Source organism: Ancylobacter rudongensis, assembly GCF_900100155.1.
Lineage (GTDB): Bacteria > Pseudomonadota > Alphaproteobacteria > Rhizobiales > Xanthobacteraceae > Ancylobacter > Ancylobacter rudongensis.
The window spans coordinates 393,207-508,549 of sequence record NZ_FMTP01000001.1; the positions used below are offsets into that span (position 1 = coordinate 393,207).

General features: G+C 67.6%; 92 protein-coding genes and 3 tRNA genes (2 of these 95 cut by a window edge). 56 read left to right on the forward strand and 39 right to left on the reverse strand.

Going from position 1 to position 115,343, the window contains the following annotated elements; translation table 11 throughout:
• The 7 genes from BLO63_RS01820 to BLO63_RS01850 form a co-directional block, all read left to right on the forward strand.
• Positions 1-635 carry the 3' portion of a PhzF family phenazine biosynthesis protein gene (locus BLO63_RS01820; protein ID WP_091436240.1) on the forward strand. Its footprint begins 262 nt before the window's first position, so only the last 635 of its 897 coding nucleotides appear in the window; the start codon falls outside the window, past its left edge; its stop codon occupies positions 633-635.
• A gap of 33 nt (positions 636-668) precedes the next feature.
• Entirely contained in the window at positions 669-1,409 is a 741-nt protein-coding gene (locus BLO63_RS01825; protein WP_091436241.1) for an NUDIX hydrolase, read from the forward strand.
• Between the two features lie 107 nt (positions 1,410-1,516).
• Positions 1,517-2,557 (forward strand): BMP family protein, encoded by a 1,041-nt coding sequence (locus tag BLO63_RS01830; RefSeq protein ID WP_091436243.1) that lies wholly within the window; start codon positions 1,517-1,519, stop codon positions 2,555-2,557.
• A 195-nt stretch (positions 2,558-2,752) separates the two neighbouring features.
• Positions 2,753-4,300 carry an ABC transporter ATP-binding protein gene (locus tag BLO63_RS01835; protein WP_091436245.1) on the forward strand — a complete coding sequence of 516 codons (1,548 nt, stop codon included), beginning with the start codon at positions 2,753-2,755 and terminating at the stop codon, positions 4,298-4,300.
• Positions 4,301-4,658: 358 nt separating this feature from the next.
• The gene (locus BLO63_RS01840) at positions 4,659-5,726 is read left to right on the forward strand and encodes an ABC transporter permease (RefSeq protein WP_091436246.1); all 1,068 of its coding nucleotides are present in this window, start codon (positions 4,659-4,661) and stop codon (positions 5,724-5,726) included.
• On the forward strand, positions 5,726-6,670 hold the full coding sequence (locus tag BLO63_RS01845; RefSeq protein ID WP_091436248.1) for an ABC transporter permease: 945 nt from the start codon (positions 5,726-5,728) through the stop codon (positions 6,668-6,670). The genes BLO63_RS01840 and BLO63_RS01845 overlap by 1 nt, the downstream gene beginning before the upstream one ends.
• Positions 6,671-6,682: 12 nt before the next feature.
• A complete protein-coding gene (locus BLO63_RS01850) occupies positions 6,683-7,978 on the forward strand; it encodes an amidohydrolase family protein (RefSeq protein ID WP_091436250.1) in 1,296 nt (431 codons plus the stop codon).
• Positions 7,979-8,084: 106 nt separating this feature from the next.
• Here the strand turns inward: BLO63_RS01850 and BLO63_RS01855 are convergent, their stop codons facing one another.
• Positions 8,085-8,921: an MBL fold metallo-hydrolase gene (locus tag BLO63_RS01855; RefSeq protein ID WP_091436252.1), complete on the reverse strand. Its 837-nt coding sequence runs from the start codon at positions 8,919-8,921 to the stop codon at positions 8,085-8,087.
• A 157-nt stretch (positions 8,922-9,078) separates the two neighbouring features.
• Positions 9,079-9,714, reverse strand: a complete 636-nt coding sequence (locus BLO63_RS01860) for an MBL fold metallo-hydrolase (RefSeq protein ID WP_091436254.1) — start codon at positions 9,712-9,714, stop codon at positions 9,079-9,081.
• 101 nt (positions 9,715-9,815) lie between these two features.
• On the opposite strand from BLO63_RS01860, the gene lepA reads away from it, so the two are divergent.
• Positions 9,816-11,621 carry a translation elongation factor 4 gene (lepA, locus tag BLO63_RS01865; RefSeq protein ID WP_205409256.1) on the forward strand — a complete coding sequence of 602 codons (1,806 nt, stop codon included), beginning with the start codon at positions 9,816-9,818 and terminating at the stop codon, positions 11,619-11,621.
• Here the strand turns inward: lepA and BLO63_RS01870 are convergent.
• Positions 11,618-12,763 (reverse strand): GTP pyrophosphokinase, encoded by a 1,146-nt coding sequence (locus BLO63_RS01870; protein ID WP_143007044.1) that lies wholly within the window; start codon positions 12,761-12,763, stop codon positions 11,618-11,620. The two genes, lepA and BLO63_RS01870, sit on opposite strands and share 4 nt — an antisense overlap.
• Before the next feature lie 50 nt (positions 12,764-12,813).
• On the opposite strand from BLO63_RS01870, the gene BLO63_RS01875 reads away from it, so the two are divergent.
• Positions 12,814-13,008: a YegP family protein gene (locus BLO63_RS01875; RefSeq protein ID WP_091436262.1), complete on the forward strand. Its 195-nt coding sequence runs from the start codon at positions 12,814-12,816 to the stop codon at positions 13,006-13,008.
• Between the two features lie 75 nt (positions 13,009-13,083).
• On the opposite strand, the gene BLO63_RS01880 is transcribed toward BLO63_RS01875, so the two are convergent.
• Positions 13,084-13,467 (reverse strand): PRC-barrel domain-containing protein, encoded by a 384-nt coding sequence (locus BLO63_RS01880; RefSeq protein ID WP_091436264.1) that lies wholly within the window; start codon positions 13,465-13,467, stop codon positions 13,084-13,086.
• A gap of 174 nt (positions 13,468-13,641) precedes the next feature.
• Between BLO63_RS01880 and BLO63_RS01885 the strand changes: the two genes are divergently transcribed.
• Both BLO63_RS01885 and mepA read left to right on the forward strand, forming a co-directional pair.
• Positions 13,642-14,664 carry a L,D-transpeptidase gene (locus BLO63_RS01885; RefSeq protein WP_091436267.1) on the forward strand — a complete coding sequence of 341 codons (1,023 nt, stop codon included), beginning with the start codon at positions 13,642-13,644 and terminating at the stop codon, positions 14,662-14,664.
• Positions 14,664-15,560 (forward strand): penicillin-insensitive murein endopeptidase, encoded by an 897-nt coding sequence (mepA, locus tag BLO63_RS01890; RefSeq protein WP_091436270.1) that lies wholly within the window; start codon positions 14,664-14,666, stop codon positions 15,558-15,560. The genes BLO63_RS01885 and mepA overlap by 1 nt, the downstream gene beginning before the upstream one ends.
• 157 nt (positions 15,561-15,717) lie before the next feature.
• Here the strand turns inward: mepA and BLO63_RS01895 are convergent, their stop codons facing one another.
• The 3 genes from BLO63_RS01895 to BLO63_RS01905 form a co-directional block, all read right to left on the reverse strand.
• Positions 15,718-17,358, reverse strand: a complete 1,641-nt coding sequence (locus BLO63_RS01895; RefSeq protein ID WP_091436273.1) for a GMC family oxidoreductase — start codon at positions 17,356-17,358, stop codon at positions 15,718-15,720.
• Positions 17,359-17,563: 205 nt separating this feature from the next.
• Positions 17,564-18,391, reverse strand: coding sequence for a lytic murein transglycosylase (locus tag BLO63_RS01900; protein ID WP_091436276.1), 828 nt, complete (start codon positions 18,389-18,391; stop codon positions 17,564-17,566).
• A gap of 84 nt (positions 18,392-18,475) precedes the next feature.
• Positions 18,476-19,219 carry a DUF3750 domain-containing protein gene (locus tag BLO63_RS01905; protein ID WP_091436278.1) on the reverse strand — a complete coding sequence of 248 codons (744 nt, stop codon included), beginning with the start codon at positions 19,217-19,219 and terminating at the stop codon, positions 18,476-18,478.
• 172 nt (positions 19,220-19,391) lie between these two features.
• Here BLO63_RS01905 and BLO63_RS01910 point away from each other — a divergent pair, with 172 nt between their 5' ends.
• The gene (locus BLO63_RS01910) at positions 19,392-20,774 is read left to right on the forward strand and encodes a malonyl-CoA decarboxylase (RefSeq protein WP_091436280.1); all 1,383 of its coding nucleotides are present in this window, start codon (positions 19,392-19,394) and stop codon (positions 20,772-20,774) included.
• Between the two features lie 102 nt (positions 20,775-20,876).
• The gene (locus BLO63_RS01915; RefSeq protein WP_091436282.1) at positions 20,877-22,103 is read left to right on the forward strand and encodes an SAM-dependent methyltransferase; all 1,227 of its coding nucleotides are present in this window, start codon (positions 20,877-20,879) and stop codon (positions 22,101-22,103) included.
• A 40-nt stretch (positions 22,104-22,143) separates the two neighbouring features.
• Here BLO63_RS01915 and BLO63_RS01920 read toward each other — a convergent pair whose 3' ends face one another.
• Positions 22,144-23,469 carry a hypothetical protein gene (locus BLO63_RS01920; protein ID WP_091436283.1) on the reverse strand — a complete coding sequence of 442 codons (1,326 nt, stop codon included), beginning with the start codon at positions 23,467-23,469 and terminating at the stop codon, positions 22,144-22,146.
• 279 nt (positions 23,470-23,748) lie between these two features.
• On the opposite strand from BLO63_RS01920, the gene BLO63_RS01925 reads away from it, so the two are divergent.
• Entirely contained in the window at positions 23,749-26,304 is a 2,556-nt protein-coding gene (locus BLO63_RS01925; RefSeq protein WP_091436285.1) for an HWE histidine kinase domain-containing protein, read from the forward strand.
• Between the two features lie 13 nt (positions 26,305-26,317).
• On the opposite strand, the gene BLO63_RS01930 is transcribed toward BLO63_RS01925, so the two are convergent.
• Positions 26,318-26,971 (reverse strand): TetR/AcrR family transcriptional regulator, encoded by a 654-nt coding sequence (locus tag BLO63_RS01930; RefSeq protein WP_091436287.1) that lies wholly within the window; start codon positions 26,969-26,971, stop codon positions 26,318-26,320.
• Positions 26,972-27,097: 126 nt separating this feature from the next.
• Here BLO63_RS01930 and BLO63_RS01935 point away from each other — a divergent pair, with 126 nt between their 5' ends.
• The 4 genes from BLO63_RS01935 to BLO63_RS01950 all read left to right on the forward strand — a co-directional run bounded on the left by BLO63_RS01935 (position 27,098) and on the right by BLO63_RS01950 (position 32,881).
• Positions 27,098-28,279 carry an HlyD family secretion protein gene (locus BLO63_RS01935; protein ID WP_091436289.1) on the forward strand — a complete coding sequence of 394 codons (1,182 nt, stop codon included), beginning with the start codon at positions 27,098-27,100 and terminating at the stop codon, positions 28,277-28,279.
• A gap of 10 nt (positions 28,280-28,289) precedes the next feature.
• Positions 28,290-29,873, forward strand: coding sequence for a DHA2 family efflux MFS transporter permease subunit (locus BLO63_RS01940; protein ID WP_091436291.1), 1,584 nt, complete (start codon positions 28,290-28,292; stop codon positions 29,871-29,873).
• 515 nt (positions 29,874-30,388) lie between these two features.
• Positions 30,389-31,954 (forward strand): 2-isopropylmalate synthase, encoded by a 1,566-nt coding sequence (locus tag BLO63_RS01945; RefSeq protein ID WP_091436293.1) that lies wholly within the window; start codon positions 30,389-30,391, stop codon positions 31,952-31,954.
• 183 nt (positions 31,955-32,137) lie between these two features.
• Positions 32,138-32,881: a DUF930 domain-containing protein gene (locus BLO63_RS01950; protein WP_091436295.1), complete on the forward strand. Its 744-nt coding sequence runs from the start codon at positions 32,138-32,140 to the stop codon at positions 32,879-32,881.
• A gap of 84 nt (positions 32,882-32,965) precedes the next feature.
• On the opposite strand, the gene BLO63_RS01955 is transcribed toward BLO63_RS01950, so the two are convergent.
• The 5 genes from BLO63_RS01955 to BLO63_RS01975 form a co-directional block, all read right to left on the reverse strand.
• On the reverse strand, positions 32,966-35,032 hold the full coding sequence (locus BLO63_RS01955) for a DUF6600 domain-containing protein (protein ID WP_091436296.1): 2,067 nt from the start codon (positions 35,030-35,032) through the stop codon (positions 32,966-32,968).
• A 191-nt stretch (positions 35,033-35,223) separates the two neighbouring features.
• Positions 35,224-36,012, reverse strand: coding sequence for an aminotransferase class IV (locus BLO63_RS01960; RefSeq protein ID WP_091436298.1), 789 nt, complete (start codon positions 36,010-36,012; stop codon positions 35,224-35,226).
• On the reverse strand, positions 36,009-36,593 hold the full coding sequence (locus BLO63_RS01965; RefSeq protein ID WP_091436300.1) for an anthranilate synthase component II: 585 nt from the start codon (positions 36,591-36,593) through the stop codon (positions 36,009-36,011). The genes BLO63_RS01960 and BLO63_RS01965 overlap by 4 nt, the downstream gene beginning before the upstream one ends.
• Positions 36,590-38,035 carry an aminodeoxychorismate synthase component I gene (pabB, locus tag BLO63_RS01970; protein WP_091436302.1) on the reverse strand — a complete coding sequence of 482 codons (1,446 nt, stop codon included), beginning with the start codon at positions 38,033-38,035 and terminating at the stop codon, positions 36,590-36,592. The genes BLO63_RS01965 and pabB overlap by 4 nt, the downstream gene beginning before the upstream one ends.
• Before the next feature lie 114 nt (positions 38,036-38,149).
• Positions 38,150-38,566: a DUF4189 domain-containing protein gene (locus BLO63_RS01975; protein ID WP_244517554.1), complete on the reverse strand. Its 417-nt coding sequence runs from the start codon at positions 38,564-38,566 to the stop codon at positions 38,150-38,152.
• A 292-nt stretch (positions 38,567-38,858) separates the two neighbouring features.
• Between BLO63_RS01975 and BLO63_RS01980 the strand changes: the two genes are divergently transcribed.
• The 7 genes from BLO63_RS01980 (at position 38,859) to BLO63_RS02005 (ending at position 43,910) form a co-directional block, all read left to right on the forward strand.
• Positions 38,859-39,839, forward strand: coding sequence for a tripartite tricarboxylate transporter substrate binding protein BugD (locus tag BLO63_RS01980; protein WP_091437239.1), 981 nt, complete (start codon positions 38,859-38,861; stop codon positions 39,837-39,839).
• Positions 39,840-39,920: 81 nt separating this feature from the next.
• Entirely contained in the window at positions 39,921-40,412 is a 492-nt protein-coding gene (locus tag BLO63_RS01985; protein WP_091436306.1) for a tripartite tricarboxylate transporter TctB family protein, read from the forward strand.
• 12 nt (positions 40,413-40,424) lie between these two features.
• The gene (locus BLO63_RS01990) at positions 40,425-41,924 is read left to right on the forward strand and encodes a tripartite tricarboxylate transporter permease (protein ID WP_091436308.1); all 1,500 of its coding nucleotides are present in this window, start codon (positions 40,425-40,427) and stop codon (positions 41,922-41,924) included.
• A gap of 121 nt (positions 41,925-42,045) precedes the next feature.
• Positions 42,046-42,121, forward strand: a tRNA-Lys gene (locus BLO63_RS01995).
• A gap of 223 nt (positions 42,122-42,344) precedes the next feature.
• The gene (locus BLO63_RS02000; RefSeq protein WP_091436309.1) at positions 42,345-42,557 is read left to right on the forward strand and encodes a hypothetical protein; all 213 of its coding nucleotides are present in this window, start codon (positions 42,345-42,347) and stop codon (positions 42,555-42,557) included.
• Between the two features lie 125 nt (positions 42,558-42,682).
• Positions 42,683-42,970, forward strand: coding sequence for a hypothetical protein (locus BLO63_RS20880; RefSeq protein WP_143007045.1), 288 nt, complete (start codon positions 42,683-42,685; stop codon positions 42,968-42,970).
• A 43-nt stretch (positions 42,971-43,013) separates the two neighbouring features.
• Positions 43,014-43,910: a transglutaminase family protein gene (locus BLO63_RS02005; RefSeq protein WP_091436311.1), complete on the forward strand. Its 897-nt coding sequence runs from the start codon at positions 43,014-43,016 to the stop codon at positions 43,908-43,910.
• A 66-nt stretch (positions 43,911-43,976) separates the two neighbouring features.
• Here the strand turns inward: BLO63_RS02005 and BLO63_RS02010 are convergent, their stop codons facing one another.
• Positions 43,977-45,074 carry an alkene reductase gene (locus BLO63_RS02010; RefSeq protein WP_091436313.1) on the reverse strand — a complete coding sequence of 366 codons (1,098 nt, stop codon included), beginning with the start codon at positions 45,072-45,074 and terminating at the stop codon, positions 43,977-43,979.
• Between the two features lie 199 nt (positions 45,075-45,273).
• Here BLO63_RS02010 and BLO63_RS02015 point away from each other — a divergent pair, with 199 nt between their 5' ends.
• From BLO63_RS02015 to BLO63_RS02045, 7 genes are all read left to right on the forward strand, one after another.
• Positions 45,274-46,566 (forward strand): nicotinate phosphoribosyltransferase, encoded by a 1,293-nt coding sequence (locus BLO63_RS02015; RefSeq protein WP_091436315.1) that lies wholly within the window; start codon positions 45,274-45,276, stop codon positions 46,564-46,566.
• Positions 46,567-46,945: 379 nt separating this feature from the next.
• Positions 46,946-48,184: an SH3 domain-containing protein gene (locus tag BLO63_RS02020; RefSeq protein WP_091436316.1), complete on the forward strand. Its 1,239-nt coding sequence runs from the start codon at positions 46,946-46,948 to the stop codon at positions 48,182-48,184.
• Positions 48,185-48,315: 131 nt separating this feature from the next.
• Positions 48,316-49,323, forward strand: coding sequence for a Gfo/Idh/MocA family protein (locus BLO63_RS02025; RefSeq protein WP_091437241.1), 1,008 nt, complete (start codon positions 48,316-48,318; stop codon positions 49,321-49,323).
• A gap of 11 nt (positions 49,324-49,334) precedes the next feature.
• A complete protein-coding gene (locus BLO63_RS02030; protein WP_091436318.1) occupies positions 49,335-50,489 on the forward strand; it encodes a DegT/DnrJ/EryC1/StrS family aminotransferase in 1,155 nt (384 codons plus the stop codon).
• 97 nt (positions 50,490-50,586) lie between these two features.
• Positions 50,587-52,137: a murein biosynthesis integral membrane protein MurJ gene (gene murJ / locus BLO63_RS02035; protein ID WP_091436319.1), complete on the forward strand. Its 1,551-nt coding sequence runs from the start codon at positions 50,587-50,589 to the stop codon at positions 52,135-52,137.
• 136 nt (positions 52,138-52,273) lie between these two features.
• Positions 52,274-53,521, forward strand: coding sequence for an efflux RND transporter periplasmic adaptor subunit (locus BLO63_RS02040; protein WP_091436321.1), 1,248 nt, complete (start codon positions 52,274-52,276; stop codon positions 53,519-53,521).
• Between the two features lie 16 nt (positions 53,522-53,537).
• Positions 53,538-56,711: an efflux RND transporter permease subunit gene (locus tag BLO63_RS02045; protein ID WP_091436323.1), complete on the forward strand. Its 3,174-nt coding sequence runs from the start codon at positions 53,538-53,540 to the stop codon at positions 56,709-56,711.
• 481 nt (positions 56,712-57,192) lie between these two features.
• Here BLO63_RS02045 and BLO63_RS02050 read toward each other — a convergent pair whose 3' ends face one another.
• On the reverse strand, positions 57,193-62,934 hold the full coding sequence (locus BLO63_RS02050) for an apolipoprotein A-IV repeat region-like domain-containing protein (RefSeq protein ID WP_091436324.1): 5,742 nt from the start codon (positions 62,932-62,934) through the stop codon (positions 57,193-57,195).
• 415 nt (positions 62,935-63,349) lie between these two features.
• Here BLO63_RS02050 and BLO63_RS02055 point away from each other — a divergent pair, with 415 nt between their 5' ends.
• Positions 63,350-63,670 (forward strand): 2Fe-2S iron-sulfur cluster-binding protein, encoded by a 321-nt coding sequence (locus BLO63_RS02055; protein WP_091436327.1) that lies wholly within the window; start codon positions 63,350-63,352, stop codon positions 63,668-63,670.
• Here the strand turns inward: BLO63_RS02055 and BLO63_RS02060 are convergent.
• From BLO63_RS02060 to BLO63_RS02070, 3 genes are read right to left on the reverse strand one after another with little or no spacing between them, the layout of a single operon-like run.
• Positions 63,661-64,722, reverse strand: a complete 1,062-nt coding sequence (locus BLO63_RS02060) for a YcjF family protein (RefSeq protein ID WP_091436329.1) — start codon at positions 64,720-64,722, stop codon at positions 63,661-63,663. The two genes, BLO63_RS02055 and BLO63_RS02060, sit on opposite strands and share 10 nt — an antisense overlap.
• Positions 64,723-64,743: 21 nt before the next feature.
• Positions 64,744-66,207, reverse strand: a complete 1,464-nt coding sequence (locus BLO63_RS02065) for a YcjX family GTP-binding protein (protein WP_091436331.1) — start codon at positions 66,205-66,207, stop codon at positions 64,744-64,746.
• A 2-nt stretch (positions 66,208-66,209) separates the two neighbouring features.
• Positions 66,210-66,728 (reverse strand): SixA phosphatase family protein, encoded by a 519-nt coding sequence (locus tag BLO63_RS02070; RefSeq protein WP_091436332.1) that lies wholly within the window; start codon positions 66,726-66,728, stop codon positions 66,210-66,212.
• 181 nt (positions 66,729-66,909) lie between these two features.
• Here BLO63_RS02070 and BLO63_RS02075 point away from each other — a divergent pair, with 181 nt between their 5' ends.
• Positions 66,910-67,776, forward strand: coding sequence for a MipA/OmpV family protein (locus BLO63_RS02075; RefSeq protein ID WP_091436333.1), 867 nt, complete (start codon positions 66,910-66,912; stop codon positions 67,774-67,776).
• A 220-nt stretch (positions 67,777-67,996) separates the two neighbouring features.
• Entirely contained in the window at positions 67,997-68,413 is a 417-nt protein-coding gene (dksA, locus tag BLO63_RS02080) for an RNA polymerase-binding protein DksA (protein ID WP_018386958.1), read from the forward strand.
• 183 nt (positions 68,414-68,596) lie between these two features.
• On the opposite strand, the gene BLO63_RS02085 is transcribed toward dksA, so the two are convergent.
• On the reverse strand, positions 68,597-70,039 hold the full coding sequence (locus BLO63_RS02085; RefSeq protein ID WP_162841750.1) for a flagellar biosynthetic protein FliO: 1,443 nt from the start codon (positions 70,037-70,039) through the stop codon (positions 68,597-68,599).
• Between the two features lie 260 nt (positions 70,040-70,299).
• Between BLO63_RS02085 and cckA the strand changes: the two genes are divergently transcribed.
• From cckA to BLO63_RS02100, 3 genes are all read left to right on the forward strand, one after another.
• Entirely contained in the window at positions 70,300-72,828 is a 2,529-nt protein-coding gene (cckA, locus tag BLO63_RS02090; RefSeq protein ID WP_091436336.1) for a cell cycle histidine kinase CckA, read from the forward strand.
• 31 nt (positions 72,829-72,859) lie between these two features.
• Positions 72,860-74,503: a glucose-6-phosphate isomerase gene (gene pgi, locus BLO63_RS02095; RefSeq protein WP_091436338.1), complete on the forward strand. Its 1,644-nt coding sequence runs from the start codon at positions 72,860-72,862 to the stop codon at positions 74,501-74,503.
• A gap of 120 nt (positions 74,504-74,623) precedes the next feature.
• Entirely contained in the window at positions 74,624-76,252 is a 1,629-nt protein-coding gene (locus tag BLO63_RS02100) for an alpha-D-glucose phosphate-specific phosphoglucomutase (protein WP_091436339.1), read from the forward strand.
• Between the two features lie 67 nt (positions 76,253-76,319).
• On the opposite strand, the gene BLO63_RS02105 is transcribed toward BLO63_RS02100, so the two are convergent.
• The 7 genes from BLO63_RS02105 to BLO63_RS02135 form a co-directional block, all read right to left on the reverse strand.
• Entirely contained in the window at positions 76,320-76,868 is a 549-nt protein-coding gene (locus BLO63_RS02105) for a MarR family winged helix-turn-helix transcriptional regulator (protein WP_091436341.1), read from the reverse strand.
• Positions 76,869-77,121: 253 nt separating this feature from the next.
• Positions 77,122-77,610: a DNA starvation/stationary phase protection protein Dps gene (dps, locus tag BLO63_RS02110; RefSeq protein WP_091436342.1), complete on the reverse strand. Its 489-nt coding sequence runs from the start codon at positions 77,608-77,610 to the stop codon at positions 77,122-77,124.
• 103 nt (positions 77,611-77,713) lie between these two features.
• Positions 77,714-78,670 (reverse strand): agmatinase, encoded by a 957-nt coding sequence (speB, locus tag BLO63_RS02115; RefSeq protein ID WP_091436344.1) that lies wholly within the window; start codon positions 78,668-78,670, stop codon positions 77,714-77,716.
• On the reverse strand, positions 78,670-79,626 hold the full coding sequence (gene speB / locus BLO63_RS02120; RefSeq protein ID WP_091436346.1) for an agmatinase: 957 nt from the start codon (positions 79,624-79,626) through the stop codon (positions 78,670-78,672). The genes speB (BLO63_RS02115) and speB (BLO63_RS02120) overlap by 1 nt, the downstream gene beginning before the upstream one ends.
• Positions 79,627-79,819: 193 nt before the next feature.
• Entirely contained in the window at positions 79,820-80,596 is a 777-nt protein-coding gene (locus tag BLO63_RS02125; protein ID WP_091436348.1) for a creatininase, read from the reverse strand.
• Positions 80,597-80,628: 32 nt separating this feature from the next.
• Positions 80,629-81,369, reverse strand: a complete 741-nt coding sequence (locus tag BLO63_RS02130) for an SDR family NAD(P)-dependent oxidoreductase (RefSeq protein WP_091436349.1) — start codon at positions 81,367-81,369, stop codon at positions 80,629-80,631.
• Positions 81,363-82,121, reverse strand: coding sequence for an SDR family NAD(P)-dependent oxidoreductase (locus tag BLO63_RS02135; RefSeq protein ID WP_091436350.1), 759 nt, complete (start codon positions 82,119-82,121; stop codon positions 81,363-81,365). Before BLO63_RS02135 ends, BLO63_RS02130 begins: the two co-directional genes overlap by 7 nt.
• A 215-nt stretch (positions 82,122-82,336) precedes the next feature.
• Between BLO63_RS02135 and BLO63_RS02140 the strand changes: the two genes are divergently transcribed.
• Positions 82,337-83,254: a LysR family transcriptional regulator gene (locus tag BLO63_RS02140; protein WP_091436352.1), complete on the forward strand. Its 918-nt coding sequence runs from the start codon at positions 82,337-82,339 to the stop codon at positions 83,252-83,254.
• A 1-nt stretch (position 83,255) separates the two neighbouring features.
• On the opposite strand, the gene BLO63_RS02145 is transcribed toward BLO63_RS02140, so the two are convergent.
• The 5 genes from BLO63_RS02145 to BLO63_RS02165 all read right to left on the reverse strand — a co-directional run bounded on the left by BLO63_RS02145 (position 83,256) and on the right by BLO63_RS02165 (position 88,196).
• Positions 83,256-84,329 carry a serine/threonine protein kinase gene (locus BLO63_RS02145; protein WP_091436353.1) on the reverse strand — a complete coding sequence of 358 codons (1,074 nt, stop codon included), beginning with the start codon at positions 84,327-84,329 and terminating at the stop codon, positions 83,256-83,258.
• Positions 84,326-85,756: a methylenetetrahydrofolate--tRNA-(uracil(54)-C(5))-methyltransferase (FADH(2)-oxidizing) TrmFO gene (gene trmFO, locus BLO63_RS02150; protein ID WP_091436354.1), complete on the reverse strand. Its 1,431-nt coding sequence runs from the start codon at positions 85,754-85,756 to the stop codon at positions 84,326-84,328. Before trmFO ends, BLO63_RS02145 begins: the two co-directional genes overlap by 4 nt.
• Before the next feature lie 150 nt (positions 85,757-85,906).
• Positions 85,907-86,068, reverse strand: coding sequence for a DUF1127 domain-containing protein (locus tag BLO63_RS02155; RefSeq protein WP_018386942.1), 162 nt, complete (start codon positions 86,066-86,068; stop codon positions 85,907-85,909).
• Between the two features lie 205 nt (positions 86,069-86,273).
• Positions 86,274-87,566: an O-acetylhomoserine aminocarboxypropyltransferase gene (locus BLO63_RS02160; protein ID WP_091436356.1), complete on the reverse strand. Its 1,293-nt coding sequence runs from the start codon at positions 87,564-87,566 to the stop codon at positions 86,274-86,276.
• 189 nt (positions 87,567-87,755) lie between these two features.
• Positions 87,756-88,196, reverse strand: a complete 441-nt coding sequence (locus tag BLO63_RS02165) for a CoA-binding protein (RefSeq protein WP_091436357.1) — start codon at positions 88,194-88,196, stop codon at positions 87,756-87,758.
• 274 nt (positions 88,197-88,470) lie between these two features.
• On the opposite strand from BLO63_RS02165, the gene rplM reads away from it, so the two are divergent.
• Both rplM and rpsI read left to right on the forward strand, forming a co-directional pair.
• Entirely contained in the window at positions 88,471-88,932 is a 462-nt protein-coding gene (rplM, locus tag BLO63_RS02170) for a 50S ribosomal protein L13 (protein ID WP_018963936.1), read from the forward strand.
• A 2-nt stretch (positions 88,933-88,934) separates the two neighbouring features.
• On the forward strand, positions 88,935-89,411 hold the full coding sequence (gene rpsI / locus BLO63_RS02175; protein ID WP_091436359.1) for a 30S ribosomal protein S9: 477 nt from the start codon (positions 88,935-88,937) through the stop codon (positions 89,409-89,411).
• Positions 89,412-89,547: 136 nt separating this feature from the next.
• Here rpsI and glnA read toward each other — a convergent pair whose 3' ends face one another.
• Together glnA and BLO63_RS02185 are read right to left on the reverse strand one after the other, a co-directional pair.
• Complete coding sequence (gene glnA, locus BLO63_RS02180) at positions 89,548-90,957, reverse strand: type I glutamate--ammonia ligase (protein ID WP_091436361.1); 1,410 nt, start codon at positions 90,955-90,957, stop codon at positions 89,548-89,550.
• 132 nt (positions 90,958-91,089) lie between these two features.
• Positions 91,090-91,428, reverse strand: a complete 339-nt coding sequence (locus BLO63_RS02185) for a P-II family nitrogen regulator (protein ID WP_018386933.1) — start codon at positions 91,426-91,428, stop codon at positions 91,090-91,092.
• Between the two features lie 352 nt (positions 91,429-91,780).
• On the opposite strand from BLO63_RS02185, the gene BLO63_RS02190 reads away from it, so the two are divergent.
• From BLO63_RS02190 to BLO63_RS02240, 11 genes are all read left to right on the forward strand, one after another.
• Positions 91,781-93,268: an NAD(P)H-hydrate dehydratase gene (locus tag BLO63_RS02190; protein WP_091436362.1), complete on the forward strand. Its 1,488-nt coding sequence runs from the start codon at positions 91,781-91,783 to the stop codon at positions 93,266-93,268.
• Between the two features lie 146 nt (positions 93,269-93,414).
• Positions 93,415-93,499: transfer RNA gene (locus BLO63_RS02195), tRNA-Leu, on the forward strand.
• A gap of 130 nt (positions 93,500-93,629) precedes the next feature.
• Positions 93,630-94,985, forward strand: coding sequence for a trigger factor (gene tig / locus BLO63_RS02200; protein ID WP_091436364.1), 1,356 nt, complete (start codon positions 93,630-93,632; stop codon positions 94,983-94,985).
• A gap of 152 nt (positions 94,986-95,137) precedes the next feature.
• Positions 95,138-95,770, forward strand: a complete 633-nt coding sequence (locus BLO63_RS02205; RefSeq protein ID WP_018386930.1) for an ATP-dependent Clp protease proteolytic subunit — start codon at positions 95,138-95,140, stop codon at positions 95,768-95,770.
• A 377-nt stretch (positions 95,771-96,147) separates the two neighbouring features.
• Positions 96,148-97,419 carry an ATP-dependent Clp protease ATP-binding subunit ClpX gene (clpX, locus tag BLO63_RS02210; RefSeq protein WP_091436366.1) on the forward strand — a complete coding sequence of 424 codons (1,272 nt, stop codon included), beginning with the start codon at positions 96,148-96,150 and terminating at the stop codon, positions 97,417-97,419.
• 252 nt (positions 97,420-97,671) lie between these two features.
• A complete protein-coding gene (gene lon, locus BLO63_RS02215) occupies positions 97,672-100,110 on the forward strand; it encodes an endopeptidase La (RefSeq protein ID WP_091436368.1) in 2,439 nt (812 codons plus the stop codon).
• Positions 100,111-100,441: 331 nt separating this feature from the next.
• Positions 100,442-100,720, forward strand: a complete 279-nt coding sequence (locus BLO63_RS02220) for an HU family DNA-binding protein (RefSeq protein WP_018386927.1) — start codon at positions 100,442-100,444, stop codon at positions 100,718-100,720.
• A gap of 375 nt (positions 100,721-101,095) precedes the next feature.
• Positions 101,096-101,171 (forward strand) — tRNA-Val (locus BLO63_RS02225).
• A 156-nt stretch (positions 101,172-101,327) separates the two neighbouring features.
• On the forward strand, positions 101,328-103,028 hold the full coding sequence (locus BLO63_RS02230; RefSeq protein WP_091436369.1) for a methyl-accepting chemotaxis protein: 1,701 nt from the start codon (positions 101,328-101,330) through the stop codon (positions 103,026-103,028).
• Between the two features lie 196 nt (positions 103,029-103,224).
• Complete coding sequence (locus tag BLO63_RS02235) at positions 103,225-103,896, forward strand: HAD-IA family hydrolase (RefSeq protein WP_091436371.1); 672 nt, start codon at positions 103,225-103,227, stop codon at positions 103,894-103,896.
• Positions 103,893-104,657 carry an ATP12 family chaperone protein gene (locus BLO63_RS02240; RefSeq protein ID WP_091436372.1) on the forward strand — a complete coding sequence of 255 codons (765 nt, stop codon included), beginning with the start codon at positions 103,893-103,895 and terminating at the stop codon, positions 104,655-104,657. The genes BLO63_RS02235 and BLO63_RS02240 overlap by 4 nt, the downstream gene beginning before the upstream one ends.
• 15 nt (positions 104,658-104,672) lie before the next feature.
• Here the strand turns inward: BLO63_RS02240 and BLO63_RS02245 are convergent, their stop codons facing one another.
• The 3 genes from BLO63_RS02245 to BLO63_RS02255 form a co-directional block, all read right to left on the reverse strand.
• The gene (locus tag BLO63_RS02245) at positions 104,673-105,860 is read right to left on the reverse strand and encodes an acetate/propionate family kinase (RefSeq protein ID WP_244517556.1); all 1,188 of its coding nucleotides are present in this window, start codon (positions 105,858-105,860) and stop codon (positions 104,673-104,675) included.
• A gap of 4 nt (positions 105,861-105,864) precedes the next feature.
• Positions 105,865-106,833 carry a phosphate acetyltransferase gene (locus BLO63_RS02250; protein WP_091436376.1) on the reverse strand — a complete coding sequence of 323 codons (969 nt, stop codon included), beginning with the start codon at positions 106,831-106,833 and terminating at the stop codon, positions 105,865-105,867.
• A 195-nt stretch (positions 106,834-107,028) separates the two neighbouring features.
• A complete protein-coding gene (locus BLO63_RS02255; RefSeq protein ID WP_091437243.1) occupies positions 107,029-107,406 on the reverse strand; it encodes a RidA family protein in 378 nt (125 codons plus the stop codon).
• A 201-nt stretch (positions 107,407-107,607) separates the two neighbouring features.
• Between BLO63_RS02255 and BLO63_RS02260 the strand changes: the two genes are divergently transcribed.
• A complete protein-coding gene (locus tag BLO63_RS02260; protein ID WP_091436378.1) occupies positions 107,608-108,690 on the forward strand; it encodes an aldose epimerase family protein in 1,083 nt (360 codons plus the stop codon).
• Between the two features lie 15 nt (positions 108,691-108,705).
• Here the strand turns inward: BLO63_RS02260 and BLO63_RS02265 are convergent, their stop codons facing one another.
• Positions 108,706-110,196, reverse strand: a complete 1,491-nt coding sequence (locus BLO63_RS02265) for a carboxypeptidase M32 (protein WP_091436380.1) — start codon at positions 110,194-110,196, stop codon at positions 108,706-108,708.
• 46 nt (positions 110,197-110,242) lie between these two features.
• Positions 110,243-111,181 carry a hydrogen peroxide-inducible genes activator gene (locus BLO63_RS02270; RefSeq protein ID WP_091436382.1) on the reverse strand — a complete coding sequence of 313 codons (939 nt, stop codon included), beginning with the start codon at positions 111,179-111,181 and terminating at the stop codon, positions 110,243-110,245.
• A 163-nt stretch (positions 111,182-111,344) separates the two neighbouring features.
• On the opposite strand from BLO63_RS02270, the gene katG reads away from it, so the two are divergent.
• The 3 genes from katG to BLO63_RS02285 form a co-directional block, all read left to right on the forward strand.
• A complete protein-coding gene (gene katG, locus BLO63_RS02275) occupies positions 111,345-113,522 on the forward strand; it encodes a catalase/peroxidase HPI (RefSeq protein WP_091436384.1) in 2,178 nt (725 codons plus the stop codon).
• Between the two features lie 153 nt (positions 113,523-113,675).
• Positions 113,676-115,178, forward strand: a complete 1,503-nt coding sequence (locus BLO63_RS02280; protein ID WP_091437244.1) for an FAD-dependent monooxygenase — start codon at positions 113,676-113,678, stop codon at positions 115,176-115,178.
• Positions 115,175-115,343 carry the beginning of a cupin domain-containing protein gene (locus tag BLO63_RS02285; protein ID WP_091436386.1) on the forward strand. Its footprint extends 269 nt past the window's final position, so only the first 169 of its 438 coding nucleotides appear in the window; its start codon is at positions 115,175-115,177; its stop codon lies off the right edge, out of view. Before BLO63_RS02280 ends, BLO63_RS02285 begins: the two co-directional genes overlap by 4 nt.

Genomic DNA, 115,343 nt, shown 5'->3' on the forward strand with positions numbered 1-115,343 from the left:
GCGAGGGGGTGACCACAACCGACGATTTCGTGCTGGAGGAAAATGTCGGGCCGGTTGCCTGCCATGTCTCGATCAAGGGGGAGCGTTCCGGCAGCGCCACCTTCACCGTGCCCCGCATTCCGGAAATCCTCGACGACGCGCCGATGAGCCGGGAAGCCTGCGCCCAGGCGCTCGGCCTCGACACCGCCGATATCGGCTTCGACGGCTACGGGCCGGTGATCGCCTCGGCCGGCGTGCCCTTTGTCTGCGTGCCGCTGGCCTCGCGCTCGGCGCTGGCCCGCATCAGCCCCAGCGCGGCGCGGCTGATCTCCACCTTCGGCGGCGGCGCCGATTCCGTCTATGTGTTCTGCCGCGACGAGGATGGCGAGGGCGATTTCCGCGCCCGCATGTTCGCCGCCAATATGGGCATCGACGAGGACCCGGCGACCGGCTCGGCCGCCGCCTCGCTGGCCGCGGTACTGCTGGCCGGCGAGCAGCCGGGCGAGGGCTTCCACGCCTATGACATCCTGCAGGGCGTCGAGATGGGGCGGCCCAGCCTGGTGCGTCTCGGCCTGCAGGTGGAGGGTGGCGCGCTCACCGCCGTCACCATTGGCGGCGGCGCGGTCATCGTTTCCGAAGGCGTGCTGTATGTCTGATCCGCTGGCCGGGCGCGCGGCGGGCCGGTGAGCATGGTGCCGGGCGACGGGCTGACGCTGGTGGTGCTCGACCAGATCGAGGCGCGGCTGGCACCCGCCCCGCTGGCGCTCTCAGCCGAGGAGCGTGGGGCGATCGACGCCTATTTCGCCGCCCGGCAGGCGGCGAATCCGGATTTGTGGAACGGCCGCGTGCTGCTTCTCGGCGCGCATCGCTTCGAGGAGCGCCGGCTGGTCGCGCAGTATGGCGAGGCCGACTATGCCGCGCTGCTGTGGCTGCTGGCGGGCGAGCGCGCGCACCCGTTTCTGCGCGCCTCCTTCGCCATGGGAGCGCTGCGCGGCGCCGATGGCGGCTTCGTGATGATCCGCATGGCGCAATGGACCGCCAATGCCGGCCGCATCTATTTCGCCGCCGGCACGCCCGACCTGTCCGACATCGCCCCGGACGGCAGCGTCGATCTCGAAGGCAGCGTGCGGCGCGAACTGGCCGAGGAGACCGGCCTCACCGACGACGACATCACCCTCGCGCCCGGCTGGACGGCGCTGCACGATGCGCGCCGGGTGGCGCTGCTGCGCGAGGTGCGCGCGGGCGAGGAGGCGGAGGCGCTCGCCGCCCGCATCCGCCGCTTCGGCGCGGGCGAGCACCGGCCGGAATTCGACGAGGTGCGGGTGGTGCGCGGCCCGCAGGACCTTGCCGAGGGCATGTCGCCCCTCATCCGCCGCTATCTCGCCCATGCTTGGGAACAGGACTGGGGACAGGGTAGAATGACGCCGTGACTTTTCGGACCAGTCAGTTCGAAAATGGCATGACACTCGCATAAGCGGGGGCAATCGCGGCGCTGCGCTTGGGTGGGCCGCCAGTGCTTTTTCGGGGAGAACAGGAAATGCTGCGCAAGTCGTCTGGGAGCCTGCCGCTTTTTTCATCAGGCGTGCTCGATCGGCGGCAGTTGCTGGCCCTCGGCGCGGGCGCTCTCGCCCTCACCGTGGCCGGCCGCGAGGCCTTCGCCGCCGGCAAGGCCAAGCCGATCAAGGTGGCCGCCATCTATACCGTGCCGGTGGAGCAGCAATGGGTCTCGCGCATCCACAAGGCGCTGAAGGCCGCCGAGGCGCGCGGCGACATCACCTACAAATTCTCCGAGAACGTCGCCAACACCGATTATGAGCGGGTGATGCGCCAGTACTCGGAAGAGGGGGCGGACCTGGTGGTGGGCGAAGTGTTCGCGGTCGAGCGCCCGGCCCGCAAGGTCGCCGCCGATTACCCGAAGACCGCCTATCTCATGGGCTCGTCCTTCGGCCCGACCAAGCCGAACTTCTCGGTGTTCGACAATTTCATCCATGAGCCGTCTTTCCTCACCGGCATGGTGGCGGGCAAGGCGACCAAGTCGAACGTCATCGGCCTCGTCGGCGGCTACGCCATTCCGGAAGTGAACCGGCTGATGCAGGCCTTCATGGAAGGCGCGGTCTCGGTGAACCCGAACGTCAAGTTCATCGTCACCTTCATCAACTCCTGGTACGACCCGCCCAAGGCCAAGGAGGCCGCCTTCGCCCAGATCGACAAGGGCGCGGACGTGCTCTACGCCGAGCGCTTCGGCGTCTCCGACGCCGCCAAGGAGCGCGGCGTCAAGGCGATCGGCAACGTCATCGACACATCAGCCCAGTATCCCGGCACGATCATCGCCTCAGCGCTGTGGCAGATGGAGCCGACCATCGACAAGGCGATCAAGGAAGTGATGGACGGCACCTTCGTCGCGGCTGATTACGGCCCCTACAGCTACATGGCCGAAGGCGGCGCCAGCCTTGCCCCGCTCGACCCCAAGCTGGTGCCGCCCGAGGTTATCGAGATGGTGCTGGTGAAGGAAAAGGAGATCAAGGACGGTCTCTTCCGCGTCAACGTCAATGATGGCGAGCCCAAATCGACGCTGTGATGTCCTTCGTGCCGCCGCTGGCGTCCGGGATGGCCAAAGGGCCGATCCTGGGTCGCCTGGCTGCCCTCTTCCTCCCTCATCCCCGGGCTTGACCCGGGGATCCAGGGGACCGGGTGGGCATCCCCACTGGGTGCCCGGGTCAAGCCCGGGCATGAGGGCCCGTCAGCAGGGCCGCTTTCCTCACATGGACGCTCCATGCACCCTGATCCCCGCCCGCTCGTCCTCTCGCTCAAGGGCATCACCAAGCGCTTCGGGGCGCTGACGGCGAACGACCATATCGACCTCGACGTGCGGGCCGGCGAGATCGTGGCGCTGCTGGGCGAGAATGGCGCGGGCAAGACCACGCTGATGAGCATCCTGTTCGGCCATTACATCGCCGATGAGGGCAGCGTCTTCATCGCCGGCGCCGACGGGCAGCTCAGCCCGCTGCCGGGCGGCTCGGCGCAGGCGGCGCTGGCGGCCGGCATCGGCATGGTGCACCAGCATTTCGCCCTGGCGGAAAACCTCACCGGCTTCGAGAACATCGTGCTCGGCACGCAATCGCTGTGGAGCCTGCGCCCGAGGGGGCGCGGGGCGCGCGACAAGATCGTCCGGCTGATGGAGGAGAGCGGTCTCGCGGTCGACCTCGACGTGCCGGTGGCGCGGCTCTCGGTGGGCGAGCAGCAGCGCATCGAAATCCTCAAAGCGCTCTATCGCGACGTGCGGGTGCTGATCCTCGACGAGCCGACCGCTGTGCTCACCCCGCAGGAGGCGGACAGCCTCGCCGCCACGGTGCGGGCGCTGGCGGGGAAGGGGCTGGCGGTGATTTTCATCAGTCACAAACTGCACGAGGTGCTGGCGCTGTGCGGGCGGGTCGTGGTGCTGCGCGGCGGCGCCAAGGTTGCCGACCGGCCGACCGCCGGCGCCGACCGCGCGACCCTTGCCGAACTGATGGTCGGCCGCGCCATTCCCGCCCGCGAACGCCCGCGCTCCACCCCCGGGGCGGCGGTGCTGAGCCTACGCGGGGTGAGCGTCGGCGCGCCCTCGCAGCGCGACCGGCTGGAAGGCGCCGATCTTGATGTGCGCGGCGGCGAGATCGTCGGCATTGCCGGCGTTTCCGGCAACGGGCAGGGGGCGCTCGCGGCGCTGGTCGCGGGGCTCGCCGCGCCCCGGGCCGGGGAGGCGACGATCGACGGCAGGCGGCTCGCCGCCGCCGATCCGGCCGGGCGCGTCGCCGCCCAGGTCGGCCGCATTCCGGAAGACCGCCACCGCGACGGCACCATTGGCGCGCTCAGCGTGGCGGAGAATTTCGTGCTGGAAACCATCGCCGCGCCGGAGAACCAGCGCGCCGGGCTGATCCGCCGCGCCGCCATCCGCGCCCGGGCGGCGGAGGCGATCGCGGCCTATGATGTGCGCTGCCCCGGCCCGGACGCGGCGATCCGGGCGCTGTCGGGCGGCAATATGCAGAAGGTGGTGCTGGCGCGGGTGCTGGAGCGCGCGCCGAAGCTCGTGCTGGCGCACCAGCCGACGCGCGGCCTCGACATCGGCGCCACCACCGACGTGCATCGCCGGCTGATCGCCGCGCGCGGGCGCGGGGCGGCGGTGCTGCTGATCTCCGAGGACCTCGACGAATTGTTCGCGCTCTCCGACCGCATCGCCGTGGTCCATGCCGGCCATTTGTCGGCGGCGATGGAGGCCGAGGGGCTGGATGTGCGCACGGTCGGGCTGATGATGGCTGGCCATGGCGCGGGGGAGGCGGCGTGATGAAGCGTGCTGACAACCCACATCCTTCGAGGCTCGCTGCGCTCGCGCCTCAGGATGACGTTTCTCTCCCCGCGCGCCGTCATCCTGAGGGGCCCGGCAAAGTCGGGCCTCGAAGGATGGGCGGTGCGGAGCGCCCCTCACCCCAACCCTCTCCCCGACGGGGAGAGGGAGAAGACGGGGTTTTGTTCGGGCGCACCCCGCCTCACCTCTCCCCGTCGGGGCGAGGTCGGCCCAAAGGGCCGGGTGAGGGGGCGCCGCCGCGCGGGGCCTGTCGTCTCAGAACAACAGCTTTTATGCCCGGGCTTGCCCCGGGGCTGTCGTCGCTAAGGCAGCTGGAATCGCAGTCCGGAGCCTGCGCATGATCCGCTTCGTGCCCCGCGCCCGCACCCCGGTCTGGCTGAGCGTCGCCGTCTCCATCGGTGCCGGGCTGGCGGCGCTGGCGCTCACCGCCATTCCGCTCGCGCTCACCGGCGCGCCCGTCTTCACCGCCTTCGCGCTGATGGCGCAGGGGGCGGCGGGCAGTGGCTTCGCGCTGGCGGAGACGCTGACGCGGGCGACGCCGCTGATCTTCACCGGGCTGGCCGCCGCCGTCGCCTTCCGCGCCAAGCTCTGGAACATCGGCGCCGAGGGCCAGCTCTATGCCGGCGCGCTCGCCACCGTGGCGCTGGGCGCCGGGCTGATCGAGGCGCCGCCCTATGTGCTGGTGCCGCTGGTGCTGATCGGCGCCGCGCTCGCCGGGGCGGTGCTGCTGCTGGTGCCGGTGCTGTTCAAGACCCGCTTCGGCGCCGACGAGGTGGTGGTGACGCTGCTGCTCAATTTCATCGTCCTGCTCTTCGTGCAGATGATGCTGGAAGGGCCGATGAAGGACGAGATGGCGCTCGGCTGGCCGCAATCGGCGCCGATGCTGGATGAGGCGACGCTGCCCAAGCTGGTGACGGGCTGGCGGCTGCATTGGGGCCTCGTCCTGGCCGTCCTTGCCGCCGTGCTGCTGCACGTCTTCATCACCCGCACCGTCTGGGGCTTCCGCATCCGCGCGGTCGGCGAGAATGCCCGCGCCGCCCGCTATGCCGGCCTGCCGGTGGGCAAGGCGATGGCGCTGGTCGGCCTCATCTCCGGCGGCCTTGCCGGGCTCGCCGGGGCGAGCGAGGTGGCGGGGCTGAAAGGCTACCTCACCGCCGACCTGTCGCCCGGCTTCGGCTATGCCGGCATCGTGGTGGCGACCTTGGCCAATCTCTCGCCGCTCGGCGTCATCCCGGCGGCGCTGTTCGTCGCCGGCGTGTTCGTCGGCGCGGATTCGATGAGCCGGGCGATCGGCGTCTCCAACTACCTCGCCGATCTCGTCGTCGCCTTCGCCCTGCTCAGCGTGCTGGTGGGCGGGCTGCTGACGCGATTCCGCATCGTCTTCGTGCGCCGGGGGACCGCCTGATGTGGGAGGCGCTGGATATTCTCACCCAGGCCAATTTCTGGGCCGCCACCATCCGCATCGCCACGCCGCTGATCTTCGGCGTGCTCGGCGCGCTGCTGTGCGAGCGGGCCGGCGTGCTCAATCTCGGCATTGAGGGCATCTTCGTTGCCGGGGCCATGTCCGGCTGGCTGGCGGTCTATCTCGGCCTGCCGCTCTGGGGCGGGGTGGCGGTCGCGGCCGGAGTGGGGGCGGCGTTCGGGTTGCTGCACGGCGTGCTCACCGTGCCGCTCGGCCTCTCCCAGCACGTCACCGGCATCGGGGTGACGCTGCTGGCAACGTCGATGGCCTATTTCGGCTACCGCGTCGCCTTCCCCAATGTGGCGACGCCGCCGCGCATCGAGGCCTTCGCCCCGCTCGACGTGCCGCTGATCGGCGATCTGCCCTTCATCGGGCCGATCCTCGCCCAGCAGACCGGCTTCACCGTGCTGGCCTTCGCCTGCGTCGGCGTGCTCGCCTTCGTACTCGCCCGCACGCCGCTCGGCCTCGCCTTGCGGGCGGTGGGCGACAATCCGGAGGCGGTGGAGGCGCAGGGGCTTTCCGTGGTGGCGCTGCGCATCGGCGCTGTGATGGCCGGCTCGGCGCTGATGGCGCTGGGCGGGGCGTTCCTGACGCTCTCGGCGTTCAACGCCTTCTATTTCGGCATGATCAACGGGCGCGGCTGGGTGTGCATCGCGCTCACCGTCTTCGCCTCCTGGCGGCCGGGCAAGGCGCTGCTCGGGGCGCTGCTGTTCGGCGCGCTCGACGCCTACCAGCTGCGCATCCAGACCATTGCCGGCGGCGTGGTGCCGAGCCAGATCTTCCTGATGCTGCCCTATATCTTCTCGATTGCCGCGCTCGTGCTGGTCGCCCGCCGCGCGGATTATCCCCGCGCTCTGATGAAGCCGTATTTCAAGGGCCAAAGGTAGTCTGGAATCCCCATGAGCATCGATCTACTCGTGAAGAATGCGCGCCTGGCCGACGGGCGGGCGGGCATGGACATCGCCTGCGAGAGGGGCCGCATCCTGGCGGTCGAGCCGGGCATCGAGGCGGAGGCCGGGCGCGTCATCGAGGCGGATGGCAAGCTGGTGGCGCCGCCCTTCATCGACCCGCATTTCCACATGGACGCGACGCTCTCGCTCGGCCTGCCGCGCCTCAACGAGAGCGGCACGCTGCTGGAGGGCATCGCGCTGTGGGGCGAGCTGAAGCCGATCCTGACCCATGAGGCGGTGATCGAGCGGGCGCTGCGCTATTGCGACCTCGCGGTCAGCCAGGGCCTGCTCGCCATCCGCAGCCATGTCGACATTTGCGACGACCGGCTGCTGGCGGTGGAAGCGCTGCTGGATGTGCGCGAAAAGGTGAAGGACTATATCGACCTCCAGCTCGTCGCCTTCCCGCAGGACGGCTATTACCGCTCGCCCGGTGCGGCGGCGAACCTGGTGCGCGCGCTCGACATGGGTGTCGACGTCGTCGGCGGCATTCCGCATTTCGAGCGCACCATGGCGGACGGCGCCGCCTCGCTGAAGGCGCTGTGCGAGATCGCTGCCGCGCGCGGCCTGCGCGTCGACATCCACTGCGACGAGAGCGACGACCCGCTCTCGCGCCATATCGAGACGCTGGCCTATGAGACCCAGCGCTTCGGCCTGCAGGGCAGGGTGACGGGCTCGCACCTCACCTCCATGCATTCCATGGACAATTACTACGTCTCCAAGCTGATCCCGCTGATCGCCGAAGCCGGCGTCCACGCCATCGCCAATCCGCTGATCAACATCACCCTTCAGGGCCGGCACGACACCTACCCCAAGCGCCGTGGCATGACGCGGGTGCCGGAATTGCGGGCGGCCGGCGTCAATGTCGCCTTCGGCCATGACTGCGTGATGGACCCCTGGTACTCGCTCGGCTCGGGCGACATGCTTGAGGTGGCGCATATGGCGCTGCATGTCGGCCAGATGACCTCGCGCGAGGCGATGGGCTGGTGCTTCGAGGCGATCACCGCCAATTCGGCCAAGCTGATGGGGCTGGAAGGCTACGGAGTAGCGCCCGGCTGCAACGCCGATTTCGTGCTGCTGCAGGCGGCCGACCCGATCGAGGCGATCCGGCTGAAGGCCGCCCGCCTGTTCGTGGTGCGGCGCGGCCGGGTGATCGCCGAGGGCGCGCCGCGCGTCTCGGTGCTGGACCTGCCCGGCCGGCCGGGCCTGGTCGACCCGTCGGCCTATGCGCCGGCGGCGGGCGGTTAACGTCATCCCGGACGGCCGGAACGGCCGATCCGGGATCGCTTGCCGCATCCTGTGTTGCGCGCGATCCCGGCTCTGCGCTGCGTTCGGCCGGAATGAGGCTTGCCTTTCAACCGCCCGGTGGCAGCACGATCACCGTCGGCGTGCGCGGCAGCGTCTGGCGCGAGAGCACCAGCTCGGGGCTCTCGCGCCGCTCGATCGCGTAATTCTGGCCGGCGAAGCGGGTGAGGAAATTGCTCAGCGTGCCCTCGTTGAAATAGTGCATCGGGATGATGACCGGCGCCTCCAGCGCTTTGAGCACCTCGATCATGCCGTCAATGTCGAGCGTGTAGCTGCCATCGACCGGCGCCAGCACCACGTCGAGCCGGCCGAGCGCGCCGATATCCTCCTGGGTGAGCGTGTGGTGCAGATGGCCGAGATGGGCGATGCACAGATCGGCGGCGCGGAAGACGAAGATCGAATTGCCGTTGAGGATCGACTGACCCTGCCAGTCGCGAATATTGGTCTGCAGATTGCCGACCCAGAGATCGTCGATGTCGAGATCGTAATGCAGCGGGTCGCGGTCCTCGCGCCAGCCCTTCAGCACATGCTCGATGCCGGGATCGGGGTTCAGCGAGTAATGCGTCGAATGCGCCCGGTTCATGGTGGCGACGCGCGGCACCACGGAGGGGCGGACATAGTCGTTATAGTCGGTGGCCGCGGTGACGCCGCCGGCGGTCTGGATCAGGAAGGTCGAGTGGCCGATATAGGTCAGCCCCACCTCGCGCGGGCCGACATAGGCGGCGGGAAGCGCGCGCGGCGCCAGATGCTTCAGGAACGGGCTGTCCGCCACCAGCTTCGGGCAGCGCTCGGCCTGGGCGAGCGCCGGCGTGGCGCCGAACAGCGCCGCGAGGCCGAGGAGAAGGGCGGAGCAGAGAGGGGCGATACGCGGCAGGGGGCACGGCATGCGAAGCTCCAGGCTGGCGTCCCCGGCATCATCGGCGCTCCCTAGCGTCAGGGCGAGTCACAGTTTCGTGGCGCGCGCGTCATCCCGGACGCGCCCTCGGCGCGCTCCCGGACGCGTCCTCGGCGCGCTCCAGCCGGAATGACGCGGGCAGGAACACTCAGCGCAAAAACGGGTTGGTGCGCTTCTCCAGCGCGATATTGGTGGCGTTGCCATGGCCGGGCAGCACGGTGAAGGCGTCGCCGAGGGGAAGAATCTTCTCCTTGATGCCCTTGATGAGCAGCGGCCCGTCGCCATAGGGGAAATCGGTGCGCCCCACCGAGCGCTGGAACAGCGTGTCGCCGACAATGGCGAGCTTGTTCTCCCGGCTGACCAGCACGACATGGCCGGGCGTGTGACCGGGCACATGCAGCACCTCGAAGGAAACGCCGCCAATATCGACCGCATCGCCCTCGTCCAGCCAGCGGCCGGGGGTGACGGCGCGGCCGGGGATGCCGGTGCGCACGCCATCGGCGGGCAAATTGTCGAGCAGGAACTTGTCGCCCAGATGCGGGCCTTCCACCGGAATCTTCAGCGTTTCCGCCAGTTCCGCCGCGCCGGCGGCGTGGTCGATATGGCCGTGGGTGAGCACGATCTTCTCCGCCGTCACCTCCAGCTCTTCCAGCGCCGCGAGGATGCGCGGCAGGTCGCCGCCCGGGTCGATCACCGCCCCCCGCTTGGTGGTCTCGTCCCAGACGATGGAGCAGTTCTGCTGGAACGGGGTGACGGGAACAATGGCGACCTTGAGTTCAGGCATGGGGGCTCCTTGGCGACAGGCCGCGCGAATGTGGTCGAAGGGTCGCCCGCATGCAAGGCGCCGCCTTGTGGCGTAACGGCGCCAATGCTATCCCGCCCGGCATGAGCACCGAGCCGATTGCCAACATCCGCAACTTCTCCATCGTCGCCCATATCGACCATGGGAAGTCGACCCTTGCCGACCGCCTGATCCAGATCACCGGCGGGCTGTCGGAGCGCGAGATGTCCGAGCAGGTGCTCGACAGCATGGATATCGAGCGCGAGCGCGGCATCACCATCAAGGCGCAGACCGTGCGCCTGTCCTACAAGGCCAAGGACGGCAAGGACTACGTCCTCAACCTCATCGACACGCCCGGCCATGTCGACTTCGCCTATGAGGTGAACCGCTCGCTCGCCGCCGTCGAGGGCTCGCTGCTGGTGGTCGACGCCTCACAGGGCGTGGAGGCGCAGACGCTGGCCAATGTCTATCAGGCCATCGACAATAATCACGAGATCGTGCCGGTCCTCAACAAGGTCGACCTGCCGGCCGCCGAGCCGGAAAAGGTGAAGGCGCAGATCGAGGACGTGATCGGCCTCGATGCCTCGCAGGCCATCCTCATCTCGGCCAAGACCGGCATCGGCATCCCCGATGTGCTGGAAGCCATCGTCACCCGCCTGCCGCCGCCCAAGGGCGACCGCGAGGCGCCGCTGAAGGCGCTGCTGGTCGATAGCTGGTACGACGTCTATCTCGGCGTCGTCGTGCTGGTGCGCATCGTCGACGGCGTGATGAAGAAGGGCATGCGCATCAAGATGATGCAGACCGGCGCCGTCTATGAGGTGGACCGGGTCGGCGTGTTCACCCCCAAGCTCACCGTGATGGCGGAACTGGGCACCGGCGAGATCGGCTTCCTCACCGGCTCGATCAAGGAAGTGGCGGATACCCGCGTCGGCGACACCATCACCGACGAGAAGCGGCCCACCGCCGAGGCGCTGCCGGGCTTCAAACCGGCGCAGCCGGTGGTGTTCTGCGGCCTGTTCCCGGTCGATGCCGCCGATTTCGAGGATCTGCGCGCCGCCATGGGCAAGCTGCGCCTCAACGATGCCAGCTTCTCCTTCGAGATGGAGACCAGCGCCGCGCTCGGCTTCGGCTTCCGCTGCGGGTTCCTCGGCCTGCTGCATCTGGAAATCATCCAGGAGCGGCTGGAGCGCGAGTTCAATCTCGACCTCATCGCCACCGCCCCCTCGGTCATCTACGAAATCGAGATGAACGATGGCAGCGTGATCGACATGCACAACCCGGCCGACATGCCGGATGTGATCAAGATCAAGGAAATCCGCGAGCCGTGGATCCGCGCCACCATCCTCACCCCCGACGACTATCTCGGCTCGGTGATCAAGCTGTGCCAGGACCGGCGCGGCAGCCAGATCGAGCTGACCTATGTCGGCGCGCGCGCCATGCTCACCTATGACCTGCCGCTGAACGAGGTGGTTTTCGACTTCTACGACCGCCTCAAGTCGATCTCGAAGGGCTACGCCTCCTTCGACTACCAGATCACCGACTACCGCGTCGGCGACCTGGTGAAGATGTCGATCCTGGTCAATGCCGAGCCGGTGGACGCGCTCTCCATGCTGGTGCACCGCACCCGCGCCGAATATCGCGGCCGGGCGATGTGCGAGAAGCTGAAGGATCTGATCCCGCAGCATCTGTTCCAGATCCCGATCCAGGCCTCGATCGGCGCCAAGATCATTGCCCGCGAGACCATCAAGGCCCTGCGCAAGGACGTCACCGCCAAGTGCTATGGCGGCGACATCTCCCGCAAGCGCAAGCTTCTGGACAAGCAGAAGGAGGGCAAGAAGAAGATGCGCCAGTTCGGCCGCGTGGAAATCCCGCAGGAAGCCTTCATCGCCGCGCTGAAGGTCGACGACTAAATCGCCAAATCTTGTTCAGCTAGCCAGTCTAAAAAGGCTCTTCTTTGATTTGGATATAGCATATTTTCAAATCTCTTCTTGTCGTGAGCGTATAAAATATGTCTAAATTCCGTAAAAGGATTTATATTTACATCTATTGATCTTCTGTGCTGCTTGTAATCCCACACATTTTTCCTGTATTTTGCTGTGGCGTCAGACAGTTCATCTAAAGTAAAATTCTGATCCATTTGTTTTATTTCATCAACAAATCCGTCGATCGCTTGGGCGTCAAATCTATAATTTGGATGAAATTTACTCATCATTGCCAGAAACGAGAAGGAATCCAGTGCGGATCCTTTGGCGGGCTCCTCTTTTTTTGATTCTGCCTGAGCTTGAGCCTCGAGTCTTTCTGTTTCATCCCGAATGGTAGAGAATTCTTGGTCGGCCAGTTCAAAAAGTGCAGCTAAGCGAACCACTCGCCTTTGAAGGAGGGGGGGTGATTGCTTCTTGTATCTTAGCTTATGCTCTATCTCGCTCCAGGCGTCTTGGACGATCGATCGCAGCTGGACTTCAACCTGAACGCCCTCAAGACGTTTATATTCTGGAAAAACATATCTATCTTTTCGTAATTTTATATCAAAATGAACGCCTTTATAGCCAAACGTTCTTATGTCGCCAACAAGTAATTTTGTCTTATCAGTTATTGATATAATATCAAAATTTTCTTTAATTATGTTTTCAATCTTTGGCATATCCGTTTCATATAGGCATACAATGCGAACGCCTATAATATCTGTAATGTAGTCTGATATTTTGTATGACTCAGTATTTTCTGCCTCGTTTCTATATTTTAATGAGAATTTTTTTATGCACTCATCTCGCTCCTTTAGCCTTGAAATAACTTTTGGATGCTGTACTTCGCTTATGTCGGTTAGTTGCTGAATTAGATTCCTAAATGACTTTTCGGCTGCCGAGTAAAGGGGGAGATTTTTCGCATAATGTTCTTTAAATTCGTTTTTTTTCTGTTCGAACAAACCTTCACTATCTTCATTTGTCACGACAGGTGGGGAGGGGGGCGCGCTATCAGATTTCTTCGCCATTTTGGTACCGCTGATGTTAACCTGTTGTGCGCCGAGGCTAATTGCACCTAAGGTTGAATGCAAGCTGACCAATCTTTCAATATATAGGTTTAAGTAACCTAAGGGAGGCAGCCATGGCCTACACGTTTGAAATCCACAAGGACAAGGCGGGCGAGTTCCGGTTCCGCTTCCGCGCGTCGAATGGCGAGACGATGTTCGCTTCCGAAGGCTACAAGGCGAAGGCCTCGGCACTCGCCGCCATCGAATCGATCAAGAAGAACGCGCCCGGCGCCGAGATTACCGACACCACAAAGGAAACGGGCAGCTGAACGGGCGCCATCTATGAAAACGGCCGGGCATTGGCCCGGCCGTTCCGTATCCTCGCCGCTGAAACCGCGCCTTGTTCAGATGACGTAGGGCGGGACGTGGTAATAATCGTCGACCTTGCGGTCCCAGTCGCGGTCCGACCAGGAACGGTCGTCGGAATTGGCGTGGCGCGGGGCGCCGCTCAGCTGCTCCTCGGTGAGATCGACGACATAGCCGTCGAGCGTCTCGTCATATTTGAGCAGCGACCACGGCAGCGGGTAATAATCCTCGCCGAAGCCAAGGAAGCCGCCGAAGCTCATCACCGCATAGGCGGTCTGGCCGGTCAGCTTGTCGATCATCACCCGCTCGATACCGCCGATACGCTCGCCATTGGGACGGTAGACGGCGGTGCCTTCCACCTTGTCGCTGCCGATCAGCGTGCGGGTTTCGCGCGCGTCGACATTCTGCTGCGTCGTCTGCATGTTGGCCTCCCGTTGTTGACAGTCTCGCAGGGTGAACGTGCTGAGCCGGCAGCGGTTCCCCCCGCCATCGGGCCTGCGGCCGCAGCGGGGTCGGAAGCGGGCAGAATTCGACAGATGCGCGGGCGGGGCGTGGCCGGTATCGTCGCGGCGACAGTCGAGAGGGAGAATCAGCACATGTCGGACCAGGCCAGCGGGTTCCGCGCCGATCGGCGCACCCTTCTGCGGGTGGGCGGTTCTGCCCTCGTGCTGGCGGCCGGCGGGCTGCTGCCGGTGCGGGCGCAGGCGCAGGCGCAGGCCCCGGTCGAGGTCGATGCGCTGAAGCCCGGCCAGTATGCCTGGTATCCCGAGCGTGCCCCGGAAGGCTTCGTCGCCATCATCGTCTCGCTGCCGGACCAGCGCTGCTATGTCTACCGCAACGGCGTGCGGATCGGCGTGTCGACCGTCTCCACCGGCAAGGCCGGGCACGAGACCCCGACCGGGGTGTTCGTCATCCTGGAGAAGGATGTCGACCACCATTCCTCTCTCTATAACGACGCCTCCATGCCCTATACGGAGCTGCTCACCTGGTCTGGGGTGGCGCTGCATGCGGGCGGGCTGCCGGGCTATCCGTCCTCGCATGGCTGCGTGCACCTGCCGCTGGAATTCTCCAAGCTGCTGTTCGCGATCACACATTACGGCACGCCTGTCATCATCGCCGACGCCCATTCCCAGCCGGTGGACGTGCTGCATCCCGGCCTCGTCCTGCCGGCGGACGCCACTGCCGCGATCGCCAAGGACGACCCGAAGAACGCCAACGGCACCCCCGACAAGGAAGCCGCGCCCGACCCGGCGCTCGATGCGGTGACGATGATCGTCAGCCAGGCCGACAGGGCGCTCACCGTGCTCAAGGACGGCGCGGTGGCCTTCACCGCCCCGGTGACGATCCGCGACCCGCAGACGCCGATCGGCAATGTGGTCTATGTGCTGAAGAGCGTCGGCGGCGAGGTGTCGTGGACCGCGCTGTCCTTCGAGGGCTATGGCGCGGCGGCCGGCAAGGCGGCCGGCGCGATCGATCGCGTCACCGTGGCGCCCAGCGCCAACCAGCAGCTCGCCAAGCTGCTGGTGCCGGGCTCGACCCTGTTCGTCACCGAGCTTTCCGCGAAGCCGGACACGCGCTCGGACAAGGATTTCGTCATCCTGTCGCAGGCGACGAGCTGATGCGCCGGACGCCGGGCCGGGTCGGCCTCGCGCTCCTCACCCTGCTGCTGGCCGGGCCGGCGGCGGCGCAGACGGCGCCGGCCGGCCGGCTCGACACACTGCCGGCCAAGCAGGTGTTCGGCGCGCAGAAGGAACCCGCGCCGCTGGCCGCCCGCGCCATCGGCTTCTATTCCAAGGGGTGTCTGGCCGGGGCGCAGGCGCTGCCGGTGAACGGGCAGACCTGGCAGGCGATGCGGCTGTCGCGCAACCGCAATTGGGGCCATCCCAACCTCATCGCCTTCCTCGAACGCTTCTCCGCCGCCGTGCCGTCGGTCTCGCAATGGCCGGGCATATTGGTGGGGGATCTCTCCCAGCCCCGCGGCGGGCCGATGCTCACCGGCCATGCCTCGCACCAGATCGGCCTCGATGCCGATATCTGGCTGACCCCGATGCCGCGGCGCGAACTCTCCCGCGAGGATCGCGAGAAGATTTCCGCCACCATGGTGGTGCGCAAGGACCGGCGCGATGTCGACACGGCGGTGTGGACCCCCTCGCATGTCGCGGTGATCAAGGCGGCGGCGCAGGACCCGGAGGTCGAGCGGGTGCTGGTCAATGCCGCGATCAAGAAAGCGCTGTGCCGCGACGCCAAGGGCGACCGTTCCTGGCTGCAGAAGGTGCGGCCCTATTGGGGGCACGACTACCACATGCATGTGCGGCTCTCCTGCCCGGAAGACGCACCGGACTGCCGGCCGCAGGACCCTGTCGTGCCGGGGGAGGGCTGCGGCGCGGAGCTCGACTGGTGGTTCTCGGAGGGCAACCTCAACCCGAAGCCGCCCACCACCCCGCCCAAGCCCAAGCCGCCCATGCTGATGAAGGACCTGCCCGAGGCCTGCCGGCAGGTGGTGCTGGCGCCGTGAGGGCGGGGCGCCTGCGGCGCCTCGTTTCCCCTGGGTCCCGGCGCGGCGCTCCGCCTTCGGCTGCGCTGGGCCGGGACACGCTGGAGCGACCCGTTCCCCGGACAAGCCGCGCGTGCGCGGCGCTGATCCGGGGTCCAGGGCCGGGCGGAGGGCTCGCCTACCCCCGCCCGTCCTCCAGGATCATCCCCGCCGCCTTCTCCGCGATCATGATGGTCGGCGAATTGGTGTTGCCCGAGACGATGGTCGGCATGATCGAGGCATCGGCCACCCGCAGGCCGCGGATGCCGAACACGCGCAGCCGCGCATCCACCACCGCCAGCGGGTCGGAGGGCAGGCCCATCTTCGCCGTGCCGACGGGATGGAAGATGGTGGTGCCGATATCGCCGGCGGCGCGGGCCAGCGCCTCCTCGCTGTCGTCGATCCCCTTGCCCGGCAGGAACTCGTCCGGGGCGAAGGGCGCCAGCGCCGGCTGGGAAACGATGCGCCGGCCGACCCGCAGGCTGTCGGCGGCGACGCGGCGGTCCTCGTCGGTGGAGAGGTAGTTCGGCTGGATCAGCGGCGCCGCCGCGCTGTCGGCGCTGGCGAGCCGCACCTCGCCCCGGCTGGTCGGGCGCAGATTGCACACGCTCATGGTGAAGGCGGGGAAGGGGTGCAGCGGCTCGCCGAACTTGCCGAGCGAGAGCGGCTGGACGTGGAATTCAAGGTCGGCATGCTCCACCTCGGCGCGCGAGCGGGTGAAGATGCCGAGCTGCGAGGGCGCCATGGTCAGCGGCCCGCGCTGGAACAGCGCGAAGTCGAGCCCCATCTTCGCCCGGCCGAACAGCGAATGGTACTGCTCGTTCAGCGTCGGCACGCCCGAGACCTTGTAGATCATCCGCAATTGCAGATGGTCCTGCAGATTGGCGCCGACGCCGGGGAGCGCGTGCGCCACCGTGATGCCGTGGCCCGCCAGTTCCTCGCCCGGTCCGATGCCGGAGAGCTTGAGCAGATGCGGCGAGCCGATGGCGCCGGCGGCGAGGATCACCTCGCCCCGCGCCCGCGCCACCTTCGTCACCCCGTTCTGCCGATAGACGACGCCGGCGGCGCGGCCATCCTCGATCAGCACGCGCTCGGTGTGGCAGGAGGTTTCCAGCCGCAGGTTCGGGCGGGAGAGCACGGGTTTCAGGAAGCCGCGCGCCGCGCTCCAGCGGAAGCCGCGCTTCTGGTTCACCTGGAAATAGGACGAGCCCTCATTGTCGCCGGTGTTGAAATCCGGGATCGGGGGAATGCCGGCCTGCTGCGCGGCGATGCGCACCGTGTCGAGCAGCTTCCAGGTCAGGCGCGGCGCCTCCACCCGCCATTCGCCGCCGCCGCCATGGAATTCGGCGGTGCCGAGATAATGGTCCTCATGGCGCTTGAACACCGGGAGCACGTCGTCCCAGCCCCAGCCGGGCAGGCCGAGCTGGCGCCAATGGTCGTAATCCGCCGCCTGGCCGCGCATATAGATCATGGCGTTGATGGCGGAAGAGCCGCCAATGGTCTTGCCGCGCGGGTAGTTCAGCGCCCGCCCGTTCAGCCCGGCCTCGGCCTGCGTCTTGAAGCACCAGTCGGCGCGGGGATTGCCGATGGCGAAGAGATAGCCGACCGGGATGTGAAACCAGATCCAGTTGTCGCGCCCGCCGGCCTCCAGCACCAGCACCCGGTTCTTCGGGTCGGCCGAGAGCCGGTTCGCCAGCACGCAGCCGGCCGAGCCGGCGCCGACCACGATGTAGTCATACGTTTCGGCGGAATCGGTCGGGGCAGCGGTCACGGCGGGCACCTGGGCAGCATCACGGGAGTGCGATAAAGCCGCCGCCCTTTCCGCGCGGCAAGCCGAAATCCCGCGCAAGGGCTGTTCGCGGATCGGCGGTCGTGCCCATGAGGATCCTTCGAGGCCCGGCCTCCAGCCGGGCGCCTCAGGATGACGTAGCGCTCGGCGGACCCATCGTCATGCTGAGGTGCCGGCCTCGAAGCACGCAGCCGGCCTACTGCGTCAGCTTGCTGGCGAACACGCCGATGGTGCGGGCATAGACCTCCGCCTTGTTCCAGCCGAGCAGCGCCTGATAGTTCGGCTCGCCCGGGCCCCAGCCGGCACCGGGGCGCCAGCCATAGCCGCGCAGATAATTGGCGGTGGAGGCCAGCACGTCCGGCGCGCTGCGCACGAGGTCGGCGCGGCCGTCGCCGTCGAAATCGACCGCGAACTTGACATAGGAGGAGGCGAGGAACTGGGTCTGGCCGATCTCCCCGGCCCAGGCGCCGCGCATCTCGTCGAGGGTGAGGTCGCCATGCTGGTAGATGCGGAGCGCGTCGAGCAGCTGGGCGGTGAAGAAGGCGTTGCGCCGGCAGTCATAGGAAAGGGTGGCGAGCGAGCGCATCACCGACATCTTGCCCTGGTTGACGCCGTAATCGGTCTCCAGCCCCCAGATCGCCACCACCACCTCGCCCGGCACGCCATAGCGCTGCTCGATGCGGGCCAGCGTCGAGGCATATTGCTGGAGCTTCTGCTTGCCCTTGGCGATGCGGCCGGCGCTGATGCGGTTGGCGGCGAACTGCTCGAAGCTCATCTTGAAGTGCTTCTGGTTGCGGTCGAGCCGGATCACCGTGGTGTCGTAGGTCACGCCGTCGAGCGCCCGCAGCGCCTGGGGCGAAATGCCCTGCGCCTGCGCCTCGCGCTTGAAGGCCGGCAGCCAGGCGGCAAAGCCCGAGGCGTCATTGCCGCAGGTCGCGGCCAGCGCCGGCGACAGCCCGAGGGAAAGCAGGCAGAGCGCCGCCAGCCCCCCGCGCCAATAATGCCTGAACATGCCTGCGCTCATTTTCGCCCCCTCGCGGTTCGCCTGCGGCCAGCATGACGCAGCCGGATGAACGGGTCGTTTCACCTTGGCGTCAACGGGCGTGCCTTAGATGCCGATCCGCCCGAAGCCCGGCAGCTTGATCCCCGGCCGGCGCAGGTCGAGCCCGGCGACGGCGCCGAGCAGGTTGAACTCGATGCCTTCCACCCAGGCGACGGTGAGGCCGAGATAGCCGTCCAGCGACACACGTACCCCGGTGCGCGAGGGGGCGAGGCCGAACCAGTCGCCATCGACCGGATAGTCCTTGCCGATCGCGGTCGGGGGCAGGGTGACGGCCAGTTCCGGCACCTGCCCGATCACATGGGCAATGAAGCTGTTGGAGTTCGGCCCCGGCCAGACAGTGTAGTCGCCGGCGTCGCCATAGGGGTAGGACTTGATCGCCGCCCGCAGCTTCGGGATCAGCCGCTCGGCCTCCGCGCCGGTAGCCTCGAAGACGATTTCCGGGTCGTTGCCATACCAGCGCCCGTCCGGCGCATAGCCATTGTGGCGGATCGGGCGGCCCCAGCCGACCTTGTCATAGCGCTCATAGGCGCCCGCGCCCGGCCCCTTGAAGACGAGCCAGCTATGCACCGCGAAGATGCCGCGCCAGCGCCCGACCCGGGCGGCGTAGATGCGGACCATGGCCTGCGGATGGGCATCGGCCGCCGGCAGCGTGCCGGTGCTCGACCAGTCGGCGGTGCCCCAGCTGCGCGACCAGTCGGCCGTCTGCCACTGCACCAGCGCATGGGCGCCGAGCGGCAGGAGGAAGAGCAGAACGAACAGAATGAGGGTGAGGCGGAGGGCCGTGAGCATTGGCGCCGAACATGCCCATCAAGGCATGGAATTTAAAGGCCCGGCGCCGCCTGCGCGCGAAAACGTGTCCGGGCGAGGGGGCCACCGCCCGTCCCGCTTCGGCATGTCGTGTCTTGCGCCCGTCGCCCGGCGAGGGTCAGATGGCGCGGTGAACCTACGCGACGAGGGCCGGATGGACGGCGGAACCAGCTTCTTCGGCGACCTGCTCGGCACCATTGCCGAGCGTGGCCGCTCGCTGCTCGATCTCGGGCGGGAACGGCGCCCCGCCGGCGAGGCGCGGGCGGCGAGCGTCGCGCTGCTGTGCGAGCGCCTGCTTTCGGGGCAGGGGGAGGCCTCCGGCATCGCGCTGGCGCAGGAGATCCTGGCCGCCTATGCCGGGCTGCGCACCGGCGGCCGCATCGCCTTCTTCGAGACGCTGGCCACCGATTTCGGGCCCGACGCCGCCCGGCTGGAGGCGGCGCTGGCCGCCCATCAGGCCGCGCCGAGCGGTCGCAGCGTGGCGGAACTGCATGCGGCGAGCGAGCCGCGCCGGCAGGAACTGATCCGCCGTTTCAACCTCGCCCCGGGCGCCACCGCCCGGCTGGTGGCGATGCGCGCCGACCTCATCGGCGTGCTTCCCCGCCGCCGCGATCTCACTGAGGTCGACCGCGACTTCACCCATCTCTTCGCTTCCTGGTTCAATCGGGGGTTTCTCGTGCTGCGCCGGATCGACTGGTCGACGCCCGCCAATGTGCTGGAAAAAATCATCCGCTATGAGGCGGTGCATGAAATCCGCGACTGGAACGATCTGCGCGCCCGCGTCGATTCGCCGGACCGGCGCTGCTACGCCTTCTTCCACCCGGCGCTGGTCGACGAACCGCTGATCTTCGTCGAGGTGGCGCTGACCCGCGAGGCGCCGGCCGCCATCGCCCCCATTCTCGACGCAAACCGCACGCCGCTGGCACCGGAGACGGCGCGCACCGCCGTGTTCTATTCGATCTCCAACTGCCAGACCGGGCTCGGCGGGGTGAGCTTCGGCAATTTCCTCATCAAGCAGGTGGTGGCGGAAATCTCCCGCGAATTGCCCAATCTGAAGGAGTTCGTGACGCTCTCTCCGGTGCCCGGCTTCCGCGCCTGGGTGGAGGCTGAGATGGCCGATCCGGCCTCCACGGTGCTGACGCCGGCCGACCGCGCCGCGATTGCCACCCTTGCCGGCAGCGCGGCGCCGGACGAGGCGGCGAGGGCGGCGCTGCGTCCCGTCATCGAAGCGCTGGCCGCGCATTATTTCCTGATCGCACGCTCCGCCAAGGGCAAGCCGATCGACCCGGTGGCGCGCTTCCATCTCGGCAATGGCGCAAGGCTGGAGCGCATCAACCCGTTCGGCGACCTGTCAACGCGCGGCATGGCGCAGGCCTTCGGGCTGATGGTGAATTACCGCTATCTCACCGAGGACATCGAGAAGAACCACGAGGCGTTCTTCGACCGCGGCACCATTGTGGCGGCGCCCCAGGTGCGCAAGCTCGTGCGCGCCGACGACCAGCCGAAGCTGCCGGTCATGCGCGAAGCGGCGGGGTAGCGGGATACGCAAACGCCTCCCGCCTGCCCTTGACAGGGCGGCCGGCCTTATGCCCGATGCCCGCGAGGGTCCGGGGGCGGGTCCGGGATCCGGAGTGCGTGCATGCGTTTTCTACCCCATCTCCTGAAGCGCTTCATTCATAAGGGCCGGTTGACCGTCATCGAGCCGAACGGCACGCGCAGCGTCTTCGGCAGCGGGCAGGACGGCCCCGACGTGGTGATCCGCCTGAACGACGAGAAGCTCGACCGCGAGCTGTTCTTCAATCCCGAGCTGGTGTCGGCCGAGGCCTATATGGATGGCCGGCTCACCTTCGAGGACGGCTCGACCGTCTATGACTTTCTCTCGCTTTTCTCGGTCAACCGTCGCGGCCTCGCCTCGCATCCGGTGCAGCAGGCGCTGCGGCGCTCCTGGCGGGCGCTAAAGCGCTGGCACCAGTCGAACCCGCTCGGCAAGGCGGCGTCCAACGCCCAGAGCCATTACGACCATCCGCCCGAATTCTACCGGCTCTGGCTGGATTCGCGGATGATCTATTCCTGCGCCTATTTCCCCACCCCCGAGGCCTCGCTGGAGGAGGCGCAGGAAGCCAAGCTGCGCCACATCGCTGCCAAGCTGAAGCTGGAGCCGGGGATGAAGGTGGCGGAGATCGGCTCGGGCTGGGGCGCTCTCGCCATCTATCTCGCCCAGCTCGGCGTGCATGTCACCGCCATCAACGTCGCCACCGAGCAGCTGGCCGAATCGAAGAAGCGGGCGGAAGCGGCCGGCGTCGCCGACCGCATCACCTTCTTCGAGCGCGACTACCGCGACCTGACCGGCAGCTTCGACCGCATCGTTTCCGTCGGCATGATGGAGCATGTCGGCGTCAATCATTTCGACGAGTATTTTGGCACCATCAAGCGCCTGCTCGCGCCCGGCGGCTTCGCCATGATCCACGCCATCGGCCGCATGTCGCCGCCCGGCACCACGGCGCCCTTCATCCGCAAATACATCTTCCCCGGCGGCTATGTGCCGGCCATGTCGGAAGTGTTCACCTCGCTGGAGCGGGTCGGGCTGTGGACCGCCGACTGCGAGATCCTGCGCCTGCACTATTACTGGACCATTCGCCACTGGCGCCTGAACTTCGAGGCCAAGCGCGGCGAGGTGGTCGCCATGATGGGCGAGCGCTTCGCCCGCATGTGGGAGTTCTATCTGGTGGCGGTGGAACTCGGCTTCCTCAATGGCTCGAACATGGTGTTCCAGCTGCTGCTGTCCAATCAGCGCGACGACGTGCCTGTTATCCGCGACTTCATCGTCGATGACGAAAGGGCGCTGGCGGCGCGCCCCGTTCAGTAGCTCCCCGTTCAGGAGCGCACCGCTTCAGTAGCTCTGGGGTTCAGTAGCTCTTGAGCCCGTCCCGGCTCAGCACCGCCAGTGCGGTGCCCCGGCCTTCCAAAGCTATGTCGCCCTCCAGCGCGCCGCAGCGCACCCGCTTCGTGCTGCGGGCGGTCTCGTCCTGCCAGGGGTCGATCGCCATCACCACGCAGGAGCCGTCGTCCAGTTCGACGGTGCGGACCAGCGGCTGGCGCTCGCGCCAGGCGACATTGGCCGGGGTGTCGATGACGAGCCGGCCACGCCCGATCTTGTCCGACAGCGCCGCCACGCGCTGCAGCGAGCGGACATAGCGCGGGAGCTGCGCATAGGGCGGGCGCGCGGTCTTCAGTTGCGGTTCCCATCCCCACAGCACCACGCCCTTGGCGCCGCTGAAATAGGGAATGATCGCCATCGCCTCGGCGAGATAGCCGGGCACTTCCTTCCCGCTCATCTCCGCATTTGAAATGTGGAACAGCATCCACTCATAGGCATAGACCGGCCGGTCGCCGAAGGGGCGGGTCCTCAGATAGTTCTCCTCGACATTGGCCGCCATGTAGAAGACCGAGTCAGGCTTGTCGTAGAACAGGTATATGCTGGAAATATAGAAATCGACATGGGGGTCGATATACTCCCAGAGCTGGGCATCGGTACGGTGCGAGCCGTCGATCTGCGCCGCATCCTTGCCGGCGACGCCCCAATAGTCGCGCCGGAACGGCTGCGGGCCGTAGAGTCCGACCACGGCGCCGGGGTAGCGCTCCTTGGTCCAAAGCAGCGGCAGCCAGAACCATTCCGCCCATTTCTTGTAATAGGCCTGCTCGAACGCCGCCAGCGAGGTCGCGCCGGAGGCGAGACGGGCCGCGGTGTCCCCATGCGCCTTCTCGATGTTCTCGACGAAGGGGAATTCGATGTCCTGGACGTAGATTCCGCTGGGCTTGCCGTGCTCGATGGCGCGGCGCACCACCAGCTCGAAATTGGGCGGCATGTCCCAGGGGTTGGCGCTCGGCCCGTCCTTGGGCGGTCTGATGTCGCGGCGCGGCTTGCCCCAATAGTCGGAATAGGTGTTGACCAGCGTGACCGGCTCGAAGCCGCGCGCATAGGCCTGGCGGGCATTTTGGCCACCCGATCCGTCGCCGACATTCCAGAACGCCTTCAGCCCGCCCTTCATCTCGAAGCGGGGGATGTCCGCCCAGCGGAGCGTCTCGCCGCCCGGCTGCTGGCTGAAGGCGGGGCCGGGCGACAGCACGGCGAGCGCCGGGGCGAGCAGGAGCGCGAGCAACGCGGCCGCGCCGCGGCCAGTCCGGGGGATCGTCATCGGCTTCTCCGTCGCCACCTCGTCGAGAGAATTCATACGGCAAATCGAGCCATTTGATGATCGGCCCATCGCGCGTCCCGGTGAGGCACCCGGGCCGCGCCGCCGCGTGAAGCGGGAACCCGGGCGGGGGGATCGCGTTCTTCGTAGCTACTGACCGCGAGTGAAAGCCAAAAAGTTCCCTCATGTTGAGCGCCTTGTGTCGTCCGTCGTCGCGCCCGCCGCTTTGTCGCATCTGCCCGGCGTCGCGGGCTGAAGGTTTCCCCCTCGCTTCCGGCCCCTGTGGCGCGGCCGCGCGCGCCGAGGACGGGGGCGATCATGTCGTTGGGTGAGCGAGTCGATCTGAGCAATTGCGATCGCGAGCCGATCCACGTTCCCGGGAGCGTGCAGTGCCATGGCTGCCTGATCGCCTGCGACCCGCAGGGCGGCGTCGTGCAGCGCCATTCCAGCAACGCGCCCGAGATGCTCGGCCTGCCGGAAACGCTGATTGGCCGCGACCTCGCCGACCTGCTCGGCGACGGCGCCGCCGGGCGAATCCGCGAGGCGCTGGCGCGGGGGTCCGATCCGTCCTCGCCGGCTCTGCTGTTCGGTGTCGAACTGGCCTCCGGCGATCGTTTCGACGTCTCGGCCCATGTCTTCAAAGGCGTTGGCGTGCTCGAATTCGAGGCCGCCTCGGCGGAGGATGGGCCGGCGCTGGACCTGGCCCGCTCGATGTTCGCCCATGTGCGCGGCGAGAAGGACGTCGACAAGCTGCTCCGGCACTCGACACGGCTGCTCCGCAGCCTGCTCGGCTATGACCGCGTGATGATCTACCAGTTCGCCCATGACGGGGCCGGGCAGGTGGTCAGCGAGGACCGGCGCGAGGGTCTGGAGAGCTTCCTGCACCAGTGGTTCCCGGCCAGCGACATTCCCCAGCAGGCGCGCAGCCTCTATGTCCGCAACATTGTCCGCGTCATCGGCGACGCCAATGGCGAGCGCTGCCCGCTGGTGCCGGAGGAGACCCCGCTCGACGACCCGCTGGACCTGTCCTTCGCCCATCTGCGCTCGGTATCGCCGATCCATCTGGAATATCTGCGCAATATGGGGGTGGCGGCCTCGATGTCGATTTCCGTCATCGTCGACGGCCAGCTCTGGGGGCTGGTGGCCTGCCATCACTATGCGCCGCGCGTGCTGCCGATGTCGGAGCGCGTGGCGGCGGAGATGTTCGGTGCCTTCTTCGCGCTGCATCTGCAGGCGCTGAAGCAGAAGCGCACGCTCGACGTCGCCACCACGGCGCGCCGCGCGCTCGACCGGGTGCTGCGCCTGGCCTCGCAGGACGAGGATATCGGCGAGCTGCTGCGCAGCAACCTGCCCGACTTCGCCAAGCTGATGCCCTGCGACGGCATCGGCCTCTGGCTCGGCGGCCAGTGGAGCGCGGAAGGATCGGTGCCGCCGGCGGCTGACATACCGGGGCTGGCGACGTTCATTGGCGACCAGGCTGCCGGCAAGGTGTGGGCGAGCCATGAGCTGTCCCGCGAATGGCCGGGCGCGGAAGCGTTCTGCGCCGAGGCATCAGGCGTGCTGGCGCTGCCGCTGTCGCAGCTGCCGCGCGACTACCTGCTCTTCTTCCGCAAGGAGATCGTGCATACGCTCGACTGGGCGGGAAGGCCGGAGAAGGTCTATGAAACCGGGCCGTTCGGCGACCGGCTGACGCCGCGCAAGAGCTTCGCCATCTGGAAGGAGACGGTCAGCGGCACGGCGAGCCCCTGGACCGAGGCCGACCGGGAGATCGCCGAGGCGGCCCGCTCGACGCTGGTGGAAATCGTGCTGCGCCACAACGAGCTGATGGCCGACGAGCGCGGCAAGGCCGATACGCGCCAGCGCCTGCTGAATGAGGAACTGAACCACCGGGTGAAGAACATCCTCGCGGTGATCAAGTCGCTGGTCGAGCACTCGCTGCAGGATGGGCGCAGCACGCAGGATTATGTCGACAGCCTGCGCGGCCGGGTGCAGGCGCTGGCCATCGCCCATGACCAGGTGGTGCGCGGGGCCGGCGGCGGCGCGCTGGGCGATCTGCTGCGGGCCGAACTCTCGCCCTATGGCGGGGCGGAAAAGCAGGTGTCGCAGGCCGGTCCGCCGGTCTGGCTCGACGCGCGCGCCTTCTCCGTCATGGCGCTGGTGCTGCATGAGCTCTCCACCAATGCCGCCAAATATGGCGCGCTCTCGCGCCCCGGCGGGCGCTTGGCGGTGAACTGGGCCATGCTGGCCAATGGCGATTGCGACGTCGAATGGCGCGAGAGCGGCGGGCCCGAGGTTGCCACCACCGGCCGGCGCGGCTTCGGCATGGTGCTGATCGAGCGCAGCGTTCCCTATGATCTCGGCGGCAGCAGCCGCCTGGAATTCGCCCCGGGCGGGCTGGTGGCGCATATCCGCCTGCCGGCGCGCCATGTGTCGGCGGCGCCGGTCGGCGAGGGGGGCGACGACGGGGCGGCCCTCGCAGCGGATGAGCCGGCCCGTCCACTGTCCGAGCTGGGCGTGCTGCTGGTCGAGGACCAGATGCTCATCGCCATGGATGTGGAGACGATGTTCAACGATGCCGGCATCGAGAATGTGGTGACGGCGCCCTCGTCCGCCGAGGCGCTGCGCCGGCTGCAGGACTTCACCCCGGATGTGGCGGTGCTCGACGTCAATCTCGGGGCCGGCACCTCGGCGCCGGTGGCGCAGGAGCTGCAGCGGCTGGGCGTGCCCTTCATCTTCGCCACCGGCTATGGCGACCGCTCGATGATCCCGGCAGGGTGCGAGGGGGTGCCGGTACTGCCCAAGCCCTATGAAAGCGAGCCGCTGCTCAAGTCATTGCGCGAGATTTTGGAGGTCCGGCCGCGCCGCGCGTCCTGAGGGGCTGCGGCGCTCAGCTGGCGCGGTCGGTGCCGTAATAGGCAAGGAAGATCCGCACGGCGCGCTCCACCGTTTCCTCGATCTGCGCCGGCGTGGGCGGTCCATCCACGCCGAAAAGCAGGCCCTTGACGCTGTTGCTCTGGCACAGGTTCAGGAATTCAAAGGCCGCGGCAAGCTCGTCGTCGATACGCAGACGGCCGAGATCGGCCTGCTGGCGCAGCAGGCTGGCGAGGCGCTGGCCGCCATGGCAGGGGCCGGCATCGAAGAAGGCGCGGCCGACGCGGGGGAATTTCTCGGCGATGGCAATGACCATGCGGACCAGCCTGATGTGGTCGGGCTGCACCATCATGGTCATGAAGGACGTACCGATGCGGTGCAGCAGGCTCGCCACGTCGTCGATCGAGGGGTCGACCTCGAACAGATGCTCGGCCGAGCGGGCGCGGTCGTTCAGCACCAGCGCCTCGAACAGCTCGTCCTTGCTGCCGAAATAGACATAGATCGTCGCCTTGGAAACGCTGGCGGCCCTGGCCACCTCGTCCATGCTGGCGCCGTCGAAGCCCTTTTCGAAAAAGACCTTCCGCGCGCCGTCGATGATGTCGCGGCGCTTGGCGGATTCAGGCTCGGCGCGCGGCGCGGCGGCGGGCATGTCGGTGTCGGTCATGGTCATCGCTATCCTCGGCTTCCTGATAGGGCGCGCGGGACGGGCTTGTCAAAGCACTTGACTAAACTGTTTAGTTTGATATGTAAAGCCAAGAATGAACTGAACGGTTTAGTTGTCGCGCGGAGTGCCGTCATGGCTCAGGCTGAAATCAAGGCATTGCCGGCTTTGGAGACGGAGCGTGCGCCGGCGGGCGAACCGATTCCGATCAAGGCCCGCAAGCCGGCGCCGGAGGTGTCGGAATCGGCGCTGCCCGCCGACGCGACGTCGCCGAAGGGCCCCCGTTCGCGCAAGAAGCTTGTCTTCGCCGCGCTCCTGCTCGCCGCGCTGGCGGGGGGCGGCGTCTACGGGCTCGACTGGTGGCAGGTGGGGCGCTTCCTCGTTTCCACCGATGACGCCTATGTCGGCGCCGACACCTCGATCCTCGCCGCACGGGTTGCCGGCCACATCGTCGCGCTCGACGTCGAGACAAATCAGAGCGTGAAGGCCGGCGACGTCATCGCCCGCATCGACGATGGCGACTACCGGCTGGCGCTGCAGGCGGCGCAGGACAAGATCGCCACCCAGCAGGCGACCATCGACCGCTATGGCGAGCAGATGGCGGCGGCGCGGGCGCAGGTCGACCAGGCGAAGGCGCAGCTCGTCTCCGCCGAGGCCGAGCTTCAGCGGGCCGAACTCGAACTCGCCCGCCAGAGCGCGCTGATGAAGGACCAGTTTTCCAGCCGCGCCACCCAGGAGACCGCCCGCGCCGACCGCGACAAGGCCAAGGCCGCCGTCGACGCCGGCACCGCCGCCATCGCCTCGGCGCAGGCCGATGTTGCCGTCCTCGCCGCCCAGCGCACCGAGGCGCTGCGCACGCTCGACGAATTGAAGACCGCCCGCGACCAGGCGCAGCGCGACCTCGACTTTACGCTCGTGCGCGCCCCCTTCGACGGCGTCGTCGGCAACCGCGCGGTGCAGCTCGGCCAGCTGGTGCAGTCCGGCACGCGGCTGGTCGCGCTGGTGCCGATGTCGCAGGTCTATGTCGACGCCAATTTCAAGGAGACCCAGCTCGGCCAGCTTCATCCCGGGCAGAAGGTCGACATCGAGGTCGACGCCTACCCGGACGAGACCTTCCACGGCCATGTGCTCAGCCTCGCCCCGGCCTCCGGCTCGGTGTTCAGCCTGCTGCCGCCGGAAAACGCCACCGGCAATTTCACCAAGATCGTGCAGCGCGTGCCGGTGCGGATCGAACTGGACGAGGCCGCCCGCGCCAAGGCCGAGCTGCGCCCGGGCATGTCGGTGATCGCCACCGTCGACACCCGCGACGGCGCCTGAGGAGGCCGCCATGTCCGACACGACAGTCACGGCAGCGGCCGGGCCAGGGGCGCCGCCGCGCGCCGCCTCCAGCGAGGGGCGGCGCATGTTCGCCTTCCTGTGCATGGTGTTCGGCATGTTCATGGCGATCCTGGACATCCAGATCGTCTCGGCCTCGCTCTCGGAGATCCAGGCCGGCCTTGCCGCCTCGTCCGACGAGATTTCCTGGGTGCAGACCAGCTATCTCATCGCCGAGGTGGTGATGATCCCGCTGTCGGGCTTCCTGTCGCGGGCGCTGTCGACGCGCTGGCTGTTCGCCGCCTCGGCGGTGGGCTTCACCGTGATGAGCTTCATGTGCGCCACCGCGACCTCGATCAACGAGATGATCGTCTACCGTGCGCTGCAGGGCTTTCTCGGCGGCGGCATGATCCCGACCGTGTTCGCCGCCGCCTATTCGATCTTCCCGCGCGAAAAGCAGTCCGTCGTCGCCCCGTTGATCGGCCTGGTGGCGACGCTGGCGCCGACCATCGGCCCGACCATTGGCGGCTATCTCACCGACCTGTTCTCCTGGCACTGGCTGTTTCTGGTCAACATCATCCCCGGCATCTTCGTCGTCGTCACCACGGTGACGCTGGTGGATTTCGACGAGCCGGACCTCGCCTTGCTCGACCGCTTCGACTGGTGGGGGCTGCTGTTCATGGCCGGTTTCCTTGGCAGCCTCGAATTCGTGCTGGAGGAGGGGCCGACCAATGACTGGTTCGAGGACCACTGGATCGTGCTCTTCACGGTGCTTTGCGGCGTGTCGGCGGTGGCGTTCTTCGCCCGCGTCTTCATGGCCCGCGAGCCGGTGGTGGATTTGCGCGCCTTCGCCAACCGCAATTTCGCCGTCGGCTCCGCCTTCAGCTTCGTGGTCGGCATCGGGCTCTACGGGCTGACCTATCTCTATCCGCTCTATCTCGCCCAGGTGCGCGGCTACTCGGCGCTGATGATCGGCGAGACCATGTTCGTCTCCGGCCTCGCCATGTTCCTGTGCGCGCCGATTGCCGGGCGGCTGATGGGCAAGGTCGATCCGCGGGCGATGATCGCCTTCGGCTTCGCCGCCTTCGCCCTCGGCACCTGGCAGGTCACCGGGCTGACGGCGGACTGGGATTTCTGGGAGCTGCTGGTGCCGCAGATCCTGCGCGGCGTCGGCATCATGATGGCGATGATCCCGATCAACAACATCTCGCTCGGCACCCTGCCGCCGGACCAGCTGAAGAACGCTTCCGGCCTGTTCAACCTGATGCGCAATCTCGGCGGCGCGGTGGGCCTCGCCCTCATCAACACCGTGCTCAACGACCGCTGGGACCTGCACCTCGCCCGGCTGCACGAGAATGTGCAGTGGGCCAACGCCGCCGCCGTCGAGCGGCTGCAGGCGATGACGCAGGCGCTCGCCGCCATGGGCTCGGATGCCGGCGCGGTGGCGCTGAAGCTGATGAGCGCGCAGGTGCGGGTGCAGGCGCAGGTGATGGCGTTCTCCGACGTCTTCCTCGTCCTCACCGTGCTGTTCTCAGCCCTGTTCTTCGCCGCGCCGCTGCTGAGCCGGCCGAGGCACAAGGTGGAGGGCGGGCACTGAGTTTTCGGCTTCCCGTCAGGTCCGGCCCGTCCGGGCGTGATGGGGAGGAGCGTCATGGCCGGGCTCACCGGCCCCGCCTGTCGGGAGGTCGCCCCCCGCCCGACAATGTGGAGGCCCGGCCCCGGCCCGGCCATGACGTTACCCCATTGGCGACGCCCTGCGAGCCCCCCCGAAGGGCGTCCCGGTGCCCCGTCCCGTGCCCCCACCCTTGCCGTTTCGTTCGGCCTCGGCTATGACCGTGGCTCAGAGCAACCTCGCGAGAGCCGAGCCGTGACGCTGTCGTCCGCCCGCCGTTCTTCCGCGACCCCGACCGCGCTGCGGTTTCCGGGGAAGGCTCTGCTTGCGTTCGGGCTCCTTCTTCTTAGCCGCCCCTGAGGGCCGGCCGGGCTTCGCGCCTGGGCGCTCAGGGGATGACGCCGCCACCCGAAGCCTACCCGTCAGATGTGCGCCGGACGATGCCGCAGGGGCCAACGAGCCCCGCTGTACCCGGCACCGGAGCCGAGAAGGAAGTCCCCATGTCCATTCCCCATGACCGCGTCGTCATCTTCGACACCACGCTGCGCGACGGCGAGCAGTGCCCCGGCGCCTCGATGACGCTGGAAGAGAAGCTGCAGGTCGCCGACCTCCTCGACACGATGGGCGTCGACGTGATCGAGGCCGGCTTCCCCATCGCCTCCAATGGCGATTTCGAGAGCGTCGCCGAGATCGCCCGCCGCACGAAGCGGGCGGTGATCGCCGGCCTCGCCCGCGCCATTCCCGCCGATATCGCCCGCGCCGGCGAGGCGGTGAAGTTCGCCCAGCGCCCGCGCATCCACACCTTCGTCTCGACCTCGCCGATCCATCTGGAACACCAGATGCGCAAGACCCAGGATCAGGTGATCGACATCATCGCCGGCACGGTGGCGCAGGCGCGCAACCTCGTCGCCGATGTCGAGTGGTCGGCGATGGACGCCACCCGCACGCCGATCGACTATCTCCAGCGCTGCGTGGAGACGGCGGTCAAGGCCGGCGCCACCACCATCAACCTGCCCGACACGGTGGGCTACGCCACCCCGTCCGAATATGAGGCGATGTTCCGCCAGGTTCGCGCCTACATCCTCGACCGCGTGCCCAATGGCGAGCAGATCATCTTCTCCGCCCATTGCCATGACGATCTCGGCCTGGCGGTCGCCAATTCGCTGGCGGCGCTGGCGGGGGGCGCGCGGCAGATCGAGTGCACGATCAACGGGCTGGGCGAGCGTGCCGGCAATGCGGCGCTGGAAGAGGTGGTCATGGCCATCCGCACCCGCGGCGACGTGCTCCCCTATGCCACCGGCATCGAGGCGACCATGCTGACCCGCGCCTCCAAGCTGGTCTCGGCCGTCACCTCCTTCCCGGTGCAGTACAACAAGGCGATCGTCGGCCGGAACGCCTTCGCCCATGAGAGCGGCATCCACCAGGACGGCATGCTGAAGAACAACACCACCTACGAGATCATGACCCCCGACAGCGTCGGCGTGTCGAAGACCTCGCTGGTCATGGGCAAGCATTCCGGCCGCGCCGCCTTCCGCGACAAGCTGAAGGCGCTGGGCTACGAGCTGGGCGAGAACGCGCTGAACGACGCTTTCAGCCGCTTCAAGGAACTCGCCGACCGCAAGAAGGTGGTCTATGACGAGGACATCGAGGCGCTGGTTGATCACGAGATCGCCGCCGCGCATGACCGGATGAAGCTGGTGTCGCTCAGCGTCATCGCCGGCAGCCACGGCCCGCAGCGCGCCACCATGAAGATGAAGGTGGATGGCGTCGTCATAACAGAGGAATGCGAGGGCAATGGCCCGGTGGACGCGGTGTTCAACTGCATCCAGGCCATCGTTCCGCACGCCGCCAAGCTGGCGCTGTATCAGGTCCACGCCGTCACCGAGGGCACCGATGCGCAGGCGGAAGTGTCGGTGCGGCTGGAGGATGGCGACAAGGCGGTGAACGGGCGCGGTTCCGACCCCGATACGCTGGTCGCCTCGGCGCAGGCCTATATCATCGCCCTCAACAAGCTGGCGACCAAGCGCGGCAGCCTGAACGCGCAGGCCCAGCCGGCGGCGGAATAGGTCTTCCGGCCACGCGCACCGCCCCTGGAACGACGAGAGCCCCGGCCGATGGCCGGGGCTCTTTTCTTATTCAGCGGCGCGCGCCTGTCGCGGCGGCCTGCGCGGTAGCGGCCATAATGCTGCCGGGAGCATCAAGGATGGCTGTGGGCACCACCGGAGGCTCCCCGTGCCGGCCCATCCTGCATGATGCCCGTCTCGCCCCTGCCGAGCGTCGTCCACGGTCTGCTGAAAGCCGAAGAGCGCCGGTCGCCCCCGGCGCGCTCCGCCGCCGAGGCCGCTCGGCTGGCGGCGTCCGCGCTGCTGCATCTCGGCGTGCTGGCGGCCCTTGTGCTGGTGGGGGCGAGGGGCTTTCCCGAGCCGGCCGACCTGCCGGCGCTGGAAACCGAGATCATCAGCTCCCGAGACTTCGACGCGCTGCGCGCCGCACCATCGCCGGCCGTTACCCCGGCCGCGCCGTCGCCGGCGGCGGAAGCGCTGCCGCGCGCGGGCACGCCCCCGTCGCCCTCGCGCGCTCGCGCCGCCAAGCCGGCCGATCCGCCGGAGATGGTACGCCCCTCACGGATGCTCTCCGAACAGGCGATCGACAATGCCCGCAGCCGGGGCCTGCGCCGCGCGCTTGAGCGCCTGGGCGACGAGGAGCGCCTTGCCCAGCTTTGCGATCTTGAGGCGATGGAGCAGATCCATGCCTGGCGTGCGGATTTCCAGCCCGACCGGCTGGTCGACTACGCGTCAAGCGATACGTCGCTGGAGGGCGTCGTCTTCACCGCAAGGGGCGGCGCGTTTCGCAGCCAACGCCAATGGTACGAGGTGTCGTATCGCTGCGAGCTGGACCCACCGTTGCGAAAGGTCGTGGGCTTCGCCTTCCATGTCGGCGCGGCGATCCCGCGCGAGGAGTGGGCCAGCTACAATCTTCCCACGCGGCATTGAGTGACGCGCCGGTCGGGCGCCTCGCAGTCTGGCCGCCACCAAGGAAGAGAGCCCCGGCGGCCGGGGCTCTCTCGGTGGGCGCCGCTACGGCGCGCCTTGCGGGACCGGAGGCTCGCCCGGAGGCGGAACGCCCGGCTTGGCGCCGGCGGGACCGCCCGGAGGGCGCGGCTGGCCCTGAGGCGGGCGGGCCTGAGGCGGCTTGGCCTGAGGCGGCTTGGCCTGCGGCGGCTTTGCCTGCGCAGGGTTGGCCTGCTGCGGCGGTTTGGCCTGCGCCGGGGGCTGCTGCGGCTTCGGCTGACGCAGCTGTTGAACCTGCTCCTGACGTTGCTGCTGCTTGGCGCGCTGCTGCTCCTGCTGGGCGTTCTGCTTTTGCTGGCGCTCCTGCTGGCGCTGCTGCTGCTTGGCGCGCTGCTGTTCCTGCTGGACGGCCTGCTGTTTCTGCGCCTCGCCCTGCTTCTGCTGGCGCTCCTGCTGGCGGGCGCGCTGCTGCTCCTGCTGGGCGTTCTGCTTCTGCTGCCGATCGGCCTCGCGCTGCTTGCGGGTCTCGTCCTGCTTCTGCTGGACCTGCTGCTCCTTGAGGCGGCGCTGCTCCTGCCGCGTTTCCTGGCCCGCTGCCGGAGCGGGCGGACGGCCCGCCTCGGGCGCGCCAGTGGGGCGCGGGGCGTCGCCCGGTTGGCCGGGCGGCGGCCCGGCACGATCGGGAGTGGGTCCCGCGCCGGGGCCGGGCCGTACCGGCGGGGTGCCGGCGGCATCGGGACGCGGCTGGCCGGGATTCGCGCCAGGAATCGGACCGGGAATCGCACCGGGATTCGCGCCGGGGGTCGGACCGGCATTGGGCCGCTGGCCCGGCATTCCCGGCTGCCCATCGACGGCTGCGGGGCGCGGATCGGCTCCGCCGGGGCGGCCGGCGCCGGGGCGGGCGTCCGGTCCGCCCGGCCGGCCGGGAACGCCGCCGGGCGCGAAGCCGGCGGGGCGGGCCTTTTCCGCCCGTTCGGCCCGCACGCGCTGCTCGGCCCGCAGCTTCTCATAGGTCTGGCGCCGCTTCTCCAGCGCCTCGCGCTGGGCGCGCTGGAAGGCATCGGCCCGCGCCGCGGCCTCCCGGCGCTCGTCGCGCAGCCCCTCCGCCCGGTCGCGCTGGAGATCGCGCACCTCGCGGCGGTAGCGGTCGGGGTTCTCGAAGCGCTGGTCGCGCAATTCGCGCCGGCGATCCGGCTGCAACAGGTTCAGCAGCGCCACCGAGGGGGCAAGGAAGCCCGGCACATCGCGGTCCTCGCGCACATATTGGCGGATCAGCGGGCGGCGGTCCGGCTCGATCTCGCGCACGAAGCGCGGCGGCGGGCCACGCCGGTCGCCGAAGTCGAGGCGCGGGGCGAAGATGCCCAGCGCGTTGCTGCGCGGGTCATAGAACACGTCGTCGCGCCGCTCGACATAATAGACCTCGCGGCTGACGAGGCGCTCGCGGATCGGCGCGTCATAGACGCCGGTGCCGAAACCGCGATTGACGTAGTAGCCGTCATCCCAGCTCGGCTCATAGATATCGGGGGCGGCCTCAAGGAAGATGTTGATTTCCGGGATCGGCGCCACATGCACAGCGAGGTTCTCCTCGGCGATGTAGCGGTCCTCGACGAACACCCAGCTCTCCGCCACCGGCGGGGCATAGTGGTCCGGCCTGCCGATCGCATAGCCGGGCCGATCGGGGGCGATCGGGGCCCAGCCGGTCTTGCCGCCGCCGCGCCGCCACGTCACCCAGGCCGGCGCCCAGGTGTCGCCCGGCACCCAGAACCAGCCATAGGCGGGATCATAGCCCCAGCGGCCGTAATGATAGGTGGCCCAGCCGAACGGCTCGTAGGATTCCCAGTACCAGCCATAGGCGTCCGTCCACACCCAGCGGCCCTCCTGATAGGGACGCCAGCCGGGCCCGACATCGGAGGGGATGAACACATAGCGGTAGTCGGGATGCTCGACCCAGGTACCAAACTGGCCGAGCTGGTCGTAGAACAGATCGACATCCATCGTTGCGCTGCCGCCCTGCGGTCCGGCCTGCGCCAGCTGCACCGGGGCGTTCTGCGCCAGGGCGGGGAGGGTGGCGACCCCGGCGAGAAGACTGGCGCCAAGTCCAGCGACGAGAAAGGGGCGTTTCAGGCGAAGCATGGGCACCTCCGGCGGCTTTGCAGTGGTCGTAAACGCCGCTGCGCGCCGAAGGTTGCAAATAATCCGGGCGGCTTTCATTCCCCGCGTCGGGTCGGAAACCCCATTCGAACAGATCGCGGCAAAAATACGCCGACTTCATGTCGCCGGCCATCTGGACGGAATCGGCAAGAAAGCAAGTTGAGGGAGGGCGATTAAAGGCCGTCCTCTGCGCCGCTCAGCACGATGTCCTGCAAACTGCGGACGATATCGCTGCCATCGCCCAGTAAAACCCCATCGAGCGAGCGCACCGGCCGCAGGAAGCGCACGGAATTGGTGAGGAACACCGCATCCGCCCCGGCCAGCGCCGCCGGCGCCAGCGGGCGCTCCTCGACGGCGAGGCCGAGCCGTGGGGCGGCCTCGATCACCAGCGCCCGCATGATGCCGGGCAGGCAGCCTTCCGCCAGCGAGGGGGTGATCAGCCGCCCGGCGATCAGCGCGAACACATTGGCGATGGTGGTGCAGGCGATCCGCCCCTGCGTGTTGAGGATCAGCGCGTCGTCGACCCCCGCCAGCGCCGCCTCGCGCGCGGCCAGAATATGGTCGAGATAGCCGAGCGTCTTCAGGTTTGCGGTCGGCGAGAACTCGTTGCGCCGGCCGCTCGCGGTGATGAGCCGCGCCGGCTGGCCGAGCAGGGAAGGGCTCCAGGGGGATGTCGCCACCACGAGCGTCGGCGCGCCGACGCTGGCCGGCCACAGGCCCCGCGCCGCCGTGCCCCGCGTCACCGTGGTGCGCAGGATCACCGGCGCCGGGGTGAGGGCGGCCGTCATCGCCGCCTCGATCGCCGCCGCCTCGATGGCGATGCCGATCCGCTGCGCCGCCGCCACCAGCCGCGCCACATGGCGGTCGCGGGCGAACACGACGCCGCCCCGCGCCAGCGCGGTGTCGAACACGCCGTCGCCGAGGGTGAAGCCGCGATCCTCGCTGCTGAGCGTCGCGCTCACGCCGCGCTCTCCCGCGCCCGCGCCAGCCGCAGGAAATTGCCCATCAGCTCGTAGCCCTGCGGGGTCAGCACCGATTCCGGGTGGAACTGCACGCCGTAGGTGGGGTGGGTGCGATGGGCGAGGCCCATGATCTCGCCATCCTCGCTCCAGGCGGTGGGTATCAGTTCCGAACCCTCGTCCAGTTCCACCGCCAGCGAATGGTAGCGCCCGGCCGGGAAGGGCGAGGGCAGGCCGGCGAACACGTCCGAGCCGGCATGGCGCAGCTGCGAGGCGCGCCCGTGCATCGGCTCCTTCGCCCGCACCACCCGCCCGCCAAAGGCCTGGCCGATGCACTGGTGGCCGAGGCAGATGCCGAGAATGGGCAGCCTTCCCGACAGCGCCCGCACCGCCTCCAGCGAGATGCCGGCCTCATTGGGCGAGCACGGCCCGGGCGAGATCACCAGCGCCTCGGGAGCCCGCCGCTCGATGGCGTTGAGGTCGAGCGCGTCGTTGCGGGCGACCTCCACCTCCTCGCCCAATTCGGTGAGGTAGCGGGCGACGTTGAAGACGAAGCTGTCGTAATTGTCGATCAGCAGGATCACGTCAGCGCCTCCGGGGTGAAGGCGCGAAACAGCCGTTCCGCCTTGGTCAGGCTCTCGGCATGCTCGGCGGCGGGGTCGGAGAGGGTGGTGATGCCGCCGCCGACGCCGAAGCTGAGGGTGGAGCCGCCTCCGGCCGTGGCGTTGTCCTGGCCGCCCTCCACCGTGACGGTGCGGATGGCGATGTTGAAATCCATCGTGCCGTCAAAGCCGATATAGCCGATCGAGCCGCAATAGACGCCGCGCGGGCGGCCTTCCAGCTCGCGGATGATCTCCATGGCGCGGATCTTCGGCGCCCCGGTGATCGAGCCTCCGGGGAAGGAGGCGGCGATCAGGTCCAGCCCGTCGCTGCCCTCGGCAAGCGTGCCCGTCACCACCGAGACGAGATGGTGGACATTGGCATAGGTCTCCAGCCCGCACAGCCGCGGCACCTTCACCGTGCCGGGCCGGCACACGCGCGAGAGATCGTTGCGCAGCAGGTCGACGATCATCACGTTCTCGGCCCGGTCCTTCTCGCTGGTGGTCAGCGCCCGGCCGCGAAAAGCGTCGAGCGTCGGCTCCACCGAGCGCGGCACCGTGCCCTTGATCGGGCGGGTCTCCACCTCGGCGCCGTCGAGCTTGACGAAGCGCTCGGGCGAGGAGGAGGCGATGATCCGGTCCTCGTTGACGATCAGCGCCGCGAAGGTCGCCGGGTTGGCGCGGCGCAGCTGGTCGTAGAGCGCGAACGGGTCGACGGCGCCCGTCTCCGTCGCGAAGCACTGGGTGAAATTGGCCTGGAAGATATCGCCGGCGCGGATGTAGTCGATCACCCGTCCCACCGCGCGACGGTAGCCGGCGGCGTCGAAATTGGAGCGCCAGCCCTGCGCCAGCACCGGGGGGCCGAGCGGCGCTTCGGGCAAGGCGAGGCGCGCGCTGGCCTCGGCCAGCCTTTCGCGGGCGCGGCGGGCGCGGCGGGCGGGGTCGCTCTCCGGCCAGCCGGTGGAGATGACGAAGGCGCGTTCCGCCACGACATCGAAGGCGAGGACGAGATCGTAGAAGCCGAGATCGACCTCCGGTCCCTCGCCGGGCTCGGGCTGCATGGTGGGGAAGCGGTCGAACAGGCGGCCGGCCTCATAGGCGACATAGCCCGCCGCACCGGCCTGGAAGGCGGCCTCGCCCGGCAGGCGCGGCTGCGCATAGGTCTTCAGCCGCGCCCGCAGCGCCTCCAGCGGCGCCCCGGTTTCGCGCTCGCCATTCCAGCGCGGCACCCCGGCCTCCACCCGGAAGCGGCCGAACGGCTCGGCCATCAGATAGGACCAGCGCCCGAGCACAGGGTGGCGCATCGCGCTGTCGAGAAAGGTCAGGCCCGGCACGGCCGCGCGGTCGCGATGGCCGAGCCGGCGCGCGGCCTGCCAGGGGGGCTGCCAGGCGATTTCGACGACGAGGGGCGGCGGCTCTTGAATCATGTGCCGAATATGGAACGTCGCGCGGCGGGTTCCTAGAGCGTCCTGCGACCCCCGTGCGGTGGCGAGGCCGGCCGCGCGAGCGGGCCCCGCCTTGCGGTGAGGCGCCAGCGGCGCTCAGAGGATCGAGGGCGGGGCGCAATAGGTGTCGTGGATATTGCACCCTTCGGCGCCGGTGGCCGCGCATTCCTTCATCGCGCCGTCCTGCGACTGCGCGCGGGAAGCGCCCGATGCCAGGCCCAGCCGGTTCCGGCTGGTGGCACGCGCCAGCGAAATGCACATGTCGGCGCCGGAAAAGGCGACCTCGCAGTCGGTGGCGCCGCCGGTCTGGCACTCCGACAGGGCCTTCGCCCGAACCTCGGCGTCCGAGCCACCCTCGGCGAAGCCGACGGTTCCGGTCGACCTGCTGTAGGCGGCGGCGACATAGGTCGCTTCCGCGCCAAACGCCGGATTGACGAGCACCGGCCCGACAAGCGCCGGTCCGCCACACGCAAGCATCGAACCGATCAGAACCGCGGCACATACAGGTCTCATGCAAAGGCCTCCTGCTGTCTTCTAGCCTTTCGCGCCTCGGGGAGGAGGGCGACACCGGAGAGCATGGCATCCTCATGTGGCATTTGTCAGTATCCCGCTGCCACGGAGAGGGGGCGCGGCGCGGGCGGGCGTTCCTTCGCGCGGGTTGGACCCGCGTTGGACCAAAGCGTCACTTGACGCCCCGTCAAGCCGGTGATGGCTTATCAGGCCTCACGATGGCGTCTCGCAGAGTCAGGCGCCGTCACATAAAAACGCTGCGATCCAAAAGTCTCGGGAGGGACGCATGACGAACATGTTCAAGGGGGCCGCTGCCGGCCTGGCGGCGCTGGCTTTTGCCGCGTTGCCGTTTGGCGCCGCGCAGGCGCAGGATTTCCCGACCCGGCCGGTGACGATGGTCGTGCCGTTCTCGGCCGGCGGGCCGACCGACACGGTGGCGCGGCTGATCGCCGAGTCGATGTCGCGCACCCTCGGCCAGCAGGTGGTGGTGGAGAATGTCGGCGGCGCCGGCGGCACGCGCGGCGCCGGGCAGGTGGCGAAGGCCACGCCCGACGGCTACACGATTCTTCTCCACCATATCGGCCAGGCGACCTCCGCCACGCTGTACCGCAAGCTGCCCTATAATGTGCTGACCGATTTCGAGGAGGTCGGCCTCGTCACCGACGTGCCGATGACCGTGATCGGCAAATCGGCGCTTGAGCCCAAGAATGCCGCCGAGCTGATCGCCTATGTGAAGGCGAACAAGGATGCGGTGATCTACGGCAATGCCGGCGTCGGCTCGGCCTCGCATCTGTGCGGCATGCTGTTCATGTCGGCGCTGGGCACGCAGATGACCACCGTTCCCTACCAGGGCACGGGCCCGGCGATGAACGACCTCGTCGGCGGGCAGATCGACCTGCTGTGCGACCAGACCACCAACACCACGGGCCAGATCAAGGCCGGCAAGGTGAAGGCCTATGGCGTCACCACCACCACTCCGGTGAAGTCGCTGCCCGATATCCCGACCCTCGATTCCGCCGGCCTGCCCGGCTTCGAAGTGGCGGTGTGGCACGGCCTGTACGCGCCCAAGGGCACGCCCAAGGCCGAGATCGACAAGCTGAACGCCGCCCTCGTCGCCGCGCTGCAGGACCCCAAGGTCATTTCCCGCTTCGCCGATCTCGGCACCGAGCCGGTGGCGCTGGAGCGCGCCACGCCGGAGGTGCACCAGAAGTTCCTTGAGGCGCAGGTCGCCAAATGGAAGCCGATAATCGAGCAGGCCGGCGTTTTCGCCGACTGACGCGCCTGATTTAGCCTCCCCGCCGGTCCGCCGCTCAGTGCGCGGGCCGGCGTTTCACGTCCCGGCCGGCGGAAAGGTGCCATGACGCGCTTTGTCAAAAATTCGAAGGAGGTCGCCAGCGGCCTGCTGATCGTTTTCCTGGCGGCCTTCTTCGCCTGGCAGGCCATGGGGCTGCCCATGGGGCGCGCCATCCGCATGGGGCCGGGCTATTTTCCGATGATCCTGGCCGGTCTTCTCGGTCTCCTCGGCCTGATCGTCCTCCTCTCCGGTCTCACGCTCCGCCCGGTGGAGGAGGAAAACGCGACGCAGAAGATCGGTTTTCGGCGGTGGCCCTGGGTGCCGCTCGGGCTGATCACGCTCGCGGTGGTTGTGTTCGGTCTCGGCATCCGCCCGCTGGGCCTCGGCCCCTCCATGGGGCTCGCGGTGTTCATCTCGACGATGGCGAGCCGGCGTTTCAAGCTGACCACGGCGCTGCTCTCCTCCTTCATCATGGTTGCGTTCTCCTGGGCCGTGTTCATCAAGGGGCTCGGCCTGCCGCTGCCCATGCTGGGCCCGTGGCTCGGCGGCTACTGAGAGGCGAAGTCCATGGAAATTTTCGATAATCTCGCCCTCGGCTTCTCCGTCGCGGTCACGTTTCAGAACATTTTCTACTGCTTTATCGGCGTGCTTCTGGGCACGCTGATCGGCGTTCTGCCGGGTCTCGGCCCGGTGCCGACCATCGCCATGCTGCTGCCGATCACCTTCGGCCTGCCGCCGGTTTCGGCGCTGATCATGCTGTCGGGCATCTATTACGGCGCGCAATATGGTGGTTCGACCACGGCGATCCTGATCAACCTGCCGGGCGAGAGCTCATCGGTCGTCACCGCCATTGACGGCTACCAGATGGCACGCCAGGGCCGCGCCGGCGCGGCGCTCGCCACCGCCGCCATCGGCTCCTTCTTCGCCGGATCGGTCGCCACCTTCCTGCTCGCCGTCTTCGCCCCGCCGCTGGCCGACCTCGCCTTGAAGTTCGGGCCGCCGGAGTATTTTGCGCTGATGGTTCTAGGACTTGTCGCTTCCGTCGCGCTGGCCTCCGGCTCGGTGGTGAAGGCGCTGGCGATGGTGGTTCTGGGCATTCTGCTCGGCCTGTCCGGGCAGGATGTCTACACCGGCACGCCGCGATTCACCTTCGACATGCTGGAACTGGCGGATGGCATCGAGTTCGTGGCGCTGGCCATGGGCGTGTTCGGCATCGGCGAGATCGTGCGCAACCTGGAGGATGAGCACACCCGCACCGTCATGGTGCAGAAGGTGAAGGGCCTGCTGCTGTCGAAGGAGGATATCAAGCGCATCATCGGCCCAATCCTGCGCGGCACGTTCCTAGGCTCGTTCCTCGGCATCCTTCCGGGCGGCGGCGCGATCCTCTCCTCTTTCTCAGCCTATTCGATCGAGAAGAAGATTTCCCGCCATCCCGAGCAGTTCGGCAAGGGCGCCATCGAAGGCGTTGCCGGGCCGGAGGCGGCCAACAATGCCGGCGCGCAGACCTCCTTCATCCCCATGCTAACGCTGGGTATTCCGTCCAACCCGGTCATGGCGCTGATGATCGGCGCACTGATCATCCAGGGCATCGTGCCCGGCCCGAATGTGGTGAACGAGCAGCCGAACCTGTTCTGGGGCATCATTGCCTCGATGTGGATCGGCAACCTCATGCTGGTTGTGCTGAACCTGCCGCTGATCGGCATCTGGGTGCGGCTGCTCACCGTGCCCTACCACATCCTGTTCCCGCTCATCGTCGGCTTCTGCTGCATCGGCGTCTACAGCGTGAACAACAACGCCATCGACGTGTTCACCATGGCCCTGTTCGGGGTGGTCGGCTACGTGCTGGTCAAGCTGGACTGTGAGCCGGCACCGCTGCTGCTGGGCTTCATCATCGGGCCGATGCTGGAGGAATATCTGCGCCGCGCCATGCTGATCTCGCGCGGCGACCCGACCGTGTTCTTCACCCGGCCGATCTCCGCCACCATGCTGGGCCTCGCCATCCTCGCGCTCGTCGTCGTGCTGCTGCCCTCGGTGCGCAGGAAGCGCGAGGAGGCATTCCAGGAGTAGGTTTCAAGCAGGCGCTTGTGGCTGGCCTGTGGAAAGCTCGGGAAGCCGGGCCGTCCCTATGGACACACCCGGGGGGCTCTGCTACATGACCGCCCGTCCGCAAGGCCACGGTCTGCGGCGGGGGCGCATAGCTCAGTTGGTAGAGCAGCTGACTCTTAATCAGCGGGTCCTAGGTTCGAGCCCTAGTGCGCCCACCAAATTCCGATCCTTCGGAGTTTTGGCGGAACCGAGACGAAGCCAACTTCGTCCACCCCCAATCTCATCCGTGTCCGGGCCGCGCGTCGCATTCAAGGCGGCGCGGGGCCGGTGGGCTTTCTGGTCGGGAATGCCTAGAGTAGGGCGTCCGGGAGCGCCGCCGGGCAAGGGGCCGCAAGCGTTGGGATTCCCAGCGATCTCGGCCGTTCCGCTCAGGAGGGCGACATGATCGACCAGTCTTCAATGCTCTGTGCCCATTGCCAGCGCTGCGGACGGCGTTCCGTGCTCGGGCGCGTTGATGCGGCCTCTCTGGCGCCTCCGGCCGATGGTGAGGCGCCGCCGCGGCTGCGCTGCGACATGTGCGGAGGGCGGCAGGTGAAGCTGTTCAACGCCAATGGGCCTGTGGAAATGCTCGCCTTCCTCAATGGCCGCATCTGAGCGGCGAGGCCGGCTCTGAGAGCACTGTCCCCGAGTCGCCGCCCGGTTTCCTGGCTGCATTCCTCGAACGAAATGGCGGTTCGCGCGTTAGGCCCCCAACACAGGCGAACAGGCGAGAGCGCGCGATGGCTAATCCGAACAATGACTTTGGCTCCTCTAACCGAGGGCCGTTCACCGAAGGCGGTTCGTCCAGCCAGGGGGCCTCGGCGTCAGGCGCATCGCCCTTCAGCGCCGCAGGTGGCTCGACAGCTTCCGCCAGCGCCTCGGGGCACGGCGAGCGCATGGGCTCGCGCGCGTCCGACGGCGTTGCCCGCTCCACCGTCCGGCAGGAGCCGACACAGCGCTATTCATTTCGCGCACTGGTTGCAATGGGGCTGATCGGCTTCGCCGTCGGCCGCCTCTGCTCGCGCTGAGCCTTGCACCTTGCCCTGCGGGCGGACCTTTTCGGAACTCAACATGCAGACCCTCACCGTCCGACACGTCACCCAGTATAGCTATGCCAATCCGGTCACGTTCCAGCCGCACCGGCTGATGCTGCGCCCGCGCGACAGCCATGACCTGCGGCTGGTCGGTGCCGATATCGCGCTGTTTCCGCATGGAAATATACGCTGGATGCACGACGTCTTCGGCAACTCCGTCGCGGTGGTCGACTTTCTGGAACCGTCGAACGAATTGAAGATCGAGAGCCTGCTCACGCTGGAGCGCTACGGTCTGGGCGGGCTCGATTTCGAGATAGAGGAGAGCGCAACCTCCTATCCCTTCGTCTATTCGCCAGATGATCGCATCGATCTCGGCCGCATGCTGGACCCGCATCATCCCGACCCGCATGGTGAACTGGAGGCTTGGGCGAAGGGATTTGTTGCCGCACGGCCGACCGACACCATGGCGTTGCTGACGGATATCAACAACAGCATACATAAGGGCTTCAGTTACAATCTGCGCTTCGAGGAGGGCACCCAGCCCCCATTGGAAACGCTGCGCCTGGGCACCGGCTCGTGCCGCGATTTCGCGTTGTTGCTGATCGAGACGGCCCGCTCCCTGGGCTTCGGGGCGCGCTTCGTGACCGGCTATCTCTATGATCCCGCCCTTGACGGCGGGGATTCCGCGCTGGTCGGCGCCGGCGCCACACATGCGTGGGCGGACATCTACCTGCCGGGTGCAGGCTGGGTCGAATTCGATCCCACCAACGGAACGATTGCCGCCGACAACCTCATCCGCGTCGCCGTGACCCGCGATCCCAGCCAGGCGGTGCCGGTGGCGGGCGGGTTCACCGGCCTCACCGGCGACTATCTCGGCATGACAGTCGACGTCTCGGTACGCTGCGTGCGGCCGGAAGAGCCACTCGCCGCCTGAAGCGACGCCTCGTCGAACAAAAGGCCCGCCAGATGGCGGGCCTTCGTCGTTTTCAAACAGCCACCTTCAGGCGGTCGCGTTCTCCAGCGTGGGGTAGTCCGTATAGCCCTGGGCGCCGCCACCATAGAGATGGTCGCGGTCCAGCTCATTGAAAGCGACGCCAAGGCGCAGGCGTTCCACCGCGTCGGGCGAGGAGATGAAAGCCTTGCCGAAGGCAACGAGGTCCGCCTTGCCGGCCGCAATCACCTCTTCCGCCATCGCCTTGTCGTAGCCGTTGTTGACCATCCAGGCGCCGCTGTAGCGGGCGCGCAGGGCCTCGAAGTCGAAGTCCGGCACAATGTCGCGCGGGCCGCCCGTGGCGCCCTCGATCATATGCACATAGACCGGGTGCAGCCTCTCGACCACGTCCATCACATGGCTGAAGAGCACCTGCGGATCACTGTCGGAGAGATCGTTGGCCGGGGTGACGGGGGAAAGCCGCAGGCCGGTCCGCGCGGCGCCGATCTCGCCGATGACGGCCTGGAGGACCTCCTTCAGGAAGCGGGTGCGGTTCTCGATCGATCCGCCATAGGCATCGGTACGCTTGTTGGCGCCGTCACGCAGGAACTGGTCGATGAGATAGCCATTGGCGCCGTGGATCTCGACGCCATCGAAGCCGGCAAGGATGGCGTTCGCTGCCGCCTGGCGGAAGTCGTCGACGATGCCGGGGATTTCGTCCAGCGTCAGTGCGCGCGGCTCGTCGACCTCGGCAAAGCCATTATTCGCATAGGTCTTGGTATTGGCGCGAAGGGCAGAAGGGGCGAGAGGAGCGGCGCCGCCCGGCTGCAACGAGCGGAGCGAGACGCGCCCGACATGCCAAAGCTGCACGAAGATGTGGCCGCCGGCGCCATGCACGGCATCGGTGATCTTCTTCCAGCCCTCGATCTGCGCCTGCGTGAACAGGCCGGGCGTGTCCTGGTAGCCCTGCGCGGTGGCGGATATCTGGGTCGCCTCGGTGATGATGAGGCCAGCGGTGGCGCGCTGACGGTAATATTCAACCGCAAGCGGCGAGGGGACGAGGCCGGCACCGGCGCGGTTGCGGGTCAGCGGGGCCATGACGATGCGGTTGGCAAGAATGATGTCGCCGAGGCGATAGGTGTCGAAAAGGGATTTCGTGGCAGCCACGATGTGCTCCTGTCGAGAAAGGGCCCTGTCGTTGAGCAGGGCGTTGGAGCGCAGTTAATCATTGGACCGGCGGTTCCAAGGGCCAAATCGCACGACCTTCGTTGGGGCTTGAATGTTCCTGCGCCGGCCCTTGGCGCGTCGCCTGCAATTTCGGGCGGCATGCTCTAGAAGGGGAGGCCGAGCAAACGGGGCCTACCAGATGATCGACATCGCCACTCGCGTCTACAATCACACATGGAAGATCGACCCGATCGTCCGCTCCGTGCTCGATACGGATTTCTACAAGCTCCTGATGGCGCAGACGATCTATCGCCGGCATTTCCACACCCGCGTCACCTTCGGCATCATCAACCGGACGCGGAGCGTGCGAATCGCCGACTTCGTCGATGAGGGCGAACTGCGCGAGCAGCTCGACCATGTGCGGACATTGTCGCTGACGCGCGGGGAATCGACCTGGTTGCGCGGAAACATGTTCTACGGCAAGCGCCAGATGTTCTCGCCGGACTTCATCGCCTGGCTGGAGACGTTCCGCTTTCCCGCCTACCACCTCGAAAAGCGCGACGGGCAGTATGAGCTGACCTTCGAGGGACCGTGGATCGAGACCACCATGTGGGAGATCCCGGCACTTGCCATCATCAACGAGCTCCGCTCGCGCGCGGTGCTGCGCAGCATGGGCCGTTTCGAGCTGCAGGTGCTCTATGCGCGGGCCATGACTCGTGTCTGGGAGAAGGTCGAGCGGCTGAAGGCGCTGGGCGGCGCGGGCGTCGCCGATTTCGGCACCCGGCGCCGGCACGGCTTTCTCTGGCAGGACTGGTGCGTGCAGGCGATGATGGAGGGGCTGGGTGAGCGCTTCCTTGGCACCTCGAACTGCCTGATCGCGCTGCGCCGCGAGGTGGAGGCCACCGGCACCAACGCCCACGAACTGCCCATGGTCTACGCCGCGCTGGCCGACACCGACGCGGAGCTGGCATGCGCACCCTACAAGGTGCTGGCCGACTGGCAGCAGGACTATGAGGGCAATCTGCTTGTGATCCTGCCCGACACGTTCGGCACCAGCCATTTTCTCGAGCAAGCGCCGGACTGGGTAGCCGGCTGGACCGGCATCCGCATCGACAGCAAGGACCCGATCGAGGGCGGCGAGGAGGCGCTGCGTTGGTGGCGCGCGCGCGGGCAGGATCCGACGCAGAAGTTGGCGATCTTTTCGGATGCCCTCGACATTGGCGACATCGAACGCATTTACCGCCACTTCCAGGGGCGCCTGCGGATGGGCTTCGGCTGGGGTACGCTGCTGACCAATGATTTCCGAGGCTTTGCGCCCGAAGGGCGACTCGATCCCATTTCTGTCGTCTGTAAGGTCATTTCGGCGGATGGCCGCCCGACGGTGAAGCTGTCCGACAACCCTACCAAAGCCATGGGGCCGCCGGAGGAGCTGGCCCGCTACCAGCGAATCTTCGGTGCGATGACCGCGCCATCGCGGGCGGTGCTGGTGTAGGGGTGTAAATTCGCTTCCCACAACTTATTGCGTCTGTTGAGCTAATTTGATGGGAGCCGCGTCGGGCGGGGCCAAGAGTTGCCGCAATCTTTGTTCATAAGGAAATTTCCGGCATGTGACATTCTTGCATCAAGGTGCAAAGTGCCGGTAAGTTGTCACCCGTCGCATACGAAGGCGGTTTACGGAACTCGGTCGCGGGCCTTCGGGCGCCGGCCCGAATGGACTGGAAGAACGCATGCGAAGTGGTCAGCGCCGCACCCTTGAGCTGGCCGTCAGTGTCCTCCGGCACTGCCGGCGACTGCACTGTGCAGACGCTTCCAACCTTACGGCCTCCTCCGTGCTTCCCCGCCTTTTTCCCGTAGCGTAGAGTTCCCGCGCCATGCCAACGTCATCGCAGCAGCCGCGCGGAACCGGGCTCTCCTCCTCTCTCATTTCCGATTTCCGGACCATCGTCAGTTCGCTTGAGCAGGAGAAGGCCGACAGCCATGGCATTGGTGCCGGCGTCGAGCCGTCCTCCACGCCTCCGGGCGCGGGTCGCGAGCCGCGCTCCCTGGGGGATGTGCGCAGCCGCCTCGCGGCTCTGGGAGACATGGGTGACGTACTGGCCGCGCGCCCGGCTGCCGCGCGGACCGAACCGGGGGCCGCATCATCCGGCGCCGATTCGGCCCAGGCGGCCCGCCGGCGTAGCTTCGGCAGCTCCGCGCGCCCGTCGGGCGATGCCGAGACGCGGCGCAAGCGCAACGCCTCCAAGGACGTCATCACCTGGCAGCGCCTCGGCTTGCTTGCCGTCTTCATGGCGGTGGTCGGAGGGGGCGCCGTCCTGCTGCAATCTCTGGCCGCCCGCGAGGAGGCAAAGGTCGCGCCCGAGGTGATCGGCAATGCGGCCGTGGCCAGCGTCGCGCCCTCGGCTGTCCAGCCTGAATTGTCGGGTGGCCCGGCGGCCGCCGTCCCGCTGGTAGAGGTCGCGCCGGCCGCCCCGACGCCAGAGGCCTCTTCGGCTCTCGTAAACGCTCTGCCCGGCAACAGCATTCCGCCCCTCCTGCGCAACACCCAGGCCCCCCTCGACGCGGCCGGCGAGGCGCTCCCCGTCACCGCCTTCGCCGCGCCGGAAACGAATGTCGGCCCCCTGTCGGCCCCGGTGGTCCCGGAGGCGGCGGAGGCCGAGCCGGTCGTGGCCTCGATCGAACTCACGGCAGCTCCTTCAGCCCCGCCTCTGGTCGCGCTGCCGAAGGAGGCTCCCCTGCCGCCTGCCCGCGCGCCCGAACGTCCGGTGGCCGCCCTTGCCGCCGCTCCTGCGGAGACCGAGGCAGCGGCGCCGGCTGAGGCCGCCGAGGAGGGCGACACACCTGCAGGATTCGGCGGCGAGCCGATCGGTACCGCCGTGACACGCCGTCCCGTCACCATGCGGGCTGCACCGAAACGGGGCGCGGCGGCCATCGGCAATCTGCCGGCGGGCCAGAAGGTGGATCTCGTCGTCTGCCAGCAATGGTGCGAGATCATCGTCGAGGGCAAGCGCGTCTTCGTCTACAAGAGCTTCATCGACGCTAGTGGCGTTGCGAGTTCCGCTGCTGCTGCGGAAGGGACGGGTGCGGCCGCCGAGACCACTGCCGCCGAGTGAGCGGGGTCGGTAACAGGTTGAAGCAAATAGTGAAGCCTTTGACGCGGCTTTGCGATTCGGCCTCTCTCGCCACACCCGGGGGCGCATGTTAGACCCCCCGACGACGAATTCAGATGGAAGGATATGCGCGCATGGTTCAGGACCCGGGCGGGGCTTCAGTGCCCGTTCGCGTCGGCGTCGTCGGCGTCGGCATCATGGGTTACAACCACGCCCGCGTGCTTAACGATCTGCCGGGCGCCGAGTTGATCGGCATCGCCGATCCCGATGCCGGCCAGCGCGAAAAGGTGGCGGCCCTTCTTGGCTGCCGGGCCTTTGCCAGCCTTGACGATCTGGTGGCAGAGGGGGCCGACGCCCTCGTCATCGCCGCTCCCACCCACCTGCACCACGACGTGGCGCTCGCCGCTATCAATGCCGGCATGCATGTGCTGGTCGAAAAGCCAATCGCACCCACTGTCGCCGAGGCCGAGGCGATCGTCGCCGCTGCAAAGGCCAAAGGCGTGGCGTTGGTGGTCGGTCATGTCGAGCGTTTCAATCCGGCGGTCGAGGCGGTGAAGAACGCCATTCGCGACGAGGAGATCCTCTCCATCGCCATCACCCGCGTCGGACCGTTTCCGCCGCGCATGTCGAATGTCGGCGTGGTCATTGACCTCGCCGTGCATGACATCGACCTGATTTGCCATTTCACCGGCTCGCATATCACCGAGGTGCAGCCGCAGGTGAAGGCCGCCGTGGCCGAGCGCGAGGACATCGCGCTGCTGCAGTTCCGCACCGCCAATGGCGTGCTGGCGCACATCAACACCAACTGGCTGACGCCCTTCAAGGCGCGCACCGTCCATGTCGCCACCCGCAAGAAGTATGTGATCGGCGACCTGCTCACCCGGCAGGTGACGGAGTATTTCGACTACAAGCCGGATGGCAGCTATTCGATGCGCCACCTTCCCGTGGCCTATGCCGAGCCGCTGCGGCTGGAGCTTCTGCGTTTTCTGGATGCCGTGCGCGGCGGATCGGCACCGGCGGTGACAGGCGAGGACGGCGTGGCTGCTATCGCCACCGCCATGCGCTGCCTCGAAGCGCTGGAGCCGACGCCCACTGAGCCGATGCCCGCCGAGCCGACGCCCCTGCGCGCCAGCGTGGCCTGAGAGGAAGACCGATGAATTCGCATGTGAAGACCGAACTGGCGCCGATTCCTTTCGTCGACATCGCGGCGCAGCGGGCCCGGCTCGGCACCCGTATCGACGACGCGGTGGCGCGGGTTCTCAACCATTGCCGATTCATCAACGGCCCTGAAGTGACGGAGTTCGAGCAGCAGCTCGCCCGCTTCGCCGGGGCCAAGCATGCGGTGGCGTGCTCCAGCGGCACGGATGCGCTGGCCATGATCTTGATGGCCTGGGGAATCAAGGCCGGCGACGCGGTGTTCTGCCCGGCCTTCACCTTCTGCGCCACCGCCGAGGTGGTGCCATGGGTCGGCGCGACCCCGGTCTTCGTCGACATTCTCGAAGACACCTTCAACATGGACCCGGCGAGTCTTGAAGCCGCCATCGAGGTGGCCAAGCGCGAGGGACTTACGCCGAAGGTCGTGGTTCCGGTCGATCTTTTCGGCCAGCCGGCCGACATGGACGCCATTGAGGCCATCGCCAATGCGTATGGCCTCAAGGTGCTGTGCGACACTGCGCAGGGTTTTGGCGCCACCTGGAACGGCCGGCGCACCGGCTCCTTCGGCGCCGCCACCGCCACCAGCTTCTTCCCCGCCAAGCCGCTGGGCTGCTATGGCGACGGCGGTGCGGTGCTGACCGATGACGACGCTCTCGTTCCTGTGCTGAAGAGCGTGCGCGAGCACGGCCAGGGCGTCGACAAATATGAGAATGTCCGCCTCGGCATGACCGGCCGGCTCGACACCATCCAGGCGGCGGTGCTGCTGGAGAAGCTGGCGATCTTCGAGGACGAGATCGCCGCCCGCCAGCGCGTCGCCGAGCGCTACAGCGCGGCTCTGGCCGATATCTGTGCGGTGCCGGCGGTGGATCCGCGCGCCACCTCGGTCTGGGCCCAGTACACCATCCGGCTGCCGCACGGCGTGCGCGACGGGCTGGCGGCGGCGCTGCAGAAGGAGGGCGTGCCGACGGCCGTTTATTATCGCCTGCCGATGCACCATCAGCCCGCCTATGCGCAGTTCCCCATTGCTGGAAATGGCCTGCCGGTGTGCGAGAAGCTGGCGGGCGAGGTGATCAGCCTGCCGATGCACCCCTATCTCGATGAGGCCGCACAGGACCGCGTCATTGCGGCGGTGCGCCGCGCGCTCGGCGCCTGACGTCCGGCGGGACTGGCGAGAAGAGGGCGGGACGGCTAGCTTTCCGCCCGCCTTCGTTTCCGGCTTCCGGCAGCCTCAACCCTTCCGTCGGCACCCCATGATTCGCAGCATCTTCACCGTCGGCGGCTGGACGCTTCTCTCGCGGCTGACGGGGTTTGTCCGCGACATCGTCATGGCGGCCGTCATCGGCGCCGGGCCGCTGGCGGATGCGTTCTACATTGCCTTCCGCCTGCCCAACCATTTCCGTTCCATCTTTGCGGAAGGGGCCTTCAACACCGCCTTCATCCCGGCCTATGCGCGGGTGAAGACGGTGGAAGGCGACGCTCCGGCGCGGAAATTCGCCGATGGCATCCTGACCGGCGTTGTGCTGGTGCAACTGCTCCTACTCGCCGTCGCGCTGCTTGCCACCGACTGGGTGGTGGCGACGCTGGCGCCGGGACTTTCGGACGATCCCGAGCGCTTCGCCCTGACGGTGGATTTCACCCGCATCACTTTCCCCTATCTCGGACTGATCGCGGTGGTGACGCTGGTCGGCGGGGTGCTCAACGCCAATGACCGCTTCTGGGCGGCAGCCGCCGCCTCGATCCTGCTCAATGTCGCGATGGTCGGCACGCTGAGCCTGGCCGGACTGTTTCCCACCGCCGGTCATGCGGCTTCGTGGGGCGTGCTGATCTCCGGCTTCCTGCAACTCGGATTGCTGGTGTTCGACGCCGAGCGCCATGGCCTTGGCCTGCGCTTCGGCCGGCCGAGGCTCGATCCCGAGACCCGTGCCTTCCTGATCGCGCTTGGCCCAGCGATCATCGGCTCGGCCGGCGTGCAGCTGGCGCTGTTCGCCGATACCATCATCGCCTCCTTTCTGCCGGAAGGCGCGGTGGCGGCGCTGTTCTATGCCGACCGCATCAACCAGTTGCCGATCGGCGTCGTCGGCATTGCGGCGGGCATTGTGCTGCTGCCGGAGATGTCGCGGCGGATCGCCGCCAATGACCTCGATGGGGCGCGCTTTTCCCAGGCGCGGGCGATCGAGCTGACGCTGCTGCTGGTGCTGCCCTTTCTCGCGGCCGCCTTGACGATCCCCGAGATCATCATGCGCGGCCTGTTCATGCGCGGCGCCTTTACCGCCGAGGCGGCGGCGTCGGCCGGAGCGACGCTGGCGGCCTATGGCATCGGCCTCGCCCCGTTCGTGGTGGTGCGGGCCTTCATGGCGCCGTTCTATGCCCGGGGCGATACGCGCACCCCGGTGATGGCAACGCTCGGCGCCGCACTGGTCAATATCGGCCTGAAGATCCTGCTAATGGATACGCTCGCACAGGTCGGTCTCGCCTTCGCCACCTCGATCGGCGGCTGGATCACCGTGCTGGTGCTGGCCTTCCTCGCCCATCGTCGCGGCTATGAGTGCGGCGACGTGCAAATGTGGCGCAGCCTGCCCCGTCTCGTGCTGATCGGCGCTGTCCTTGCCGCGACCCTGTTCGCCACGGCGCGGTTCGCCGGGCCGTCTCTGGCCGGCTTCGTCCATGGCGGCGACGAGGCCTTGCTGGCATTGTGCGTCGCGGCAGGAGGTGCCGTCTATGCGGGCCTGGTGCTGGCACTGTTCGGGCGGCGCTACCTCAGGGGTCTGCTGCGCGGGCGATCCCCGGCGGTGACGAACTGACGATTTATTGCTTACGCGGTGCAGCATAATTGTGGTAGTTCGCACCGGCGTCTCGGGCTCCGGGCGGGGGTGGCCGATGAAACGCGATCTCGGGACAGGGTCCCGAAATACCCGAAGAGCCTTCTCGGAGACGCCTATGATGACCGCGCTGCCGCGCCTTTCCCTCGCTGCACTTTCTCTTGCCACTCTGGCGCTGGCGGGTTGCTCCGAGCCGAACCAGGGACAGCAGGCGGCGCCGCCTCCGCCGACCGTGACGGTCGCCCATCCGACCACACGCACCATCACCGATTACGACGAATATGTCGGCCGCTTCGCCGCCGTCGATCTGGTGAACGTCTACGCCCGCGTCTCTGGCTATCTCGAAAAGGTGTCTTTCACCGACGGTCAGGTGGTGAAACAGGGCGACCTGCTGTTCACCATCGACAAGCGTCCGTTCCAGGTGGCGCATGATCAGGCGCAGGCCAATCTGGAGCGGGCCCAGGCTCAGCTCGATTTCGCCCAGTCGGACCTGCAGCGCGCCCAGACCCTGATCGACGACAAGACCTCCAACGCCATCTCCAAGCAGGCCTATGACCAGCGGCTGCAGAGCGAGCGCACGGCGCGTGCCGACGTAGCGGCCGCGCAGGCGGCGATGCAGGCGGCGCAGCTCGACCTCGATTTCACCGACCTCAAGGCGCCTGTGACGGGCCGGATCGGCGATCGTAAGGTCTCGGTCGGCAACCTTGTCACCGGTGGTTCGGGCGGCACCAATACCAATACGCTGCTGGCCACCATCGTCTCGCTCGATCCGATCTATTTCGAGTTCACCTATGACGAGGCCTCCTATCTGCGCTACCAGCGCATGTCGAAGGACATGGGTGACAAGGGGCTGTCGATCCCGGTCAAGCTGGGTCTGATCGACGAGAAGGGCTTCACCCACGAGGGCAAGCTCGACTTCGTCGACAACCGCATCAGCGAGGACACCGGCACGATCCGCGGTCGCGCGACCTTCGCCAATCCCGACGCGACGTTCACGCCCGGCATGTTCGGCCGGATCGAGGTGCCGTCCTCGGCCCCGCACGAGGCGCTTCTGGTGCCGGATGTGGCCATCGGCACCGAGCAGACCCGCAAATTCGTCTATGTGCTGCAGCCGGGCGACCAGCCGCAGGCGCCGCAGATGAAATATGTCACGCTTGGCCGCGCCTATGACGGCCAGCGCGTCGTCACCAGCGGCATCGGCAAGGATGACCTCGTCGTGGTCAACGGGCTGATGCGCATCCGCCCCGGTGCGAAGGTGGTTGGCAAGCTGGAGGCGGCGCCGGCGACCCCGGCTCCGGGTGATGGAACCGCCGCGGGCGCTGGCGAGGCGCCTGCAAAGGCTTCCGCCACCCCGCCCGCGAACTGAGCGCGGAGGCGGTCCCATGCGTTTCTCACACTTCTTCATCGATCGCCCGATCTTCGCCTCGGTGGTTTCCATCGTGGTGATGATCCTGGGCGCCGTCGCCTTCGTCGCCCTGCCCGTGGCGCAGTATCCCGACATCGCGCCGCCCGTGGTCAATGTCAGCGGCCAATATCCGGGCGCCAGCGCGGAAACCGTGGCCGACACGGTGGTCGCGCCGATCGAGCAGCAGATCAACGGCGTCGAGGGGATGCTCTACATCTCCTCCAACTCGACGGCGGACGGCCGCTTTTCCATCGCCGTGACCTTCGACATCGGCACTGATCTCGATATCGCGCAGGTGCAGGTGCAGAACCGGGTCGCTACCGCGACGCCGCGCCTGCCGCAGGACGTGCAGCAGATCGGCGTCACCGTCGCCAAATCATCGCCCGACATCCTGATGGTGGTGAGCCTGTTCTCGCCGGACGATTCGCGCGACTCGCTGTTCATCTCGAACTACGCCAACCTGCAGATCAAGGATCAGCTGCAGCGGGTGCCGGGCGTCGGCTCGATCACCGTGTTCGGATCGCGCGACTATGCGATGCAGGTCTGGCTCGACCCGCTGAAGCTGCAGGCGCTGAACCTGACGGCCGGCGACGTGACCGCCGCCCTGCAGGCGCAGAATCTCCAGGTGGCCTCGGGCGTGCTGAACGCGCCGCCCGTGCCGAACCAGATGGGCTTCCAGGTGGCGGTGCGGACCCTCGGGCGGCTGTCGACACCGGAAGAGTTCGGCAACATCGTGGTCCGCGAAACCGGCAACGCCGTGGTGCGTCTGCGCGATGTCGCGCGGATCGACATCGAGGCGCAGGACAATTCCTCGATCTCCTATTTCGACTCCAAGCCCTCGGTCGCGCTCGGCATCTTCCAGCTGCCGGGCTCGAATGCGCTCGCCACCGGCGAGGCGATCGAGGCGGCGATCAAGGAGATTTCCAAGGGTTTCCCGCCCGGCGTGACCTATTCCACCGCCTACAACCCGACGCAGTTCATCGCTGAATCGGTCCGCGCGGTGGAGCACACCATCATGGAGGCCATCGTCCTGGTGGTGATCGTGGTGGTGCTGTTCCTGCAGAGCTGGCGGGCAGCGATCATTCCGATCCTGGCGATCCCCGTCTCGCTGATCGGCACCTTCTTCATCATGAGCCTGTTCGGCTTCTCGCTGAACAACCTGTCTCTGTTCGGCCTCGTTCTGGCGATCGGCATCGTGGTCGACGACGCCATCGTCGTGGTGGAGAGCGTGGAGCACAACATCTCCACCGGCCTCAGCCCACGCGATGCCGCCTACAAGACCATGGACGAAGTCGGCGGGGCGCTGGTGGCGATTTCGCTGGTGCTGGCCTCGGTGTTCATCCCGTCGGCCTTCATCACCGGCATTTCCGGCGAGTTCTACCGCCAGTTCGCCCTGACCATCGCCGGCTCGACACTGATTTCGCTGCTGGTATCGCTGACCCTCTCGCCGGCGATGTGCGCGCTGCTGCTGAAGCCGCATAAGGGCGCCGACCACAAGCCGGCCTGGTATGCGCGGCCCTTCACCGGCTTCTTCCATTATTTCAATAAGGGCTTTGATGGCGTCTCACGCGGCTATGGCTGGCTCACCAGCAAGCTGGTGCGCGTCGCCGTCGTGGTGCTGCTGGTCTATATCGCCATTCTCGCCGGCGGCTTCCAGCTGTTCCGCACCACGCCGCAGGGCTTCATCCCGGCGCAGGACCGTGGCTATCTCATCGTCGCAGCGCAGCTGCCCGGCGGCGCCGCGCTGGCGCGTACCAATGCGGTGATGACCAAGGCCGCTCAGGAGGTTTTGGCGACCCCCGGCGTGGCGCATGTGGTCAACATCGTCGGCTTTTCCGGCGCGACCTTCACCAACGCCCCCAATGCCGGCGCCATGTTTGTCATCCTCGGCCCGGCGGCCGAGCGGGCCGAACACCCCGGGCAATCTGCCGCCGCCATCCAGGGCACGCTGTTCGGCAAGCTGGCCTCGGTGGAAGAGGCCCAGATGATCGTCGTCATGCCGCCTCCCGTGTCGGGCATCGGCAATGCCGGCGGCTACCGCATGATGATCGAGGATCGGGGCGGGCGTGGCTATGAGGCGCTGCAAGGCGCGGTCTACGCCATGATGGGCGCGGCCAACCAGACGCCCGGCCTCAAGCAGGTCTATTCGCTGTTCGAGACCTCGACGCCGCAGCTTTTCCTCGACATCGACCGCACCAAGGCACAGTTGCTCGGCGTCAACATCGCCGACGTGTTCTCGACGCTGCAGACCTATATCGGCTCGTCCTATGTGAACGACTTCAATCTGTTCGGCCGTACCTACCGCGTGCAGGCTCAGGCCGACGCGCCGTACCGCCTAACCTCGGACGACCTGCTGCGCCTGCGGGTGAAGAATGCGGAGGGGCAGCTCGTGCCGCTCGGCTCCTTCACCACGGTGAAGGACATATCCGGCCCCTACCGCGTGCCGCGCTACAATCTCTACCCGGCGGCGGAGCTCGACGGCGACACCATGCCGGGCACGTCGCAGGGCCAGGCGATCCAGAAGATGCAGGAGATCGCCGCCCAGACGCTGCCGGACGGCTTCGCCTATGAGTGGACGACGCTGGCCTATCAGCAGGTGAGGGCGGGCAATACCGCCATCTTCGCCTTCGCGCTGGGCGTGGTGTTCGTGTTCCTCGTGCTGGCGGCGCAGTATGAAAGCCTGACCCTGCCGCTGGCGGTCATCCTCATCGTCCCCATGTGCCTGATCGCGGCGGTGGTGGGCATCCAGATACGGGGACAGGACAACAACATCCTCAGCCAGGTCGGCTTCATCGTCCTCATCGGTCTGGCGGCGAAGAACGCGATTCTGATCGTCGAGTTCGCCAAGCAATTGGAGGATCGTGGGGAAAACCGCTTCGTGGCCGCCACCGAGGCCGCCAAGCTGCGCCTGCGGCCGATCATCATGACCTCGCTCGCCTTCATCTTCGGCGTCGTGCCGCTGGTCATCGCCACCGGCGCTGGCGCCGAACTGCGGCAGGCGCTGGGCACGGCGGTGTTCTCGGGCATGATCGGCGTGACCTTCTTCGGCTTGCTGTTTACCCCGACCTTCTATGTGGTCTGCCGCTGGATCGCCGGTTTTGGCGAGCGGCGCCGCGGCCGCAAGCAGGAAGCCGCCCCCGCGCCGCACTGAACGCGGCTCTCGCAGCCTCGTTCCCAATCCTCAAAGCCCCGTCGCTCCTGCTGAGCGGCGGGGCTTTTCTTTGCTCGTGCCTATGACGGGCACTGAGCAAGTCGGCCGATCCGAAGACTGATCGGTGTCGCAGTCCGGCGCACAGGGGCGCTGTCATCGGATGTGCTGGCGGGCCGCCTTGCTGGACTTTGGGGACGGGTAGCGTCACCCACCATGCCGAGGCTGACGAGCTTGCTGTCCGCCGCCCGGCCTCGCGACCGGGGCTGGCATGTTGCGCGGGCTATCCCCCCGAAGTGTCCGGCCTATGCACCATGCGTCTGCGGCTCGGTGGGCGCTCGCCTCAGCTCAGACCCGGAGAGCGTGCCCCTGCTAGCGAGAGCCGGCAATCGCAGCTACCCGATTCCAGAAGGGGCCTTGAGCCAAAAGAAACCCCCCGCACGGGGCGGGGGCTCTCATCAGGCGTGGTCGGCCTAGGGCTGCGTCAGTCGAAGCGGCCGGCGGCATGGGCGAGCAGTGTGTAGACCTTGCCCGTATCCGAGGTCAGATAGGTCTTGGTCAGTTCCTGTCCCCGTTCGTCGCGCGAGACCTGCTCCAGCAGCCGTTCGAACTCGCCGATATAGCGGTCGACCGTGTCGCGGAATTCGAGGTCGCGCCGATACTTGCGGCGGATTTCCTCGAAGGTCTGCTGGCCCTGCATGGTGTAGAGCCGGCGGGTGAAGACGTTACGCTCGCCCTTCTTGTAGCGCTCCCACAGGTCGACAGCGGCCTCGTGGTCGATCATGCGGGCGATGTCCACCGACAGCGAGTCGAGCGACTCGATGGTGTGGTGAACCGGCCGCTCTGGCTGGCCCTGGCGCGGATCGAAATTGCGCGGGGGCGTGACAGGAACGCTCCGGGGAACCGGGCCGGACGGCGCCGGGCCTTCGCCATCAGAGGCGCGCGCCAGCAGTTCGGAGAGCCAGCCGCCCTTGTCCGGCCCGCCACGCTCCGGCGCCGCCGGGGCGAGGTTGGCCCGGCGCTGGGGCGCGGCCCCGCCGGTGCCGTTTCCGCGCGGCGGATCGAAATAGGAGGGCGCTTCCGAACGGGCGGGCTCGGGGCGCGGCGCCGACGGCTGGGGACGCGAGACCGCCGCGCGCGGAGCGGGTGCCGGTGGCGCCGCTGGAAGCGGGGTCGGGCCTACGAGCGGGGCGGCGAGGCGCGGGCGCGGCCCGGCGTCGACGTCCAGTGTGCGGCCATGGCGCGATACGATCTCGTTCAGCTCGGCAAGCGCCTTGATCTGCTCGGCGACGGTGCGGCGCATGGCGGAAGCGTTGGCCTCGGTTTCCTCCGGCAGCTCCAGGATGCCGCGCTTGAGCTCCTCGCGGGTCGTCTCCAGCAGACGCTGGATGTCGAGCACGGAGGCGCGCAGCGCCTGGGCGGCGCCAGAGAAGCCCTGATTGGCCTGTCGCATCAGCGTGTCGACCTCGCGCACGGCCTGCTCATAGGTCTCGTGCAGGGAGGCGATGGTGCGCTCGCGCTCGGCTTCGGTCGTCTCGCGGACTTCCTGCTGCTGGCGCACGATGGTGTCGGTCGAGGTGGTGGCAGCGGCGAGGATGGACTTGGAGATGGCGCTCACGCGCTCCTCGGCGCGGCCGAAGGTGCTCTCCAGCGTGCTGGTGTAGTGCGACAGCCGCTCATCAAGCTCGGCCGTGCGCCCGGAAACCTGCTCGGCAAGGGCGAGAAGCGCCTCGTGCCGGCCGCCGAGCGTGTCGTCGAGGTTCTCATGCGCGTTGCCAAGGGCGTTGGCGACGTTGGTGATGAGGTTCGCCTGCTCGCCGAAGGAATGGCTGAGCCGGGCGACATCCTTGAGCACGTCAGTGGAGACGGCGCGCAGATCGCGGATCTGCTCGTCCATGCGCGAGGAGGCGAGGGTGCTGGCTTCCTCGACATTGGCGACGGTGCTGCGGAACGCCTCCAGTCGCTCGGTGATGGTCTTCTCGGTGTCGGCGAGGTTGTTGACCGAGCTGGCGAGCACGTCCTGAAGCTGGACGTTGACGTCGCCAAGCCGCTCCAGCAGGCCGGTGACATCGCCCTGCAGCGCCTCGTTGGTGGCGGCGATTTCCGCTACCGCAGACCGGCCACTGGCCGCGATCGCCTCGATCAGGCCGCTGCCGCGGCCTTCAAGCGACGCCGCGAATTCTTCGGCGAGACGGGCGAACTCCTCGGAGGCGACATTGGTAGCCTGGCGGGCGCTGTCGACGAACTGGACACCGTGGCCGCCGAACTCGTCTACGAAGCGGGCGAACTCCTCTGAAACCCCGCCGGTCGCCTGGCGTACGCTTTCGACCAGTTGGGCGCCGCGACCGTCGAATTCGTCGACGAGGCGGGAGAACTCACCGGAGGCGATGCCGGTCGCCTGACGGGCGCTGTCCACCAGCTGGGCGCCGCGGCCGTCGAACTCGTCGACGAGGCGGGAGAACTCGCTCGAGGCAATTTCGGTCGCCTGGCGAGCGCTTTCCACCAACTGGGCACCGCGGCCGTCAAACTCGCTGAGCAGCGAGTCGCCGGCGCGGGCGATGTCCTGAGTAACCCGGCCGCCGATCTGCTGCAGCGAGGTCGATACCTCGCCCGTGACGAGCTTGAGCGAGGAATTGACGTCGTTGCCAACCGACTGGAGCGAGGCGGTGACTTCGCCGCCGGCAGCCTGAAGCGAGGCGGCGACATCGCCGGTGATCTGCTGCAGCGAGGAAACGACATCGCCGCTGATCTGCATGAGCTGGTCGGCCCGGCCGGTGGTCGCCGTCTCGAAGGCAGAGATAATGGCGTCCGAACGGGTCTCCAGCGTATTCAGCAGCTCATCGCTGGCGCGCATGATGTCGGAGACGGCACCGTTGCGGGTGGTGTCGAGCGCCGTCACAAGGTTCTGGCGGTGATCGTCGATCGCCGAGAGCAGGTCGGTGCTTGCGCGGGCGATCTCGCCGGTGATGGAGATGCTGCGGTCTTCCAGTGCCGTGAGCAGGCCATTGCCGCGCTCCTCCACGATGCGGGCGATCTCGTCGGTGCGGGAATCGAAGAGCGTCGTCACCTCGCCGGCGCGGTCGACCAGCGTCCGGCTAACATTGTCGACGAGCGAGGTCAGGCTGGTTTCGATCTCGGCGGCTTCGCTGCGGAGCTGGCCGGCGACCGCGCCGATGCGCTGGCCGAGAAGGTCGGCCATGGCGGCGCCACGCACCTCGACCGAGGTGGCGACATTGTCGATGCGGCTGACGACGGTTGCTTCGAAGCGACCGACCCGCTCGTCCAGAGACGTGGCGATGTCCTGGGCCCGCGCGGCGAGGGTGCGGTCGGCCTGGTCGATGTGCTGCGAGAGTTGGTCGGTGATGGTGCCGGCGCGCTCGTCGAAGAAGCTGCTCAGCATTTCCAGCGACTGGCTCATCGCGTCATTGGCCTGTCGCGCGCCCTCCGACAGCGTGTGGGCGAATTCGACAGTGCGATTGCCGAGAGCCTCGTTGAGCCCATCGACGCCCCGGTCGAGCACGCCCTCGATGTTGGCAATGCGCATGTCGAGCGCAGCCGCGACCTGCTCGGCCTTGTTGGAGACCTGGTCGTCGAAGCCGGACAGGTTGGTGTCGATGGCGCGGGTCACGGCCTCGACGCGGTCGGAAATACGCTGGACCAGTTCACCGCCATGGCTGTGCAGGACGGTGTCGAAGTCACGCAGGCCGTCGACGATCTGGCGGCCGAGTGTCGAGGTGTCGGTCGAGATACGGTCGGCGATCTCGCCGCCGCGGACGCTGACGAGATCCTCGATGTTGCGGAACTGCTGCTCCAGATGGTCGCGCATGTTTTCGCTGCGCGTGGTGAGGTCGGAGGCCAGATAGTCGGCCGCCTCACGGAACTGCTCGGTCACGCGGGCGCCGTTGTCGGCGAGGGTCTGCGCCGCTTCGGCGCCGACATGGGCGAGCTGCTGGGTCAGAGCTTGGCCGCGATAGTCGATATCCTGGGAGACACGGCCCGCCGCTTCGGCGAGCGCGTCATGGATGCCGGTGCCCGCCTGCGAGAGCTGGTGAACGACGCGCTGGCCGGTTTCGCCCAGCAGGCGCTCCAGCTCGGCGCCGCGCACGGCGACGGCGTCGTAAATGCGGTTGCCGGTGTCGGCGATGCGGTCGGCAAGGTCGTCGCCGCGCACGGTGATGGTGTCGGCCACCCGATTGCCGGTTTCCTCCAGCTTGCGGACGACTTCGCCGCCGCGCACCGAGAGGTCGAGCACCAGCGCGTCGCCGGTGCTCTTGAGCGTCTGGTTCACCTGGCTGGCGCGGATGGCGATCTCGTCGGCGAGGCGCGTGCCGGTGCTGACCAGGGCGTCGGTGATCTCGTCGGAGCGGGCGGTCAGGGTGCTGGTGAGATTGATGGTGGTGGCTGAGAGCTTGTCGCCCATCTCCTCGGTGCGCAGGTTCACCACATGCGACAGTTCGGCAGCGGTGCGCAGCAGGCGATCGCCGATTTCGTCGGTGCGAGCGGCCAGCGTGTCGGACAGGTTCTCGGTGACGCCGGCCAGCTGGCGGCTGATCTCGTCGGTCCGGGTGGCCAGGGTGTCGGACAGGTTCTCGGTGACGCCCGAGAGCTGGCGGCTGATCGCATCCGTGCGTGAGGCCAGGGTGTCGGTGAGGTTTTCGGCGATGCCGGCAAGCCGCAGGCCGATTTCGTCCGAGCGCGTGGTGAGGGTCTTGGACAGAGTGTCGGTGGCGCCGGAGAGCTGGCGGCTGATGTCGTCGGTCCGGGAGGACAGCGTGTCGGTCAGCTGGGTGGTGACGCCGGAGAGACGATCGCCGATCTGGTCGCTCTGCGCCGAGAGTGTCGTGATAAGGTGGTCGCTGGCGTCGGCGAGGTTGGTGTTGACCTCAGACCCGGTGGCCTGGAGCCGGTCGATCAGGTCGCCGCCCTTTTCGGACAGGGCCTCGATGATGGTGTCGCCGACGCGGCCGAGCGCGAGGGTGATGTGTTCGCCGCGATCGGAAAGCGTGTGGGCCACCCGGTCGGCGGCCAGCATGACGGTTTCGTTGATGCGCTCGCTGACGTTACCGACTTCCTCGGTGAAAGTGTAATGCGAAGAGGCGATCGTCTCGCGCACATGCTCCGTCTGGGTCAGGATGGCGTCGCGTTCGAGCTGCAGCCGCTCGATCAGCTGGTGCATCTTGCGGCTATTGTCGTCATAGGCCTGGGCGAGCGCCGCGACCTCGCCGCGCACAAAGGCTTCCGCCTCGCTTGCGCGGGTGACGGCCTGCTCCAAGCCCGCATACTGGGCGAGGGTGTCCGGCGAGACGCCGTCGGGCATCTGGATCGCCGGAAGGGCCGCGCCGGTCGCGGCTACGGCCGGCGCTGGGGCAGGCGCGGGAGACGGAGTCCGGGCCGGCTCGGCAAGGCGGATGGCGACCTGCGCCATCGAGAAGGCGACGATCCGCATTTCCTGCATCCGACGCACCATGGCGGCGAGCACGAGGAAGAAGATCGGCGGGATGATCGTCGCCGCCACGCCGGCGAGGAAACCGGGGGCGTTCGCCATCGCAGCGAGATCGCCGGCCAGGCTGCCGAACTGGGCCTGCAGCAACACGCCGCCGGCGACAAGCCAGGCGAGCGAGGCGATGGTTGCCAGAACATAGGGTGCGGAGGAGGGGCGGCGCTGGAGCGAGGACAGAAGTTGGCCGATGCTCTCGCGGTCGTCATTGGCCGCACGGCGGCCCTTGGGGCCGGGCCGCGAGGAGTCCGGGGCCTCGGTTTCGGTGCGGGCCTCACCGCGCGGCAGGGCGGCTGCGGCGCCGGCGGCCGCCGCGCTCGCCGCAAGGGCGGGAGCTACCGGGGCAAGGTCCGCCTCGCTGGCGGAAGAGGTGAAGTCGAAATTCGGCTCGCTGGTGCGGTCGTATTCGGAGGTTTCGGCAAGATCGGCTTCCGTCAGGGTGAAGCCGTCATCGTCGAGCGACGAGGCCTCTAGATCCTGCGGGTCCGTCGTGTCGCCGAACAGGTCGATATCATCGAGAAAACGTGAGGAAACGGCCTCGCCGGACGCGCCGGCGCGGGTTTCGATGCGCGGCCCCTCCGGCTCGCGGGCCGGGGGAAGCTCGAAGTCGTCCTCTGCCGATGCGGCGAAGCCGTCATCAGGCGAGTGGTCGAGACTCAGCGCCTCCTCGATAGCCGACAAGGCGGCCTCGGCGGGATCCTGCTGAACCTTCTTCGTATTCGTCGACATCGGCGCCTGCCTCCGGTCCGTACTCTACTCCGACCGGCTTGCGCCGTCGGGCCGGGGTTTCGCGGAGTTGTGGTATTCCCGTCGGCGGGAGAAGTTCCGCACTTGACGAGAGGAACACCAGTCCCCCGCACCTTTATCCTACGCTCTTGACCATGAAAAATGGAACGGGGGTTAACACGGTGATTTCAGTTATCGTTAACGCCCTGTTTACCACGTCCCGAAACCTCCGATTCACCCTCCCGCGAAGAAGGCCCGCACGTCATGCCGTCGGTCACGCTCACCAAGCGAATCGGCTCTGGCAGCGTGAGCAGCTGCGGCGTCGCTCCTATGCGAGCCCGCTGGCATTCCGGGCGTTCGGCGGCTATCTAGGGCGAACCTTCCTGTAGTCATTCAAAATCACTGAAGCTCCGCCCCCATGCCCAAGATCACCTTCATCGACGCCACCGGCACCGAGCGCACCGTGGAAGCCCAGGCCGGCGCCACCGTGATGGAAGCGGCGATCCGCAACGGCGTCCCGGGAATCGACGCCGAATGCGGCGGCGCCTGCGCCTGTGCGACATGTCACGTCTATGTGGACGAAGCATGGCAGGCCGCCACCGGCGAGCCCGGCCCGATGGAGGAGGACATGCTCGATTTCGCCTCCGACGTGCGTCCCACCTCGCGGCTGTCTTGCCAGATCAAGATCACTGACGCGCTGGATGGCCTCGTCGTGCGGACGCCTGAACATCAGGGCTGAGCGCGGTCCGGGGGCGACTTCAGACCCTCTTTGGCGGCGTCTTTTGCCTCCCCTCGACTGATGAGGCCGGAGGCGACATCGCCGAGTGCCGGCGCCGGCAGCGCGACGAAGGGCAGGGGCCGCGTGACTTCGATCGCGGCAATGCCGAGCCGGGCGGTGAGCAGGCCGTTCACCACGCCCTCTCCGAGCCGCGCCGACAGCTTGGCGGCGATGCCGTGGCCAACAACCTGCTGGATCAGGGAATCGCCCGCCGCCATGCCGCCGGTGACGGCCAGATGTGTGACGACCTGCCGGAACAGCCGCACCATGCCGAGCGCGCCGGGCCTCCCCCCGTAGAGCAGCGCCAGCCGACGCACGAGCCCGATCGCGGTGACCAGCACGAAAATGAGGTCCACCGCAGCGCGCGGCGAGACCGCCGTGACCACCGAGACCCGCTTGGCGGCGTCTGACACCAGCTGGGTCGCTTCCGCGTCGAGCGGCCCCATCAGCTGGCGCTCGGTGAGCCGGATGAGATCGGCGCCGTCGATGATCGCCCCGAGATGGCCGGACAGCTCCGTGCGGGCGCGGAACAGGCGCGGCGAGGTGGCCGCGATGGCGAGCAGTTCCGTTGTCACCTTTTCGGCCAGTCGCCGGTCGTCCTTCGCCAGCGCCTCGGCCGCCTGCTCGCGCAGATGGTTGAGGGTGCGCAGGCGCATGAGCCCGAAGGCCTCGCGCGCCAGAATGGCCAGGCTCGCCAAAGCCAGGGCGAGCGCGAAGGCGAGGCCGACATAGCCGAGCCAGTCGGCGCGGGCGAACAGATCTTCCACCAGCTTCGTGACCGCCAGGCCGACGCCAAGGCTCACCAGTCCGCCGAGCCCCGTCCAAAACAGCTGTCCCCAGCGCGAGGTTTTGGGGGGCGGGAGCGGCAGCGGAGCTAGGTCGTCCACGCTTTCCGCCGGCGTCGGGGTGATGACGACCGCGCCGCGCGGGGCGGCGTGGCCTTCTTCGGCCAGCACGACGCCGGGATCGTCGAGACGAAAGGCCTGTGGGCGGCGAGGGGTGCGGTCGCTCATGCGTTTCTGTTTCAGCGGGTGCTATTTGAGCCGATCGCCGAGGAGGAATTCCAGCGCGCGATCGAGACGAATATGGGGTAGCGGCAAGGCGAGGCCACCGGCGTTGCGCTCCACCTGCGGGGGGCGGAAGCGCAGGAAACGGAAATCGCCGCCGGCCGCGTCCGACAGCCCGTTGAAGCCGTGGGCGGGATCGAACAGGGCGGACGGGTTCTCCGGCAGGTCGCCGGGAAAGACGGCGGCCTCCGCCAGACCGTCAAAGGCGTCGGCGCCGTGCTGGCCGGCCTCAGGCACGCCGACGATGGCGGGCAGATGCGCCCGCCCGCGCTTGACCATCGCCTCGCGCGTCGCCCTCACGGCGGCGATGGCCACCATGTCGATCTCGGCGCCCGCGCCTTCCGCCCGTGCCAGAGCCCGCTCGACCAGGCGGCGCAAGATCGCCTCCAGCGGGTCGTGGCTGGTGTGATGAAGATGATCGGCCTTGGTGGCGGCGAACAGCACCTTGCCGATGCGGTGGCGGAACAGCGAGGCGAGCCAGGAATTCCGGCCGATGCGGAAAGCGGCGAGGATGCCGTCCAGTGCCGATTCGAGATCGGCCAGCGCCGCGGGTCCGGCATTGAGCGCGGACAAGACGTCGATCAGCACGATCTGCCGGTCTAGCCGGGCGAAATGGTCGCGGAAGAACGGACGGACGATGCGCTCCTTATAGGCCTCGAAGCGCCGCTCCATCATGGCGTGCAGGGAACCGGCGGGAGCGTCCTTTCCTTCGGCAAGGTCGAGCGGGGCGAAGGTAAGGGCGGGCGATCCCTCGAGGTCGCCGGGCATGAGAAAGCGCCCGGGCGGCAGCAGGCTCATGGAGACGGTCTCGGCGCGGCAGGCGGCGAGATAGTCGGTGAACAGGGAGGCCAGCCTGCGGGCCTCGGTCTCGTCTGCCGGTGCCGCAGGGTCCATTGCGTCCAGCGCAGCCAGAAAAGGGCCGGCGAGGGGGCGGCGGGCCGGTGCGCGGGCGAGCGCCAGACTGTTGGCGCCGAAGGCACTGAAGGACTGGTCGAGTAGCGGCAGGTCAAGCAGCCACTCGCCGGGATAATCGACAATATCGAGGGTGAGGGTGCGCCGCCCGCCGCGTGCGGGCGCGTAGTCGATGGCGAGGCGCAACTCGCTGATCCGCCGGGTCGATTCCGGCCAGCGGCGGTCATCCACCAGCGTCGCCAGGTGGCCTTCATAGTCGAAGCGCGGCACGCCGTCGTCGGGCTGCGGCTCGAGCCGGGCGGTGGCGATCCGTCCCTCATGCATGGCGCGAAAGACCGGAAGCCTTCCGCCGCGCATCAGTGCGTGGATCAGGGCCGTGGTAAAGACAGTCTTGCCCGCCCGCGACAGGCCGGTAATGCCAAGGCGCAGCGTCGGGCTGGCGAGGTCCTCGGCGCGGTCGATGAGGGTTTGCGCGGTCAGGCGCGCCTCATCCAGCAGCCAATCGAAGCGGGAGGGCACGGCTAGTCTTTCTCCTTCTGCACACCCAGCGCGCGTGGGGTGACGAATCGCTCCAGCGTGCAGATGCCCGGTTCGATGTCCGACCAGTTCGTCAGCGGGACGTCGATGACGGCGAGCGCCCCGGTGGGGAATTTCGGCAGCACCTTGGCGCGCTGCTCCCGTCGCAGCAGCAGGGCGGTGAAGTCTTCCATGCCCGGATTATGCCCGACCAGCATCAGCGGCGAGATCTCGTCCTGAGCCTTGACCAGTCGCATCAGGTTGGCGGCCGGCGCCTCATAGATGCTGCGCTCATAGGCGGGCAGGGGATGGGCTGGCCAATCGCGGGTGGCAATCTCCCAGGTCTCGATGGTGCGCCGCGCCGGCGAGACGAAGATGCGCGCCGGCAGCAGGGCCTCCTGCGCCATATAGGCGCCGATGGCGGCCGCCGCGCGCTCGCCCCGCCCGGCGAGGGGGCGGTCGATATCGGCGACACCGTCCGGCCAGGCGGACTTGGCGTGACGCAGGAGGATGAGGCGCAGCATGAGGATCGCGTGAGGTCCGTTGGAAGGGCAGCCATCAACATATAGGCACGACTGCGCCGGGGGCGAGCACCCGCGCCCGTTACCGCCCAAATGATTGACGCGCGTTAAGTGACTTTTCGGCAACCACTTTGCGGCTATGCTGCTGTAAGGAATGCGCTCTGGGTTTCACAGGATGGTTGCAATGCGGTCAGTCGGCTTCGCTGGTGTCGTGGTTGTCGCGGGGGCACTTGGTCTGTCGGCCTCGCTGGCCCAGGCAGCCGACATGGCCTATAAGGGGGACCCGACCTACGCCCCGGCTGAATCCCGCGACCGTCAGTGGACGGTGACGGTGGGCGGCTATGTGATGGCGGTGCCGACTTGGATGGGTTCGGACGATTACGAGTTTGGCTTCAAGCCGATCATCAGCATCACCCGCGCCGACCAGTTGAGCCAGTTCAAGAGCTTCAACGACAATCCCAGCCTCGCGCTGTTCGACAACGGCACGTTTGAGGTCGGCATCACCGGCACGATGAACTGGAAGCGGGATTCGTCCAATTCCAACGCCCTGCGTGGCATGGCCGACATTGATTACGCCTTCCAGGTCGGCGGCTACGCCCAGTGGTTCCCGATGGACTGGCTGCGTCTGCGCGGTGACGTTCGCTACGGCTTTGGCGGGTTCGAGGGCGTGGTGGCGGATTTCGCGGTCGATGCGATCCATTTCAGCCCGGAACTCTGGGGTGTCACCATCTCGGCCGGACCGCGCATGACGTTGGCAAGCTCGGGCTATATCGACACCTATTACGGCGTGACACCGACCGAGGCGGCTTTCGCCCAGGCTCTCGGCAATCCGCTGACGCCTTATCAGGCGGGCGGCGGCATCTATTCGGTGGGCTTCGGCGGCCAGGTGGTGAAGCGCTTCACTGAGAACATCACCGGCTCGGTGTTTGCCGAGTACAAATATCTTATGGATGAGGCGGCCGACAGCCCGCTCGTTGTGCAGAACGGCGATCGCAACCAGTTCCAGGCGGGTGTCTCGCTCGCCTACACCTTCTTCCTCGGTTTCGAGTAGGCGCGCGGGTCCCTGTACCGGCCTCGCGCCGACAGCGGCGCAGACTGTTGCCGCACCAGGGGGCAAACCCTGCCTTCTGCCTCGTTTCGGCGCTCAAGCTGCTGAAAAATCCGGCATTTTGTGTCACCCGCATGACGCTGTGAGGTGTTGTGCGGGGCGGAGTGGGGCGATATAAGCTCCGCCCGATAGGGGTGCCCCCGGAAAACGAGGACCAAGGCCGATGTCGGTTGAGATCGACCAAGAGTATCGCCCCCGCGAGGACGAGCCTTTCATGAACGAGCGGCAGCGGGAGTATTTCCGCCAGAAGCTGCTGCAGTGGAAGGAAGACATCCTGCGCGAGGCGAAAGAGACACTTCAGCACCTTCAGGACGAGAACCAGAATCACCCTGACATCGCTGACCGCGCGTCGTCGGAAACCGATCGCGCGATCGAGCTCAGGGCCCGCGACCGCCAGCGCAAGCTGATCGCCAAGATCGAATCGGCGCTGGAGCGGATCGATGACGGGTCCTACGGCTATTGCGAGGAGACCGGCGAGCCGATCTCGCTCAAGCGGCTTGAGGCCCGGCCGATCGCGACGCTGTCGATCGAGGCGCAGGAACGCCATGAGCGTCGCGAGCGCGTTTACCGCGACGACTGAACCCGGGAGATGAATGCCGGTCTCCGCGAGACGACACCGGACGAAAATTCCGGAGACGTCTCGTCCGGACCGGGCTGTTAAGCGGGCAGAAGGCATCGACAGAGCATGGAAAAAGGGCGATCCGCACAACGGGTCGCCCTTTTTCGTTTGAACGTCTTGGCATCGGCCTCGGAACCGGCGTGCTCAGGGGCGGCGGTTGCGGCCCAGGAGATTGGCCATTTCTTCTTCGAACAGATCGGCGGGCTCCGCCGGCCGCGCGTCGTCGGCCGCGTCAGGAAGGTCGATCGCCGGCGCAAACATGTCGATGGCGCGAATCGGCGGCGCCCCCTCAGCCGGCTTCGCGTCTACGCGGATCTCGGATGACGGCGCATCGCGCAAGGCGGCCTCCGGACGCTCAATGCCGGGCGCGACGCTCTGGGGAACCGGCGCCGGTGCAGGCGCGGCGGCGGGTGAGGCAACGACAACCGGAGTCGGGGCGGCGGCCGGAGATTCTGGGGACCAAGCAGGCCCCTCCTGCCGCCGACCTTCAGTTCCGCGCACGGGCGCGGCCGGACGGTCGATCGCGCGTTCGAGGGCGCGCTCGAAGGCCGGGGACGTAATGGCCGAAGGCTGGATGACCGGGCCGGGCTGCCGGCCGGCCTCGCCTTCGGGCAGCGCCGGGCGCCGCAACGCCTCCTCGAGATGGTCGGCCATGCCGGCGAAGAGCGGGTCCACCTTCACCGACACCCGTGCGCCGGTCTCCGGCTCGGACGGGGGTGCGACGACCGGCTCGGCGCGCTGGACCGCCGGGGCCGCCGGGGGCGTGTGAGGCAGTTGAGGTGCCTGCGCCTGACCGCGTGCCAGTTCATCGGGGCCTTGAACGCGCGGCTCGACCGAGCGTCGGGCAAAGGGCGCCGCCGCAACAATCGGCGCGGTGGCCATCGGGGCAGGAGCAAGGGCAGCCGGCTCGACGGCGATGTCGCGCGCCGGACCGCGCGACACCATTGTCGGACGTGGCTCGACAGGTGTGCGCGCTTCAGGGGGGAGAGGCGTCGGGCGCGGCGCCCGGGGCGCGGCCGGAGGCAGCGGCGGCAGGTCACGCGGGCTGCGGGGAGGCTCGCGCAGTGGGTCGGCGCGATGGAACTCGCCGCGCGGGAGCTCGGCACGCAGCGGGTCCGGGCGAGGGGGCTCCGCTGCGCGCAGGGGCTCTGCACGAAGGGGCTCGGCGCGCAGGGGTTCGGTCCGCAGCGGCTCTGCCGCCCGCAGGGAATCGTGTGGCGGGGCCGGCTCGGGTGCTCGCATCGGCTCAGGACCGCGTGAGAGCTCCGGTCCACGGGGCGGGGCGTGCGGATGCTGCGGTGCCCGGGCATGGATGGCGCCGATGCCGCTTTCCACCAGAAAGTCGCTGCCGCCGCCGAGCACGACGAGGTGCTGGACATCGTCACGCTGGATCAGCACGAGGCGGCGCGTGTCGTCGATCTGTATATGGTCGATGACGGCCAGCCGGTGGCCGGCGACCAGGCCGTGGCCTCGGCTGCGCCGCGCCCGGCGCCCGAGCCAGACGACGAGGCCCGCCAGCACGATCAGCCCGACAAGGGCGAGGATCGGCACGGCGAACGTTCCGAGATCGGCCAGTACATCCATCATGCGCCACATCTCCTGCAAGGCCGGAGGCCTGCGCAGGCGTCGCACAGGCCGATTACATGCGCCCTTTGTGTCGCGTAAGGGCGCGCCGGGCAAGCCCCGCGCCCCTTTCCGCCCCTGCGCGCGGCTCGCAAGCCCTGCTGGCGGCGGATAAGCCCAATCGGGCCTTGCTCCCGGGGAGCGTGTCAGGCACCAAGAAGCTCAGGTTGAATCGCCTCGCTGCGCTGCGTCGGTGGCGGCAGCGAAAGGCTTCTGGCTTGGATATGGCGAACGGCGGACGCGACGATCCCACGATCGACCGAACCGAGATCGGCGGCAGCATAAGGCTGGTGCTGCTGGTGGCGCTGGCGCTTGTCGGTGCCGTGGTGTCGCTGTTGCTGCTGGGGCGCGACCGCGCCGACCCCTGGATCATCGGGTTGCTGACGGTTCTGGCCGTCGTCGGCGTCTTCGCGCTGTTCGCCTATGCCGCCGGCCTGCTGCGTTTCGGCGCGCCGGACCTTCGCGACGAACTCGCTCGCCGAATCGTCGACAGCGCCCCCGAGGGGGTGAGCATCGTCGATACGCTCGGGCGCGTGCTCTACGCCAATCCGCGCTATTGCGAGATCACCGGCGCGGCCGCGCCGGCGGAGGCACGACCGGTGGAGCGCCTGTTCACCAGCGACCCGGACGCCTCCGAGGCGGTGTATCGCCTCGTGCAAGGGGTTCGCGAGGGCCGTGCGGCCGTGGAAGAGGTGCGCTTGGCGGGTCCCGGCCAGCCAGTGCGCTGGCTCAGGCTTGGCGCGCGGCGCGCCGCCACTTCCGGCAAGGGCGTGCGCGCCACCGTGTGGACAGTCAGCGACCTGACGCGCGAGCGCGAGCGGCAGGAGACCGCCTTTCTCGAGCTTCAGCACGCCATCGACTATCTCGACCACGCTCCGGCCGGTTTCTTCTCCGCCGCTGGCGGGGCGATCCACTACATCAACGCCACGCTGGTGGACTGGCTGGGCTATGACCTCGCCGAGTTCGGCCCGGGCGGTCTTTCGGTCGGCGACATTGTGCCCGGCCCGGCTGCGGCGCTGCTGACCGGCATGGCGCCATTGCCCGGCGGGGTCCGCACCGAGGTGCTCGACCTCGACCTGCGGCGCAAGAATGGCCAGCCGCTGCCTGTCCGGCTCTGGCACCGCGTCGCCTATGCGTCGGACGGCACGCCAGGGGCGTCGCGCACGCTGGTGGTCAACCGCTCGCGGGAGGACAATGCGGCCGATCCGGCCCGCGCGGCCGAGGTGCGTTTCGCGCGCTTCTTCCACAATTCCCCGATCGCCATCGCCGAAGTCGATGTGGAAGGGCGCATCGTCCGCGCCAATGCCATGTTCGCCCGGCTGTTCGGCGGGCGCGAGGACGAGCGCCGCCGCATCGTCGACATCGTGCCCGAGGCGGCGCGCAGCCCTCTCGAACTGGCGCTGGAGGCGGCGGTGCACGGGCAGGCGCCCGCCGCGCCGCTGGATATCGTGCTGGAGCGTGAGGGTGGGCGTTCGGCTAGGCTCTATTTTGCCTCGGTCGAGGATGGCGTCGGCGCCCGCGAAGCGGCGATCGTCTATGTGATCGAGACCACGGAGCAGCGGGCGCTGGAAGCCCAGTTCGCCCAGTCGCAGAAGATGCAGGCGGTCGGCCAACTCGCCGGCGGCGTGGCGCACGACTTCAACAATGTGCTGACCGCCATTATCGGCTATTCTGACCTCCTGCTGGCCAATGCACGGCCCACCGATCCGTCCTTCCAGGACGTGATGCAGATCAAGCAGAATGCCAACCGTGCGGCGGGACTGGTTCGCCAGTTGCTCGCCTTCTCGCGCCGGCAGACGCTGCGCCCGCAGGTGCTGCGCCTCGGCGACGTGATGAGCGACCTCACCATGCTGCTGCGCCGCCTGCTGGGCGAGACGATCAAGCTGGAAGTCAAAGAAGAGCGCGATCTCTGGCCGGTGAAGGCGGATCTCAACCAGTTCGAGCAGGTGATCGTCAACCTCGCGGTCAATGCGCGCGACGCCATGCCGGAGGGCGGCACGCTCTCCATCCGCACCGCCAATGTGAATGCGGAGCAGAGCGCGGTCTATGCCGAAGCGGGCCTGCCGCACGCCGATCACGTGCTGGTCGAGGTGGCTGACACCGGCACCGGCATCCCGCCCGCCATTCTCGACAAGATTTTCGAGCCCTTCTTTTCCACCAAGGAGGTCGGCAAGGGTACCGGCCTTGGCCTCTCGACGGTTTATGGCATCGTCAAGCAGACGGGTGGCACCCTTCAGGTGGAGAGCGCGATGGGGCAGGGCTCGGTGTTCCGGGTCTTCCTGCCGCGCCATGTTCCCGACGCGGCCGAGCTGGCCCCGCGCGCGCCGGAGCCCGACCTTCCGGCCAAGGCGACCGACCTCACCGGGCGCGGCACGCTGCTGCTGGTGGAGGACGAGGAAGCGGTGCGCGCCTTCGCCGCCCGGGCGCTGATGTCGCGCGGCTATCACGTATTGGAGGCGGGTTCCGGCGTCGAGGCGCTGGAGGTGATGGCCCAGCACCCCGGCGAGGTCGAACTGATCCTCTCCGACGTGGTGATGCCGGAAATGGACGGGCCGACGCTGCTGAAAGAGTTGCGCCCCACCCATCCCGACATCAAGGTGATATTCATGTCGGGCTATGCCGAGGAAGCCTTCGCCAAGAACCTGCCGGAGGGGGCGGATTTCGGCTTCCTGCCGAAGCCGTTCACCCTCAAGCAGTTGATCGAGGCGGTGAAGGCGAGCATGGGCCGGAGTGAACCGGGCCGTACCGAGTAATGTCCCGCGAGGGGACCGTCTGGAGGATGAGATGAGCGCAGCGACCGAGGACGTCTTCAAGGCTCTGGCCGCCGACCATGCTTCCCGGGCCGAGGAAAAGGTGGCGAACCTGTTCGCCGCCGATCCCGACCGTTTCGCCAGCTTCTCCGCCTCTTTCGAGGACATGCTGCTCGATTTCTCCAAGTGCTCGCTGACCGCGCACACGCTCGGCCTGCTGCTCGATCTCGTCCGCGCCGCCGGCGTCGAGGCCAAGCGCGAGGCGATGTTTACCGGCGTGCACATCAACCTCACCGAGGACCGTGCCGTGCTGCACACAGCGCTGCGTGACCCCGGCGAGACGCCGCTCACGGTCGACGGGCAGGATGTGCGCGCGGACGTCGCTTCCGTGCTTGCCGCCATGGCGACCTTCGCCGAGGGCATCCGTTCCGGCACGCTGAAGGGCTGGACCGGCAAGCCGATCACCGATGTGGTCAATATCGGCATCGGCGGGTCCGACCTCGGCCCGGTCATGGCGACCATCGCGCTGACGCCCTATCATGACGGGCCGCGCGCCCATTACGTCTCCAATGTCGACGGCGCTCATCTCTACGACACGGTGAAGGACCTCGATCCGGCGTCCACCCTGTTCATCGTCGCGTCCAAGACCTTCACCACCCAGGAAACCATGTCTAACGCCGCCAGCGCGCGGCACTGGATCGTCGAGGCGCTGGGCGAGGCGGCGGTGGCCAACCACTTCGCCGCCGTCTCCACCGCGCTCGACAAGGTGGCTGCCTTCGGCATCGCGCCGGATCGGGTGTTCGGCTTCTGGGATTGGGTGGGCGGTCGCTATTCGGTGTGGTCGGCGATTGGTCTGCCGGTGATGATCGCCGTGGGCGAAGCGCATTTCCGCCGCTTCCTTGCCGGCGGTCACGCCATGGACGAGCATTTCCGTACCGCGCCGCTGGAGAAGAGCCTGCCGGTGCTGCTGGCCCTCGTCGGCATCTGGCACCGTGACGTATGCGGCTATGCCACCCGCGCGGTCATTCCCTATGACCAGCATCTGGCGCGTCTGCCGGCCTATCTCCAGCAGCTCGACATGGAGAGCAACGGCAAGCATGTGACGCTCGACGGCAAGACCGTGGCTCATGATACCGGGCCGGTGGTCTGGGGCGAGCCGGGCACCAACGGGCAGCACGCCTTCTTCCAGCTCATCCACCAGGGCACCAGCCCGATCCCGGTCGAGTTCCTTATCGCGGCAAAGGGCCATGCCGAAGAGAAGGAGCCGGGCCTTAAGCGCCAGCACGCCATGCTGATCGCCAATTGCCTCGCCCAGTCCGAGGCGCTGATGCGCGGCCGTACGCTGGAAGAAGCGAAAGCGCAGCTTCTCGCCGCCGGCCGTGACGAGGCGAGCGCCGACAAGATCGCCCCGCACCGCGTCTTCACCGGCAGCCGGCCCTCGGTGACGATCGCCTATGAGACGCTCGATCCCTACACGCTCGGGCGCATCATCGCCCTCTACGAGCACCGTGTGTTCGTCGAGGGCGCGATCTGGAACATCAACAGCTTCGACCAGTGGGGCGTGGAGCTTGGCAAGGAACTCGCCAACACATTGCTACCGGCGGTGGAAAGCGGCGTCGCGCCCGACAGTGTCTCGACCTCAGCGGCCGGTTTGCTCCGCCATCTCGTGGCTAAATAATGCCGCGCACGGTCCCGGGCCCGCCTAAGGCGGGAACCGGGACCCCTCGCCAAACGTCTAACGATCCCGGCTCGGCTGCGGCTCTGTCGGGGAAGAATTGAGCAAAGTCCGGGAGCGAGCATGATCCGCGTCGTCGCCACTACGCCGTTTGAAGGCCAGAAACCCGGCACCTCCGGTCTGCGCAAGAAGGTCACGGTCTTCCAGCAGCCGCATTATATCGAGAACTTCGTGCAGGGGCTTTTCGATAGTCTCGATGCCTTCGAGGGCGAGACGCTCGTGATCGGCGGCGACGGGCGCTACTACAATCGCGAGGCGATCCAGATCGTCATCAAGATGGCTGCCGCCGCCGGCTTCGGACGTGTGCTGGTGGGCAAGGGGGGCATTTTATCGACACCGGCCGCCTCCTGCGTCATCCGCAAGCACGAGGCCTTTGGCGGCATCATTCTTTCCGCCAGTCACAATCCGGGCGGTGAGCACGGCGATTTCGGTATCAAGTACAATATCGGCAATGGTGGTCCGGCGCCCGAACACGTGACCGACGCCATCTTCGAGCGGACCAAGACGATCCGTGAGTACCGGATCATGGAGGCCGACGATGTCGATCTCGATGCGCTCGGCATCGCCCGCGTCGGCGACATGGTGGTCGACGTCATCGACCCGGTCGAGGACTATGCCGAGCTAATGGGCGAACTGTTCGATTTCGATGCCATCCGCGACCTGTTCGCCTCCGGCTTCACGATGCGCTTCGACGCGATGAGCGCGGTGACGGGCCCCTATGCGCGCGCGATCCTTGAGGACTCTCTTGGTGCCCGGCCGGGCACGGTGATGCATGGCGAGCCCCTGCCGGATTTCGGCGGCCACCATCCCGACCCGAATCTCGTTCACGCTAAGGAACTCAACGATCTCCTGATGTCGGACGACGGGCCGGACCTCGGCGCCGCCTCGGATGGCGATGGCGACCGCAACATGATCATCGGCCGCGGGCGCTTCGTGACGCCGTCGGATTCGCTCGCCATCATCGCGGCCAATGCTCATCTGGCGCCGGGCTACAAGGACGGCATCGCCGGCATCGCCCGTTCCATGCCGACAAGCGGTGCGGCGGACCGGGTGGCCGAGAAGCTTGGCGTGAAATGCTATGAGACGCCGACGGGCTGGAAGTTCTTCGGCAATCTGCTCGATGCCGGTCTCGCCACCGTGTGCGGCGAGGAGAGCTTCGGCACTGGCTCAAATCACGTGCGCGAGAAAGATGGGCTGTGGGCCGTGCTGATGTGGCTCAACATCCTCGCCGTGCGGCGGCAGAGCGTGGCCGAGATTGTGGCGGAGCATTGGGAAACCTACGGGCGCAACTACTACACCCGTCACGACTACGAGGAGGTCGACAGCGCGGCCGCCGATGCGCTGATGGCAGATCTGCGTGCGCGGCTGGATACATTGCCGGGCACGGTCATCAATGGGCTAACGGTCGAGCGTGCCGACGACTTTTCCTATCACGACCCGATCGATGGTTCGGTGACGACCAAGCAGGGCATCCGCGTGTTCTTCACCGATGGCTCGCGACTGGTCTATCGCCTGTCCGGAACGGGCACGGCGGGCGCGACACTGCGGCTCTATCTGGAGCGCTACGAAGCCGATCCGATCCGCCACGACCTCGACACCCAGGACGCGCTTGCCGGCCTGGTGCAGATCGCCCGCGACTTGCCGGATATTGAGGGCCGCACCGGCCGCAGCGCCCCAACCGTCATCACCTGAACGGCGTCGCGGGAGACATCCCGCGCTCTGGGGGCATCTACGGGTCGTAGGTGTCCGCACCGGCTCCTCAGCGCAGGGAACCGGTCCACAGCAGTTCGAGCCGGCGCAGCACGCCATAGGCGATGCCGAGTTCGGTCGTCTGGTCGTTGTCATGGCTTGTCTGGCGGCTGTCATGCGTCGCGCGGATGGCGTCGCAGAGATCCTGCGCCTTCTCGCTCAATCGCAGGCGTGCCGAACGTCGGTCACGCTGCGAGGCGGTGCGGTGGACATATCCGGCATCGACAAGCTGCTTCAGATTGTACGAGGCATTCGATCCCAGATAATGCCCACGTTCCAGAAGGTCGCGGACGGAGAGCTCGTCATTGCCGATCGTGAACAGCAGCATCACCTGCGAGGGGCTGATGTCGTCGACACTGAGTCGTGTCAATTCGGCGCGCAGCACGTCCAGGAAGCGGCGGTGGGCGCGCTCGATCAACCGCCCGATTTCCCAATGAGTGATCCGTGTCGTGCCTCCAGCCGGGTCGTTAACCGCCGTTGCCGGAAAGCCCTCTCGGGGGGCGTCGGAGATGTCCGCCGTCTCCACCGCCTGAGCCGCTTTGCGTGCAGTTGACCTCATGCCTGCCGTTCCCGTCCCAGTAGCGACGCCCGCGGCCGATGTGCCGGCCCCTGCCTCTGCCGTGACGGGAAGCCGTCACGGCAGAGCGACGATGATGTTGGGCAGCAGATTATTGAGAAAATGGGGCGGTGGCCAACGTATTTATGAGAGGGGCGCTTCGGTCCACGGAAAATCATTGGCGGGCAGGGTGCATCATTGCGAGCTCTGCCAGTCGCAAGGGGTCGGGCCAAAAATGGGAGGGATGCAAACCCGTTCAGCGCGGAACTTCGAGGTGCGATTCGAGAAACCAGAGCGCCTTATCGAGAGAGCGCGAGGCGGCCGTGAAGATGTCGGCGGTAGTGGGGTCGCCCGCATCGTCAGAATCGTTGATGGCCTTGCGCACATTATTGGCCACAGTTCCGAAACGCTCGGCCAGCGCCTTGAGGTGGGCGGGGATAGCGTAGATGTCGGTGGGGTACGGCTTCAGCGGGCTTCCTTCCGCAACCGCCTGGGTGGTGCCGAGCGCCGTGCCGCCCAGTTGCACGACCCGCTCGGCCATAGTGTCGGTATGGCCGTCCATTTCAGCGCGGAAGCCGTCGAGCATTTCGTGCACGGCGATGAACTGCGGCCCCTTCAGGTTCCAGTGTGCCTGCTTGATGGCCAGTGCGAGGTCGATGCCCGCCGCGAGGTTGGCATTGAGCAGTTCGATGGCGACATTCTTGGCGTTGGAGGGGACGTCGTTGGCGGTGTCGTGGACAGGCATGGGTGGTCCTCTTCATGTGCCGGCCCGGCATTAACGCTATCGGGCGGCCGCGCGGTGCGGAAGGTGCATCGACAGGGAGAAGATTGGACCTATCGAACGGTATTCAAGAGCCCCGACGATGAAGAATCCGGCCGATGAAGTTGAGCAGCACCTGGGCGGCGAGGATGGATGTGACGCCCGATGGGTCGTATTCGCGGGCCACCTCGACCAGATCGACTCCAACCACGTTGCCCCGTTGGGTCAGCCCGTCGAGCAACTCCAGCACTTCGTAATAGGTGAAGCCACCATGGCTCGGCGTGCCGGTGCCTGGGGCAATGGAGGGGTCGAAGCCGTCTATGTCGATCGTGACGTAATACCGCTTGCCCGCCGGAATACGCGCCAGCACCGCCTCCGTGCCGAGCTCGCGGATCTGACGGACGCTGAGAATGTCCGAGCCCATGGCGCGGGCGGCTTCATAGCCCTCCCGCGCGGTGGAGGAGACATTGCGGATGCCAAGCTGGGTGAGGCCGGTGACATAGGGCTTCTCGGCCGCCCGGCGCAACGGGTTGCCATGGCCGCGCCTTACGCCGTGGCGCTCGTCGACGAAGTCGAGATGGGCGTCGAACTGGACGATGTGGATCGACTCCTGCTCGGAGAACGCCTCAATGCAGGGAATGTTGATCGAATGATCGCCACCGAGCACGACCGGGAGAGCGCCAGCGGCGAGGATCTTGCGCACGGCCAGCTCGATATTGGCGTGGCTGCCCTCGGTGTCGGTGTGGATCATGTCGGCGTCGCCGATATCGACGATGCGGGTGGTCTCCGCCGCGAGATAGGTCACGTCGTCCTCGTGGTCATACGCGCCGGCATGGCCGAAGGAGAACAGCGTCGAGGCTTCGCGGATGGCGCGTGGGCCGGAGCGGGCGCCGGAGCGCCATTGGGTGCCGAGATCGAACGGTGCGCCGAGGACGGCAACATCGGCGTCGATCTTGTCCCAGTCGAGCTGCAGCGGGTATTTGCCGAAGGTGCAAATGCCAACGAATGGAAGGTCTAAGCGACCGTTTTCATAGCCGTGGGACATCAGCGTTCACCCCTCTTTTCCACCACGCCGGCGAGGACGCAAAGGAGTTCGAACAGGATGGTCGCGCCGGTGAGAGCGGTGAGACCGGAAGGGTCGAAGGGCGGCGCCACCTCGACGAGATCGGCGCCGATGATGTCCAGCCCGTCGAGCAGGCGCACCATCGCCTGCGCCTCGCGGGTGGAGAAGCCGCCGATCTCCGGCGTGCCGGTGCCCGGCGCCTGCGAGGGGTCGATGCCGTCAATGTCGAAGGTGACATAGGTCGGCGTCGCGCCGACGATGGCGCGGGCTTCCGCCATCACGTCCTCGACGCCGCGGTCCATGAACTCTTCGATGAAGATGATCCGCACGCCCATCTCGCGGGCATAGTCGTAATTGCCGGCGTCGGAGATGGCGCCGCGCAGGCCGATCTGGACGAAGCGCTTCGGGTCGACCAGCCCTTCCTCGATGGCGCGACGAAACGGCGTGCCATGGGTGTAGCGGCTGCCGTTGAAGAAGGTGTCGTAGGTGTCGGAATGAGCGTCGAACTGGATGAGGCCGACCGGGCCGTTCTTCGCCAGCCCGCGCAGGATCGGCAGGCTGATGAGGTGGTCGCCGCCGGCGGTGAGCGGCAGGGCGCCGGCCGCTCGCACACCCTCATAATGCGCGGTGATGATGTCGAGCGACCGCATCAGGTCGAACGGGTCGATGATGACGTCGCCGCAATCGGCGACGCGGGCGCGGTCGTAGGGCGACAGGCCGGTGACATGGTGCACGCGCCGCATCAGGCTCGACTGGTTGCGCAGTTCGCGCGGGCCGTGGCGGGTGCCGGCGCGGTTGGTGGTGCCGAGGTCGAACGGCACGCCGAGAATGGCGATGTCGACCTCGGCCGGCGTTGCCACCGGCAGCCGCATGAAGGTGGGAAGCCCGGCGAAGCGCGGGACGGTGCCGGAATCGAGCGGCTCGAAGGTGTTGGTCATATCAGCCTCATTGGGGCGCTGCCCCGTTTTCCTGTGTCCCGGACAAGCCACGCGTGGCGCGGCGCCGATCCGGGACCCAGCGCAAGACGTCGCCGCGGGCGGCAAAGGCAAGGCAAAATGGAGCCTCGGGATTTTTCCCTGGATCCCGGCGCGGCGCTCCGCCTGCAGCGTCGCTGGGCCGGGACACGCAGGCCTACAGCCCGAATTCCTTGCGGATGGCGGCGGAGATGTGAGTGACATAGTCGGCCATCAGCGCCTCGCCCTTTTCCGTGGTCGAGCCGGTCGCCACGGCCAGCACGCCGGAGGGCGGCAGGCCGAAATCGTCGGGCACGGGGAAGCGGTCATAGGGCGGGAAGGTGGCCGGCCCGTCGCTGGGCACCTTGTCCATCTCGACCAGATCCGGCCGCAGCACCAGCATCAGCGAGGTTTCCATCAGGCTGGCATGCTCCAGCTCAATGCCGGGGAAGCCGGCCGGGAAGATGCTCTCCAGCGTCGCGCGCTGGGCGAAGTCCCAGTACTCCAGCCGCATCACGGTGAAATCGGTGATGCCATCGCGGGCAATCTCGCGGCGGGCGAGATCGAGGCCTTCGACCGAGGGCCAGAGGTTCTCGTAATGACCGTTAACGACCACCAGCCGGCGCACGCCCTGCCGGGCGAGGTTGCGGATGACGTCGCGCAGCACCAGCGCGAAGGTGTGGGCGTCGACGCTGAGGGTGCCGGGGAACTGCTCGCCGCCGCCCGAGCGCGGCATCGACTTGCAGCCATAGGCGACGGTGGGGGCGACGAGGCCGCCGACCTCGCGGGCGATGCGCTCACACACGCCGGTGGGCAGCACCACGTCGACATTGAGCGGCAGATGCGGGCCATGCTGTTCGGTGGAGCCGAGCGGCAGGAGGACCGGCGCGCCAGCGGCGATCTTCGCCGCGAATTCCGGCCAGCTGAGTTCGTCGAGACGTACGCTGTCGACCATCCGGTCCCCCTGAGTGCTGATTGCCGTTCGGTTCAGTGCATCGCCGCGCCGCCATCGACGCTGATGCACTGGCCGGTGATGAAGGTGGTGCTGCGGCTCGCGAGGAACAGCACGGCCTGCGCGACCTCCTCCGGGCGGCCGACGCGGCGGGACGGGTTGCCCGTCTCCAGCCGCTTCAGCTCCTCGCTGAGATTGTCGAAATCGAGCAGCGGCGTATCCACCGGCCCCGGCGCGATGGCATTGACCAGAATGTCCGGCCCCAGCTCGCGCGCCCAGGAGCGAGTGAGGGTGAGGATGGCGCCCTTGGTGCCGGCATAGCCGGAGAAGCCGGCGCGGCCGAGATAGGCCAGCTCGGAGGCGATGTTGATGATGCGCCCACGGATGGGGCCGTCGCCGCTGAAGCGGCTCAGCGCCTCGCGCGCCATCAGAATCGGCCCGCGCACATTGACGGCCGCCATGCGCTCGAAGGCCGCGATGTCGAAGTTCGCCAGCGGTGTTTCCACGCAGATTCCGGCGCAGTTGACGATGACGTCGAGGCCGCGCAGTTCCCGTTTTGCCGCTTCCATGCCGCCGATGACCGAGGCCTCGTCGGCGACATTGACCAGAATGGTCGGCCAGTGCGTCTCGTCCGGTGGCGGATGCAGGTCAAAGCCGATGACCCTTGCGCCGGCGGCGCTGAGCGCATCGGCGCAGGCGCGGCCGATGCCGCTTGCCGCGCCGGTGACGATGACGCGCACATCCTTATGGGGGCTGTCCTTGTGCGGGGCTACCATGGGTATTCTCCTCGATCCACGCCCAGGCTCTGGCCGGTGATGTTGCCGGCAAGGTCGGAGGCGAGGAAGAGATATGTGCCGGCCACGTCCTCGGGGTCCATGAAACCCGGCAGGATCTGCGCCGCGACGATGTCCTCCAGCAGAGCTTCCGGCGCGATGCCGGTGCGTGCCGCCATGGCGTGGAGCGAGCGCAGCGAGGCCTCGGTCCGCACCCAGCCGGGGCAGACGGCGTTCACGGTGATGCCGCGCGGGCCAAGCTCCTTGGCCCAGGTCTTGGTGAGGCCGATCACCGCGTGCTTGGAGGCGACATAGGCGCCGAACAGCGATTCGGCCCCGCGCGACCAGATCGAGGCGGTGTTGATGATGCGCCCGCCATGGGTGAGGCGCGGCAGCACGGCGCGGGTGATGAGGAAGGTGCCGACGACATTGATCTCGACCACCCGGCGGAAGACGGCCTCGTTCTCCGGGCCGGGATCGTCCAGCGGGGTGACGCGCTCCAGGCCGGCATTGTTCACCAGCACATCGAGATGGGGGAGGGCGTCAGCGACCCTGGCCACGTCACCGGACGACGTGATGTCGGCGTGGTGGCCGCGCGCGCCGAGGCGCTCGGCCGCCTCATGGATCGCGTCGTCCTCGGCCAGCATGTGCAGATCCGCCCCGGCGGCGGCGAAGGCGCGGGCAATGCCAAGGCCGATGCCACGGCTGGCGCCGGTGACCAGCACGGTGCGACCGGAAAGGCCGTCGAGTGTCATGGGTGGGACCGGGAGAGGAAGGGGTGGGGCACGATGGGTTCCTTGAGGACAGCCCATCGTTCTCCATATTCAGTTCTGGAAGAATAGGATTTAGTGGAAGGATACATCGACAAATGTCGATGTGAGGCTGCAAAGGGGGCAGGCTGACATCCGCCCGATTGGGACCGTGTGGACTTTGGCGGCGCGCTGGCCGCCCTGACGAATTGGGAGTGTGCATGCGCCGTCTCGACAATATCGACCTGCGGCTGCTGCGCGTCTTTGTCGTGCTGGCGCAGGAGGGCGGCTTCCAGGATGCGCAGATCGCGCTGAACCTGTCGCAATCCACCCTCTCCACCCATCTGGCCGCGCTGGAGCGCAAGCTCGGCGGCCAGCTCTGCGAGCGGGGCAGGGCGGGGTTCCGGCTGACGCCGTTCGGCGAATCGACCCTCGCCGCCACCAAACGGCTGTTCGAGGACATCGACGCCTTCCATGGCCGGATCGGCCGCGATCAGCAGCGGCTGGTCGGTCGGCTGCGGGTGGGCATCGTCGACGGCGTCGTCACCAATCCGCAACTCGGCCTGCAGACGGCGCTGGCACGCTACATGGCCTATGCGTCCGAAGTGTTCGTCGATCTCGAACTGGGAACGCCGTTGGAGCTGGAGCGGGCGCTGATGGAGGGCGCGCGCGATCTCGTGGTCGGGCCATTCTCGCAGAAGGTGCCGGGGATCACCTATGTCCCGCTCAACCGCGAGGCGCAGGCGCTCTATTGTGGGCGCGGCCATGGGCTGTTCACGGTGCCGGGCAGCGAGATCACCCATGCGCGGATCGAGGAGGCGCTGTTCTCGGTGCGGCGCTATCGCCACCTCGATGACCTCTACCGGGTCAACCACCCGCGGGCGAGCGGCGCCATCGTGCAGATGGAGGCGCAGGTGATGATGATCCTGTCGGGGCGCTTCATCGGCTATCTCCCGCGCCATATCGGCGAGGACTGGGTGGCGCGGGGCCAGATGCGGGTGCTGCGGCCGGAAGCCTATGGCTTCGAGACCACCCATTTCGCCGCCACCCGCCGGCTGAAGGGCGAGCAGCCGCTGGTCGACGCCTTCGTGCGCGAATTGCGGGCGCAGGCCGGCAGCCCGGCCGATTCCGCCGCTTGAGCTAGATTCCGCCGCGCACCCGGTCGCTGAGATTGCGGCGGTCGCGGATGATGAGGGTCAGCGCTTCCTCTTCCTGCGGGCCGCGCGGCAGCTGCGACAGCTGGTCGAGCTGGTTCAGCGCCACCAGCCGCAGCAGGTCGTCGCGCACGGCGCCGGTGGCGTCGCGCGGCAGGGCGGGGACGACCTGGAGATGCTCGGGCGGCAGCAGGTCCGGCAGGCGGGCGGCGAGATGAGCACGCAGCGCGTCCTCGGTGACGCCTTCGGCTTCGACAAAGGCGTAGAGGCCGAAGGAATGGCCGGCGGTGGGGAAGTCGCAGATATGCACGGCGCGCAAGCCCGCCAGCTCCGCCAGCGCGCTGGCGATGCGGGGGCCCTGTTCCATCGCGCGCGGGCCGCGCCCTTCGGTGTCGTGATAGTTGAGCAGGCGCCGGGTGACGAAATTGTAGACCTGCTTGCCGGTCTGCATCCACACCCGGGTGAACAGGCTTTTGCGGGCGAGGATCTTCTTTTCCCGCGCGGTCAACGCCTCCGGGCAGTAGCTGCGCTTCTGCTTGAGGAAGTGGCGGATATCCTCATAGGCCGCGACGCGGAAGGCCTTGCTGCGCCGGGAAAACACCATAGCGAGCTGAAAATCCATCAGCACCGCGCGGCCATCGGCGGCGTAGAGCCAGTTCTGCGGCTTGGCGAGGTCGTTATGGGCGATGTTGCGGCGATGCACCTCGCGCAAGCCCTTGCGGGCGGAGGCGAAATAGGCGCGATCGCCGCGCGGCCGGGCGATCTGCAGCGGGATGCCGTCGACGAAGCCGCGCACCAGATAGCCCTCTTCCAGCGCATAGACCGGCACGGTGTGGCCACTGCCCTCGGCGCGGATCAGCGCGCGCGCCTCGCGGGCGGCGAAGTGGCGGGCGAGCGGCTTCACCCACCATTTCACCTCGGCATAGTTGCGCCGTACCGCCGGGTAGACGATGCCGCCGGCATCGCGCCAGAAGCCGCGCTCAATGGTGGAGAAGGTGTCGCGCTTGAGCACGGTGTCGAGCTCGAACACGCCGCCCCTGGCAGGAACCGTGAAGCTCACGCGGCAGCCTCGTCCGGTTCGTCGGCATGGCCCTTGGCCCAGGCGTCGAGGTCGGCAAGGGCGCGGGCGGCGAGCACCTGCTTCTTGGCCACGGTCTTCTGCGTGCCACGCAGACGGTTGCCCTCGGTGTCGCGGGTGGGATTGGCGTCGAGCGGGGGGAAAAGGCCGAAATTGATGTTCATCGGCTGGAAGGAGCGGGGGCCCGCTTCCACCGTCTCGATATGGCCACCGGTGATGTGGTTGAGCAGGGCGCCATGGGCGGTGGTCGCGGGGGGCAAAGCGGGCGCTTCACCGCGCCGCTCGGCCGCCGCGAACAGGCCGGCCATCAGCCCCATGGCGGAGCTCTCGACATAGCCTTCGCAGCCGGTGATCTGGCCGGCAAAGCGCAGGCGCGGCTCGGCCTTCAGCCGCAGCGTGGCGTCGAGGACGCGGGGGGAATTGAGGTAGGTATTGCGGTGGAGGCCGCCGAGCCGGGCGAATTCCGCCTTCTCCAGGCCCGGGATCATGCGGAACAGCTTCACCTGCTCGCCATGGCGGGTCTTGGTCTGGAAGCCGACCATATTATAGAGCGTGCCCAAGGCGTTATCCTGCCGCAGCTGGACCACGGCATAGGCCTTGACCGTCGGATTGTGCGCGTTGGTCAGCCCCATCGGCTTCATCGGGCCGTGGCGAAGGGTTTCGGCGCCGCGCGCAGCCATCACCTCGATCGGCAGGCAGCCGTCGAAATAGGGCGTGTTCTCAAATTCGCGGAAGGGCACGGTGTCCGAGGCGACCAGCGCGGCGACGAAGGCCTCGTACTGCTCCTTGTCCATCGGGCAGTTGATATAGTCGGCGCCGGTGCCGCCGGGGCCCATCTTGTCGTAGCGCGACTGGAACCAGCACACGTCCATGTCTATGGAATCAAAGTGAATTATCGGCGCGATGGCGTCGAAGAAGGCCAGCGCCTGCTCGTCCGTCCGGGTGCGGATGGCTTCGGCCAGCGCGGGGGAGGTGAGGGGGCCGGTGGCAACGATGACGCTGTCCCATTCCTCCGGCGGCAGGCCGGCGACTTCGCCGCGCTCCACCGTGATCAGCGGATGCGCGGTGACGGCGGCGGTGACGGCCTCGGCGAAGCCCTCGCGATCCACTGCCAGCGCGCCGCCGGCGGGGATCTGGTGGCTGTCGGCGCAGGTCATGATGAGCGAGCCGAGGCGACGCATCTCGGCGTGCAAAACGCCGACGGCATTATTGGAAGAATCGTCTGATCTGAAGGAGTTAGAGCACACAAGCTCGGCCAGGCTGTCGGTCTTGTGGGCGTCGGTGGAGCGGGTCGGGCGCATCTCGTGCAGCACCACCGCAATACCGCGCCGGGCGAGCTGCCAGGCGGCTTCGCAGCCGGCGAGGCCGCCGCCGACAATGTGAACCGGGCGCTTTTCGGTGATGCTCATATCCTGCCGCTGCTCAACAAATCCGTGCGCGGCTTAGCACGGAACGGGGGCAAAAAAGAACGGCCCCGGAAAATTCCGGGGCCGTACGATCAGTGCGATGAGGTGGACGATCAGTGCGATGAGGCGTGTTCGTCCCACCTCAAAGGCGCATCACGCCGCAGCGGCGGCGCGACGGGCAACGCTGGTGATCTCGCCACGCGACACGTTGATGTCGGCGAGGGTGCGATCGTCGAGCTGGGAGAGCTCGATTAGAGTGCGGCGATACGCCTGGTAGCGGCGGATCTGCTTGGCAACGAGGCCCCAAAGCAGCATGTCAGTCTCCATCGGTTTTCGGTTAACCGGATCGCGGCCTCCGGGCATCCCCGGCAGCTGCACGTCCGTTAATCATTCCGATGCCTATATATTTGACACCCTGCTCATTTGGTAGGAAATATACCGCATCCCAGCCCTGCGGGCCGCGCATGACACGCTCACAATTCGTTCACGATCTGCAAGGCTGGCGAAAGCATGGCGTGACTCAGGCGCGCTCCAGCGCCTGATCAAGATCGGCGATGATGTCGGCCACGTCCTCGATGCCGACCGACAGCCGCACCACATCCGGGCCCGCACCGGCCAGCACCTTCTGCTCGTCGGCGAGCTGGCGATGGGTGGTGGAAGCGGGGTGGATGATGAGCGAGCGGGTGTCACCGATGTTGGCGAGGTGCGAGAACAGCTTCACCCCCGACACCAGCGCCACGCCCGCCTCGAAGCCGCCCTTCAGCCCGAAGGTGAACACCGCCCCCGCGCCCTTCGGCGTGTACTGCTGGGCGAGGTTGTAATAGCGGTCGCCCGGCAGGCCGGGATAGCTGACCCAGGAGACCTTGGGGTGGTCGGCGAGATGCTTGGCCACCGCCAACGCGTTGTCGCAATGGCGCTGGATGCGCAGCGGCAGGGTCTCGATGCCGGTGAGCAGCAGGAAGGCGTTGAACGGCGACAGCGCCGGGCCGAGATCGCGCAGGCCCAGCACGCGGGCGGCGATGGCGAAGGCGAAATTGCCGAAGGCCTCGCCAATGACGATGCCCTCATATTCCGGCCGCGGCTGCGACAGGAAGGGGTAGCGCCCCTCGCGCATCCAGTCGAACGAACCGCCATCGACCAGCACACCGCCAATGGAGTTGCCGTGGCCGCCGAGGAACTTGGTGGCGGAATGGATGATGATGTCGGCGCCGTGCTCGAAGGGGCGGATGAGGTAGGGGGTGGCCAGCGTGTTGTCGACGATCAGCGGTACGCCGGCGCGCTTGGCGATCTTCGCGATGGCGGCGATGTCGGTGACGATGCCGCCGGGATTGGCGATCGACTCGATGAAGATGGCCTTGGTGCGCGGCGAGATGGCGCGCTCGAACGAGGCGACATCGTCGGAATCAGCCCACACCACGTTCCAGCCGAAGCTCTTGAAGGCGTGGTTGAACTGGTTGATCGACCCGCCATAGAGCTTGCGGGCGGCGATGAACTCGTCGCCGGGGGTCAACAGGGTCTGGAAAGCCAGCAGCTGCGCGGCATGGCCGGAGGCCACGGCGAGGGCGGCGGTGCCGCCTTCCAGCGCCGCCACACGCTCTTCCAGCACCGCATTGGTCGGGTTGCCGATGCGGGTATAGATATTGCCGAACGCCTTCAGCCCGAACAGCGAGGCGGCGTGGTCGACATCGTCGAACACGAAGGAGGTGGTCTGGTAGATCGGCGTGGCCCGCGCCTTGGTGGTCGGGTCGGGCGCGGCGCCGGCATGGACGGCGAGGGTGGCGAAGCCCGGAGCGGGCGAGGTGGCGTCGGTCATTGGCGTTCTCCTGTCGACGGCCGGCGATCCGCGCAAGGGCGCGGGACGCTGCGGGCGTCTTGGCCGGCAGTGTCGCGCCTCCGCTAAAAAACGCAACAGGATTGGAGAAAGAATTAAACAGCGTAATAACGCTGTTGATATCGGCCGGACGGAGAGGCGCGAGGGCCGTCGCCGGAAACCGCCGCGCCCTCAGGCCGGCCGGGCGAGGCGCAGGCGGGGGATCTCGATCGCCGGGCAGCGGTTCATGATGACCGCGATGCCGCCGGCCTCGGCCCGCGCCGCCGCCGCATCGTCGCGCACGCCGAGCTGGCCCCAGATGAGCTTGGGCCGGGGGGAGAGCGCCAGCGCTTCCCCGACCACGGATTGGAGATGTTCGGGGGCGCGGAACACGTCGACCATGTCGACCGGCTCGGGCACATCGGCGAGATGGGCATAAGTCGGCAGGCCGGCAATGGCGCGCCCGGCCTGGCCGGGATTGATCGCGAACACCTTGTAGCCGCGCTGGGCAAGATAGAGCGCGACGCCATGGCTGGGGCGATCGGGCTTCGGGCTGGCGCCGACCACGGCAATGGTTCGCACTCCGGCGAGCCAGTCGGCGAGGAAGGCGTCGTCATAGGAATCGTGATTCATCGCAGGACCTGACAGCTGGAGGCGGGCGCGTCGTGCCATATGGGACCGCGTGGCGGGCGAGGCGAGCTTTTTCGCGCCGATGGTGCGGGCGGCAGGGGCGGCGGGAGGTCGAAATCAAGGGGTTAGCACGGGGTATTAAAATACCTAAATTGCAACCCGTTGATTACTAACATGAATTCGGCGTGTGGCGACATTGACGTTGCGCATGGGCTCGTCTAGAAACCCGCCACGAGAGAGGTGCGGGCATTCCGCGCCCTTGCATATGGATTTTCCCATGAAGACGTTTTCGGCAAAACCCGCCGATATTCAGAAGAAATGGGTCGTGATCGACGCGTCCGGCCTTGTGGTCGGTCGTCTCGCGACCATCATCGCCACCCGCCTCAAGGGCAAGCACAAGCCGATCTACACCCCGCATGTCGATTGCGGCGACAACATCGTCGTCATCAATGCCGACAAGGTGGTGCTGACCGGCCGCAAGCGCGACGACAAGGTCTACTACCACCACACCGGCTTCCCCGGCGGCATCAAGGAGCGGACGGCCAAGTTCATCCTCGAAGGTCGTTTCCCCGAGCGCGTGGTCGAGAAGGCCGTTGAGCGCATGCTGGCGCGCGGCCCGCTCGGCCGCAAGCTGATGGGCAATCTGCGCGTCTACAAGGGTGCCACCCATCCGCATGAAGCCCAGCAGCCGGAGACGCTCGACGTCGCCGCGCTCAACCGCAAGAATGTGGGGAACTGATCATGGCTGAGCTCATCCAGTCGCTCGACGGGCTCGAAGCCCTCAAGTCCCAGGCCCCCGAGGCCCCCAAGCATGTCCAGAAGCTGGACCGCCAGGGCCGCGCCTACGCCACCGGCAAGCGCAAGAACGCGGTCGCCCGCGTCTGGGTCCGCCCCGGCACCGGCAAGATCCTGGTCAATGAGCGCGAGATCGAGGTGTATTTCGCCCGTCCGGTGCTGCGCCTCATCATCCAGCAGCCCTTCACCACGGCGGCCCGTACCGGCCAGTATGACGTGGTGTGCACCGTTTCCGGCGGCGGCCTCTCCGGCCAGGCCGGCGCGCTGCGCCACGGCATTTCGCGCGCGCTCACCTATTACGAGCCCGAGCTGCGCGGCCCGCTGAAGAAGGGCGGCTTCCTGACCCGCGATTCGCGCGTCGTCGAGCGTAAGAAGTACGGCAAGGCCAAGGCCCGCCGCAGCTTCCAGTTCTCGAAGCGCTGATCGGCTTCTCTGCCAATACGAAAGGGCGGGTCCTTGGACCCGCCCTTTTTGTTTGCCGGCATGGCAGTGACATGCCGGTCAGACAAAAAAGGGGCGCCTCGCGGCGCCCCTTTCCGTTGGTCGGCCGGCGTGCCGGTCAGACCGAATAGTACATCTCGAACTCGACCGGGTGCGGGGTCATTTCGTAGCGCATGACCTCGACCATCTTCAGCTCGATATAGGCGTTGATGAAGTCGTCCTCGAACACGCCGCCCTTCTTGAGGAAGTCGCGGTCCTTGTCGAGCGAGGACAGCGCCTCGCGCAGCGAGCCGCAGACGGTCGGGATCTTCTTCAGCTCCTTCGGCGGCAGATCGTATAGGTCCTTGTCCATCGCCGGACCGGGATCGATCTTGTTCAGAATGCCGTCCATACCGGCCATGAGCAGCGCGGCGAAGGCGAGGTAGGGGTTCGCGCCGGGGTCCGGGAAGCGGGTCTCGACGCGCTTGGCCTTCGGCGAGGTGGTGTAGGGAATGCGGCAGGAGGCCGAGCGGTTGCGCGCGGAATAGGCGAGCAGAACCGGGGCCTCATAGCCGGGGACCAGCCGCTTGTAGGAGTTGGTCAGCGGGTTGGTGAAGGCGTTCAGCGCCTTGGCGTGCTTGATGATGCCGCCGATGTACCACAGGCATTCCTGGCTGAGGTCGGCATATTTGTTGCCGGCGAACAGCGGCTTGCCGTCCTTCCAGATCGACTGGTGCACATGCATGCCCGAGCCGTTGTCGCCGAAGATCGGCTTCGGCATGAAGGTGGCCGTCTTGCCATAGACGTTGGCGACCTGGTGGATGCAGTACTTGTAGATCTGCAGCTGGTCGGCCATCGTCACCAGCGTGTCGAACTTCAGTCCCAGCTCATGCTGGGCGGAAGCGACCTCGTGATGGTGCTTCTCGACCTTGGCGCCCATGCGGGCCATGGCGGCAAGCATCTCGCCGCGCAGGTCCTGGCAGCTGTCGACCGGCGGCACCGGGAAATAGCCGCCCTTGGTGCGCACGCGGTGGCCGAGATTGCCGCCCTCATATTCGGTGCCGCCATTGGTGGGCAGTTCGACCGAATCGAGCTTGAAGCCGGTGTTGTAGGGATCGGCGGTGAAGCGCACATCGTCGAAGATGAAGAACTCGGCTTCCGGCCCGATATAGATGGTGTCGCCGATGCCGGTGGACTTCAGATAGGCCTCGGCCTTCTTCGCCATGCCGCGCGGGTCGCGGCCATAGGGCTCGCCCGTGGTCGGCTCCAGCACGTCGCAGACCACGACCATGGTGGTCTCGGCGAAAAACGGGTCGATGGTGACGGAATCGAGATCGGGCTGCAGGTGCATGTCCGATTCGTTGATGGCCTTCCAGCCCGCAATGGAGGAACCATCGAATGCCTGACCTTCGGCGAAGAAATCTTCGTCGACCATCGAGATGTCGAAGGTCACATGCTGCCACTTGCCGCGGGGATCGGTGAAGCGCAGGTCGACGTATTTGACGTCGTTGTCCTTTATTAGCTTCAGTACATCCTTGGCCGTCGTCATATTGTTCGTACCTCTTCTGATACTGCCGTCTTTTGAGGGGCAGCTGGTCCCAAGCGGATGGTCAACGACGATACGCGCCGCACCCTATCAGGATGCGGCGCGCTCATATGCGCGACCATACTACGCTGGCTCTCAGATGGCGTCGACGCCCGACTCACCGGTACGAATGCGAATGGCCTCTTCGATGTTGGAAACGAAGATCTTGCCATCGCCGATGCGGCCGGTCTGGGCGGCGCGGCGGATGGCGTCGATCGCGGTTTCCACCGTTTCGTCGGCGACCACGATCTCGATCTTCACCTTGGGCAGGAAATCGACGACGTATTCCGCGCCGCGATAGAGTTCCGTGTGCCCCTTCTGCCGGCCGAAGCCCTTGGCTTCCGTGACGGTGATGCCCTGCAGGCCGATTTCCTGCAGCGCCTCCTTCACCTCGTCGAGCTTGAAGGGCTTAATGATGGCCTCAATCTTCTTCATCTGACCTCGTCTCCCTGACTCGTCGATCCGCGACGCCCGGCCGAGTCGGGTCGCGAAGAAGCAGAACCCATGCCAAGCACCCCAGTGTCGCCGGAAACCGTTAATATCGCATCATCGCACGCCGCCATGCGGCGGGCCAAACAGCTTCGTTTTCAACGAATGATGAAGTTTTGAGCGGATTGATTAAGTAATAGGCAGTCAGTGCCGCTCCCGGCTCCCGAGGGCTGCGCGAAACGTGGGCATTTGCCGCTGTTTGCTGCGACGACGGCCCCATTCGACCCGCGCCGCCGGTTTCGGCTAAGCTGCCGCCCGGCCTCTCAGCACCGGCCAGACCGTGCAGGAACAAGGTTTCATGGAGCTTCTCACTCCCACCGAAATGGCGCGCGCCGACGCCTTCACCATCGCCGGCGGCGTGCCCGGCGCCCTGCTCATGGAAAGGGCGGGAGAAGCGGTCGCCCGCCGCGCGGCGCGGGTGACGCTGGCGGGCGGGCGGGTGCTGGTGCTGTGCGGGCCCGGCAATAATGGCGGCGACGGATTCGTCGCGGCGCGCCTTTTGGCCGCGGTCGGCTACCGGGTGCGCCTCGCCTTGCTCGGGGAGCGCGCCGCCCTGCGTGGCGATGCCGCGCTCATGGCGGCGCAGTGGACGGGGCCGGTCGAGCCGGGCGAGGGCGTGGCGCTGGAGGGGGTCGATCTCGTCATCGACGCGCTGTTCGGCGCCGGGCTGGCGCGCGATCTCGACGGCGTCGCACGGGAACTGGTGGAGCGGGTGAACGCCGCCGGCGTGCCGGTGCTGGCGGTCGACTTGCCTTCCGGGATCGACGGCGCCACCGGCGCGGTGCGCGGGGCGGCAATCCAGGCGCGCTGGAGCGTCACCTTCTTCCGGCCCAAGCCCGGCCATGTGCTGCTGCCGGGCCGCCTGCATGCGGGCGAACTGACCGTGGCCGATATCGGCATCCTGCAGGAAGCGCTTGATGTGATCGCTCCCCGCGCCTTCGAGAACGTGCCTTACCTGTGGGCGGGTCATTTTCCGGTGCCGGCGCCGCAGGGGCACAAATATGCGCGCGGCCACCTCGTCGCCGTTTCCGGCCCGGCGCAGGCGACCGGGGCGACGCGGCTTGCCGCCCGCGCCGCGCTGCGGGCCGGGGCGGGGCTGGTGACGGTGGCGTGCCCGGCCGAGGCGCTGGCGATCCACGCGGCCAATCTCTCCGCCGTCATGGTGCGGCCGGTGGAGGATGCCGCCGGGCTGGCGCATCTGCTGGCCGATCCCAGGTTGACGACCGTGGTGCTCGGCCCCGGCCTCGGCGTCGGGCCGGGCGCGCGTGAGCGACTGGCGGCCTGTCGCGACCGCCGGCTGGTGATCGACGCCGACCTCATCACCTCCTTCACCGGCGCGGCGGATGCGCTGGCGCAGGCGCTGGAAGCCGCGCCGGCGGCGGTCGCCACCCCGCATGAGGGCGAGTTCGCCCGGCTGTTCGAGTGCTGCCCGGACGTGCTGGAGGCGCCCTCGCGGCTGGAGCGGGCGCGCGCCGGGGCGGTGCGGCTCGGGGCGACGCTGCTGCTCAAGGGTCCCGACACGGTGGTGGCGAGCCCGGACGGGCGCGCCTCGATCGCCGCGAATGCGCCCCCCTTTCTCGCGACGGCGGGGGCGGGCGACGTGCTGGCGGGAATCGTCGGCGGACTGCTGGCGCAGGGCATGCCGCCCTTCGAGGCGGCCAGTGCCGCTGTCTGGCTGCATGGCGAGGCGGCGCGCGAGGCCGGGCCGGGGCTGGTGGCCGACGATCTGATCGAGGCGCTGCGCCCGGTCTATCGCCGGCTGTTCGGCTTTCTCGGGGCTGTGTAGCGGCGGGCGAGGGCGCGCATTTTGCGCTGGCGCAGCGTCATGACCGTGTTATAAGCCCGCACCCGGCTGGCGGTACCTTCTCGGGTGCGCGCCCATGCGCCCATGCGCGTCCTTCCCGGACGATGCGGCGGGCGACAGGTGCAACCGCGGGCGTGGCGGAACTGGTAGACGCGCTGGATTTAGGTTCCAGTGGCGAGAGTCGTGGGGGTTCGAGTCCCTCCGCCCGCACCAGCGCCTGCCCTTGTCCGGTGCCGCCCTCCGACCCATTTGCACCGAGCGGGGCCGACGTCGTTCACGCGGCCTCGCACACAGACATTCGAGAGCTCGCGCAAGCGGCAAACAAGACGAAGGCCGATTGAAAATGCAGGTCACCGAACTCCTCGCCGAAGGTCTCAAGCGCGAATATCGCGTGGTGCTGCCGGCCGCCGAACTTGACGCCAAGGCCAATGCGCGCCTCAGCGAGCTCAAGGACAAGGTCCGCCTCAACGGCTTCCGCCCCGGCAAGGTGCCGGTCGCCCATCTCAAGCGCATGTACGGCAAGTCCGTGCTGGCCGAGGTGATCGACCAGGCGGTGAACGAGGCTAACACCAAGATCATCGAGGATAACGGCTTCAAGCTGGCCATGCAGCCGAAGGTCGAGCTGCCGCAGGACGAGGCGGCGGTCAACGAGGTGATCGAGGGCAAGGCCGACCTGTCCTTCACCGTGAACCTCGAAGTGCTGCCGGCGATCACGCTCGGCGACTTCAAGGGCATCACCCTCGACAAGCCGGTGCTGGCCGTGTCCGACGAGGAGGTCGAAGAGACCGTCAAGCGGATCGCCGAGGCCAACCGCCCCTACGCCGCCAAGCCGGACGGCACCGCCGAGAACGGCGACCGCGTCACCCTGTCCTTCGTCGGCTCGATCGACGGCGAAGTGTTCGAGGGCGGCTCGGGCGAGGACGTTCCGCTGGTGCTCGGCTCCAACAGCTTCATCCCCGGCTTCGAGGAGCAGCTCGTCGGCATCAAGGAAGACGAGACCCGCACCGTCAACGTGACCTTCCCCGAGGCCTACCAGGCGGCGCATCTGGCCGGCAAGGCGGCCGCGTTCGAGGTGACGGCGAAGATGATCGAGTCCCCGACCGAGATGGAGATCGGCGACGAGTTCGCCAAGACGCTCGGCATGGACAGCCTTGAGGCGCTCAAGGAGCAGGTGAAGAGCCGCATCGCCCAGGAGCACAACGCGCAGAGCCGCAACAAGGCCAAGCGCCGCCTGCTCGACGCGCTCGACGGGCTGCACCAGTTCGACGTGCCGCCGACGCTGGCCCAGCAGGAATTCGACGGCATCTGGGGCTCGGTCACCGCCGAGATGGAAAACCAGAAGAAGACCTTCGCCGACGAGGACACCACCGAGGAAGCCGCCCGCGCCGACTACCAGAAGATCGCCGAGCGCCGCGTGCGCCTCGGGCTGGTGCTTGCGGAAATCGGTGAGAAGAACAACATTCAGGTGACGGACGACGAAGTGACCCGCGCCGTCGTCGAGCGTGCCCGTCAGTTCCCCGGGCAGGAGCAGCAGGTGTGGGAGTTCTACCGCAAGAACGCCCAGGCGCTGGCCAGCCTGCGCGCGCCGATCTTCGAGGAGAAGGTGGTCGACTATCTGCTCGAACTCGCCACGGTCAATGAAGTCCCCGTCTCGCGCGAGGAACTCTACGCCGAGGACGAGGACGAAAAGGCGGCCTGAGGCCGACGGAACTCGCGGAGTCGTGCGCCACGCGCGGCTCCCCTGTCCGCCACTTCATCGCCGGCGGGCTGGTAGGGACGCGCTTTCCCTTTATTGTAGGGTGGTTGGATTCGCGGGCGGCGCTGGCGCGCCGTGCCGCCGAGGATCGAAATATGCGTGACCCGATTGATACCTTGAACAACTACCTGGTCCCGATGGTGGTCGAGCAGACCAACCGGGGCGAGCGTTCCTACGACATTTATTCCCGGCTCCTGAAGGAGCGCATCATCTTCCTGACCGGCCCGGTCGAGGACGGCATGGCGACCCTCATGGTCGCCCAGCTGCTGTTCCTCGAAGCGGAGAATCCGAAGAAGGAAATCTCGATGTACATCAACTCCCCGGGCGGGGTGGTGACATCGGGGCTGGCGATCTACGACACGATGCAGTTCATCAAGCCGGCGGTGTCGACGCTGTGCATCGGCCAGGCGGCCTCGATGGGCTCGCTGCTGCTGACCGCCGGCGAGAAGGACATGCGCTTCGCCCTGCCGAATGCGCGAATCATGGTGCACCAGCCCTCGGGCGGCTTCCAGGGCCAGGTGACGGACATCATGCTGCACGCCAAAGAGATCATGAGCCTCAAGCAGCGGCTCAACGAGATCTACGTCAAGCACACGGGCCAGGACATCAAGGCGGTGGAGGACGCGCTGGAGCGCGACAACTTCATGACCGCCGAGGTCGCCAAGTCCTTTGGCCTTATCGACAAAGTGATCGACAAGCGTCCCGAGGAGGCTCCGGCGAAGCCCTGATGAGGGTTTGCGCCGTGTTTCCGAAGCCGGTTCGGCTTCCTATATTGAGATCGAAGCCCGCGCCGAAATGAAGCGCGGGCTTGCATGCTTCGCGGTATCGCGCTTGCATGACTGCAGAATGAAGTGTCGCCCGGAGGTGTGACGGGGGTACGACGGGGCCAGCGCCCCATCCGCGAAGTCGGGGATGGTTCGATTGCCCGCTTGATCGTGTCGCGGCTAGCGTGCTTGGCTGTGACACCGAACAAGGACCCTTAAGTCGCTTCCTTTTGACGGCGTTTTCGAGCCGTCGCGTTTCTCCCCCCTTGGAGGCCCGCGGCGGCCGCGGGACTGGGGCGGTTCCGGGCAATGCCTGGACTGCCGAGCGGACGGAGAGACGCATGAGCAAGGTTGGCGGCGGCGACAGCAAGAATACTCTTTACTGCTCGTTCTGCGGCAAGAGCCAGCACGAGGTCCGCAAACTCATTGCGGGACCGACCGTGTTCATCTGCGATGAATGCGTCGAGCTGTGCATGGACATCATCCGCGAGGAGAACAAATCCTCGCTGGTGAAGTCGCGCGACGGCATCCCGACCCCGAAGGAGATCTGCAAGGTCCTGGACGATTATGTGATCGGCCAGTTCCATGCCAAGCGCGTCCTCTCGGTGGCGGTGCATAACCACTACAAGCGCCTGAACCACGCGACCAAGCACGCCGGCGACGTCGAGCTGGCCAAGTCCAACATCATGCTGATCGGGCCGACCGGCTCGGGCAAGACGCTGCTCGCGCAGACGCTGGCCCGCATCCTCGACGTGCCCTTCACCATGGCGGACGCGACCACGCTGACCGAGGCGGGCTATGTCGGCGAGGATGTGGAGAACATCATCCTCAAGCTGCTGCAGTCGGCCGACTACAATGTCGAGCGGGCGCAGCGCGGCATCGTCTATATCGACGAGATCGACAAGATCAGCCGCAAGTCCGACAACCCGTCCATCACCCGCGACGTCTCGGGCGAGGGCGTGCAGCAGGCGCTGCTGAAGATCATGGAAGGCACCGTCGCCTCCGTGCCGCCGCAGGGCGGGCGCAAGCATCCCCAGCAGGAATTCCTGCAGGTGGACACGACCAACATCCTGTTCATCTGCGGCGGCGCCTTCGCTGGCCTCGACAAGATCATCTCCTCGCGCGGCAAGGGCACCTCGATCGGCTTCGGCGCCGTCGTCTCCGCCCCCGAGGACCGCAAGCCGGGCGAAGTGTTCCGCGAGGTCGAACCGGAGGACCTGCTGAAATACGGGCTGATCCCTGAATTCATCGGCCGCCTTCCCGTCATCGCCACGCTGGGCGATCTCGACGAGGCGGCGCTGAAGAAGATCCTCTCCGAGCCGAAGAACGCGCTGGTGAAGCAGTATCAGCGCCTGTTCGAGATGGAGAATGTCGAGCTGACCATCCACGAGGAAGCGCTGGGCGCCATCGCCCGCAAGGCCATCGAGCGCAAGACCGGCGCGCGCGGCCTGCGCTCGATCATGGAAGGCATCCTGCTCGACACGATGTTCGACCTGCCGGGCCTTGAAGGGGTGGAAGAGGTCGTCATCAGCAAAGAGGTCGTCGAGCAGAATGCGCGTCCGCTCTACATCTACGCGGACCGCGCGGCTGGCGATGCGGGCGCGAGTGCCTGAGGAACCGGCGGTGGGCAGGGCCGGGCCGCCACGCCCGGCCAGCGACGCGGCCCGCTCCCTTGACGGGGGGCGGGGGCATCGCCATCTGAGCCTCAACCCCCGGTCCTCGACCGCATCGACGTGCCCAGCGCGCCTGACGCAGCCCCCGCACAGAGATCAACGTTCGCGTTCCGGCCGCATTGCGGCACGGTGCCGCCTGACGACGCCTGTCGTCGGGACACGTCGCCTGCCGCCAACAGAAAGGAAAGAGCCATGACGAGCCCCAAGCCTCGCACCGCGCTCACCCCGGGAGTGCCTCAGACCTTCCCGGTCCTGCCGCTGCGCGACATCGTCGTTTTCCCGCACATGATCGTGCCCCTGTTCGTCGGCCGTGAGAAATCCATCCGCGCCCTCGAAGAGGTGATGCGCAACGACACCTTCATCCTACTGGCGACGCAGGAGAACGCCTCCGACGACGACCCGGAGACCTCCTCCATCTACAAGATCGGCACGCTCGCCTCGGTGCTGCAGCTGCTCAAGCTGCCCGATGGCACGGTGAAGGTGCTGGTCGAGGGCATTTCGCGCGCCAAGGTCCGGCACTACACCGACCGCGCCGACCTCTATGAGGCCGAGGCGGAGGCGCTGGAAGAAGAGCTTGGCGCCAAGGTCGAGGCCGAGGCGCTCGGCCGCTCGGTGCTGGCCGAGTTCGACAGCTATGTGAAGCTGAACAAGAAGGTCTCGCCTGAGGTCGTCGGCGTCGTCACCCAGATCGAGGAGCATTCGAAGCTGGCCGACACCGTGGCCTCGCATCTCGCGGTGAAGATCCCCGAGAAGCAGGCGGTGCTGGAAATCCTCAAGGTCACCACCCGCCTTGAGAAGGTGCTCTCGCTGATGGAGAGCGAAATCTCGGTCCTTCAGGTCGAGAAGCGCATCCGCACGCGCGTCAAGCGCCAGATGGAGAAGACCCAGCGCGAGTACTATCTCAACGAGCAGATGAAGGCGATCCAGAAGGAGCTGGGCGACGGCGAGGACGGCCGCGACGAGCTGGCCGAGCTGGAAGAGCGCATCAAGACCGTCAAGCTCTCCAAGGAAGCGCGCGAGAAGGCCACGCACGAGCTGAAGAAGCTGCGGCAGATGTCGCCCATGTCGGCGGAAGCCACCGTGGTGCGCAACTATCTCGACTGGATGCTGTCGATCCCGTGGAGTAACCGCAGCAAGGTCAAGAAGGACCTGCCCTTCGCCCAGAACGTGCTTGATACCGACCATTTCGGCCTCGACAAGGTCAAGGACCGCATCGTCGAATATCTCGCCGTGCAGAGCCGGCAGAACAAGCTGACCGGCCCGATCCTGTGCCTGGTCGGCCCGCCCGGCGTCGGCAAGACCTCGCTCGCCAAGTCCATCGCCAAGGCGACGGGCCGCGAATATGTGCGCGTGGCCCTTGGCGGCGTGCGCGACGAGGCGGAGATCCGCGGCCATCGCCGGACCTATATCGGCTCCATGCCCGGCAAGATCATCCAGTCGATGCGCAAGGCCAAGAAGTCGAACCCGCTGTTCCTGCTGGACGAGATCGACAAGATGGGCGCCGATTTCCGCGGCGACCCGTCCTCGGCCCTGCTGGAGGTGCTGGACCCCGAGCAGAACCACACCTTCGCCGACCACTATCTGGAGGTCGACTATGACCTCTCCAGCGTGATGTTCGTCACCACGGCCAACACGCTGAACATCCCGCCGGCCCTGCTGGACCGGATGGAGGTGATCCGCATCGCCGGCTACACCGAGGACGAGAAGGTCGAGATCGCCCGCCGCCACCTCATTCCGCAGGCGCTGACCAAGCATGGTCTGCAGCTGAAGGAATGGTCGATCGACGACGAGGCGCTGCTGATGCTGGTGCGCCGCTATACGCGGGAAGCCGGCGTGCGCAACCTTGAGCGCGAGATTTCCAACCTCGCCCGCAAGGCGGTGAAGGACCTGATGCTGACCAAGAAGAAGACGGTCAAGGTCACGGTCCAGCAGCTGGAGGACTATCTCGGCGCGCCGAAATACCGCTATGGCGAGGCCGAGAGCGAGGACCAGGTCGGCGTGGTCACGGGCTTGGCCTGGACCGAGGTCGGTGGTGAGATCCTCACCATCGAAGGCGTGATGATGCCCGGCAAGGGCAAGATGACCGTCACCGGCAATCTGCGCGACGTGATGAAGGAATCGATCTCGGCGGCGGCCTCCTATGTCCGCTCGCGCGCCCTCGATTTCGGCATCGAGCCGCCGCTGTTCGACCGGCGCGACATCCATGTCCACGTTCCCGAAGGGGCGACCCCGAAGGACGGCCCGTCGGCCGGCGTCGCCATGGCGACCGTGCTGACCTCGGTGCTGACCGGCATCCCGATCCGTCGCGACATCGCCATGACCGGCGAGATCACGCTGCGCGGCCGGGTGCTGCCGATCGGCGGCCTCAAGGAGAAGCTGCTGGCGGCCCTGCGGGCCGGCATCAAGAAGGTTCTGATCCCCGAGGAGAACGCCAAGGACCTGGCGGAAATCCCCGACAATGTGAAGAACGCGCTGGAGATCGTGCCGGTGTCGCGGATGGACGAGGTGCTGCAGCACGCGCTCATCCGCCAGCCGGAGGCGATCGTCTGGGAAGAGAAGGTGCTGGCGCCGACCACCGAGGTCGAGCCGGTGATCGCCCGCGACGAAATCGGCGGCCTCGCCGCCCACTGAGGGGCGCGCGAGAGGTGAAACAGAAGCGGCGGTGCCCGGCGGGCGCCGCCGTTTTTGCATGTGCCGGCCGTTGCGGCGCGGCGCCGCCGCGCCTCGCCCGCCGCACCGGCCGAGGCGGGCGCCGAACAGGTGGTTTCCGCCTAAATTGCGGGCGTGCCGCATTGTCACAACAAGCGGTATCAAAATACATGCGATCCGCCTCAAGTCGTGTATTTGTGCGGGTTTCTAGCCGGGGGCGCTTGCAATCGCCGCATTTTGGGGAAAGTGTGCCCGCCCGTCGTCGGTGCATGCGATCGACGATTCTTGTGCAATCAAGGGAAGGACCGGTCAAATGACCACGAAGAACGAACTCGTCGCCGCCGTGGCCGAGCAGGCCAAGCTGACGAAGGCCGCTGCTGCGGCTGCGGTCGACGCGACCTTCGACGCTATTGCCGCCTCGCTGAAGGCCGGCGAAGAAGTCAAGCTGATCGGCTTCGGCAGCTTCTCCGTCGTGACCCGCGCCGCGCGCGAGGGCCGCAACCCGCGCACCGGCAACCCGGTCAAGATCGAGGCCTCCAAGGCCCCGAAGTTCACGCCCGGCAAGGGCCTGAAGGAAACCGTCAACGGTTGATCTTCACCCTGGGGCCGCGCCCCCCGTGCCATCACGGTGCGGGGTGCGGCGCGGCGCCATCGGGGCAGGTTCGCCGGTAGCCTTACCGGCGGACCCTCGCCCTGGCCGGCCACCGCCTGTCCGGCACTCAAGACCTGGCCCATAGGCTTCCGCAGGCGCACACGCGCCGTCCCGGCCTATCGCGCGGCACCCGCGCCCCGCAGCTGGCGCAGCCGCACAGCGGCCGCAGCTGCCACGGCAGACGTCCTGCCCCGGGAAGCTGCCTCACAGGGGGCTCCTCACAAGAAGCTGCTGTCTCACAAGAAGCTCTTGTCTCACAAGAAGCTCTTGCCGCCTCCCGCCGTCGATGCTTAAACGCGGCGGCGAAGGCCGTTCGGGCGGTTAGCTCAGTTGGTAGAGCATCTCGTTTACACCGAGAGGGTCGGCGGTTCGAGCCCGTCACCGCCCACCATTTGCCTCTACGCCCCGCACGCCCGGCGTGCGCGCCGGTCCCCCATCGCGCGACAGCTTCACACAAGGCGACCATTCAATGGTGCGCCATACGTCCCGAATGAGACCGCCTGTGGCGGGATATCGCCGGGCGTTCTGGCCAGCCCGTGGAGCTCCCATGTCCTTCAAAAATATGCCGCTGATCGGAAAGATCTCGGCCCTCTTGCTTCTGCTCGCCGTCTTCTCTGGCGGCGCCATTCTCCTCGCCGGCACAAAGATGCAGGCGATCAGTTCGGCATACCACGATGCCCTGACGGGCCCGGCCTCGGCCGCTCGTGCAATGGCCCGGGCCAACCGCTTCACCGTCTATTTCAACCAGGGCGTCTATCAGTCGCTGTCGGCAACGACCGACGAGGACAATGAGGCGGCGGTCAAGGTGCAGAACGATGCCGTCGCCTCCTTTCGTGAGCGCATGGGGGATGTGGCGACTCAAGATCCCGCGAACGCCGAGCAGGTGAAGACGCTGGTGGCGAAATTCGACAGCTTCGTCGGCGAACAGTGCGGCGACGTCGTCAAGCGCGCCAATGCCTCGACCTCGGCCGGGGAGAACCTCAAGATCGCCGCGGAATGGAATGCGCGCTGCATGCCGATCTCGATGGCGCTTATCGGCGAAATCGCCGCAGACGTGAACGCCCGGGCAGGTGAGGTCACAAAGCTCTCCGACAGCCTGCGCGCCGAAGCCGATTCCGCCGTCACCACCATCTATGTCGTGATGGCCAGCGGCCTCGTGCTCGTGCTGATCCTGGCGTTCGTGGCGACGCGCATCGGCGTGGTGCGGCCGCTGGAAAGGCTGCGGGGGGTCTTCGACAATCTCTCCCAGGGCGTGCTCGCCATCACCGTGGACGGGACCGACCGCAAGGACGAGATCGGCGGCATGGCGCGTTCCGCAGAAGTGCTGCGCCGGGCGCTGGTCGACGCCGAGAAGGCGCGTGAGGACGCCCGGCTGGCGGAGATTCGCGGCGCCGAGCGTGTCGCGGCCCAGCGCCAGTCCATTGCCGATGAATTTGAATCGAAGATGGGCACGCTGGCCAACGCCCTCGCCAATTCCTCCGGCGAAGTTTCCGAGGCGGCGCGCAATCTTGCCGCCAGCGCCGAGGAAACCTCCCGCCAGGCGGCGGCCGTCGGCAGTGCCGCGTCCGAAGCCTCGGGCAGCGTGCAGACCGTGGCGGCGGCGACCGAAGAGATGACGGCGTCGATCCGCGAGATCGGCAATCAGGTCAGCGGCGCGGCGACGCGCGCGGTCTCCGGTTCGGATGTGGTCAACCGCACCGCCAGCGAAATCCGCGAGCTGTCCGAGGCCGCCAGCAAGATCGGCGAGGTCGTCAATCTGATCACCGACATCGCCGCCCAGACCAACCTGCTCGCGCTCAACGCCACCATCGAGGCGGCGCGGGCGGGCGATGCTGGCCGAGGTTTCGCCGTGGTCGCGCAGGAGGTCAAGCAGCTCGCCGAGCAGACCGCCGGTGCCACCAAGGAGATCGGGCTGAAGGTCAACGACATTCAGCAGGCGACTAGCCGCACGGTGGTCTCGATCGAGCACATCGTCACCACCATCGCGCAGATCCGCGATGCCACCACCACCATCGCCAGCGCGGTGGAGCAGCAGAACTCCGCGACGCAGGAGATCGCCATCAACACCAGCCAGGCCGCGAACGGCACCACCATGGTGAGCGAGAACATCGTCGGCGTCGGCCGTGCGGCCGAAATGACCGGCGCGGCCTCCGCCCAGCTGACCTCGCTGTCCGGGGCGCTGGCCGGTCAGGCCGGCGATCTCAAGCAGCAGGTGACGGAACTCGTGCGCAGCCTGCGCGCGGCCTGATCTGCCCGCACCGACCAACCTTGCCGCGCGCCGCCCCCACCGGCGCGCGGTTTGCGTTGTGCCCCTTCCTGCGGCGCGGGTGGCGGCACCCCGGCGGGGGTTGACATCGCCGGCTGCATCCACGACTTCGACGGCTCTCCCGCGCCGCCGTGCAGACACGCGCGCCGCGCCAGATCCGTTGCGCGGTGGTGTGCCGATGAAACTCATCCTGTTCGATTGCGATGGCACGCTGGTGGACAGCCAGCACGTCATTGTCGCCGCCATGGGCCGCGCCTTCGCCCGCGCCGAGCTTGCCGTGCCGCCGCGCGAGGCGGTGCTCGGCATTGTCGGCCTGTCGCTGGTGGAGGCGATGCAGCGGCTGGGCGAAGACGACCCGCGCTTTCCCGCCGAACGGCTGGCCGATCTCTACCGCCAGGCCTTCCGCGAACTGCGCACCGAGCCGGATTTCAGCGAGCCGATGTTTCCCGGCATGCGGGCGTTGATCGACACGCTGTCGGCCCGCGACGACGTGCTGCTCGGCATCGCCACCGGCAAGTCGCAGCGCGGCGTGGCGGCGGTGCTCGGCCATCACGGGCTGGAGGGCCGCTTCGTCACCATCCAGACGGCCGACGACGGCCCCTCCAAGCCGCACCCGGCCATGGTGCACCAGGCGATGGCGGCGACCGGCGTCGCGGCGGGGGATACGGTTCTCATCGGCGATACCAGCTTCGACATGGTGATGGCCCGCGCCGCCGGCGCCGGCGCCATCGGCGTCAGCTGGGGCTATCACGCGCCGGAGCTGTTGCGGCAATCCGGCGCGCAATGGCTGGTCGATGATGCCGACGAGCTGCTGCGGGCGATCGACACTCAATGGGAGACGGTGGCGTGAGCGAGATGACCCCCGACGCGCCTCAGGCGCCGGCGCGGCCGGGCTTCACCGAACGGCCGCCTTTGCCCAAGCGCTTCTACAAGCAGGCACGCGCGGCGGCGACGGAGAACGGTCTGTTCCGCATCGAGCTCGACGGGCGCCCGGTGCGCACGCCGGGGCGCAACCTCGTCGCCGTGGCGGGCGAGCGGCTGGCGCAGGCGCTGGCGCAGGAATGGGACGCGCAGGGCGAATTCATCGACCCCGTGACCATGCCGATCACCCGGCTGGCCAATTCCGCCATTGACGGCGTCGCCTCGGCGATGACGGAGGTGGGCGAGGAGATCGTGCGCTATGCCGGCAGCGACCTGCTCTGCTACCGCGTCGATACGCCGGCGCAGCTGGTGGCGCTGCATGCCGAGCTGTGGGACCCGCTGCTCGCCTGGGCGCGCGAGCGCTTCGGCGCCACCTTCATGCTGAGCGAGGGCGTGGTGCATGTCGCCCAGCCCCCGCGCACGCTGGAGGCGCTGTCCGCCGCGCTGCCGGGCGACCCGCTGCGGCTGGCGGCGCTGAACCTGATGACGACGCTCAGCGGCTCGGCCATTCTCGCGCTGGCCGTGGCGCATGGCCGCTTGTCCCCGGAAGAGGCCTGGCGCGCCGCCCATGCCGATGAAGAGGTGCAGGAAAAGCTCTGGGGCAGCGATGCCGAGGCGCTGGCGCGCCGGGCCACCCGCTTCCGCGACTTCGAGGCGGCGGCACGGGCCTACGCGCTGCTGGAGGGCTGAGGGCAGCCTTCGCCCTCACGCCGCCGGGCGCAGCAGGCGCAGCGTGTGCAGGGCGATCATCCGCTCCTCGTCGGTGGGGATGACAAGCACATGCGGGCCGGGCCCCTCGGCGTCGATCCAGGTGTCGCCAGCCGCATTGGCCGCCGCGTCGAGCGCGACGCCGAGCAGGCCAAGCCGGGCGCAGATGCGGGCGCGGATCTCGGGGGCGTGCTCGCCAATGCCGGCGGTGAAGACCAGCGCATCCAGCCCGCCGAGCGTCACGGCCAGCTGCGCCACCGCCTGCGCGACGTGCAGGGTGAAATAGTCCACCGCCAGCGCGGCGGCGGGCACCTCGCTCGCCAGCAATTCGCGCATGTCGCTGGAAAGGCCGGAAAGCCCCTTCAACCCGCTGTCGTGATAGAGCATGTGGCCGACCTCGGCCGCGCTCATGCCCTTCTGCTCGATGAGATGCAGCACCACGCCGGGGTCCAGCGACCCGCAGCGCGTGCCCATCGGCAGCCCGTCCAGCGCGGTGAAGCCCATGGTGGATTCCTGGCTCCGCCCGTCGAGCAGGCCACAGGCCGAGGCGCCCGAGCCGAGATGGCAGATGACCACGCGCCCGCGCGCCAGATCAGGCGCCAGCTCGCGCAGGGCGCCGGAGACATATTCATAGGACAGGCCGTGGAAGCCGTAGCGGCGCACCCCGGCCTCGTAGAGCTCGTCCGGCAGGGCGAAGCGGTCGGCGATCTCAGGATGGCCGCGGTGGAAGGCGGTGTCGAAGCAGGCGACCTGCGGCAGGTCCGGCCGGCGCTCGGCGATGACGCGGATCGGGTCCAGATTGGTCAGCTGGTGCAGCGGTGCCAGCGGGATGAAGCTTTCCAGCGTGCGCAGCACCTCGTCGTTCACCCGCTCCGGGTGGGAATAATGCGGCCCGCCATGCACCACGCGGTGGCCGACGCCGATCAGCTCGACATCGTTCAGATGCGGCAGCACCCATTCGCTGATGGCGTGCTGGGCCTCAGGCGCCTTGGCGATCTCATCCGGCGCGAAGCGGCGGTCGACCAGCACCGTGCCGACCTCGTCCTTCGCCTGCAGGCGCGGGCGGGTGCCGATGCCGTCAAGCGCGCCGCCGAGCAGGAGGGCGACATCGCGGCCGACCACGCGGTAGAGCTTGAACTTGATGCTGGACGAGCCGGCATTGACGACGAAGATGGCCTCGTTCACCCGATCAACCTCCCAGTCCCGGCTGGCGCAGCCGCGCCTGCGCATAGAGCACCGCCACCGCGCAGGAGGCGAGGCGGGTCTTCAGCGTGTCGGCGCGGCTGGTGAGGATGATCGGCACCCGCGCCCCGAGCACGAGGCCGGCGGCATCGGCGCCGGCCATGAAGGTGAGGTTCTTCGCCAGCATGTTGCCGGCCTCAAGATCCGGCACGACGAGGATTTGGGCCCTTCCGGCGACGGGGGAGACGATGCCCTTGATTCGCGCGGCTTCCGGCGAAATGGCGTTGTCGAGCGCCAGCGGCCCGTCGAGATCGCCGCCGGTAATCTGGCCGCGATCGGCCATCTTGCACAAAGCGGCGGCCTCGATGGTGCTGGGAATCGAGGTGGTGACGGTTTCCACCGCCGAGAGGATGGCGACGCGCGGGCGCCCGAGGCCGAGCCCGACATGCAGGTCGATGGCGTTCTGCACGATGTCGCGCTTGGCATCGAGGTCGGGAAAGATGTTCACCGCCGCATCGGTGATGAACAGCGGCTCGGCATAGCTCGGCACGTCCATGACGAAGACATGGCTGATGCGCCGCCCGGTGCGCAGGCCGGTGTCGCGTGCGGTGACGGCGGCGAGCAGTTCGTCGCTGTGCAGGCTGCCCTTCATCAGCAGGCTGACACGCCCCTCCCGCACCAGCTCCACCGCCCGCGCCGCCGAGGCGGCGCTGTGGGGGGTGTCGATCATCTCGATGCCGGCAAGCTCCAGCCCCTCGGCTTCCGCCACCGCCCGGATGCGGGCGACCGGGCCGACCAGGATCGGGAGGATGAAGCCGGCCGTGGCGGCGTCGAGCGCGCCGCGCAGCGAGGCGGCGTCGCAGGGATGGGCGATGGCGGTCTCCAGCGCCGCCACCTCGCCGGCGCGGGCGACCAGGCGCTCATAATTGCCATGGTCGATGGGGGGGACAGTGCCGGGCCGTGTGGCCGTGTCCATGTGCTCGCCTCCGTGCCGCCGGCGCCGTGCCGATCGTGTCGCTTGCCATATGGTCGCTGCCATATGGTCGCTTGCAGTGTCGCCGCATGTACTGACGACAGGACGACACAGACCGGCCCCCGGCGCCAGCGTCCATGATCTGACGCAAACGCCCGACGCAAACGCCTGACGCAAACGCCTGGGGTGGGAGGTCGTTCAGCCCGGGCGGCGGGCGACGAGGTCGATCTCCACCAGCGCGTCGCGGGCGAGGCCGGTGACGCCGACGCAGGTGCGGGCCGGGCGGCGGTTGCCAGGGAAATAGGAGGCATAGGCCGCGTTCATGGCGGGGTAGTCGCCCTTGAAATCGGTGAGGTACACCCGCGCCTGCAGCACATGCGACAGATCCAGCCCGATGCCGCCGAGGACCAGGATGAGATTGTCCATCACGCGGCGCGTCTGCGCCTCGACCCCTTCGGGCAGCGGGCGGGAATCATCGTCCGGCCAGGTCGGCATCTGGCCGGTGATGAACACCCAGCCATCGGCCTCCACCGCATGGCTGAAGGGAGCGACCGGCGTGGGGGCGCCGGCGATCATGTGGAACTGCGCCAAGGTCTCGTCTCCTGATTGGCAAAACGCCGTCCGAGCTTCCAACGGCGGCGCCCGCGCCGTCAATGCGCGGTGCGCTCTCGCGCTCGCCGGGGCTGGCATTCGCGGTGGGACCGGGGGACAATGCGCACGTTGAAGGCCGTGCCGGGCCCGCCCGAGGGCGTACCCGGAATTTCTTGAGTAGTGAGCATGAACCAGCATGGGGGCGCCCGGATCCGGCGCGAGCCTTTCGGCAGGCTGCCGGATGGAACTGAGGTCCAGCGTTTCCGCCTTCTCGGCGAGGGGGGATTCGAGGTCGCGGTGCTCGATCTCGGCGCCATCGTGCAGGCGCTGCATGTTCCCGACCGGGATGGCCTTCTCGCCGATATCGTGCTCGGCCATGAGGCGCCGGGCGCCTATGTGACCGAGCCGCGCTTCTTCGGCGCGGCGGTGGGGCGCTATGCCAACCGCATCGCCGGCGGGCGTTTCGCGCTTGATGGCACGGAGTATCGCGTTCCCGCCAATGATGGCGACCATGCCCTGCATGGCGGCCCGCAGGGTTTCGACCAGCGGGTGTGGGCGCTGGCCGAGCTGTGCGAGGGGCAAGCACCGTCGCTGCGCCTCGCCCTGACCAGCCCGGCGGGCGACCAGGGCTTTCCAGGCACGCTGGCGGCGAGCGTGACCTATACGCTGAGCGGGGCGGGCGAACTGACCATCGCCTTCGAGGCGACGACGGATGCGCCCACGATCGTCAACCTCACCCATCACGGCTATTTCAACCTTGGCGGGGTGGAGGCGGGGGGCGACGTGTTCGACCACCTGCTGACGATCCACGCCGACGATTATCTCCCCGTCGACGCGGCGGCGATTCCGCTGGGCGGGCCGGAAAGCGTGCACGGCACGCCGTTCGACTTCTGCACGCCGCACCCGATCGGCGCCCGCATCCGCGAGGCCCATCCGCAGCTGCAGCGCGGGCGCGGCTATGACCACAATTACTGCCTCGACGCGCGGGCCGCGCCGGCGCCGCGCCTCGCCGCCAGGGTCGAGCACCCCGGCTCCGGCCGGGTGATGGAGCTTTTGACCGACCAGCCGGGGCTGCAATTCTATTCCGGCAATTTCCTCGACGGCACGGCGGTGGGCAAACAGGACCGGCTCTACCGCCAGTCCGACGGCTTCTGCCTGGAGCCGCAGACCTGGCCCGACGCGCCGAACCGGGCGGATTATCCCACCGCCCGGCTCGACCCCGGCCAGACCTACCGGCACGTCTCGGTCTACCGATTCTCGACCTCCTGAGGCGCCGGCCGGCGCTCAATCCGCGAGATAGCGCCGGGCGAGATGGGCCTTGAACACGCCGGCATCCAGCGGGCGGCCGGTGGCGCGGGTCAGCAGCTCGTCGGTGTCGAGCAGCGCGCCCTGCCCATGCACATGGGTGCGCAGCCAGCCGACCAGCGGGGCGAAATCGCCGCGCGCAATGCCCGGCAGCGCGTCCGGTTCGGCCCGGCAGGCGGCGTCGAACAGCTGGGCGGCGGCTATGGCGCCGAGCGTGTAGGTGGGGAAATAGCCCCAGCCGCCGCTCGGCCAGTGAATGTCCTGCAGGCAGCCGAGCCGGTCATTGGGCGGCACCGTGCCGAGCAGTTCCTGCATGCCGGCATTCCACGCCGCCGGCAGCTCGGCCAGCGGCATCGCGTCGGCGATCAGCGCCTTTTCCAGCCGGTAGCGCAGGATGACATGGGCGGGGTAGGTGACCTCATCCGCGTCGACGCGGATGAAGCCGCGCTCGATTCGGGTGTAGCGCCGCCAGAGCGCGTCCGCCTCCCAGTCCGGCCCGGAGCCATTGAACGCCTCGCGCATCAGCGGCGCGGCAAAGCCGAGGAATTCCCGGGAACGGCAGGCCTGCATCTCCATCAGCAGCGACTGGCTTTCATGCAGCACCATGCCGCGCGCCTGCCCGACGGGCTGGCTCATGAAGGCGGCGGGGCGCCCCTGCTCGTACAGCGCATGGCCGGTCTCGTGGATCACCCCCATCAGCGCCTTGGAGAAGTCGGCCTCGTCATAGCGGGTGGTGATCCGCACGTCGTTATCGGCGCCGCCGCAGAAGGGGTGGGTGGAGATATCGAGCCGGCCGCGGTCGAAATCATAGCCGAGCGCCGCCATCATCCTTTGCCCGAGGCCGCGCTGGGCCTCGACGGCGAAAGGGCCGGCAAGCGGGGCGGGCGTGGGTCGGCGGGCCTGCGCCGCCAGCGCCTCTTCGGTGAAGCCCGGCAGGAAGGCGGCGAGATCGTCGAACAGCGCGTCGATCGTCGCGGACCGCCCGCCCGGCTCATAATCGTTCAGCAGCGCGTCATAGGGGGAGAGGCCGAGCTTCTCGCCCTTGGCGGCGCCGGCCTCGCGCTGCAGGCGCAACACCTCGGCGAGATAGGGCAGCAGCGCGGGGAAATCCGCATCGGCGCGCGCCTGCCGCCACGCCATCTCGCAGGCGGAAATCGCCTTGCTGGAGGCCTCCACCAGATCGGCGGGCAGGGCGGTCTGCGCGGTGAAGACGCGGCGCATCTCGCGCAGATTGGCCTGCTCCCACGTCCCGAGGCTGGCCTCGTCGCCCGCCGCCTGCAGCCAGTCACCGAGGTGGGGGTCGACCGCCATCTCGTGCTGCATCACCCGCAGCAGAGCGAGGCTTTCCGCCCGGCTGGCGGCGGCGCCCTGCGGCATCATCGTGTCACTGTCCCATTGCAGGATGCCGATGGCGTTCGACATCGCGCTGATGCGGCCGAAATGGACGGTGAGGGAGGCATAGGCGGACATGGAGGCTCTCCGGCAGGTGGCGGCGCGGGCCGCCCTGCGGCCTGTTCTAGCTGAGGTGCCAATCGGGCGGAACAGCGCTGGCGCCGGCGACGGCGCCCGCAAGCCCCACCGCGCCGACGATGATCGCCATCTGCTCGAAGGAGCCGGCGAGCGGGTTGGTCCGGCGCCAGACCATGCCGATGGTGCGCGAGGGGCGGGGTTCCGCCAGCCGCGCCACCGAGACGGCGGCGGAGCGGGTCTCAATGGCCACCGCCATTTGGGGAATGAGCGTGACGCCGATGCCAGCGCCGACCATCTGCACCAGCGTGGTCAGCGAGCTGCCCTCCATGAGGTCGCGCGGCAGCTGCGAGGCGAGGTTGCAGAAGGAGAGCGCCTGTTCGCGGAAGCAGTGGCCCTCCTCCAGCAGCAGCAGGCGCATGGTGCGCAGCGTGTCGGGATTGGGCACCGGCAGCGCCGCCTCGTGCAGCGGACGCACCAGGACGAACTCCTCCTCGAACAGGGCATGCTCGGTCAGCGAGGGCTCGGAGACCGGCAGGGCGACGATGGCGGTGTCGAGCCGACCCTCGACCAGCTCGTCCACCAGCCGCTGCGTCACCGCTTCGCGAGGCCGCAGGTCGAGCTCGGGGAAGCGTTCGCCCAGGCGCTGCATCACGGCGGGCAGCAGATAGGGGGCGACGGTGGGGATCACGCCGATGCGCAGCCGGCCGGCGAGCGGGCTGTGCGAGGCGCGGGCGAGCTCCTCCAGTTCATCGACCGCCTGCAGGATGGCACGCGCGCGCTGGGCGAACGCGTCGCCGAGCCGGGTGAGCCGGATGTTTCGCGTGCCGCGCTCGACCAGCGGCGCGCCGAGGATTTCCTCCAGCTCCTTGATCTGAAGCGACAAAGCCGGCTGGGAAATCGAACAGGCCTCGGCGGCCCGGCCGAAATGACCGTGATGAGCCAGCGCCTCGAAATAGCGCAGGTGGCGCATGGAAATGTCTGTCATAAGCTCAGCTTATCGAGCCAATTAGAAAATGCAAATTTTCATTATCTCGCGCCTACGATAAGACCTCTTCCAATTCCAAACACCTCCCGCGCGCCAGACAGCGCCACCGGGGGGAGCGCCGGCTGACTTGACCGCCGGCATGCCATCGCGATTGGAGACTGCAATGGACGACATCACGAACAGGCCGGCCGGCAAATGCCCTGTCATGCACGGCGCCATCACCGAAGTCGGGACGTCGAACATGGATTGGTGGCCCAAGGCCCTCAATCTCGACATTCTCCACCAGCACGACACCAAGACCAACCCGCTCGGCAAGGACTTCAATTACCGCGAGCAGGTGAAGACGCTGGATTTCGACGCGCTCAAGGCCGATATGCGCGCGCTGATGACCGAGAGCCAGGAATGGTGGCCGGCGGACTGGGGCCATTATGGCGGGCTGATGATCCGCCTGTCCTGGCATGCGGCCGGCTCCTACCGCCTGGCCGACGGCCGCGGCGGCGGCGGCACCGGCGACCAGCGCTTCGCCCCGCTCAATTCCTGGCCGGACAATGTGAGCCTCGACAAGGCCCGCCGCCTGCTGTGGCCGATCAAGAAGAAGTACGGCAACAAGGTGAGCTGGGCCGATCTGATCGTGCTCGCCGGTACCATCGCCTATGAGACCATGGGCCTGAAGACCTTCGGCTTCGGCTTCGGCCGCGAAGACACCTGGCACCCCTCCAAGGACACCTATTGGGGTTCCGAGCGCGAGTGGCTGGCGCCGAGCGACAACCGCTATACCGACGTCAATGTGCCCTCGACGATGGAGAACCCGCTCGCCGCCGTGCAGATGGGCCTCATCTACGTCAACCCGGAAGGCGTGAACGGCCAGCCGGACCCGATGAAGACCGCCGCGCAGGTGCGCGAGACCTTCGCCCGCATGGCGATGAACGACGAGGAAACCGCGGCGCTGACCGCCGGCGGCCACACGGTCGGCAAGACCCATGGCAATGGCGACGCCAAGGCGCTCGGACCCAACCCGGAAGCGGCGTCGCTGGAAGAGCAGGGCATGGGCTGGTCCAACCCGAACCAGAACGGCCTCGCCAGCCGCGCCGTGACCTCCGGGCTGGAAGGCGCCTGGACCACCCATCCGACGCAGTTCGACATGGGCTTCTTCGACATGCTGTTCGGCCATGAGTGGGAGCTGCGCAAGAGCCCGGCCGGCGCCTGGCAGTGGGAGCCGATCAACATCAAGGAAGAGGACAAGCCGGTCGACGCCAGCGACCCCTCGATCCGCCACAACCCGATGATGACCGACGCCGACATGGCGATGAAGGTCGATCCGATCTACAACGCGATCTGCCAGAAGTTCATGGCCGATCCCGAGTACTTCAAAGACACCTTCGCCCGCGCCTGGTTCAAGCTGACCCATCGCGACATGGGCCCGAAGGTCCGCTACATCGGCCCGGACGTGCCGGCCGAGGACCTGATCTGGCAGGACCCCGTTCCCGTCGGCCCCACCGATTACGACGTGACGGCGGTGAAGGCGAAGATCATCAATGCCGGCCTCACCATCAGCGAGCTGGTCAGCACCGCTTGGGACAGCGCCCGCACCTATCGCGGCTCCGACATGCGCGGCGGTGCCAATGGCGCGCGCATCAGCCTCGCGCCGCAGAAGGACTGGGAAGGCAACGAGCCGGCGCGCCTCGCCAAGGTGCTCGGCGTGCTGGAGACGATCGCGGCCGAGACCGGCGCCAGCCTGGCGGACGTGATCGTGCTCGGCGGCAATGTCGGCATCGAGCTGGCGGCCAAGGCGGCCGGCCACGATGTCACCGTGCCGTTCTCTCCGGGCCGGGGCGACGCCACCGACGCCCAGACCGACGCGGCTTCGTTCAGCGTGCTGGAGCCGCTGCATGACGGCTACCGCAACTGGCTGAAGAAGGACTATGCGGTCACCCCCGAGGAAATGCTGCTCGACCGCACCCAGCTGATGGGCCTGACCGCGCCCGAGATGACCGTTCTGGTCGGTGGCCTGCGCGTGCTCGGCACCAATCACGGCGGCAGCAAGCACGGCGTGTTCACCGCCCGCGAGGGCGCGCTGACCAACGATTTCTTCGTCAACCTCACCGACATGGGCAATAGCTGGAAGTCGGTGGGCGAGGGGGTCTATGAGCTGCGCGACCGCAAGACCGGCGCGGCGAAGTGGACCGCCACCCGGGTCGATCTCGTCTTCGGCTCGAACTCGATCCTGCGCGCCTATGCCGAGGTCTATGCCCAGGACGACGCGCAGGAGAAGTTCCTCCGCGATTTCGTCGCCGCCTGGACCAAGGTGATGAACGCCGACCGCTTCGACCTGGTGAACTGAGGCCGGTTTTCCCCCGCTGCCTTCGGGAGGGCGGGGGAGGCACCAGCGCCGGCCGATGCCGGCCAAAAGCCCGTTGCGCAAAACGCTGCGGGCTCCTACCCCTTAAACTCCGGGCGGCGCAGGGCGCCCGCACCGGCAGCGAGGGGCATGCGCATGAGTGACCCTGTCCTCATCGTCGGGGCCGGCCCGGTCGGGCTGGTGATGGCGCTTGAACTGGCGCGCTACCAAGTGCCGGTACGCATCGTCGACGCCATGACCGAGCGGGCGACCACCTCGCGCGCAGTGGCGATCTGGCCTCGCACGCTGGAGCTGATGGAGCGCGGCGGCGACGGGCTTTCCGCCGAGCTGGTCGGGCTCGGCAACAAGGTGACGGCCGCCAACATGCTGGCCGACGGCAAGCACCTGGCCCGGGTGCCGCTCGACGAGATCGAAACCCCCTATCCCTTTGTGCTGATGCTGCCGCAGAGCGAGACCGAGCGGGTCCTGCTGGCGCATCTGCAGGCGCGCGGCGTCGAGCCGGAGCTCGGCGTCTCGCTCGCGGACTTCACCCAGGAGGGGGAGGTCGTCACCGCCACGCTGCGCCAGGCGGACGGGAGCGAGGCGACCGCCCGCTATGCCGCGCTGGTGGCCTGCGACGGCGCCCACAGCCCGGTGCGGCACCGGCTCGGCCTCGTTTTCGAGGGCGACACGCTGGGCAGCGACTGGGCGCAGGGCGATTTCCATCTCTCGGGCCTGCCGTTCCCGGTGAACGAATTCGCCACCTGCCTGCACGCGGAAGGCCCGGCGGTTCTGTTTCCGCTGGCGCCGGGCCGCTGTCGCGTCATTGTCGGCCTCGGACCGTCCACCACCGATGCTCCGCCGCCGCCGCCCGACAGGGCCGGCTTCCAGGCGCTGCTGGACCGGCGCGGGCCGGGCGGCATCACCCTGCACGACACGCTGTGGTCGACCTCCTTCCGCATCAATGAGCGGCAGGTGGAGAACTACCGGGTCGGGCGCGTCTTCCTCGCCGGCGATGCCGCCCATGTGCACAGCCCGGCCGGCGGGCAGGGCATGAACACCGGCATGCAGGACGCGGTGAACCTCGCGTGGAAGCTGGCGCTGGTGCTGCGCGGGCTCGCCACCGCGCCGGTGCTGCTTGACAGCTACGACCCTGAGCGGCGCGCGGTGGGGGCGGAGGTGATCGCCACGTCAGGCCGTCTGACCCGGCTGGCGACGCTGAAGAACCCGCTCGCCCGCCATATCCGCAACACGGTGATGCCGGCCGTGCTCGGGCTGGCGCCGGTGCGGCACAAGCTGGAAGGCGACCTCACCGAGACCGCGATCCACTACCGCGACAGCCCGCTCAACGGCATCTCCTGGGGTGCCGGCCCGCGCGCCGGCGATCGCATGCTGCCGGCCGACGGCGAGCCGCCCTATGGGGTCGGCGACACGCCGCGCTTCACCCTGCGCGCCGGGCCCGGCGCCGGGGCGCCGCCCGGCGATCTGCCCGCCGCGCTGGTCTACCCCATGGTGCGCCCGCACGCGGTGGCTGGCGGCATCCAGCTGATCCGGCCGGACGGCTATCTCGCCTTGTCGGTTGCGGAAGGGGAATGGGCGCCGATCACGGACTATCTCGCGCGCCTCGGCCCGGCCCGATCCAAAGGGGTGTCCGCATGAGCGTGTCCTTCCTGCTGTCACGCGGCGACGAGCCGCCGATCAAGATCCCGGCGATCGGGCTCGACCTGTTCGTCCGCCTGCCGCCCGCGATCAGCGGCGGCGAGTTCTGCTTCATCGAGACCATCAACGCCCCCGGCGCCGGCCCGCCGCGCCACCGGCACCGCG

Coding starts and splice junctions, on each gene's coding strand:
- BLO63_RS01825 (WP_091436241.1), top strand. CDS start 669: ATGGTGCCGGGCGACGGGCTGACGCTGGTGGTGCTCGACCAGATCGAG.
- BLO63_RS01830 (WP_091436243.1), top strand. CDS start 1,517: ATGCTGCGCAAGTCGTCTGGGAGCCTGCCGCTTTTTTCATCAGGCGTG.
- BLO63_RS01835 (WP_091436245.1), top strand. CDS start 2,753: ATGCACCCTGATCCCCGCCCGCTCGTCCTCTCGCTCAAGGGCATCACC.
- BLO63_RS01840 (WP_091436246.1), top strand. CDS start 4,659: ATGATCCGCTTCGTGCCCCGCGCCCGCACCCCGGTCTGGCTGAGCGTC.
- BLO63_RS01845 (WP_091436248.1), top strand. CDS start 5,726: ATGTGGGAGGCGCTGGATATTCTCACCCAGGCCAATTTCTGGGCCGCC.
- BLO63_RS01850 (WP_091436250.1), top strand. CDS start 6,683: ATGAGCATCGATCTACTCGTGAAGAATGCGCGCCTGGCCGACGGGCGG.
- BLO63_RS01855 (WP_091436252.1), bottom strand. CDS start 8,921: ATGCCGTGCCCCCTGCCGCGTATCGCCCCTCTCTGCTCCGCCCTTCTC.
- BLO63_RS01860 (WP_091436254.1), bottom strand. CDS start 9,714: ATGCCTGAACTCAAGGTCGCCATTGTTCCCGTCACCCCGTTCCAGCAG.
- lepA (WP_205409256.1), top strand. CDS start 9,816: ATGAGCACCGAGCCGATTGCCAACATCCGCAACTTCTCCATCGTCGCC.
- BLO63_RS01875 (WP_091436262.1), top strand. CDS start 12,814: ATGGCCTACACGTTTGAAATCCACAAGGACAAGGCGGGCGAGTTCCGG.
- BLO63_RS01880 (WP_091436264.1), bottom strand. CDS start 13,467: ATGCAGACGACGCAGCAGAATGTCGACGCGCGCGAAACCCGCACGCTG.
- BLO63_RS01885 (WP_091436267.1), top strand. CDS start 13,642: ATGTCGGACCAGGCCAGCGGGTTCCGCGCCGATCGGCGCACCCTTCTG.
- mepA (WP_091436270.1), top strand. CDS start 14,664: ATGCGCCGGACGCCGGGCCGGGTCGGCCTCGCGCTCCTCACCCTGCTG.
- BLO63_RS01900 (WP_091436276.1), bottom strand. CDS start 18,391: ATGAGCGCAGGCATGTTCAGGCATTATTGGCGCGGGGGGCTGGCGGCG.
- BLO63_RS01905 (WP_091436278.1), bottom strand. CDS start 19,219: ATGCTCACGGCCCTCCGCCTCACCCTCATTCTGTTCGTTCTGCTCTTC.
- BLO63_RS01910 (WP_091436280.1), top strand. CDS start 19,392: ATGGACGGCGGAACCAGCTTCTTCGGCGACCTGCTCGGCACCATTGCC.
- BLO63_RS01915 (WP_091436282.1), top strand. CDS start 20,877: ATGCGTTTTCTACCCCATCTCCTGAAGCGCTTCATTCATAAGGGCCGG.
- BLO63_RS01920 (WP_091436283.1), bottom strand. CDS start 23,469: ATGAATTCTCTCGACGAGGTGGCGACGGAGAAGCCGATGACGATCCCC.
- BLO63_RS01925 (WP_091436285.1), top strand. CDS start 23,749: ATGTCGTTGGGTGAGCGAGTCGATCTGAGCAATTGCGATCGCGAGCCG.
- BLO63_RS01930 (WP_091436287.1), bottom strand. CDS start 26,971: ATGACCATGACCGACACCGACATGCCCGCCGCCGCGCCGCGCGCCGAG.
- BLO63_RS01935 (WP_091436289.1), top strand. CDS start 27,098: ATGGCTCAGGCTGAAATCAAGGCATTGCCGGCTTTGGAGACGGAGCGT.
- BLO63_RS01940 (WP_091436291.1), top strand. CDS start 28,290: ATGTCCGACACGACAGTCACGGCAGCGGCCGGGCCAGGGGCGCCGCCG.
- BLO63_RS01945 (WP_091436293.1), top strand. CDS start 30,389: ATGTCCATTCCCCATGACCGCGTCGTCATCTTCGACACCACGCTGCGC.
- BLO63_RS01950 (WP_091436295.1), top strand. CDS start 32,138: ATGATGCCCGTCTCGCCCCTGCCGAGCGTCGTCCACGGTCTGCTGAAA.
- BLO63_RS01955 (WP_091436296.1), bottom strand. CDS start 35,032: ATGCTTCGCCTGAAACGCCCCTTTCTCGTCGCTGGACTTGGCGCCAGT.
- pabB (WP_091436302.1), bottom strand. CDS start 38,035: ATGATTCAAGAGCCGCCGCCCCTCGTCGTCGAAATCGCCTGGCAGCCC.
- BLO63_RS01975 (WP_244517554.1), bottom strand. CDS start 38,566: ATGAGACCTGTATGTGCCGCGGTTCTGATCGGTTCGATGCTTGCGTGT.
- BLO63_RS01980 (WP_091437239.1), top strand. CDS start 38,859: ATGTTCAAGGGGGCCGCTGCCGGCCTGGCGGCGCTGGCTTTTGCCGCG.
- BLO63_RS01985 (WP_091436306.1), top strand. CDS start 39,921: ATGACGCGCTTTGTCAAAAATTCGAAGGAGGTCGCCAGCGGCCTGCTG.
- BLO63_RS01990 (WP_091436308.1), top strand. CDS start 40,425: ATGGAAATTTTCGATAATCTCGCCCTCGGCTTCTCCGTCGCGGTCACG.
- BLO63_RS02000 (WP_091436309.1), top strand. CDS start 42,345: ATGATCGACCAGTCTTCAATGCTCTGTGCCCATTGCCAGCGCTGCGGA.
- BLO63_RS20880 (WP_143007045.1), top strand. CDS start 42,683: ATGGCTAATCCGAACAATGACTTTGGCTCCTCTAACCGAGGGCCGTTC.
- BLO63_RS02005 (WP_091436311.1), top strand. CDS start 43,014: ATGCAGACCCTCACCGTCCGACACGTCACCCAGTATAGCTATGCCAAT.
- BLO63_RS02015 (WP_091436315.1), top strand. CDS start 45,274: ATGATCGACATCGCCACTCGCGTCTACAATCACACATGGAAGATCGAC.
- BLO63_RS02020 (WP_091436316.1), top strand. CDS start 46,946: ATGCCAACGTCATCGCAGCAGCCGCGCGGAACCGGGCTCTCCTCCTCT.
- BLO63_RS02025 (WP_091437241.1), top strand. CDS start 48,316: ATGGTTCAGGACCCGGGCGGGGCTTCAGTGCCCGTTCGCGTCGGCGTC.
- BLO63_RS02030 (WP_091436318.1), top strand. CDS start 49,335: ATGAATTCGCATGTGAAGACCGAACTGGCGCCGATTCCTTTCGTCGAC.
- murJ (WP_091436319.1), top strand. CDS start 50,587: ATGATTCGCAGCATCTTCACCGTCGGCGGCTGGACGCTTCTCTCGCGG.
- BLO63_RS02040 (WP_091436321.1), top strand. CDS start 52,274: ATGATGACCGCGCTGCCGCGCCTTTCCCTCGCTGCACTTTCTCTTGCC.
- BLO63_RS02045 (WP_091436323.1), top strand. CDS start 53,538: ATGCGTTTCTCACACTTCTTCATCGATCGCCCGATCTTCGCCTCGGTG.
- BLO63_RS02050 (WP_091436324.1), bottom strand. CDS start 62,934: ATGTCGACGAATACGAAGAAGGTTCAGCAGGATCCCGCCGAGGCCGCC.
- BLO63_RS02055 (WP_091436327.1), top strand. CDS start 63,350: ATGCCCAAGATCACCTTCATCGACGCCACCGGCACCGAGCGCACCGTG.
- BLO63_RS02060 (WP_091436329.1), bottom strand. CDS start 64,722: ATGAGCGACCGCACCCCTCGCCGCCCACAGGCCTTTCGTCTCGACGAT.
- BLO63_RS02070 (WP_091436332.1), bottom strand. CDS start 66,728: ATGCTGCGCCTCATCCTCCTGCGTCACGCCAAGTCCGCCTGGCCGGAC.
- BLO63_RS02075 (WP_091436333.1), top strand. CDS start 66,910: ATGCGGTCAGTCGGCTTCGCTGGTGTCGTGGTTGTCGCGGGGGCACTT.
- dksA (WP_018386958.1), top strand. CDS start 67,997: ATGTCGGTTGAGATCGACCAAGAGTATCGCCCCCGCGAGGACGAGCCT.
- BLO63_RS02085 (WP_162841750.1), bottom strand. CDS start 70,039: ATGATGGATGTACTGGCCGATCTCGGAACGTTCGCCGTGCCGATCCTC.
- cckA (WP_091436336.1), top strand. CDS start 70,300: ATGGCGAACGGCGGACGCGACGATCCCACGATCGACCGAACCGAGATC.
- pgi (WP_091436338.1), top strand. CDS start 72,860: ATGAGCGCAGCGACCGAGGACGTCTTCAAGGCTCTGGCCGCCGACCAT.
- BLO63_RS02100 (WP_091436339.1), top strand. CDS start 74,624: ATGATCCGCGTCGTCGCCACTACGCCGTTTGAAGGCCAGAAACCCGGC.
- BLO63_RS02105 (WP_091436341.1), bottom strand. CDS start 76,868: ATGAGGTCAACTGCACGCAAAGCGGCTCAGGCGGTGGAGACGGCGGAC.
- dps (WP_091436342.1), bottom strand. CDS start 77,610: ATGCCTGTCCACGACACCGCCAACGACGTCCCCTCCAACGCCAAGAAT.
- speB (WP_091436344.1), bottom strand. CDS start 78,670: ATGTCCCACGGCTATGAAAACGGTCGCTTAGACCTTCCATTCGTTGGC.
- speB (WP_091436346.1), bottom strand. CDS start 79,626: ATGACCAACACCTTCGAGCCGCTCGATTCCGGCACCGTCCCGCGCTTC.
- BLO63_RS02125 (WP_091436348.1), bottom strand. CDS start 80,596: ATGGTCGACAGCGTACGTCTCGACGAACTCAGCTGGCCGGAATTCGCG.
- BLO63_RS02130 (WP_091436349.1), bottom strand. CDS start 81,369: ATGGTAGCCCCGCACAAGGACAGCCCCCATAAGGATGTGCGCGTCATC.
- BLO63_RS02135 (WP_091436350.1), bottom strand. CDS start 82,121: ATGACACTCGACGGCCTTTCCGGTCGCACCGTGCTGGTCACCGGCGCC.
- BLO63_RS02140 (WP_091436352.1), top strand. CDS start 82,337: ATGCGCCGTCTCGACAATATCGACCTGCGGCTGCTGCGCGTCTTTGTC.
- trmFO (WP_091436354.1), bottom strand. CDS start 85,756: ATGAGCATCACCGAAAAGCGCCCGGTTCACATTGTCGGCGGCGGCCTC.
- BLO63_RS02155 (WP_018386942.1), bottom strand. CDS start 86,068: ATGCTGCTTTGGGGCCTCGTTGCCAAGCAGATCCGCCGCTACCAGGCG.
- BLO63_RS02160 (WP_091436356.1), bottom strand. CDS start 87,566: ATGACCGACGCCACCTCGCCCGCTCCGGGCTTCGCCACCCTCGCCGTC.
- BLO63_RS02165 (WP_091436357.1), bottom strand. CDS start 88,196: ATGAATCACGATTCCTATGACGACGCCTTCCTCGCCGACTGGCTCGCC.
- rplM (WP_018963936.1), top strand. CDS start 88,471: ATGAAGACGTTTTCGGCAAAACCCGCCGATATTCAGAAGAAATGGGTC.
- rpsI (WP_091436359.1), top strand. CDS start 88,935: ATGGCTGAGCTCATCCAGTCGCTCGACGGGCTCGAAGCCCTCAAGTCC.
- glnA (WP_091436361.1), bottom strand. CDS start 90,957: ATGACGACGGCCAAGGATGTACTGAAGCTAATAAAGGACAACGACGTC.
- BLO63_RS02185 (WP_018386933.1), bottom strand. CDS start 91,428: ATGAAGAAGATTGAGGCCATCATTAAGCCCTTCAAGCTCGACGAGGTG.
- BLO63_RS02190 (WP_091436362.1), top strand. CDS start 91,781: ATGGAGCTTCTCACTCCCACCGAAATGGCGCGCGCCGACGCCTTCACC.
- tig (WP_091436364.1), top strand. CDS start 93,630: ATGCAGGTCACCGAACTCCTCGCCGAAGGTCTCAAGCGCGAATATCGC.
- BLO63_RS02205 (WP_018386930.1), top strand. CDS start 95,138: ATGCGTGACCCGATTGATACCTTGAACAACTACCTGGTCCCGATGGTG.
- clpX (WP_091436366.1), top strand. CDS start 96,148: ATGAGCAAGGTTGGCGGCGGCGACAGCAAGAATACTCTTTACTGCTCG.
- lon (WP_091436368.1), top strand. CDS start 97,672: ATGACGAGCCCCAAGCCTCGCACCGCGCTCACCCCGGGAGTGCCTCAG.
- BLO63_RS02220 (WP_018386927.1), top strand. CDS start 100,442: ATGACCACGAAGAACGAACTCGTCGCCGCCGTGGCCGAGCAGGCCAAG.
- BLO63_RS02230 (WP_091436369.1), top strand. CDS start 101,328: ATGTCCTTCAAAAATATGCCGCTGATCGGAAAGATCTCGGCCCTCTTG.
- BLO63_RS02235 (WP_091436371.1), top strand. CDS start 103,225: ATGAAACTCATCCTGTTCGATTGCGATGGCACGCTGGTGGACAGCCAG.
- BLO63_RS02250 (WP_091436376.1), bottom strand. CDS start 106,833: ATGGACACGGCCACACGGCCCGGCACTGTCCCCCCCATCGACCATGGC.
- BLO63_RS02255 (WP_091437243.1), bottom strand. CDS start 107,406: ATGATCGCCGGCGCCCCCACGCCGGTCGCTCCCTTCAGCCATGCGGTG.
- BLO63_RS02260 (WP_091436378.1), top strand. CDS start 107,608: ATGAACCAGCATGGGGGCGCCCGGATCCGGCGCGAGCCTTTCGGCAGG.
- BLO63_RS02265 (WP_091436380.1), bottom strand. CDS start 110,196: ATGTCCGCCTATGCCTCCCTCACCGTCCATTTCGGCCGCATCAGCGCG.
- BLO63_RS02270 (WP_091436382.1), bottom strand. CDS start 111,181: ATGACAGACATTTCCATGCGCCACCTGCGCTATTTCGAGGCGCTGGCT.
- katG (WP_091436384.1), top strand. CDS start 111,345: ATGGACGACATCACGAACAGGCCGGCCGGCAAATGCCCTGTCATGCAC.
- BLO63_RS02280 (WP_091437244.1), top strand. CDS start 113,676: ATGAGTGACCCTGTCCTCATCGTCGGGGCCGGCCCGGTCGGGCTGGTG.